Annotated in this window: 98 protein-coding genes and 5 pseudogenes (2 of these 103 running past the window's edge); 41 read left to right on the top strand and 62 right to left on the bottom strand. The window is 55.3% G+C overall.

Annotation, left to right across the window (positions count from 1 at the left end):
- Positions 1-321 carry the beginning of a replicative DNA helicase gene (locus FKCLFG_RS08610; RefSeq protein ID WP_472612683.1) on the bottom strand. The gene continues 1065 nt to the left of window position 1, outside the view, so 321 of the gene's 1386 nt are visible here — the first part of the coding sequence; the start codon lies at positions 319-321; the stop codon falls past the left edge of the window.
- Between the two features lie 922 nt (positions 322-1243).
- Here FKCLFG_RS08610 and FKCLFG_RS08615 point away from each other — a divergent pair.
- Genes FKCLFG_RS08615 through FKCLFG_RS08625 form a run of 3 tightly spaced genes read left to right on the top strand, consistent with a single transcriptional unit; the run spans position 1244 to position 6665 of the window.
- A complete protein-coding gene (locus tag FKCLFG_RS08615) occupies positions 1244-1843 on the top strand; it encodes a DUF2760 domain-containing protein (RefSeq protein WP_472612684.1) in 600 nt (199 codons plus the stop codon).
- On the top strand, positions 1840-3714 hold the full coding sequence (locus tag FKCLFG_RS08620) for an Hsp70 family protein (RefSeq protein ID WP_472612685.1): 1875 nt from the start codon (positions 1840-1842) through the stop codon (positions 3712-3714). Before FKCLFG_RS08615 ends, FKCLFG_RS08620 begins: the two co-directional genes overlap by 4 nt.
- A 26-nt stretch (positions 3715-3740) precedes the next feature.
- Complete coding sequence (locus FKCLFG_RS08625; protein ID WP_472612686.1) at positions 3741-6665, top strand: Hsp70 family protein; 2925 nt, start codon at positions 3741-3743, stop codon at positions 6663-6665.
- A gap of 168 nt (positions 6666-6833) precedes the next feature.
- Here FKCLFG_RS08625 and rplI read toward each other — a convergent pair whose 3' ends face one another.
- Genes rplI through rpsF form a run of 4 tightly spaced genes read right to left on the bottom strand, consistent with a single transcriptional unit; the run spans position 6834 to position 8359 of the window.
- Positions 6834-7286: a 50S ribosomal protein L9 gene (gene rplI, locus FKCLFG_RS08630; protein WP_472612687.1), complete on the bottom strand. Its 453-nt coding sequence runs from the start codon at positions 7284-7286 to the stop codon at positions 6834-6836.
- A gap of 38 nt (positions 7287-7324) precedes the next feature.
- On the bottom strand, positions 7325-7609 hold the full coding sequence (gene rpsR, locus FKCLFG_RS08635) for a 30S ribosomal protein S18 (RefSeq protein WP_472612688.1): 285 nt from the start codon (positions 7607-7609) through the stop codon (positions 7325-7327).
- A gap of 17 nt (positions 7610-7626) precedes the next feature.
- The gene (priB, locus tag FKCLFG_RS08640) at positions 7627-7932 is read right to left on the bottom strand and encodes a primosomal replication protein N (protein WP_472612689.1); all 306 of its coding nucleotides are present in this window, start codon (positions 7930-7932) and stop codon (positions 7627-7629) included.
- A gap of 28 nt (positions 7933-7960) precedes the next feature.
- On the bottom strand, positions 7961-8359 hold the full coding sequence (rpsF, locus tag FKCLFG_RS08645) for a 30S ribosomal protein S6 (RefSeq protein ID WP_472612690.1): 399 nt from the start codon (positions 8357-8359) through the stop codon (positions 7961-7963).
- Positions 8360-8598: 239 nt separating this feature from the next.
- Here rpsF and lexA point away from each other — a divergent pair, with 239 nt between their 5' ends.
- Entirely contained in the window at positions 8599-9267 is a 669-nt protein-coding gene (gene lexA, locus FKCLFG_RS08650; RefSeq protein ID WP_472612691.1) for a transcriptional repressor LexA, read from the top strand.
- Between the two features lie 295 nt (positions 9268-9562).
- Here lexA and FKCLFG_RS08655 read toward each other — a convergent pair whose 3' ends face one another.
- The gene (locus FKCLFG_RS08655) at positions 9563-10312 is read right to left on the bottom strand and encodes an RNA methyltransferase (protein WP_472612692.1); all 750 of its coding nucleotides are present in this window, start codon (positions 10310-10312) and stop codon (positions 9563-9565) included.
- 157 nt (positions 10313-10469) lie between these two features.
- Here FKCLFG_RS08655 and FKCLFG_RS08660 point away from each other — a divergent pair, with 157 nt between their 5' ends.
- Together FKCLFG_RS08660 and FKCLFG_RS08665 are read left to right on the top strand one after the other, a co-directional pair.
- Positions 10470-11261 (top strand): inositol monophosphatase family protein, encoded by a 792-nt coding sequence (locus FKCLFG_RS08660; protein WP_472612693.1) that lies wholly within the window; start codon positions 10470-10472, stop codon positions 11259-11261.
- A 232-nt stretch (positions 11262-11493) separates the two neighbouring features.
- Positions 11494-12822, top strand: a complete 1329-nt coding sequence (locus FKCLFG_RS08665) for a DEAD/DEAH box helicase (protein WP_472612694.1) — start codon at positions 11494-11496, stop codon at positions 12820-12822.
- Positions 12823-12967: 145 nt separating this feature from the next.
- On the opposite strand, the gene FKCLFG_RS08670 is transcribed toward FKCLFG_RS08665, so the two are convergent.
- From FKCLFG_RS08670 to FKCLFG_RS08750, 17 genes and pseudogenes are all read right to left on the bottom strand, one after another.
- Positions 12968-13423, bottom strand: a complete 456-nt coding sequence (locus FKCLFG_RS08670; protein WP_472612695.1) for a MaoC family dehydratase — start codon at positions 13421-13423, stop codon at positions 12968-12970.
- Positions 13424-13543: 120 nt separating this feature from the next.
- Positions 13544-13697, bottom strand: a pseudogene (locus FKCLFG_RS08675) (hypothetical protein); the annotation flags it as partial.
- A 17-nt stretch (positions 13698-13714) separates the two neighbouring features.
- Positions 13715-14269: pseudogene (locus tag FKCLFG_RS08680) on the bottom strand (ISAs1 family transposase); the annotation flags it as partial.
- A gap of 34 nt (positions 14270-14303) precedes the next feature.
- Positions 14304-14441, bottom strand: a complete 138-nt coding sequence (locus FKCLFG_RS08685) for a hypothetical protein (protein ID WP_472612696.1) — start codon at positions 14439-14441, stop codon at positions 14304-14306.
- Positions 14442-14542: 101 nt separating this feature from the next.
- Complete coding sequence (locus tag FKCLFG_RS08690) at positions 14543-15514, bottom strand: contractile injection system protein, VgrG/Pvc8 family (protein WP_472612697.1); 972 nt, start codon at positions 15512-15514, stop codon at positions 14543-14545.
- Between the two features lie 358 nt (positions 15515-15872).
- Complete coding sequence (locus FKCLFG_RS08695; RefSeq protein ID WP_472612698.1) at positions 15873-16433, bottom strand: hypothetical protein; 561 nt, start codon at positions 16431-16433, stop codon at positions 15873-15875.
- Positions 16434-16453: 20 nt separating this feature from the next.
- Positions 16454-17950, bottom strand: a complete 1497-nt coding sequence (locus FKCLFG_RS08700) for a hypothetical protein (protein ID WP_472612699.1) — start codon at positions 17948-17950, stop codon at positions 16454-16456.
- Positions 17947-18510, bottom strand: coding sequence for a hypothetical protein (locus tag FKCLFG_RS08705; protein WP_472612700.1), 564 nt, complete (start codon positions 18508-18510; stop codon positions 17947-17949). The genes FKCLFG_RS08700 and FKCLFG_RS08705 overlap by 4 nt, the downstream gene beginning before the upstream one ends.
- Positions 18497-21661, bottom strand: coding sequence for a type VI secretion system Vgr family protein (locus FKCLFG_RS08710; RefSeq protein ID WP_472612701.1), 3165 nt, complete (start codon positions 21659-21661; stop codon positions 18497-18499). The genes FKCLFG_RS08705 and FKCLFG_RS08710 overlap by 14 nt, the downstream gene beginning before the upstream one ends.
- A gap of 21 nt (positions 21662-21682) precedes the next feature.
- On the bottom strand, positions 21683-24370 hold the full coding sequence (gene tssH, locus FKCLFG_RS08715; RefSeq protein ID WP_472612702.1) for a type VI secretion system ATPase TssH: 2688 nt from the start codon (positions 24368-24370) through the stop codon (positions 21683-21685).
- Positions 24371-24393: 23 nt separating this feature from the next.
- Complete coding sequence (gene tssG, locus FKCLFG_RS08720) at positions 24394-25482, bottom strand: type VI secretion system baseplate subunit TssG (protein ID WP_472612703.1); 1089 nt, start codon at positions 25480-25482, stop codon at positions 24394-24396.
- Positions 25446-27290, bottom strand: a complete 1845-nt coding sequence (tssF, locus tag FKCLFG_RS08725) for a type VI secretion system baseplate subunit TssF (RefSeq protein ID WP_472612704.1) — start codon at positions 27288-27290, stop codon at positions 25446-25448. The genes tssG and tssF overlap by 37 nt, the downstream gene beginning before the upstream one ends.
- Position 27291: 1 nt before the next feature.
- On the bottom strand, positions 27292-27783 hold the full coding sequence (tssE, locus tag FKCLFG_RS08730; RefSeq protein WP_472612705.1) for a type VI secretion system baseplate subunit TssE: 492 nt from the start codon (positions 27781-27783) through the stop codon (positions 27292-27294).
- A gap of 67 nt (positions 27784-27850) precedes the next feature.
- Positions 27851-28342, bottom strand: coding sequence for an Hcp family type VI secretion system effector (locus FKCLFG_RS08735; protein ID WP_472612706.1), 492 nt, complete (start codon positions 28340-28342; stop codon positions 27851-27853).
- 34 nt (positions 28343-28376) lie between these two features.
- Complete coding sequence (tssC, locus tag FKCLFG_RS08740) at positions 28377-29864, bottom strand: type VI secretion system contractile sheath large subunit (RefSeq protein ID WP_472612707.1); 1488 nt, start codon at positions 29862-29864, stop codon at positions 28377-28379.
- Between the two features lie 11 nt (positions 29865-29875).
- Complete coding sequence (gene tssB, locus FKCLFG_RS08745) at positions 29876-30376, bottom strand: type VI secretion system contractile sheath small subunit (RefSeq protein WP_472612708.1); 501 nt, start codon at positions 30374-30376, stop codon at positions 29876-29878.
- A 79-nt stretch (positions 30377-30455) separates the two neighbouring features.
- A complete protein-coding gene (locus FKCLFG_RS08750; protein WP_472612709.1) occupies positions 30456-31082 on the bottom strand; it encodes a hypothetical protein in 627 nt (208 codons plus the stop codon).
- 378 nt (positions 31083-31460) lie between these two features.
- Here FKCLFG_RS08750 and tssJ point away from each other — a divergent pair, with 378 nt between their 5' ends.
- The 11 genes and pseudogenes from tssJ to FKCLFG_RS08805 form a co-directional block, all read left to right on the top strand.
- Positions 31461-32081, top strand: a complete 621-nt coding sequence (gene tssJ, locus FKCLFG_RS08755; RefSeq protein ID WP_472612710.1) for a type VI secretion system lipoprotein TssJ — start codon at positions 31461-31463, stop codon at positions 32079-32081.
- A 49-nt stretch (positions 32082-32130) separates the two neighbouring features.
- The gene (gene tssK, locus FKCLFG_RS08760; RefSeq protein ID WP_472612711.1) at positions 32131-33477 is read left to right on the top strand and encodes a type VI secretion system baseplate subunit TssK; all 1347 of its coding nucleotides are present in this window, start codon (positions 32131-32133) and stop codon (positions 33475-33477) included.
- A complete protein-coding gene (icmH, locus tag FKCLFG_RS08765; RefSeq protein ID WP_472612712.1) occupies positions 33474-34259 on the top strand; it encodes a type IVB secretion system protein IcmH/DotU in 786 nt (261 codons plus the stop codon). Before tssK ends, icmH begins: the two co-directional genes overlap by 4 nt.
- Before the next feature lie 76 nt (positions 34260-34335).
- Positions 34336-37269 (top strand): type VI secretion system Vgr family protein, encoded by a 2934-nt coding sequence (locus FKCLFG_RS08770; protein ID WP_472612713.1) that lies wholly within the window; start codon positions 34336-34338, stop codon positions 37267-37269.
- A complete protein-coding gene (locus FKCLFG_RS08775; RefSeq protein WP_472612714.1) occupies positions 37266-38522 on the top strand; it encodes a glycoside hydrolase family 19 protein in 1257 nt (418 codons plus the stop codon). Before FKCLFG_RS08770 ends, FKCLFG_RS08775 begins: the two co-directional genes overlap by 4 nt.
- A 2-nt stretch (positions 38523-38524) precedes the next feature.
- Complete coding sequence (locus tag FKCLFG_RS08780; protein ID WP_472612715.1) at positions 38525-39037, top strand: hypothetical protein; 513 nt, start codon at positions 38525-38527, stop codon at positions 39035-39037.
- 161 nt (positions 39038-39198) lie between these two features.
- Positions 39199-39324: pseudogene (locus FKCLFG_RS08785) on the top strand (IS481 family transposase); the annotation flags it as partial.
- A 584-nt stretch (positions 39325-39908) separates the two neighbouring features.
- Complete coding sequence (locus FKCLFG_RS08790; protein WP_472612716.1) at positions 39909-40916, top strand: DUF2345 domain-containing protein; 1008 nt, start codon at positions 39909-39911, stop codon at positions 40914-40916.
- Positions 40913-42145, top strand: a complete 1233-nt coding sequence (locus FKCLFG_RS08795; protein WP_472612717.1) for a glycoside hydrolase family 19 protein — start codon at positions 40913-40915, stop codon at positions 42143-42145. Before FKCLFG_RS08790 ends, FKCLFG_RS08795 begins: the two co-directional genes overlap by 4 nt.
- A 10-nt stretch (positions 42146-42155) precedes the next feature.
- Positions 42156-42647 (top strand): hypothetical protein, encoded by a 492-nt coding sequence (locus tag FKCLFG_RS08800; RefSeq protein WP_472612718.1) that lies wholly within the window; start codon positions 42156-42158, stop codon positions 42645-42647.
- A 441-nt stretch (positions 42648-43088) separates the two neighbouring features.
- Positions 43089-43268, top strand: a pseudogene (locus FKCLFG_RS08805) (IS30 family transposase); the annotation flags it as partial.
- Positions 43269-43392: 124 nt separating this feature from the next.
- Here FKCLFG_RS08805 and FKCLFG_RS08810 read toward each other — a convergent pair.
- The 4 genes from FKCLFG_RS08810 to cobT form a co-directional block, all read right to left on the bottom strand.
- Positions 43393-43803, bottom strand: a complete 411-nt coding sequence (locus FKCLFG_RS08810) for a PaaI family thioesterase (RefSeq protein WP_472612719.1) — start codon at positions 43801-43803, stop codon at positions 43393-43395.
- Positions 43804-43888: 85 nt separating this feature from the next.
- Entirely contained in the window at positions 43889-44455 is a 567-nt protein-coding gene (locus FKCLFG_RS08815) for a histidine phosphatase family protein (protein ID WP_472612720.1), read from the bottom strand.
- Between the two features lie 14 nt (positions 44456-44469).
- Positions 44470-45288: an adenosylcobinamide-GDP ribazoletransferase gene (locus FKCLFG_RS08820; RefSeq protein WP_472612721.1), complete on the bottom strand. Its 819-nt coding sequence runs from the start codon at positions 45286-45288 to the stop codon at positions 44470-44472.
- Positions 45289-45306: 18 nt separating this feature from the next.
- Positions 45307-46344, bottom strand: coding sequence for a nicotinate-nucleotide--dimethylbenzimidazole phosphoribosyltransferase (gene cobT, locus FKCLFG_RS08825; protein WP_472612722.1), 1038 nt, complete (start codon positions 46342-46344; stop codon positions 45307-45309).
- A 184-nt stretch (positions 46345-46528) separates the two neighbouring features.
- Between cobT and FKCLFG_RS08830 the strand changes: the two genes are divergently transcribed.
- Positions 46529-47386 carry an alpha/beta hydrolase gene (locus FKCLFG_RS08830; protein ID WP_472612723.1) on the top strand — a complete coding sequence of 286 codons (858 nt, stop codon included), beginning with the start codon at positions 46529-46531 and terminating at the stop codon, positions 47384-47386.
- 295 nt (positions 47387-47681) lie between these two features.
- Here FKCLFG_RS08830 and FKCLFG_RS08835 read toward each other — a convergent pair whose 3' ends face one another.
- Positions 47682-48575: a LysR family transcriptional regulator gene (locus FKCLFG_RS08835; protein WP_472612724.1), complete on the bottom strand. Its 894-nt coding sequence runs from the start codon at positions 48573-48575 to the stop codon at positions 47682-47684.
- Between the two features lie 307 nt (positions 48576-48882).
- Between FKCLFG_RS08835 and FKCLFG_RS08840 the strand changes: the two genes are divergently transcribed.
- The 4 genes from FKCLFG_RS08840 to FKCLFG_RS08855 all read left to right on the top strand — a co-directional run bounded on the left by FKCLFG_RS08840 (position 48883) and on the right by FKCLFG_RS08855 (position 53076).
- The gene (locus FKCLFG_RS08840) at positions 48883-49932 is read left to right on the top strand and encodes an NAD(P)-dependent alcohol dehydrogenase (protein WP_472612725.1); all 1050 of its coding nucleotides are present in this window, start codon (positions 48883-48885) and stop codon (positions 49930-49932) included.
- 193 nt (positions 49933-50125) lie between these two features.
- Positions 50126-51145 carry an aldo/keto reductase gene (locus FKCLFG_RS08845; protein ID WP_472612726.1) on the top strand — a complete coding sequence of 340 codons (1020 nt, stop codon included), beginning with the start codon at positions 50126-50128 and terminating at the stop codon, positions 51143-51145.
- A gap of 61 nt (positions 51146-51206) precedes the next feature.
- Positions 51207-52640 (top strand): MFS transporter, encoded by a 1434-nt coding sequence (locus FKCLFG_RS08850; protein ID WP_472612727.1) that lies wholly within the window; start codon positions 51207-51209, stop codon positions 52638-52640.
- Between the two features lie 58 nt (positions 52641-52698).
- On the top strand, positions 52699-53076 hold the full coding sequence (locus tag FKCLFG_RS08855) for a hypothetical protein (RefSeq protein ID WP_472612728.1): 378 nt from the start codon (positions 52699-52701) through the stop codon (positions 53074-53076).
- 39 nt (positions 53077-53115) lie between these two features.
- Here the strand turns inward: FKCLFG_RS08855 and FKCLFG_RS08860 are convergent, their stop codons facing one another.
- Entirely contained in the window at positions 53116-54366 is a 1251-nt protein-coding gene (locus FKCLFG_RS08860; RefSeq protein WP_472612729.1) for a putative Na+/H+ antiporter, read from the bottom strand.
- 238 nt (positions 54367-54604) lie between these two features.
- Here FKCLFG_RS08860 and FKCLFG_RS08865 point away from each other — a divergent pair, with 238 nt between their 5' ends.
- From FKCLFG_RS08865 to FKCLFG_RS08880, 4 genes are all read left to right on the top strand, one after another.
- Complete coding sequence (locus FKCLFG_RS08865; protein ID WP_472612730.1) at positions 54605-56068, top strand: NfeD family protein; 1464 nt, start codon at positions 54605-54607, stop codon at positions 56066-56068.
- A 2-nt stretch (positions 56069-56070) separates the two neighbouring features.
- Positions 56071-56835 (top strand): slipin family protein, encoded by a 765-nt coding sequence (locus FKCLFG_RS08870; protein ID WP_472612731.1) that lies wholly within the window; start codon positions 56071-56073, stop codon positions 56833-56835.
- A 341-nt stretch (positions 56836-57176) separates the two neighbouring features.
- Positions 57177-57605 carry a universal stress protein gene (locus tag FKCLFG_RS08875; RefSeq protein WP_472612732.1) on the top strand — a complete coding sequence of 143 codons (429 nt, stop codon included), beginning with the start codon at positions 57177-57179 and terminating at the stop codon, positions 57603-57605.
- A 58-nt stretch (positions 57606-57663) separates the two neighbouring features.
- On the top strand, positions 57664-58311 hold the full coding sequence (locus FKCLFG_RS08880; RefSeq protein ID WP_472612733.1) for an SAM-dependent methyltransferase: 648 nt from the start codon (positions 57664-57666) through the stop codon (positions 58309-58311).
- Between the two features lie 146 nt (positions 58312-58457).
- Here FKCLFG_RS08880 and FKCLFG_RS08885 read toward each other — a convergent pair whose 3' ends face one another.
- The 5 genes and pseudogenes from FKCLFG_RS08885 to FKCLFG_RS08905 all read right to left on the bottom strand — a co-directional run bounded on the left by FKCLFG_RS08885 (position 58458) and on the right by FKCLFG_RS08905 (position 63565).
- Positions 58458-60260, bottom strand: coding sequence for an acyl-CoA dehydrogenase (locus tag FKCLFG_RS08885; RefSeq protein WP_472612734.1), 1803 nt, complete (start codon positions 60258-60260; stop codon positions 58458-58460).
- A 110-nt stretch (positions 60261-60370) separates the two neighbouring features.
- A pseudogene (locus FKCLFG_RS08890) lies at positions 60371-60485 on the bottom strand (electron transfer flavoprotein subunit alpha/FixB family protein); the annotation flags it as partial.
- A gap of 45 nt (positions 60486-60530) precedes the next feature.
- Entirely contained in the window at positions 60531-61022 is a 492-nt protein-coding gene (locus FKCLFG_RS08895; protein ID WP_472612735.1) for a MaoC family dehydratase, read from the bottom strand.
- 105 nt (positions 61023-61127) lie between these two features.
- Positions 61128-62801: an acyl-CoA synthetase gene (locus tag FKCLFG_RS08900; protein ID WP_472612736.1), complete on the bottom strand. Its 1674-nt coding sequence runs from the start codon at positions 62799-62801 to the stop codon at positions 61128-61130.
- Between the two features lie 77 nt (positions 62802-62878).
- Positions 62879-63565, bottom strand: coding sequence for an acetate uptake transporter (locus FKCLFG_RS08905; protein WP_472612737.1), 687 nt, complete (start codon positions 63563-63565; stop codon positions 62879-62881).
- 249 nt (positions 63566-63814) lie between these two features.
- Between FKCLFG_RS08905 and FKCLFG_RS08910 the strand changes: the two genes are divergently transcribed.
- Positions 63815-65332 (top strand): AMP nucleosidase, encoded by a 1518-nt coding sequence (locus FKCLFG_RS08910; RefSeq protein WP_472615828.1) that lies wholly within the window; start codon positions 63815-63817, stop codon positions 65330-65332.
- Between the two features lie 82 nt (positions 65333-65414).
- On the opposite strand, the gene FKCLFG_RS08915 is transcribed toward FKCLFG_RS08910, so the two are convergent.
- The 9 genes from FKCLFG_RS08915 to FKCLFG_RS08955 all read right to left on the bottom strand — a co-directional run bounded on the left by FKCLFG_RS08915 (position 65415) and on the right by FKCLFG_RS08955 (position 74331).
- Positions 65415-66731: an extracellular catalytic domain type 1 short-chain-length polyhydroxyalkanoate depolymerase gene (locus FKCLFG_RS08915; protein WP_472612738.1), complete on the bottom strand. Its 1317-nt coding sequence runs from the start codon at positions 66729-66731 to the stop codon at positions 65415-65417.
- Positions 66732-66806: 75 nt separating this feature from the next.
- Positions 66807-67220, bottom strand: a complete 414-nt coding sequence (locus tag FKCLFG_RS08920; protein ID WP_472612739.1) for a CopG family transcriptional regulator — start codon at positions 67218-67220, stop codon at positions 66807-66809.
- Between the two features lie 154 nt (positions 67221-67374).
- The gene (gene trxC, locus FKCLFG_RS08925) at positions 67375-67809 is read right to left on the bottom strand and encodes a thioredoxin TrxC (protein ID WP_472612740.1); all 435 of its coding nucleotides are present in this window, start codon (positions 67807-67809) and stop codon (positions 67375-67377) included.
- Between the two features lie 288 nt (positions 67810-68097).
- On the bottom strand, positions 68098-69624 hold the full coding sequence (locus tag FKCLFG_RS08930) for a CYTH and CHAD domain-containing protein (RefSeq protein WP_472612741.1): 1527 nt from the start codon (positions 69622-69624) through the stop codon (positions 68098-68100).
- A gap of 143 nt (positions 69625-69767) precedes the next feature.
- A complete protein-coding gene (locus FKCLFG_RS08935; protein WP_472612742.1) occupies positions 69768-69938 on the bottom strand; it encodes a hypothetical protein in 171 nt (56 codons plus the stop codon).
- 18 nt (positions 69939-69956) lie between these two features.
- Positions 69957-71630 carry a cbb3-type cytochrome c oxidase subunit I gene (locus FKCLFG_RS08940; RefSeq protein WP_472612743.1) on the bottom strand — a complete coding sequence of 558 codons (1674 nt, stop codon included), beginning with the start codon at positions 71628-71630 and terminating at the stop codon, positions 69957-69959.
- Between the two features lie 2 nt (positions 71631-71632).
- Positions 71633-72346, bottom strand: a complete 714-nt coding sequence (locus tag FKCLFG_RS08945) for a cupredoxin domain-containing protein (protein ID WP_472612744.1) — start codon at positions 72344-72346, stop codon at positions 71633-71635.
- A 167-nt stretch (positions 72347-72513) separates the two neighbouring features.
- Positions 72514-72915 (bottom strand): hypothetical protein, encoded by a 402-nt coding sequence (locus FKCLFG_RS08950; protein ID WP_472612745.1) that lies wholly within the window; start codon positions 72913-72915, stop codon positions 72514-72516.
- A 618-nt stretch (positions 72916-73533) separates the two neighbouring features.
- Entirely contained in the window at positions 73534-74331 is a 798-nt protein-coding gene (locus FKCLFG_RS08955; RefSeq protein ID WP_472612746.1) for a fused MFS/spermidine synthase, read from the bottom strand.
- A 177-nt stretch (positions 74332-74508) separates the two neighbouring features.
- Between FKCLFG_RS08955 and ppnN the strand changes: the two genes are divergently transcribed.
- Positions 74509-75879, top strand: coding sequence for a nucleotide 5'-monophosphate nucleosidase PpnN (gene ppnN, locus FKCLFG_RS08960; protein WP_472612747.1), 1371 nt, complete (start codon positions 74509-74511; stop codon positions 75877-75879).
- A 55-nt stretch (positions 75880-75934) separates the two neighbouring features.
- Here the strand turns inward: ppnN and FKCLFG_RS08965 are convergent, their stop codons facing one another.
- Together FKCLFG_RS08965 and FKCLFG_RS08970 are read right to left on the bottom strand one after the other, a co-directional pair.
- A complete protein-coding gene (locus FKCLFG_RS08965) occupies positions 75935-76597 on the bottom strand; it encodes a class I SAM-dependent methyltransferase (RefSeq protein ID WP_472612748.1) in 663 nt (220 codons plus the stop codon).
- A 25-nt stretch (positions 76598-76622) separates the two neighbouring features.
- A complete protein-coding gene (locus tag FKCLFG_RS08970) occupies positions 76623-77564 on the bottom strand; it encodes a CysB family HTH-type transcriptional regulator (RefSeq protein ID WP_472612749.1) in 942 nt (313 codons plus the stop codon).
- Positions 77565-77799: 235 nt separating this feature from the next.
- Here FKCLFG_RS08970 and FKCLFG_RS08975 point away from each other — a divergent pair, with 235 nt between their 5' ends.
- The 7 genes from FKCLFG_RS08975 to cobA all read left to right on the top strand — a co-directional run bounded on the left by FKCLFG_RS08975 (position 77800) and on the right by cobA (position 84672).
- Positions 77800-78573: a sulfite exporter TauE/SafE family protein gene (locus FKCLFG_RS08975; protein WP_472612750.1), complete on the top strand. Its 774-nt coding sequence runs from the start codon at positions 77800-77802 to the stop codon at positions 78571-78573.
- Between the two features lie 37 nt (positions 78574-78610).
- A complete protein-coding gene (locus tag FKCLFG_RS08980) occupies positions 78611-80305 on the top strand; it encodes a nitrite/sulfite reductase (RefSeq protein ID WP_472612751.1) in 1695 nt (564 codons plus the stop codon).
- On the top strand, positions 80298-80831 hold the full coding sequence (locus tag FKCLFG_RS08985; protein ID WP_472612752.1) for a DUF934 domain-containing protein: 534 nt from the start codon (positions 80298-80300) through the stop codon (positions 80829-80831). The genes FKCLFG_RS08980 and FKCLFG_RS08985 overlap by 8 nt, the downstream gene beginning before the upstream one ends.
- Complete coding sequence (locus tag FKCLFG_RS08990; RefSeq protein WP_472612753.1) at positions 80828-81565, top strand: phosphoadenylyl-sulfate reductase; 738 nt, start codon at positions 80828-80830, stop codon at positions 81563-81565. The genes FKCLFG_RS08985 and FKCLFG_RS08990 overlap by 4 nt, the downstream gene beginning before the upstream one ends.
- 28 nt (positions 81566-81593) lie before the next feature.
- Complete coding sequence (cysD, locus tag FKCLFG_RS08995; RefSeq protein ID WP_472612754.1) at positions 81594-82529, top strand: sulfate adenylyltransferase subunit CysD; 936 nt, start codon at positions 81594-81596, stop codon at positions 82527-82529.
- Positions 82529-83851 carry a sulfate adenylyltransferase subunit 1 gene (locus tag FKCLFG_RS09000; protein ID WP_472612755.1) on the top strand — a complete coding sequence of 441 codons (1323 nt, stop codon included), beginning with the start codon at positions 82529-82531 and terminating at the stop codon, positions 83849-83851. The genes cysD and FKCLFG_RS09000 overlap by 1 nt, the downstream gene beginning before the upstream one ends.
- A gap of 113 nt (positions 83852-83964) precedes the next feature.
- A complete protein-coding gene (gene cobA / locus FKCLFG_RS09005; RefSeq protein ID WP_472612756.1) occupies positions 83965-84672 on the top strand; it encodes a uroporphyrinogen-III C-methyltransferase in 708 nt (235 codons plus the stop codon).
- Positions 84673-84808: 136 nt separating this feature from the next.
- Here cobA and FKCLFG_RS09010 read toward each other — a convergent pair whose 3' ends face one another.
- From FKCLFG_RS09010 to lptF, 3 genes are read right to left on the bottom strand one after another with little or no spacing between them, the layout of a single operon-like run.
- Positions 84809-85189: a sirohydrochlorin chelatase gene (locus FKCLFG_RS09010; protein ID WP_472612757.1), complete on the bottom strand. Its 381-nt coding sequence runs from the start codon at positions 85187-85189 to the stop codon at positions 84809-84811.
- On the bottom strand, positions 85189-86322 hold the full coding sequence (gene lptG, locus FKCLFG_RS09015) for an LPS export ABC transporter permease LptG (RefSeq protein WP_472612758.1): 1134 nt from the start codon (positions 86320-86322) through the stop codon (positions 85189-85191). Before lptG ends, FKCLFG_RS09010 begins: the two co-directional genes overlap by 1 nt.
- On the bottom strand, positions 86319-87449 hold the full coding sequence (lptF, locus tag FKCLFG_RS09020) for an LPS export ABC transporter permease LptF (protein ID WP_472612759.1): 1131 nt from the start codon (positions 87447-87449) through the stop codon (positions 86319-86321). The genes lptG and lptF overlap by 4 nt, the downstream gene beginning before the upstream one ends.
- A gap of 46 nt (positions 87450-87495) precedes the next feature.
- Between lptF and FKCLFG_RS09025 the strand changes: the two genes are divergently transcribed.
- Both FKCLFG_RS09025 and xth read left to right on the top strand, forming a co-directional pair.
- Positions 87496-88998 (top strand): leucyl aminopeptidase, encoded by a 1503-nt coding sequence (locus tag FKCLFG_RS09025; RefSeq protein WP_472612760.1) that lies wholly within the window; start codon positions 87496-87498, stop codon positions 88996-88998.
- Between the two features lie 9 nt (positions 88999-89007).
- Positions 89008-89772 (top strand): exodeoxyribonuclease III, encoded by a 765-nt coding sequence (gene xth / locus FKCLFG_RS09030; protein ID WP_472612761.1) that lies wholly within the window; start codon positions 89008-89010, stop codon positions 89770-89772.
- Positions 89773-89818: 46 nt separating this feature from the next.
- On the opposite strand, the gene FKCLFG_RS09035 is transcribed toward xth, so the two are convergent.
- The 8 genes from FKCLFG_RS09035 to prpB form a co-directional block, all read right to left on the bottom strand.
- Positions 89819-90406 (bottom strand): isochorismatase family protein, encoded by a 588-nt coding sequence (locus tag FKCLFG_RS09035; RefSeq protein WP_472612762.1) that lies wholly within the window; start codon positions 90404-90406, stop codon positions 89819-89821.
- A 388-nt stretch (positions 90407-90794) separates the two neighbouring features.
- Positions 90795-92684 carry a propionate--CoA ligase gene (locus FKCLFG_RS09040; RefSeq protein ID WP_472612763.1) on the bottom strand — a complete coding sequence of 630 codons (1890 nt, stop codon included), beginning with the start codon at positions 92682-92684 and terminating at the stop codon, positions 90795-90797.
- Between the two features lie 154 nt (positions 92685-92838).
- Entirely contained in the window at positions 92839-94281 is a 1443-nt protein-coding gene (locus FKCLFG_RS09045) for a bifunctional 2-methylcitrate dehydratase/aconitate hydratase (RefSeq protein WP_472612764.1), read from the bottom strand.
- A gap of 2 nt (positions 94282-94283) precedes the next feature.
- Positions 94284-95513 (bottom strand): 2-methylaconitate cis-trans isomerase PrpF, encoded by a 1230-nt coding sequence (gene prpF, locus FKCLFG_RS09050; RefSeq protein ID WP_472612765.1) that lies wholly within the window; start codon positions 95511-95513, stop codon positions 94284-94286.
- Positions 95514-95702: 189 nt separating this feature from the next.
- The gene (gene acnD, locus FKCLFG_RS09055) at positions 95703-98300 is read right to left on the bottom strand and encodes a Fe/S-dependent 2-methylisocitrate dehydratase AcnD (protein ID WP_472612766.1); all 2598 of its coding nucleotides are present in this window, start codon (positions 98298-98300) and stop codon (positions 95703-95705) included.
- A gap of 106 nt (positions 98301-98406) precedes the next feature.
- Positions 98407-98799, bottom strand: a complete 393-nt coding sequence (locus FKCLFG_RS09060) for a hypothetical protein (RefSeq protein WP_472612767.1) — start codon at positions 98797-98799, stop codon at positions 98407-98409.
- A gap of 37 nt (positions 98800-98836) precedes the next feature.
- Positions 98837-99988 (bottom strand): bifunctional 2-methylcitrate synthase/citrate synthase, encoded by a 1152-nt coding sequence (prpC, locus tag FKCLFG_RS09065; RefSeq protein WP_472612768.1) that lies wholly within the window; start codon positions 99986-99988, stop codon positions 98837-98839.
- Positions 99989-100072: 84 nt separating this feature from the next.
- Complete coding sequence (gene prpB, locus FKCLFG_RS09070; protein WP_472612769.1) at positions 100073-100960, bottom strand: methylisocitrate lyase; 888 nt, start codon at positions 100958-100960, stop codon at positions 100073-100075.
- Between the two features lie 246 nt (positions 100961-101206).
- Here prpB and prpR point away from each other — a divergent pair, with 246 nt between their 5' ends.
- Positions 101207-102859, top strand: coding sequence for a propionate catabolism operon regulatory protein PrpR (gene prpR / locus FKCLFG_RS09075; RefSeq protein ID WP_472612770.1), 1653 nt, complete (start codon positions 101207-101209; stop codon positions 102857-102859).
- 154 nt (positions 102860-103013) lie between these two features.
- Here prpR and FKCLFG_RS09080 read toward each other — a convergent pair whose 3' ends face one another.
- Positions 103014-104891, bottom strand: coding sequence for a potassium transporter Kup (locus FKCLFG_RS09080; RefSeq protein ID WP_472612771.1), 1878 nt, complete (start codon positions 104889-104891; stop codon positions 103014-103016).
- A 322-nt stretch (positions 104892-105213) separates the two neighbouring features.
- Between FKCLFG_RS09080 and FKCLFG_RS09085 the strand changes: the two genes are divergently transcribed.
- Entirely contained in the window at positions 105214-106821 is a 1608-nt protein-coding gene (locus FKCLFG_RS09085) for an NAD(P)/FAD-dependent oxidoreductase (RefSeq protein ID WP_472612772.1), read from the top strand.
- Positions 106822-106933: 112 nt separating this feature from the next.
- On the opposite strand, the gene ntrC is transcribed toward FKCLFG_RS09085, so the two are convergent.
- The 4 genes from ntrC to glnA all read right to left on the bottom strand — a co-directional run bounded on the left by ntrC (position 106934) and on the right by glnA (position 111823).
- A complete protein-coding gene (ntrC, locus tag FKCLFG_RS09090) occupies positions 106934-108454 on the bottom strand; it encodes a nitrogen regulation protein NR(I) (RefSeq protein ID WP_472612773.1) in 1521 nt (506 codons plus the stop codon).
- A 63-nt stretch (positions 108455-108517) separates the two neighbouring features.
- Positions 108518-109591, bottom strand: a complete 1074-nt coding sequence (glnL, locus tag FKCLFG_RS09095) for a nitrogen regulation protein NR(II) (protein WP_472612774.1) — start codon at positions 109589-109591, stop codon at positions 108518-108520.
- 81 nt (positions 109592-109672) lie between these two features.
- Entirely contained in the window at positions 109673-110185 is a 513-nt protein-coding gene (locus FKCLFG_RS09100) for a DUF4124 domain-containing protein (RefSeq protein WP_472612775.1), read from the bottom strand.
- A 222-nt stretch (positions 110186-110407) separates the two neighbouring features.
- Positions 110408-111823 carry a type I glutamate--ammonia ligase gene (glnA, locus tag FKCLFG_RS09105; protein ID WP_472612776.1) on the bottom strand — a complete coding sequence of 472 codons (1416 nt, stop codon included), beginning with the start codon at positions 111821-111823 and terminating at the stop codon, positions 110408-110410.
- A gap of 389 nt (positions 111824-112212) precedes the next feature.
- Between glnA and FKCLFG_RS09110 the strand changes: the two genes are divergently transcribed.
- Positions 112213-112674 (top strand): rhodanese-like domain-containing protein, encoded by a 462-nt coding sequence (locus FKCLFG_RS09110; protein ID WP_472612777.1) that lies wholly within the window; start codon positions 112213-112215, stop codon positions 112672-112674.
- Between the two features lie 18 nt (positions 112675-112692).
- Here FKCLFG_RS09110 and FKCLFG_RS09115 read toward each other — a convergent pair whose 3' ends face one another.
- Positions 112693-114033 carry a TAXI family TRAP transporter solute-binding subunit gene (locus tag FKCLFG_RS09115; RefSeq protein ID WP_472612778.1) on the bottom strand — a complete coding sequence of 447 codons (1341 nt, stop codon included), beginning with the start codon at positions 114031-114033 and terminating at the stop codon, positions 112693-112695.
- Between the two features lie 253 nt (positions 114034-114286).
- On the opposite strand from FKCLFG_RS09115, the gene moaA reads away from it, so the two are divergent.
- On the top strand, positions 114287-115343 hold the 5' portion of the coding sequence (gene moaA / locus FKCLFG_RS09120) for a GTP 3',8-cyclase MoaA (protein ID WP_472612779.1). It continues 59 nt past the right edge of the window; only the first 1057 of its 1116 coding nucleotides appear in the window; the start codon lies at positions 114287-114289; the stop codon falls past the right edge of the window.

Genomic DNA, 115343 nt, shown 5'->3' on the forward strand with positions numbered 1-115343 from the left:
AATATTGGCGGCAGACGGGGTGTTTTGGGCCAGCGCATTCAGGTAGGACAAGCCGCCGACTTCTTCAGCCTTGCCCACGCTGGTCAAGGCTTCAAAAACGGTAATCACGTCGGCTGGTCTGGAACCGTTAATCAGTTTAACGATATGCTGAAAGATGACGCGATGGTCAAAGCGGTAAAAATCGTCATTATGTAAAAAGTCGGCAATCCTGTCCCAGGCAGCATTATCAAGCAGCAAACCACCCAATACTGATTGTTCTGCTTCAATGGAATGCGGCGGTACGCGAAGAGATTCTAGTTGAGGATCGGAACGATTATTCATGGCGCGCATTATACCGCTCTCGCATTCAGGTTCGATTTGAGTCGTTATCGATCTTAACAGTAATCCTCATTGCCTCAAGTTTGCGCCCAACCGTCTCGCGCTCCAACGCCAAACCATGTGTTGATAAAGCGTGGCATAGCCCAATTAGTTCTAAAGGCATTCCATTTTTTTTGAGGCGGGTAAGTACGGCATTAAAATTTAACTTGTAAAGTCAGCTTATTTTTGCCGCACGTTGCTATTTCAATATTTATATGAGTATATTTTAAGTAACCAATAAAAATATGCGTAGAATTCTATATAAATAGCTATACACCCTATTTTTTCAAAAATATAATTTGTGTTATCAATCCTTTGCGTGCTATTCGCATCTTTTGTAGTTGCGTAATATCTGTTGTTAATTTGAAATTTATAGCCGTAAGATTACAAAATTTGCAGGCGAAGGTTTATTCGGAACACCCCGAACAAAGGGGCTTGCGCTGCATCCAAGTCAAGAAGTCATCAGCAGGGGCCTATGCTTGTTTGACATGGGACGAATAAGGGAAGCTTCAGAAGAAGAATGTCGTCTGGCAGATATTTTTAAGGCATTTTCCGCGCTTGCCCAGCCGCGCGATTTTTAGAGGTAAGCCAAGAAGACGTCTGTTTCTCTTTCCCAGGAAATATTCTCCTTAAATCTTCGGCTACAATGTTAATTATTGCAGCGCACCATTTATTTTTTCACAGGAAAAACTCCCTATTCTGGAGTGGCAATATTGAAATCCGCCATCAGTCATGCAAATGGCGGTAGGAATTAGAAAGGGCGCGTTTACGGCCCATTTTTCAATTTTTAGGCCAAGTCGCTTGTTACCTTCGCAGAACTGGCGATTGCGCTACAGGCAAATACCCTTTTATTCGGCTTTAACGCCGGAGCACTCAGGAGCAATGAATGAGCAACTCGAACACGTCCCCGCAGCAGAATCCGACGCCATCCTTTTTCCGCAGAATTCCTATTGCATTCGGGGCCTTCTTCTCCATTCTTTCCGACGCCAAGTTTGCCGCTCGGGTCGATGGCTTGCGCCAGAATGGCGTGCAGCCTCCGGTTACCACGCCAACTTCGGCCCCAATCCGTGAAGTGCCGAAACCTGCTCCGCGTCCAATGCGGGAAGCGCCCGCCGATGCGGCGCTGCAGCTGCTGGGATTGTTGCAGCGGGATGCGCGTCTGATCGATTTCACCGAAGAAAACCTGACCGACTATTCCGACGCCGACATCGGTGCCGCCGCCCGCGTGGTGCATGAAGGTTGCCGCAAAGTACTGCGCGAGCATTTCACCATCGAGCCGGTGCGCCCGGAAGCGGAAGGCAGCCGCATCACCTTGGATGAAGGGTTTGACGCGCGCGCCATCCGGCTCACCGGCAATGTGGTCGGCAAGCCGCCATTTCACGGCAGTATTAGCCATCGAGGTTGGCGCGCCACCGACGTCCGGTTGCCGAAACTGGCTGACAGTCACGACGCAGGCATTTGTGCGCAAGCGGAGGTGGAACTATGAGCGAACCGCGTTTTGCCATTGGCATCGACCTCGGCACGACCCACTGCGCGCTGGCTTTCGTCGACATCGCCGCTTGTGACGGTGAAGAAACCAGCCACGGCGTTCTCGCAATTCCGCAACTCACGGCACCGGGCGCGGTCGAAGAGCCGTCTTTGCTGCCTTCCTTCCTCTACTTGCCGCACGCCGACGAGCTTGCCCCGGGCGAACTGAGCCTGCCCTGGAGCAACACGGATAATGATGTCGACTACGCGGTGGGCGAAATGGCGCGCAGCCGAGGCGCGACCACACCGATACGCCTGGTGTCGAGCGCAAAAAGCTGGCTTTGTCATTCCGGAGTGGATCGCCGGGCCGCGATTCTGCCCAACGATGCGCCGCCGGAAGTGGCGCGCGTGTCGCCGCTCGAAGCCTCCATCCGCTATTTGTCGCATTTGCGCGCAGCCTGGGATCAGGCTCATCCCGAAGCGCCGTTCGAGCAGCAGGATATTACCGTCACGATTCCCGCCTCATTCGATCCGGCGGCGCGGGAACTAACCGCCGAAGCGGCCAAAGCGGCCGGTTATGGCGCCATGACCTTGCTCGAAGAACCGCAGGCCGCGCTGTATAACTGGATACAAACCAGCACCGGACAGTGGCGCAAAGATGTCAAGACCGGCGATATTATTTTGGTCATCGACGTCGGCGGCGGCACCAGCGACTTATCCTTGATTGCCGTTACCTCGCAAGAGGGAAATCTGGAGCTGAACCGGGTTGCCGTGGGCGACCATATCCTGTTAGGCGGCGACAATATGGACCTGGCGCTGGCCCATGTCGTGGCAAGAAAGCTGGCTGACGATGGCACCAGCCTTGATCCGTGGCAATTGCGCGCGCTGACTTATGCCTGCCGCGCCGCCAAGGAAGCGTTGTTGAGCGATCCAGAGCTTGAGGCGCTGCCGCTAGTCGTTCCCAGCCGCGGCGCGAAACTGATCAAAGGCGCAATCCGCTCTGAACTGACACGACAGGAAGTCACCGCGACCATCCTGGAAGGCTTTTTCCCGCAAGTGGATGCAGCAGCGCGCCCGACCGTTCGGGCGCGAGCCGCCCTCACCCGCCTCGGTCTGCCTTATGCCCAGGACGCTGCCATCACCTCTCATCTGGCAGCATTTCTCGGACGCCAGGTGGCCGCGACCGCCGATCTTGAAGGCTTCGCCGACCGCGAAGATACAGGCGATGCGGACGATGCCAGCGCCAGCTTCCTGCATCCGACCGCCGTGCTGTTCAACGGCGGTGTATTCAAATCCAGCTTGCTGGCCGAGCGCACGCTCAATACGATTAATGACTGGCTCGCCGCAGAAGGCGCACCAGCAGCGCGCATGTTGGCAGGTGCCGACCTCGATCTGGCGGTGGCGCTTGGCGCGGCTTATTACGGCTATGTCCGGCGCGGAGCTGGTGTACGCATCCGCGGCGGCACCGCTCGCGCCTACTATGTCGCGGTGGAATCAGCCATGCCCGCGGTACCCGGCATGGCGCCGCCGGTGCATGCGCTGTGCGTGGCGCAGTTCGGCATGGAAGAAGGAACGGAAGCAGAGCTGTCGACGCAGGAATTTGGCCTGGTGGTCGGCGAACCCGTATTTCTGCGCTTCTTCGGCTCGTCGGTGCGGCGTCAGGATCAGATCGGCACCATGCTCGACTTCTGGCAGCCAGGCGAACTGCAAGAATTCGATGAAATCCGTGCCACGCTGCCGACGGAAGGCCGACAGCCCGGCGAAATCGTCCAGGTAATGCTGCACGCCAAAGCCACCGAAGCTGGCACCCTTGAACTGACGGCAGTTTCCACTAGCGGCGGCCAGCGTTGGAACATGGAGTTCGACGTGCGCGGCAACAACCCGTCCTGATGGCGCGTAATGATGGTGTGTAACTAATGCAGCAATCCGTCGCGCAAAAATACCTCGTCGGCATCGACCTTGGTACCACCAATACGGTCGTAGCCTACGCGGAGTTGGGCGCTAAACCTGATTCTGAGAAAATCCGGCTGTTTGAGATTGAGCAACTGGTGGCCCCCGGTGAACGCAAGGCATGCGCGATGCTGCCATCGGTGCGCTACCATCCTGCGCCCGGAGAACTGGCTGCGGGCGAATTGCAACTGCCCTGGACCAAAGCGGCAGTGAGCGATGCGGCTGATACACAGCACACGCAGCCCATCGTGATCGGCCAACTTGCGCGCACGCTGGGCGCGCAAGTGCCCGGCCGGTTGGTGGTCAGCGCCAAGAGCTGGCTATCGCACGCAGGCGTCGACCGCCTGGCACCCATCCTGCCGTGGGGCGCGGACGTTGCAGTGGGCAAGGTGTCGCCGGTGGCGGCAAGCGCCAGTTATTTGGCCACTATCCGAGCCGCATGGAACTGGCGTTTTCCGCACAGCCCGCTGGAGCGGCAGGAAGTGGTGCTGACCGTCCCGGCTTCGTTTGACGAAGGCGCGCGCGCCTTGACCATCGCAGCAGCGCGCCAGGCCGGGCTAGCCAAGCTGCGCCTGCTGGAAGAACCGCAGGCGGTTTTTTACGATTGGCTGTTTCACCACCGGCACAGCCTGCCGGTGGAACTGGCCCATACGCGTCTGGTGCTGGTATGCGATGTCGGCGGCGGCACCACCGACCTGAGCCTGATCAAGGTGGAACTGCGCGATGGTCAGCCGCAACTGACGCGAATCGGCGTGGGCAATCATTTAATGCTCGGCGGCGACAACATGGACCTGGCTTTAACGCATCTGGTCGAAGCACGCATGGCGCAATCCGCGCCAGGGATGACGGCCCCACGCCTGTCAGCAGGCAATTTGTCCCAACTGGTGGAACGCTGCCGCGCAGCCAAGGAAGTGCTGCTGGGGCCACAAGCGCCGGAACGAGCGCCGGTGACTCTGCTGGGAGCCGGTTCCGGGCTCATTAAAAAGAAGCGTTCGGTCGACCTTTCGCGGGATGAAGTCGAACGGCTGATCGTCGATGGATTTTTCCCGATGGTAGCCAAGACCGAGCAGGCCAAGCGCGGCCGCAGCGGCATCGTGGAGTTCGGCTTGCCCTACGCCAGCGATCCTGCCATTACCCGCCACATCGCCAGCTTTCTGCACCAGCACGCGGCGGCAATCCGCGAAGCGCTCGGTGTTGACCATACTGACGGTGCTGACGCATCGAACCAACTGGCGCTGCCCGACACCTTGCTGCTCAACGGCGGCGTATTCCGCGCCGACGCGCTGGTCCAGCGCTTGCAAGACACTCTGGCAAGCTGGCGTGGCGCGCCGCTACATTTGTTGCACAACGAAAATCCGGACCTGGCGGTCGCCCGTGGCGCGGTGGCTTACGCCTTGGCCGGCCAAGGGCGAGCGCCACAAATTGGCGGCGGTGCGCCGCGCAGCTATTTCCTGGTTCTCGACCAAGATGGCAAGCACCATCGTAGCCAGGATGGTGGTGCTGCAGCGCGGCGCGCAATTTGCATTCTGCCGCGCGGCAGCGAACCAGGCCGTGAAATATTGCTAAACAATAATATTTTTGCCTTGCGGGTGGGCCAACCGGTGCGCTTTCACCTGGTGTCGTCGATTGCCGACGCCGCCAACCAGACGCCGCCCCACGCGGGCGAACTGATCAATCTCGCCGACGGCAACTTCGTCCACCTGCCGCCTATCGCCATGGCGCTGCAAGCTGATGCGGGGGCGAGCCAGCAAGACATTCCGGTGCAACTGGCAACGGCGCTTACCGAACTTGGCACGCTGGAGATGCACTGCGTCGAGGTGGCGCAAAGTAACGAGCAACCCGGCCAACGTTGGTTGCTGGAATTTCAGTTGCGCGGCGTGGGTGGAAACGAGGCTATAGAAGTCAAGGAAAAAATTCCGTTGCCGCCCCATTTCAAGCAAGCGGTCGAAAAAATTGAACGCATTTTCGGAGCCCGCACGCAGCAGGTAGCACCGAAAGAAGTCAAGCAGCTCCGGTTGCAACTGGAGCAATTACTCGGCAGCCGGGAGCGCTGGCAAACGCCGCTGTTGCGCCAATTGTTCGACGCGCTTCTGCCCCGCGCACGCGGCCGGCGGCGCTCGGCCGAGCACGAGCGCGCATGGCTCAATCTTGCCGGTTATTGCCTGCGCCCGGGCTTCGGATACCCGCTCGATGACTGGCGTGTCGAGCAACTCTGGCTGCTGTTCGAGCAGGGTGTCCAGCATGGCAATGACAGCCAGGTCTGCGCGGAATGGTGGACACTGTGGCGGCGCGTCGCCGGCGGCTTGGACGCACCGGCGCAACACCGCCTGCTAGCCGATTTTGCCTTCAATCTGCACACTGACGAGGCGAAATCCGGGCCGCGTCCGGCCGATCTGGTCAAGGGCAGCTTTGACGACATGCTGCGCCTGGGAGCATCGCTAGAACGCATTCCGCCGGACTACAAGGTTGAAATCGGCACATGGCTGCTCGACAACATTCGAAAGCCGAGCATCGAGCCGCATAAACCCGATAGTCAAACCCGGAATCTGTGGGCCCTTGGGCGCATTGGCGCGCGCCAGCCTTTCTATGGCAACGCACACGACGTTGTGCCGCCAGATATCGCAGCCGACTGGCTCGATGCGATTCTGGTTCTGGACTGGAAGCGGGTCGAACCGGCTGCATTTGCCGCAGCCCACATGGCGCGCATGACCGGCGACCGAACGCGCGACATCCCGCAGGCATTGCGCGAGCAGATCATCCGGCGACTGGAGGCGAGCGGTGCCGCACCCGCATGGGTTGCCATGGTGCGCCAGATCGTGCAACTGGAGCAGGCCGACGAGCGGCGCATGCTGGGAGAGTCCCTGCCACCGGGACTAAAATTAATCACCTGATGTTGCCGCAGGAAAACGCTTGCCGACCAGCTGTTTAAATTTCCAACCGAGATTTCATAGCGCCCGCAAAGGTTTTTGATCTACGAAAATGAAAAATGCTGAACAAAATTCAGGCGCAAAAAAAGCCGGGCAAGCCCGGCTTATGATGCAATATTGACAGCAACGCGATTAAACGTGTTCGCCCAAAACGGCAACCGTCAGATCAATTAGTACATCAGTGTGCAACACAACCGAAATAGCATGGTCGCCAACAGTTTTGATTTGCCCTTGCTCTAAACGCACCTGTGCTTTTTCAACTGCAAAGCCTTGTTTGCTCAGCGCTTCAGCAATATCGGCAGTGGTAACAGAGCCGAACAAGCGGCCATCGACACCCGATTTTTGGGTGATTTGTACCGTCATGCCAGTTAATTTTGTGGCCAGTGCTTGTGCAATCACCAACTTAGCTAATGCAGCTGTTTCCAGTTCTGCACGCTTGACTTCAAATTCAGCGATGGCATGTGTTGTCGCACGACGCGCCAAGCGTTGCGGGATCAGGAAATTGCGTGCATAACCGTCTTTGACACGAACTACTTCACCGAGGCTGCCGAGATTAACGACTTTATCTAACAGAATAACTTGCATATTTTTCTCCGAATTTTCGTAACTGAGTCAGTCGTCAATTACGCGGTGTGCAGATCGGTGTACGGCATCAGCGCGAGGAAACGTGCGCGTTTAATTGCCGTATCAACCTGGCGCTGATAGATAGCCTTGGTACCGGTCAGGCGTGCAGGCATGATCTTGCCGTTTTCCTGAATGAAATCCTTGAGCGTATCCATGTCTTTGTAATCGACCTGCGCTACATGTCCCGCCGCAAAACGGCAGAATTTCTTGCGCTTGAACAATGGATTTTGCTGTTGACGTTTTAACTTGAGCTTGCTTTTATCGAACTTTTTACCGAATGCCATTTTTGGCTCCTGTATTTTTAACAATTTTCTAACGAATGTGTCTCGAAATCCACAATATGGAATACGAGACTTTTGCTGTTGCGGTTCTTGCGTGCCAGAAATCCGGTGAACTGAAACATACTGCCTAAATCAGCCTGATTGAATTGTCCTGAAACTTCGCCTGCGGCTAGCGCTGCGATTTCAAATTCGACCAACCTGTCAGTGCCTGCTTCCATCTGTTGCGAACTGTGCAGCAATCTTGCCTCCACCATCGGAATACCTGCCGGGGTGTAACGCAGAACATCGCGTTCAACAATACTGGCAACAAATTGGAGCCGGTTCACACTGTTCGGTTCACTACCTGATACGCAATTACGCAGCTGCCGCGACTGGTGCCGGGGCTGGTGCCGCAGGCGCCTCAGTGCGATGGCTCTTTGCAGCATCTTCCTTCTGCACGTTCTTCATCATCGGCGATGGTGCTGTTTCAGCTTTCTTCATCTTGATGGTGAGGTGGCGCAGGATGGCATCGTTGAATTTGAAGGCTGTTTCAATTTCGACCAAGGTCTCGTTGTCGCATTCAATATTCATACAGACGTAATGTGCTTTGGCAAGCTTCTGGATCATGTAAGCCATTTGACGACGGCCCCAGTCTTCCACGCGATGGATCTGACCGCCACGTGCAGTAACGCTGGCTTTGTAGCGCTCGATCATTGCAGGCACTTGCTCGCTTTGATCCGGATGAACGATAAATACTATTTCATAGTGACGCATGTAAACTCCTTATGGACTGATTAAAAAATCGCCCACCTCGGCGTCAAGACGAGTGTGGGAAGAGAAAAGCCCAGAACTATACTGCTAAACCATCAAAAACTCAAGAGTACCGACAGCATGCAGCTTAGAAAGCAAAAAATAGCCAGTCATAATGTGCAAATAAGAGCGAATGAACTTGCATTCAGTGATGCACTGTACAAAAATACAGACTGTTTTTATAAACAGCCTCAAAAAAAACCATGTTAAAGCTTACTGCGCGTCAAGAACAAATTTTGAACCTGATCAAAAATGCAATTGAAAACACAGGTTTTCCGCCGACGCGCGCAGAAATCGCTGCTGAGCTCGGCTTTCGCTCGGTCAACGCAGCCGAAGAACATCTGCAAGCATTGGCGCGCAAGGGCGTAATCCAAATTACGCCGGGCATATCGCGCGGAATTCGCTTGTGCGACATGCGCAATCAGGAGCAGAGCCACCACCATGGCCGCGATGCAGAAATGACCTTGCCGCACGCCGCACTGATGCAGTTAAGCCTGCCACTGGTTGGCCGCGTGGCGGCCGGCTCGCCGATCCTTGCAATGGAACATATTGAGGCAACCTATCAAGTCGATCCAGGCCTGTTTTCCAGCAAGCCCGATTTCCTGTTGAAAGTGCAGGGAATGTCCATGCGCGATGCAGGCATTCTGGATGGCGACTTGCTGGCCGTCAAAAAAGTCGAGAGTGTTAAAAACGGTCAGATTATTGTAGCCAGGCTAGGCGACGATGTGACGGTCAAACGCTACCGAAAAACCGGCGCGCTGATCGAGCTACTTCCGGAAAATCCCGACTTCACCCCGATAAAAGTCAAGCCGGACGACGACAGCTTCGCCCTTGAAGGCCTGGCAGTTGGACTGCTGCGCTCCTGGACCTAAGAATGCTTTATGTGTAGTCAGTGCGCGGCCCATCAAGCGCGACCAAATAGCATCTAGTCTGGTTGCGCCGCGTCCGTGGACAAGTCGGCAAGGTTGAAAAACACCTTTTTTGAAGTGCCGCTGCGCATATACAGAGCAGGAATACGTTTCAACAGTGTTACACCTTGACACCTTGCTAGAATTAAATTTAAAACAAGGAGTATATGAAATAATATGGCAATTACCGCATACACACAATGCACAATATAAAAATACTATGTACGGTATTTAAATAGCACATCAAATTTTACAGCGACTATTTGCTCAGAATTTTTTTAGCAATTCCGCGCAGGATATTGACTTCCTCCACTTCCAGTTGGGTGCGCGCGAACAGGCGTTTCAGGCGCGGCATCAGTTTCTTCGGTTGGTCAGGATTCAGAAAGCCGATTGCGGTTAGCGCCTGCTCCAGATGTACATACATGCCTTCAATTTCCGCAATGCCGGCTACGGCGCCCTGAAAGCCGATGCTGCTGACCGGCACGCCATCGCCGATAGCGGCTACGCGGCATTCGTAGGCCAGCACTTGCGCTGCCTGCGCCAGATTGAGGGAAGAATAAGACGGGTTGGCCGGGATATTGATCAGCACATTGCATTTTTCAACTATCCCGTTCGGCAAGCCAAAGCGCTCGTTGCCGAATATCAACGCCGCATTCAGACTGCCATCCGCGGCCAACTGGCTGGCCAAATTGCGAGGAGACACGATGGGCGGTGAAAATTCGCGCAATCGGGCACTAACGGCCGCAGCAAAATTACACCCTTCCAGCGCCTCTTCAATCGAGCCGACTTCGCGTGCGGCGGCAAGAATATCCTGCGCACTGCTGGCAAACGCAATCGCTTCGTCCTGTTGCGTCATGTTTGCAAAGCGTGGATTGACCAGCACCAGATCCGAGAAACCCATGGTTTTCATGGCGCGCGCAACCGATCCGATGTTGCCTGAACGGCTGGTTTCGACCAGGATAAAACGCAGGCGCTGAAAAAGAGACGTATTGGTTTGCTGCAGGTTCATTTAAAATAGCGCCATCGCGCGGTTAAAACTGGGATTCAGGAGTCTTGCACAGACATTCTGGCCACAAATATACCGCATCGCTCTTTAATTCATGTTGTGCGGTTTTGTTTGCAGCGTTATTGCTCGTAAACAGCGCCGCCATTTTAACGGAACCACTATGCATCCAATGCTCAATACGGCGGTCAAGGCCGCTCGCCGCGGTGCGGCGATCATCAATCGCGCCGCATTCGACCCCGACCGCGTTACGGTCACCGAAAAGCAATATAACGACTTCGTGACCGATGTCGACCAGGCAGCGGAACAGGCGATCATTGAAATCTTGCAAAACGCCTACCCCAGCCATGCCATTCTGGCCGAAGAATCCGGTGCATCCGCCAATCTGAACGATGAAAATGAAAATGTCTGGATCATCGACCCGCTCGATGGCACCACCAACTTCATCCATAGCTATCCACAATACTGCGTATCGATTGCGCTGCAACAGCGCGGCGTCATCACGCAAGCGGTTGTCTACGACCCGAGTCGCAACGATTTATTTACCGCAAGCAAAGGCTCCGGCGCTTACTTGAACGAAAAACGCATCCGCGTGACCAAGCATGACAAACTGTGCGACACCTTGCTTGGGACCGGTCTGACCAGCGCCAAAAACATGGATGAATTTCTCGAAATGTTTCGCATCATGTCGGAAAAATCACACGGTGTACGTCAAGGCGGTTCAGCCGCACTGGACTTGGCCTATCTAGCCTGCGGATATATTGACGGTTATTTCATCAAGGGTTTGCGACCTTGGGATATCGCGGCAGGATCGCTGCTATTGACTGAAGCGGGTGGCATCATGGGCGATTTTTCCGGTGAGTCCGATTACCTGAATCATGGCAACATCATTGCCGGCAATCCCAAGATATTTGCGCAAATGCTGGCTGTACTGACTCCATTCGCGGGTAAATAACTTTCAGTATTAAAAAGCCATCGGCCATTCGGACGATGGCTTTTTTGCTTTGCGAAGCCAATAACAGCACCTAAGCGTTAAATCCCCCTTGTGCCGTACTGCTGCTATACTGCGGCACGCGACAGCTTACCAGTCCCCTTGTCGCTGTCTATTACGACTTTTCCGCATACCGATCTGTTTGCCTGCGACTGGCGCCTTGAATGGCGACAGGCCGATCTTTTTAAAATCATCCATGCTATTTACTGAACTCGGCCTGTCCGATGCAATTCTCCGTGCTGTAACCGAAAAAGGCTACACCACCCCAACCCCTATTCAAGCGCAAGCCATCCCTGCCGTACTAGCAGGCGGCGACTTGCTGGCCGGCGCCCAGACCGGCACCGGCAAGACGGCCGCTTTTACGCTGCCAATTCTGCACCGACTGGCTAGCGCCGCAAAAAATCCGAATGCGCAAGGCACGCCAATTCGCACCTTGATCTTGACGCCGACCCGCGAACTGGCAGCGCAGATCGAAGAAAGCGTGCGTCAATATGGCAAATACGTGAAGCTGACTTCTGCCGTGATTTTCGGCGGTGTCGGCATCAACCCGCAAATTAAGGTACTCAAGCACGGCGTCGATATCCTGGTCGCCACGCCGGGGCGTTTGCTGGATCATATGCAGCAGGGTACGATCAACCTGAATCACGTTGAAATCCTGGTGTTGGACGAAGCTGACCGCATGCTCGACATGGGCTTCATCAAGGACATCAAGCGCGTCCTGGCTGTATTGCCGAAAAAACGCCAGAACCTGCTGTTTTCCGCCACGTTCTCTGAGGAAATCAAGACGCTGGCCGATGGCTTGCTCAATGCACCTGCCATGATCGAAGTAGCACGGCGCAATTCGACCGTCGAAATCATTGCGCAAAAAGTACATCCGGTCGATCGCGATAAAAAACATCCGATGTTGACCCACTTGATCAAAACCCATCAATGGTCGCAAGTGCTGGTATTTACCCGCACCAAACATGGCGCCAACAAATTGGTCGAGCAACTGGAAAAAGATGCCATCAGCGCGATGGCAATCCACGGCAACAAGAGCCAGTCTGCACGCACTAAGGCACTGACGGAATTCAAGGGTGGAAATCTGCAAGTGCTGGTGGCAACCGATATCGCCGCGCGCGGCATCGATATTGATCAATTGCCGCACGTGGTCAATTACGATCTGCCGAACGTGGCGGAAGATTATGTGCATCGGATCGGCCGCACCGGCCGTGCCGGCGCCACTGGCGAAGCGGTTTCGCTGGTCTGCGTCGATGAATTCAGCCTGCTGAAAGACATCGAAAAATTGATCAAACGCGAATTGCCGCGTGAAATCATCGACGGTTTTGAGCCAGATCCTCATGCCAAAGCGCAACCGATTCAGCTGCGTAGCGGTGGCGGTGGCGGCAGAAATCAACAGCCACGCACAGGTGCTGGCGCTGGCAAACCACGCAGCGGCGCACCGCGCTCCGGCCCGGCGCAAGCCAATGGCAACGTAGCAGTGCGCTCATCGGCGCAACACCGTTCAGGCGGCCGCGGCCGTTAAGTCGATGGTGGCGTAGCTTGACTACGCTTGTGCTTTTATCACGCGCTAAATAAGGCGTGATAAAAGCCGTTCTCCTCAAGCAAACCGAAAGATGTCGCGCAGGAGCGATGCTTGCAAATATGATTGCGCACACTGCGCTACCACATCAATAATATTGCCGGACCAGCATCTCGGCCACACAAACCGGCTTCTCGCTTCCCTGCCGTTCCATGACGACTTCCCAACTTGCCTGAATGCCGCCCGCAATATCATCGACGGCGAGTAATGTCAGGTGTGCGCGCAAACGACTGCCAACCGGCACCGGAGCCGGGAAGCGTACCTTGTTCAAGCCATAATTGAGGCCCATCTTCACGCCTGTCATGGCAATCGACTCTTCCATAAATATCGGCAACAGCGACAAAGTCAGGAAGCCATGTGCCACGGTCCCGCCAAAAGGAGACTCGCGCCGGCTGCGCTCAACATCCAGATGAATCCATTGACAGTCGCCGGTAGCTTGTGCGAACTGATCGATGCGCTCCTGCGTAATATCGACCCAACCGGAACTCGCCACTTGCTGACCGACCAATGCTTTCAAAGCTTCCTGCGAATCGATGATGCGCATTACACCCTCTCGACAAAGAATATTGCAGAACAACAAATATTCCGAATATTCTGGTTAGACAACAACAAAAAAAACCACTAACAAACGCAAGTTTGCCAGTTGTTTTGGCGCCGTAACTAGTCAGTGCATGAACGTAAATCGCCCTTGATGCATGTCGACCTTAATTACATCCTTTAGGGTCAAACTGCCCCTGTAATATCAGTTTCGAGAGCGGATTCTCGATTTCATGCTGGATGGCACGTTTCAGTGGTCGTGCGCCATACACCGGATCAAAATCCCAGGAGAAACGCATCAAATGGCCGACATGCGTAGACCAAGAACGTCTGTGAGATATTGATCATGGAGTGCAGCATAGAGCCATTTTTTTGGAATGCTACGCTTCATCGAGGTGTCCTTACAAAAGAGGTTCATGATGACTCTCCTGACAATGTTGAAATTTTCAGCGGCGTGACCGGCGCAAGTTCGGCAGCCATCTTCTTTGAAGATGACGTCAAGATACCAATGCAGTTTGTTTTCAATACCCCAATGGGCTCGAATAACATTGCCGATCTGCTTTGAGTCGGCGTCGAGGGAGCTGATATAAAATCGTCGCTCACTGGTGCTCTTTTCACCAATCTCGCGGATCGATTCCCCCATGATCACGCTCTTTAATCCCTGCCAGGCGCCGACCTGCTCCAGATGTTCTGAAGATAGAGCAACCCGGCGCGACTCAATGCGTCCGTAATTTTTTTCACAAGTTTCATGTGGCCTGGCTTCTAACCCATGGTACCGATACTGCTCGGCGATTTCAAAAAACTCACCCACCTGTTCATGCAACTTGCCATGTTTGCCTTTCAGGGCCAGAACATAGTCTGCACCTTATGCAATGATCGCTTTGACATTACCCCATCGAATTGATCATCACGACGTTGCCTTGCAGATCCAGCATATCAAGCAGCTCCGCAATAGCCGTGATCTCATTGAATTTTTCTTCCGTCTTGAGTTGCCCCAACGTGAGCAGAGGAAAAGTAGACCTCAAATTCCAAGTGCTTACAACACTATTTTTAAGTCCTTGAAAGTAAACGACTTTTGATGCAATTGCCCAGGGTCAAAACCCGCTTCTGCAATTTTCTGCAGCGCTTAGCCAGAAATGTCGAGCGCCATTTCAATACTAGCTAGCCGCTGCTCCAGAATTTTCAGCTTAATTTTGTCAATGGCGCCGATATTCTTCTCATCGCGCGCATGAAATACCGCGATTTCATTGCATGCGATTTTGCTTGCCGGGAGCATGACATGGATGTGGTGTTTCGTGTGGCCGATCGCATTACTGTGCAGAGCGATTGCATGAAGCGAGTGTATGGCTACAGTGATCAGCTTGTCGGCGATGATCTTGGTCGCATCGCTTTGGCTTTGCATGCTCACTGTGCCGCTGGCGGCGTGCAGTGCAATGCCGGTTTCCTGGTTCGGCTTGTCCTTGTTGCTGACGGTCCCATAGGTAAACAGGCTGATGCCGGCTTTGACGGCGTGGGTGCTGTTGCCTTGTACTGCCACGTTGATGTCGTGCCCGGCTGTGATGCTGCTGGTGCTACCGGCCACGGTGCGGGTGTTGGCTGTGCGGTAGTCCCAGCTGGCGATGTCGATGGCGTTGGTGTGCCAGCGCCGTACGCTGCGCCAGCGGTCGATGCTGTCGCGTTGCATGACGGCGCCGGGTTGACTGAAGGCGATGGGCGACTGCGCATTCGGTGTGAAGCTGCCGTTGTGGTCGGCGATGATGAGGGTGTGGCTGCCGAAGCTGGGGCTGTGGGGGTCGCCCTGGTGTTGGAGATAAGTGAACAGTCCTTCTTCTGCCAGCAGACGCATGACGAAGTGCAGGTCGCTTTCCTGGTATTGGGTGGTGAGGCTGCGCTTGGGGTAGATGCTGAGGTCGCGAATGTCGCACTTCCACTGCGGTTGCAGGGTGCCTTGGGATTGATAGTCTTTGAAGATCGATTCGACGATGTCGAGTACGGTCATGTCCTGGTAAATGGCGCTGTCGCGACGGTAGCGCAGGAAGGTGAGCCAGGGTTCGATGGTCAGTTTGTAGCGGGCCAACCCGGCATTCGCGCCGATCATGTCGCAGTGCGTCACATATCCGTGGAACGGACGCAGCGCGGTGCGGCTGACTGGAGTTCGAGCAGGATCGGTTGCCCTATCAATTTCTTCAATGCGAGATGGGCGTCCAGACTCAGACAGGTGATTTCCAGTTTGTAGCCACAGAGGGCTTGGGGGGCGTCAGTAGCATATGTAAGGAGTATCACTATTTTCATGCCATTTTATGCATATAACTGTTGTAATTTTAAAATATACTCCTGTAAATACTGGAAATTAGTCCGGCGCGCATTTCCGTGTGGTGCGGTTGCCGTTGCATGACGCCGGGTTGGGTGAACAGCACAATAATTCAAAATACGTGCGCTCACCCAACTGTGAAAATTTATTTATACATCGGGCAATTTGCTTTCACATCATAACCAAGAGAGTAGTAATAATTTTCAAATGGTTTTTTTTCAGATAACGAGTGAAATAAATAAAAATTTACTCCCTCAGATCCTAAGCAGTGACGCACATAAATATTATTTTTATTATCCGAGAACAATATTTCGAAGGTTTTATTTCCCTTAGCTTTAATATCAGACATATTCTCAAAGCCAAAAGCCAAATCTACCTCAGATTGAATTTTTCTAATTCCTTTAAAGAACCCCCCAATCTGAAAGGTCTCTTCACCTTTATCTGATATAAGCAATGGGTTGTCATTATCTATTTTTGCAGAGGATTTAGTATTAGGTTTTTGTAAGCCAAAGTTAAAACAACAAGTAGGATTTATTGACTCCAAAAATATTAACTTCAATTGCTTTTGTGTTTTAATTTTAGGATTTGTTGCATGTAAAATTGCATCATTATTTTTACGGATATCTACCAGATAAAAGGATGGTGTAGCCGCAAAAGAAAATGTGTATGGAATCAAAGCCAATACAAATGTAAAAATAAACCTCATAATTATAAATCCATTACTTATTAATGACCATCATCTGACCAATGTGGTGGATCAGTTTTCAATTTAATAACCCCATATGTTTTACCTAATTCGTAAAGGTCTGAGGCATTAGAAATCTCAACCGCTACTCGGTTTGAATTCTCAACTTTCCTCCCATTGAATCCTGTAATTGTCATATCAACTGCGCGCTTTTCTGTATGCCTACTTTTAAGAGCCGCGGGATATTTTATAACATATGCTGCCATCATTTCCTTAGCAGCCTTGCAAGATGCTTTTTCATCAAAATCCCCATTTGAATCGCGATGCATCCATTCTATATTTACACCTGAAAATGGCGGTATTTTATTTGCTGATATTTTATTGTTGCCAATTTTACAGCAGTAATGCATAAGATAAGCACGTTCTTTTGGACGGTAAGTTGCAGATATTCGTACCCTTATATCCGCCAACTTTAGTGCATTTATAAAGCTACCAACTGAAGTTTTAAACTCAGGAGTGAGATCATCAAGACTCTTACTTGTTGGAAATTTTTTCTCCCAGGCCGCTCCGCTTAACTCTTTCTCTCCAGATACTGGCGCATTCACAACCGCTACGGGATTTCCTTTGACGCCTCTCTGAGAAGTAGTTTTAGTTTTCTCATTTTTAATTTTTGATTTCTGCTTCTTTGCGTTTCCAGCTTTGTAATCACCTGCAACGCCTTTGTGATTTTCTAACTCCGTTTGTATTTTCACTTTAGGGCTAATCAATGTTACAACAGCCGACGAAATCGGGGAAATAAAATTAGCTACTTCTTTCAATCCTCCTTCAACCCTAAGTACAAAAATTGAAAGAGATGTTTGCTGATGAGATAATGCAATTTTCTTTGTATGGCCTTTAATATCTGTCTTCCCTTTTTTAATCGTTTTTTTACCTGATTTAATTTCATATGGCAAACCTACGATAGGTTCTTTTTCTCGATCAAGCAAATTAATTATGAGATGTCCGCAACACCCTAGGTCATAATCAGCAAACTTCCCCATATATTTTGATACGCTAGTCCCATTGGCATCGGCACCATTCGTTGCTCCATTAGAAGATAAAAACTGAATAACTCCCGGATGCTTGGCATTACCGAAACCTTTAAGATGCGCTGCGGCGATAATCCCAGACTCAGTGACGTGTACGCCACCAATTTCCTCATCGATATATTTTTCTAATTTGTATTTTTTTGTTCTCTTGCAGAGGATATTAATCCAGTCTTTGGCAGCAAAATCTTGAATTGCCTCGCTTACGAGAAATACATCTTTACTTGTAGCCCCATTTTTCCCAGTCCACTCTCCAGCCCAGTCATATTTGAACTTTCCTTTTGACGTTCTATTCTTAGAACTATCGCTTTTGTAATAGCCAATGTCTATAAGCGCATCTTCTCCAAATTGATATTTTCCTATATATCCGAATTCATTCTCAATATCAACTCTGTGTCCGCCTTCACTCGCAAACAACGCTTTTAAGAATTCGTTAATCCCACCTTTACTCATTTTGAATCCTCACAGTCATTTGCAGAAGGTGTTGCAAATGAACTTGAGTGTAATTTTTTCAAAATTTTCTTTTCCATTTCATTCGGATTCCCAAGCCAACTAAATTTGCATTTATTTAAAAATTGGCTAACCATTTTTTTAGTCTTTATTTCAAATAATATATCTATATTTGTTAAGTCGCATTGATGCGATTGGCAAATTCCGTAATACACGAAACTGGTATTCTGCGTAACAATATAGATTCCATTTGCTGTTGGGCCACTCATAATTTTTTTTAATAATTTCGGATCACGTTTTAACTGCGGCGCCAACAAATTATTTAGTTGATAAGAAAATTCTTTGTCATATTTAGTTTCATCCTTATTCGCCAGTTCAAATATTTTTGATTTATATTTAATTAGAGAGGCTGGGAATGGTTGCTCAGCGAACTCACTATTTACAGATTGCGCAGTGGGTGGGACAGGAAGAGTTGACTCTTTTTTTTCTGCGCACGCAGCCTGTGAAGCAAAAGCAGCTATGACAAGACACTGACATGCTATTACCCGACTAAGTATGGTCATGCTCACTACCCTCATGTTGATGTTTGCAATCGCAATTTTCCAGATCGTCTAACGAAGCGATATCAATGGCCCAATCCCCATCGCCAACCAATACATTTAATTTTTCCGCCGAATCACCAAAGAAGCGCTGCGTTCTACCGCTTTGGTCTAGTTGGCCTTCAAAGACTGTTCCGTCGGCTTGCTCTACTTTGTAAGGCAATCCACTTGCAAGTTCTTGTTTTGAAAACAGCGCCGATAAATCCATACGATTACTAAATTCTTCTTTACGTTCGGCTAATTTTGCGGCCTCTGGAAACAGATGCAATGCATAACTGGATTTCGCTGGCCCCGTAAATTCCTTGAAACTAGCCTTGAACGTCATAGTCCCCGGCCCGTGAATCTCGATGTTGCCGCCTTCGAGTTTCAGGTATGCACCCTGCGCGGTCATCATCACGTGGTCTTGGGCTGCAATCTGGACGTCTTTTGTAATGCTCGCTACCGTGATCAGTTTGTCGGCGGTGATCTTCGTCGCATCGCTTTGGCTTTGCATGCTGACTGTGCCGCTGGCGGCGTGCAGTGCAATGCCGGTTTCCTGGTTCGGCTTGTCCTTGTTGCTGACGGTCCCATAGGTAAACAGGCTGATGCCGGCTTTGACGGCGTGGGTGCTGTTGCCTTGTACCGCAACGTTGATGTCGTGCCCGGCGGTGATGCTGCTGGTGTTGCCGGCCACGAGGATGGCGTTTTCGGGCGTGAGCGCTGCAATGCCGGCCGGACTCGATAGTTGTAATTGCGGTTCGCTGTACGCGGTCACGCTGCCGGTGCCGCCGGCGTTGCCTTCTGCCGTGTTGCTGCCGCCGCTTGCAGTGGCTTTGAGCACGTCGATGCTGTGCTGCATGCGCTCTATGGCTGCGAGCTTGTCCGCTTCCGTTTCTCCTGTGAGCTGGGCATGGTGCTTTTGGGCAGTGGTTGCCAGGCTCTGTTGCAGTTGCTGGCTTTGTTCCAGTTGCGCTTGCGCTTCCCTGGCGTCGAGTTGGGTGCTGCCGGCGTTGGGGCGAGCGTCGGTGCTAATGAGCAGGCCTTGTCCTGCACGGAGGGCGGTGCGGTGTTGGGTCTTGAGCTCGAAACCGTAACCGGTGTGCTGCAGGCGCTGGTTGTCGCTTTGGTGACGCAGGATGCCAAGGTTGAGTTCGGCGGTGCCCTGGTGGGCGCTGGCGTGGTGCTGGAGTGCGGTTCTGCTTTGGCCGGGGCTGTCGTCGAACAGGAGTTGGTTGTAGGCACCGTTGCCGCTTTGACTGGCATTCATGGCCTGGGTCTTGATGCCGGAGAGTACGGCCGGATGGCTGTGGCCGTCCTTTTCTCCGGGAAACCAGCTGGGGGCGTTGCCGGTGGCGGCTCCCATGCCCTGGCCGATGTGATTGATTTGCGCGTCAGCCTGGCCCTGCCCGTTGTAGAGGGTGCCGATGACGATGGGACGGTCGATGTCGCCTTCGATGAAGTCGATGAGGACTTCTTGTCCGATGCGCGGGACGGCGTGCCCACCCCAGTTGGCGCCGGCAACGGGGGCGATGCCGGCCATGACGCGCACCCAGGTACCGGATTGTTCGTTGGCGGGGGCACCCGTGTGGCCTTCGGGATGGGGGTGGCTCAGGCGGCTGTGGCTGCCGCTGTGCCCTTCTGCGTTGCGCTGCCAGTGGAATTGCACTTTGATGCGGTGGTCGCGGTCGGTGTGGATCATGTGGCCGGCGGGGCCTACGACGATGGCGCTTTGCTGGCCGCTGACGGTGGGCTTGGGATGGAGGACGATGCCATGCGCGTCCTGGGTTGCTGGACGGTAGGGAATTTTTACCCGAATCGCGTCGATGCGGTTGCGGTACAGCGGACGGGGGCTTTGTGGGCTTTGTGCGTGGTGTGCGTTGTGTGTGTTGTCGATATCCGCTGCGCCGAGCCGTTGGGCGATTTGGCCTTTGAGGGCGGCGCTGAAGTTGTTGTGCGCCAGATGGACTACGCGCAGTACGACAAAGGTGTTGTTGTCTTCGCTGCTGTTGTTGTCGCCATTGCTGTCGCTGTGTCCGGTCAGGGTGAATGTGGTGCCGGGCGCAAGCGTGCGTACGGTGCCGGCGCCGGTGAAGATTTTGTTTCTGGCTTCGATGGCTTGCAGTTGGTTGTTGGCCAGGCGTTCGCCTTGGGCACGGTTCTCGAACGCATAGGCGCCGGGGGCGTCACTGCTAATGAGCGCAATGGCGTCGCTGCTGTTAGCGGCGGCGCTGTGGGCAGCGCTGGTTGCAGACGCCGTGCGGGTGTTGGCTGTGCGGTAGTCCCAGCTGGCGATGTCGATGGCGTTGGTGTGCCAGCGCCGTACGCTGCGCCAACGGTCGATGCTGTCGCGTTGCATGACGGCGCCGGGTTGGCTGAAGGCGATGTGTGACTGCGCATTCGGTGTGAAGCTGCCGTTGTGGTCGGCGATGATGAGGGTATGGCTGCCGAAGCTGGGGCTGTGGGGGTCGCCCTGGTGTTGGAGATAAGTGAACAGTCCTTCTTCTGCCAGCAGACGCATGACGAAGTGCAGGTCACTTTCCTGGTATTGGGTGGTGAGGCTGCGCTTGGGGTAGATGCTGCGGTCGCGAATGTCGCACTTCCACTGCGGTTGCAGGGTACCTTGGGATTGATAGTCTTTGAAGATCGATTCGACGATGTCGAGTACGGTCATGTCCTGGTAGATGGCGCTGTCGCGACGGTAGCGCAGGAAGGCGAGCCAGGGTTCGATGGTCAGTTTGTAGCGGGCCAGGCCGCCATTGGCGCCAATGCGGTCGCATTGGGTTACGTAGCCGTGGAAGGGTCGCAGCGCGGTGCGGCTGGCGTCGGTCTGGAGTTCCAGCAGGATCGGCTGCCCAATCAATTTCTTCAATGCGAGATGGGCGTCCAGGCTCAGACAGGTGATTTCGAGCTTGTAGCCGCAGAGGGCTTGGGCGGCTTGGGTGCCTCCAGTACCATCAACGGCTACTACGGTATCAATGCCTGCGTCGTCGATGGGGCTGATGCCTTCGACCGCTTGCATGCTTTCGGCCATCAATGTATTTGCGCCGTGCTCGGCATCGAGCACGGTGTGCAAGCGCATCAGGCGGTCGGTTTGGGTCCAGCCATTGAATAAGGTGGCGAGCGCGGTGCTTAGCATGGTGTAAAAACTCCCGGAGGCTTACAGGATTGCGTATTTGAACACGCCTTTTTTGGAGGCGGATACTTTGATTTTGCTAATCTCGCCACCTGCGGCCATGGTCGCGAGCACGGTCTCGGCGATTTCTGGCAGGACAGTGCCATTGAGGATGTTGTCGACGTTGCGTGCGCCGGAATCGACTTCGGTGCAGCGCGCCAGTATTGCTTCGACCAGTGCGGCGTCGTATACGAACGCGGCCTTATGATTGATTGCGATGCGCTTTTGGATGCGACCCAGTTTCAGTTCGATGATTTTAGCTAGCACATCGTCGGTGATCGGATAGTACGGGATCACTTTGAGGCGACCGAGGAAAGCGGGTTTGAATGCTTGCATCAATTGCGGTCGGATCAGGGTCTCGAGCACATCGGGGGCCGGCAATTCTTGCGCCGTTTTGTTGAGGCAGGCTTGCATCATCTGGGCCGAGGCGACGTTGCTGGTGAGGATGATGATGGTGTTCTTGAAATCAATCTCGCGCCCTTCGGCGTCGTCCAGAACGCCTTTGTCGAAGACCTGAAAGAAAAGTTCAAGCACGTCCGGATGCGCTTTCTCGACTTCATCGAGAAGTACTACGCTGTATGGGTTGCGCCGTACAGCTTCGGTCAGTACACCACCTTCGCCGTAACCGACATAGCCGGGTGGCGAGCCTTTGAGGCCGGATACGCTGTGCGCTTCCTGGTATTCGCTCATGTTGATGGTGATGAGTTTCTTTTCTCCGCCGTAGAGGACATCGGCCAGGGCTAGCGCGGTTTCGGTCTTGCCGATGCCGGAGGGGCCGACGAAGAGAAAAACACCTTTCGGTTTGTTGGGGTCATCAAGGTTGGCGCGGGAGGTGCGCACCCGTTGGGCAACGGCGGCTGTGGCATGCGACTGGCCTAATACCCGTTCCTGCAACAGGCGGTCGAGATTCAGGATGGTCTTGATTTCGTCTTTCACCATTTTTCCTAGCGGTATGCCGGTCCAGCTGGCGACTATCTCAGCGATGACATGGCCGTCGACTTGCACTGGGACTAGTGGTGTTTCGCCCTGATGCGTTTTTAGAGCGTCGAGCAAGGTGTTGAGTGCTGCGACGGCTTCGGCTTGGATTTTGCCTTTGGTGTCATCCGTGGTTGCGGTCGATTCCAAGGCAAGCCGCGCTGCCTTGATTTGCTCGGTGAGTACGCGCTCGGTGTCCCATCGAGCGGATTGTTGTGTCAGCTCCGCAGTGGCGGCGTCGCGTTGTGCGGTTAATTCTTTCAGACGGGCGGTATGCTTGGCGCCGCTGGCTTCTTCGCGCGCGAGCGCAGCAATTTCGGTATGCATCCGGTCCAGGTGCTTGCTGATGTTTTCTATCAAAGCGGGGATGGCATTTTGCCCTAACGCGACTTTGGCGCAGGCGGTATCGAGCACGCTGATCGCTTTGTCGGGTAATTGCCGGCCGCTGATGTAGCGGTGCGATAAACGCACTGCTTCGGTTATTGCTGCATCGAAGATGCGCACGTTGAAATGTTTTTCCATCAGCGGGGCCATGCCGCGCAACATGGCGCAGGCGAGTTCTTCGCTCGGCTCTTCGACTTTGATTACCTGGAAGCGCCGTGCGAGCGCAGCATCTTTCTCAAAGTATTTTTTGTATTCGCTCCAGGTGGTGGCTGCGATGGTGCGCAACTCGCCCCGTGCCAGCGCCGGCTTCAATAAATTTGCAGCGTCGTTTTGTCCCGCCTGTCCGCCGGCGCCGATCATCGTATGCGCTTCGTCGATGAAGAGGATGATCGCGTGCGGGCTTTTTTTGACTTCGTCGATGACGTTTTTGAGTCGATTTTCGAATTCGCCTTTGACGCTGGCGCCAGCTTGCAGCAAGCCCATGTCAAGCGTGTGGATTTCTACCCCTTGCAATACTTCGGGTACGTCATTTTGCGCGATGCGCAAGGCTAGACCTTCGACTACGGCAGTTTTGCCGACACCGGCTTCTCCGGTCAAAATCGGATTGTTTTGACGGCGGCGCAACAGGGTATCGACGGCTTGCCGGATCTCGGTGTCGCGACCGATCACCGGATCGACCTTGCCATCGCGCGCGCGTTGCGTGAGGTTGGTGGTGTACTGATCGAGCGCCGGAGTTTTCGTTGTGCCCTTGGCGGTCATGTCGCCGACCGGATCGCCGCCCTGCTCTGCTGCGCTGTCGTAGGACGCGTAGGACTCTGCGTGAGCGTCGACTGCAGCACTTTCTTGCGAACCTTCGGTTACCCGGGCGAGATCGTGTTTCAGGTCGTCAAGCTTGAATCTGATAAATAATTTAGAGCCCCGATAGGCGAGTTGTGCCAGATCAGGCTGGGTCAGGAGTGCGAGCAGCAGATGGCTGCTTCGGATCCTGCCGGTTTGATTGTCGAGCGAAGCAATCAGCCATGCATGCTCGAACAAGGTCTGCAGATGTGGCGACAGTACCGGTGTGCGCGTGTTGCCTGCTTTGAAGCGGGTGATCTCAGTTTCAAGATCGGACTGTAATGCATCGACGCTGATGCCGCATTTGCGCGCAATAATCGTAAAATCACTTTTCGACTGTTCCAGTAATGCAAGAAAAAGATGCTCAATATCGACTTCGTATTGGCCGCGGCTAATGCAAATACTTGCGGCACGCTCTGTTGCAATACGCGCGGTGTCGTTGAGTTTACTGATCAGTGATTTCAGATTGATGCCCATTGCATACTTTCCCGTTTAAGAAATTAATGTGATAACGCGTGAATTTGGTAGCAGACGTCAGTACGGTCATTCACTTCAGGCTTGGTCGTCAAAAATGTGTCCCACCCAAGTCGTCCGCCATCGCGCTCGGTAGCCAAACTCGCACCTTCTACTTCAGAAGAACGCAACACTAGCTGCACCTCGTATTCCAGACAGACACTGGTAAACATTGTGAGCATTTTTTGCAGTGCGTTAGCAGCCTTTGCGCCAGGTAAAAATTGTTCAAAATCTTCGCGGCCAAGGGGGCCAATCCGCAAGCGCACACGCAAGTCGCGCTGCCAGACGCGTTCGCCAACCATCGCGGCAGTCCCTAAAATGGCGTTACTTGATCCAAGCATGGTCTGATGTTCACGCGGTACGTCGTACCAGCAGCCGACGAATTGCTCGATTGACATCGGGACGGCAAAATATTCGCTCAATACGCGTTGCATATATGCGGCCGAAACCGGTCGCTGTCGCAGCGCGGCGGCAAAATATCCGATCGACTCATCAAGTACGCCGTCCCCATTCTTGCTGAGACGGCCGCGCAACGAACCGAGCCCCAAGCCCGACAACGAAAGCAGCAGTGGCAGAAAACGATCCTTGCCACCAGCTTCGTATTGGAGTTCCAATCGATACTTGCGCCAGGCCTCGTAAAACAAAGCCAGCGATCGATTCGAAAACGTATCGAGGAATGCGCGTGGTCCTTCATCTCTCTCGTAAGCCTGATGCGCAGCAATTCGTTCCGAGTAGTGGCTAGGCAGCGCACCATTACCTCCCAAAAATCCCATGAAGGTAGGTGTCAGGCTGATGTATTTCAATTCACCGCGTTGCAGCGTTTTCAGCAAGCCTTGCTCAGTTTTTTCTATGGTTTGCGGATACGTATTCAGCGCTTCTATTTCACTCGCCGGGAATCCTAAGGAAATCCGGTTCGTGAAGCGCAGATAATCCGTCAGTGCCCGCTCATGTGGTACGCCATTGCGTTTCAACCACAGCTCAATCATCCTGACCGCTTGAAAAAACTGAAAGCGGTATGGTGCATCGAACAATCGCTGAATTACGCTAGGCTCAAATCTCCGTTTCGTGGTCGGCATCGCAGTAACTCCTCTCCTGTTTTTTTCGACGCGATGACCAATTGCGTAAAGCTGTTGGCATGCACATATAAACCCAGGAATCGATCAATGATGCTGGCAAAAACGTGCAGCCCGCTGCCGGTAAATCCTTCTTCATCAATCGTAACGCGCACCTCGATCCCACGCACCAGGCTGGCAAATGGATTACCTGGCAACCATGCTGTTGAGGCCCGATGTTCAATTGCGGATATAGCGCCAATCTGGCGTTGCGAGGTCGGGGAGCGCGACAAGTCGTACAACGTGAGCGTCTCTTGGAATGCTTCCAATCCGCCCTTCTCCAGCGATAGATGGTTCAACGCCAAATGGGAGATCAAGCGCCAATGCGCGCCACGCCCACGCTCGAAACGAGCGGGTAAAGTCGGCTTGCGCAGGAAGCCGATCGAACGCACCATCGAGCCGCCTTCCAGGAATAAATCGCCGCCGGGTAAGCCGTAAGTCAGCGAAGCCGGTAAATCACGATTTGTGCAAGTCAGTTCAATGCTGAGCGTATCGGTCTCGATTGCTGCCGGATCGAAATCGATATCAACGATCGAAATTTCAGTCTCGTAACCGGGACTTTTGATCGCCACCAGTTCATCGCGGCGCATCGCCCAGTAGTGCCCCGCCTTGTCCGGCGTCTGACCGTGGCGCAGCGAATAGTAGGGACGAAACTCAGTGATTGACTCGCCTTGTGGCGTCTGCCTTACTAATTTGACTGAATCGATCGAGTACACCTCGTAAGCAAAGGCCCGCCGCGAATCCGCTATCACAGGATAGTGCGCCCCGGTATGCGTCAAACGGATCGGATCGCCGTGCTGCTTGAACAGATTGATTACCGGCGTACAGCCCAACAGCACATTATTGACTGACATTGTGCCAAGCAAGCGCGCAATATTGGAATCGGAACGCAGGCCACCTAGCGTCAGGTGCAATGTAAAACTCTTACAATTTACCGGCAATACAGCCGCAATCACTGTTAGATCAATATCAAAGAAATTGAATTTCTCTGGGAACGCGAAATACTCAGTCAGTAAGCGATATGCCGGATGCGAGCGTGCTGGGAAATTGATCAGCGAATCGTTTTCAGTGAATCCAACCTCTGCAAGCGGCATGCTGTTTAGTGCAATCCATTTGCCCGTGCGCGGCATCTCGACATACGCGCTGACAGCGCGGGTAAACAACGAGTCGCGCAACGCCGCACAGAATGATGGTTCGCCATCGATAAATACCCGCAGCGCCTTTACTCCGAGTTGCGCCAGACTAACCTGCTCGGATGTGGTCTCGACCACAAGACTAACCTTGGAGGTTACGTTGGGCGGCAGTACTACTGCTTCCGGCGCAGTTATGATCGAATCGAATTGTGCACTTGCCAATTGCAACGGGGCGATCGTTACTTCATACGCGGTCTGAAACTTGCACACGACGCCCTTCACCGGGCGTGTACTCAGTTCGGTGCCACGTGGGATTTTTGCCGCCGTTGTGAGTTGCGCTGCGATTGCAGCGTAATCCATCCGAGCAATCGAACAAGATGGAAATGGCCGCAGATAATGCGGATAAAGCACTTCGAAAAGTGCTTCGGTAAATTCAGGATAATCATCGTCGAGACGCTTCGACACGCGCGCATTCAGCAGCGCAAATGACTGGATCATGCGCTCGATGTGCGGATCTTCGCAAACCTCGCCTACCATCAGCAACCTGCCAGCAATCTTCGGATAGCGCTCCGAGAATTCGCGTGAATAGCGTCTCAAAAAGCCGAGCTCACGCTCATAGTAAGGAAGAAGTTCTTGCACCTTAAATTCCAATACGCGCAGGGTGACGCGCCTTGCTGATTGAATACTGCAAGGTCGATGGTTGTAACACCGCGTCGAAATTAACGGACTCATGGGCAGAATTGACAACCAAGAGCGCGGTAATTGCAAAGTTGAGCCGATTGATCGAGCCATTCTGTATTTCGAGTGCTGCGTGCACATTGCGCAAGCGTGGCTCGTGACGTCCGATTGTCTGCTCCAGACACCGGCAAATGGTGGCGCGATCATCTGTGCTGGCCAGGCTCATACCGGCAAAATCATTCAATCCGTAAGAAATAATTGATTTACTGCATTCCGGATAAGGCATCAACATGTCCTCCTGAATCACCGCACGCGTATTGAGCAGCGATTCCAGATCGCGTGCGACCGTATCTTTTAGCTCTTCTAGTGAAAGGCGTGTGACCACGTCTTGAGACGTTTCACGTATGCTATAACCCATTAGTTTGTCGAACAATCCGGGTGCAAAACCATTCATTAATAACCATCCAGACAGAAAAGAGCACCGCAAAATTATTGCCTGCGGTGCTCTGGCAGCTTTGAAATTAGATTACTTTATTTGCGGACAAATCCCAACCGCCAGATGTGTTGCCGGCAGTACCGCCACCGATTTTCTGTTGTGTGTATTTCCATTTCACTTTTGAATACTTCAGCCCGACGCTCTCGCTCAAAATATCGCCTTGGATAACCGTAGGCATGACACAACTGATAAGGACGTTTTCAAGTTCGATTTCGAAGTATTTGATACGCTCACCCTTGCCATCGGCGCGCATGAATTCGAACTTTGCTTTCGGGATGGTTTTCCCGGAAGAGCAGTTCTGCAGCAGCAATGGCGACGACAAATCGGCCAACTTGCTCAGCACGATGTCTTTGTGTTCGCAACGCTCGGCAGTATGTCCACCGCTTGTCGATGCGGTTGCCGATTTTGGCTGCAACACTTCAAATTGAACAGATTTGCATTCAATCCAATCCTTGTGCATGTCGTCAGTGGATTCCCCTTTGATACCGTCAATTTGCAAATAGACATCAATTGCCATAACTCACCTTCCTGTTAAGATTTAAGAATAGTTATTAAGACTTGGTCGACTGCGGCAATTCCGCGACCAAACGGAGCGAAACGGATAATTCATCAAGCTGGAAATGCGGCCGCAGGAAGGAAACGGCTCGGTAAACACCAGGACGGCCAGGCACCTCTGACACTTGGACAGATGCTTCGCGTAGCGGGAATTGCGCCTTCGCTTCTTGGCTGGCGTTATCATCCAGCAGTACGTATTGCGAAATCCAGCGATTCAGGAAGTCTTCGACGTTGGACGCGGCGGCAAAGCTGCCGATCTTGTCGCGCATCATCGACTTCATGTAATGCGCAATCCGCGATACCGCGAAAATATATTGCAGCTGTGAAGATAAAACCGCGTTAGCGTTGGCAGAATCAGTGTTGTATTTCTTCGCTTTTTGCGCGGATTGTGCACCGAAAAAAGCGGCGTAGTCAGTATTTTTGCAATGCACGAGTGAGATAAATCCCAGATCGCTCAACTCTTTTTCGCGCCGATCGGTAATCGCGATTTCGGTCGGGCATTTGAGTGCAATTTCACCTTCGTCAGTCTTGAAGGTATGGGTCGGTAAATCTTCAACTAAGCCGCCGCCTTCTACCCCACGGATCGCCGCGCACCAACCGAAGTCCTCAAATGCTTTCGTCAACTTGGTACCGAACGCATAGGCTGCGTTACACCACAGGTATTTGCTATGGTCGGTGCCATCGACATCTTCAACGAAATTAAAACCTTCCACCGTCAGACCATCTTTCGGATTAAAAGGCAGGCGTCCCAGGAAGCGTGGCAGTGTCAAACCGACGTAGCGGGAATCTTCGGATTCACGGAATGATTTCCACTTGGCATATTCAACCGTATCGAACACCTTGGACAAATCGCGTGGCTTCCCCAGATCGCTGTATGTCTCAAGGCCGAACAGCTCTGGTGACGCAGCTGAGATAAACGGCGCATGGGAGGCTGCCGCAATACGGGACATTTGCTCGATAAAGTACATGTCCTCGGGTTGACGCGTAATTTCGAAATCACCCAAGAGTGTGCCGAATGGCGCGCCACCAAATGTGCCGAATTCTTCCTCGTACACTTTTTTGAACATCGCGCTCTGGTCAAATTCCAGCGCAGAATTGAAATCCTTGACCAATTCTTTTTTGGTCGCGTTCAAGACCTTGATCTTTAAGTTTTGGCCAGTCGAGGTGTTCTTGACCAAATACTGTAAACCCGTCCAGCTGCCTTCCAATTTCTGAAATTCAGGTGCATGCATAATTCTGCTGACCTGATTGGAAATCAGTCGATCAAGCTCGGCGACACGTGCATCCAAAGTGGCGGATAAGTTTTCAGACACAATCACCGTGCCATCCATTACCTGATTAACCAATTCGGAAATAATATCTTTCGCGCGCGCATGTTCGGTGGAAGATTTGGCAACCTTGCTTTGCTCGACAATTTGGTCGAGCAATCCGACTTCAGCAACTTCCGTCGTGGAGGCTACAGCTGCATTTTGTTGTGCGGACATAGTGGTCTCTTTTATTTGGAGGTTTGTTGACTTAGGGTCGCCAACTTTTCTGTGCTGTTTAGTATGTCGCTGAGGATATCTTCCAGCTTTTCATTACCAGCCAATTTATTACGCAAGTCAGCGAGCTTGGTGCGTGCGTCGAGTAGTTTTTTAAGGGGTTCCACCTGCTGCACGATGGATTCAGGACGGAAGTCTTCCATCGATTTGAATTTCAGCTCAACCGCGAACTCACCACCTTTTTCGCTTAACTCGTTCGCCACGCGATAAACGACTCGTGGCTCAATTCCTTTCATCACTTCGTCGAAATTATCAGGATCAATGTTAATAAACTTGCGGTCTTTTAAGCGCGATTGCGGGATCTCGGAATTACCGCTGAAATCGCCGACAACGCCGGTGACAAATGCCAACTCTTTCTTTTCAATCGCATCGCCGATTTCAACGTCATAAGTCATCTGCACTCGCGGCGGACGCACTTTTTGAAGTTTTTTCTGAATACTCTCATTTCTTGCCATGATCACTCCGCAGGTAACCTAAATTTTATGAAGCTTTCCGGGCCAGGTCGTTACTTCACGATAGCCCGGGTTGGTATGCTTACTTCAATCCGCCGAACGGACTAGCCTGGCCGCTATTGCTTTTCGCGCTATCCACCTTGGCCGCAGCATCTGCTGGTTTAGCGGCCCTGACTCTAGCGGCTTTAGCCGCACGGGTGCGAGCAGAAACACGGACAACTGGCTTAGAAGGCAGTGGAACCAGCACTGTTTCGCCAAGGTTCTCGCGCAGTAGCTTGGTCAAATCCTGCGCCTCGCTCTTCAAAGTTCCAGACAACGCATTCTGAGAACGCAAGTTGGACAATGCTTTGGTTGACAAACGCAGACCGCTCACTGTCACGATACTGTTTGCGACTTTGTCAGTCGGATCGCGCTGCAGGGCTTCGAGCGCATTGATGATGGCCTCGCCGTAGTTAGCATTGTCAAATTTGATCTGCGCGATACGCAACCAAGGCGTTTTGTCCGCGGGAAATTGATTTGTCGCGCCCTTCAACAGAGTTAATGCCTGATCGGTCTGCCCTGCCTTTTGAGCGGAGTTGGCACCTGCCAAACTGATTTCCAGCGCCTTTTTTGCTGCATCGGGCTCTTCAATTTTGGCGGGGGTTGCGCATGCGCTTAAAAGCACTGCAAACAATATCGAGCATACGATCTTACATTTACTTATAGACATAATGGGTGTTCCTATTGTAGACATGCCAACAAAGCGTTAAAAATTACTTTGGAGAAATTAATATTTGTATATTAACTAAAAACTAAGGTGTTGATAAATTATAAGGTATTAATTTAAATAAGTGATTTAAAATATGGATATAAAGCAACTTTAATTGACATCAACATCTAGTGTAGACCGCATTTAAGTTTCAACCAGTGGTGTAGTAACACTACATATCTACAAAATTGATGCCATATTACAATATAAAAAGTTGTAAAAAAATACTTAAAATCCATTAACTGCTGCCCTGAAAAGCTCCATAAGCATGTGTATGTGTGGAAATAATGTACTTCGCGAAGTGCAACCCTGTGCTGAAATCTGGATGACTAATAAATAATGTTAAAAAATAAACTATTTCAGTACGCGCTTTTAAGTCTTGTCGCGCTGTCCGCGACAGGATGTACAACAGTCAATGCCGTAACTGCTATGGGCAACGTCGCCAAGTCCGCACTTGAAGCAACAGGTCTGAAAAAACCTGATGCGCCGGAAATGCCCGACGCATTGAAACTCCCTCGCACCATATCGATCAAGCTGCATGCCAGTGATATCTTGAACGCCGATTCATCAGGTCGACCGCTCGCGCTTGTCGCGAGAATCTATAAGCTTCGGCAGAGCGTCACATTTCAGCAAGCGACTTACGACACATTTCTAAGCCCGCAAAAAGAGAAGGACGCGCTTGGCACCGATCTGCTCGAGGTCAAGGAAGTCACGCTGGTTCCGGGGCAGCGCTACGAAATATCTGAAAAAACCAGCCGTGAAGCTTACTTCATAGGCATCGTGGCCCTGTTCCACAATCCGGCGCCGTCGCGCTGGCGAGTCGCCTTTCCTGCCGAGCAAGCGGAGCAGTCCGGCATCATCGTCGGCTTGCATGCGTGCGCTTTGACAGTCGGCACCGATGCAATCGCCACCAACAATCTAACCAAAAATCAATTGCTGTCACCAGTGCGTTGTCCGTGACGGCTCTCATTAACAGGCTTGAAGCAAACCGCATTGAGAGACCAAATAAGTGAATCACACAAATAAAGTTTTATGGGGCGAAGGATTGTTCCTGCGGCCACAGCATTTTCAGCGGCAAGATCGCTACCACGAAAGTCGCTTACATCAGACCGCCAATGCGCTGCATCCGTATGCGTGGGGTGTCAGTAAGATACAAATTGACCAAGATGCGCTGACTAATAACTCGCTGCGCTTGCTAGATCTGTCGGTGATTTTTCAGGACGGCGAAATTTACAAAGCGCCAGATGATGATGATTTACCGGATGCGGTCAATCTGACCGACATCCCGCAGTCGCAGCAGACAATCACGTATTACGCGGCGCTGCCATCACTGAAAGGATTCGGCGGTAATTTTTCATCGAGCGTGCACGCTAATAAATCCACGCGCTATGCACAAGCTAATCGGGAAACCCCGGACCTGTTCACCGAAGCCGCGAAGGCCGAGATGACGTATCTCAAAAAAGCTGTGCGTTTGGTGTCGGAACTAGATCCCCGTGATTCATTTGTCTGCTTCCCATTGGTGCGTCTGCGTCGCGCATCCACCTCAGGATTTGAGTTGGATCCGAATTTCGTACCGCCGAGTCTATCCATCAGCAGTGCCCCGATTTTATTTCTGAAATTGCGACGCCTGATGGATGCGCTGCAAGCAAAAGTCAACGCGCTCTATGGCCATCATCGCGAGCCGAGCAAAAACGTAGTCGAGTTCCGCTCTGGCGACATTGCATCGTTCTGGCTGCTGCATACCACCAGTAGCGCTTATGCAAACCTGACGCATTATCTGCATAATCCGCTGCTGCATCCTGAACGGCTGTACGAGCAACTATTGGCACTGACCGGCGCGTTGATGACATTTTCAAAAACCTACGTGCTGAACGATTTGCCTGGCTATCAACATCTGGACCCGGCTCCGGGTTTTGCCAAACTCGACGCCATCATTCGGGAACTGCTCGATACCGTCATCTCGTCGCGCTACTTCGCCATTGCGCTGTCGGAACGCAAACCTTCCTATCATCACGGCATGCTCGACTCCGGCAAGATCGACGACAAGACCGCTTTTTATCTTGCCGTCAGCGCCGACATGCCAGCCATCGAGTTAGTCGATATTGTGCCATTGCGCTTCAAGATCGGCGCACCGGAAGATGTCGACAAATTCGTTTTAGTTGCTATGCCTGGCGTAAAACTGGTGCATTCGCCGCAAGTACCGGCCGCCCTGCCGGTACGCCCCGATACGTATTACTTCCTGATCGAAAACAAGGGCGCAATGTACGAACGCATGTTGCAAGCGCAATCGATTTCAATTTATGTGCCGTCCGGCATCCGTGACCTTAAACTCGAACTCTTGGCTGTTGCATCATGATAAAACCCCCTTCTTCCGCACCCTCCCTGCTCGACTCCGTCAATCCAGGGCAGTCATTCATGACCGATGCACCGTCTAATGCGCATTCGCTGCTGGATTTGATGTACGACGGCTTTTATGCACTCTTCATGCTGAAGAACCGCTGTGCGCCGCAAGACGAAGCACCCTTTTCCATCAAGATGCAAAAATTTCTGGGCGACGTCGAGCGCAATGCTAAAAAGCTCGATGTCTCCACAGAAGATGTCTATGCGGCCAAGTACGCCTATTGCGCATCGGTCGATGAAATCATCCTGCGCTCGCAGTTTCCGATCCGCGATGCGTGGGAACGGCGGCCGCTCCAGTTGATGATGTTTGGCGACCAACTAGCCGGCGAGAATTTCTTCAATCAGCTTGAGGTTCTGCGCGCCAAGGGTAGCGCGCATGTGCAGGCGCTGGAAGTATTTCACATGTGTCTGCTGCTCGGTTTTCAGGGTAAATATGCACTGGAAGGCCCGGAGAAACTGAACTATCTGACCGCCCGCCTTGGCGATGAAATCGCGCACATGAAGGGCAAGAGCGCCGGTTTTGCTCCGCATTGGGCGCGCCCCGATGCGATCGTCAACAAGCTGCGCAACGATGTACCGTTGTGGGTCATCGGTGCGCTGTTCGGGCTCACTGCGTTGTCCAGCTATTGCGGTTTGAACTGGATGCTGTCGCGCTCCACCGAAGCGAGCATCAACGGCTATAGCGATATCGTCAAGCTTGCGCCGCGTGCAGCCAATCTGACCATTACCCTGCCCTGATGGTGGATCGGTTTTTTCGGGGTTCCAGACACAGTGCTTATCCAAGCCTAATCCGCAGCGCCTTTCCGAGCTCGTCATGACTCTAACGCCACCCAACTTTATCGCCCCCACCCTGTCCGCCTTGTTCGGCACCGGGCTGTCTCAGCATGCCCGCCTGCTTACGCTCTCGACGGCGCAGGGTGCGGACTTGCCCGATACTCTGGTGGTCGAACGTTTCACCGGACAGGAAGCTGTCAATGGCTTGTTTCACTTCGATATCGATGCGCTGTCGGTATCGGCCGATCTCGATCTGAAGCAATTCATCGGATGCGAAATTACCTTGCGCATGCTGCAGGCGGACGGTTCGCGCCGCGCTTGGCACGGTTACTGCACCGAGGCGGCCTGGCTCGGCTGCGATGGCGGCGTGGCGCGCTATCGTTTGCGTCTTGACTCTTTCCTGGCATTCCTCGGACGACGGCGCGACAGCTTCGTGTTCCAGGACAGGACTGCTACCGAGATCGTTACGGCCTTGCTGGCCGACTATACACAAGCAAACTTCAGGTTCGATGTGACGCAAACGCTGATCAAACGGCCGATTTTCACTCAATACCGCGAGACCGATCTGGCATTTTTTATACGGCTGCTCGCCTCGGAAGGCTTGAGTTGGCGCTTCACCCATGCACAGGAGTGTGAGGATGGCAGCAACGGCAACACCGCCGACAGCCACCACGCCCGGCACCAGCTGGTGATCTTCGATAGTGTGGCAACCGCACCCGCCATGCCGGGCGGCTATGAAACGATCCGTTTCCACCGTATCGCAGCCACCGAATCGCTGGACGCCATTACCGATTTCCGTGCTGCACGTGCGGTGCAATCGAATGCGGTAACGCTGGCCAGTTGGGATCCGACGCAATTGGTGGCACCCGCAGCCGAAGATGCTTCTCGCTTATTGGGCGCGGTATCCGCAGGTACGCTGCCGTCACTACCGGTCTTCGAGGGTGCTGGCGAGCGCGGCTTTGCCACGGCCGAGCAAGCGGCGTTGCAATGTCAATTAATGCTGCAGGCTTTGGAGCTGGGCAATAAATCCTTCGAAGGCGCCGGTGCAGTACGACAGCTGGCTGCCGGCCATGCTTTCGCTTTGACGCAGCATGACCGTTATGCCGAGGGCATGAATGCGTTCAAGGTGCTGGCGGTGACGCATGCGGCGATCAATAATTTTGCTGCGGGCAGGGTTTCTGCTGGGGGTGTTACAGGCCCATCGACTCTGGAGCACTTCCGGGACCTGGAGCCGGGTACGTATCGCAATACTTTCCGATGTGTGCGCCAGGCAGTGCCTATCGTGCCGCTGGCGCTAGCGCAACGGCTCTCGCCTACTGCTGTGGGTACCCAGAGTGCGCTGGTGGTCGGTGTGCCGGGTGCGGTTATCACTACCGAGCGCGACCATCGAATCAAGGTGCAATTCGCATGGCAACGCGGTATTGCTCCGAATGCCGGCGGTTTGACCGATACCGGCAACCTGCAAGACAAGTCCGGCAATGCGCCGGGTTCGGAAGCGTCGGGGACTTGGGTGCGGGTGGCGGAAGCCTTGGCCGGGCCGAACTGGGGTACGCAGTTTGTGCCGCGCATCGGCGGCGAGGTGCTGGTTGATTTTATCGCAGGCGATATCGACCGCCCGGTGGTGGTGGCGCAGTTGTATAACGGCGTCGATCTGCCGCCGTACTCGGCCGGGGTCGATGCGGCAACCAATCATGCCGGCGTGGTGTCGGGCTGGCATAGCCATGCTCTGGATGGCGGCGGTTTCAATCAATGGGTGGTCGATGATACGCAAGCGCAGTTGCGCATGCGTCTGGCTTCCAGTAGTGCGGCTTCTCAAGTCAATCTGGGATATCTGGTGGCGCAATCGGCACCTTCGGCGCAGCGCGGCAGTTATCGCGGTGCTGGCTTCGAGCTGCGCTCGGATGCCTGGGGTGTGGTGCGCGGGGGCGATGGCGTGCTGTTGTCTTCTGCTGCCCGGCTGCAGTCGGGTGCCAGCATTGCCGGTACGCAGATGGATGCGGCGGAAGCGGTTGCCCAATTAAAAGGTGCGCAAGCGTTAAGCACGGCTTTGACTGATGCCGCCACGCAGCAAAAGGCGTTGTCGAGTGCCAATGCTCATCAGGCGCAGGCGGATTTCATCGGTGCCACCGATCCGCAGGATAAGGGTCTGCATCCGGCCAGTGTCAATGGCCAGTCGGCGCAAAAGGCGAAAGTCGGCAACCGCACGCTGGATGCGGCGCAACCGGTGGAACGGTTCGCCGCGCCGATGGTACTGATGGCGTCTCCTGCGACGATCAATTGGGCCAGCCCGGCATCGACTGCGATCTTCGCTGGCGGACAGCTGCAATGGACGAGCGGGACGGATACCCATTGGGCCGCAGCGGAGACGCTGTCCACCGTATCGGGATATGCCACAGCTTTATTTACCCATACAGGCGGGATTCAAGTCATTGCCGGCAATGGGCCGGTATCGCTGCAGGCGCATACCGATGCGCTGGAGATTCTGGCGGATCAGGCGGTGACGGTGGTCAGTGTCCAGGACTGTATCGAGATCAAGGCGAATCAGAAGATTACGCTGCAGGCCGGACAGTCCTCCATCACGCTCGAAGGCGGCAATATTACGTTCGCTTGTCCAAGGTTGTTCTCGGTTAAGGGCGGGGTGCACATGTTCGACGCGGGCGCCTCCGGCCGTGCCCAATTCAACGGAAATTCCGCTGCGCTGCTTAATCTAGCAAGCGTCCCAGCTGCCTACAGCCAGCTTATCAACGTTGTTGAAATGATTCACAACGATCCAGATTTAATCGGATCCCATTATGAAATTTGGACCAAGGAAGCAATTCCAAGACTGCTAGCGCAGGGTATGATTTCCGAAACGGCGACTTCGGTGCGGGTGTTCACTGAGAAGGCCGAGGATCTTGACATCATTATTGGAGAGAATGGGTGGAATAACTATATCCATTTTGACGATAACGAAACAGAGGGTGAGTCCCAATGACGCAGTGGCAAGATTTCTTCGATCTATTTAGACGGAATGGAACGGCTCCCGCACCTGCCCCGATTCCAGGCCCCATTCTTTTTAACTTCGTCAACCGCTACTTAGAGCCCATGCCGGACATTAAGTACAAAATAATATATGAGGGCCGAGAAGAAAAAGGAACAACTACGGCTCCAAAAAACTCAGTGAAGATCGAAACGAAAACATTGGCACCCGTAAAAGTATATGTTTGGTCGCGCCGTGCTTCTGCCTACAAATTAATCGACACTTGTACGCCAAAAATGGGTGTTAGGCAACTTATCAATGAACGAATGAAAACGTTCAAGCATGACAGTCGAACACACCCGCACCCGGTGCCACAAGTGCTTCCACCTCCTTCTCCCCCACCGCGCGCACCAGCACCTCAACCACCGGCCCCGGACCCAACTCCTACCGCAAATCAAGGAGTTCAGCCGCAGCAACGAAATAATGGTAACGGCGAACCGGAACATCAGACTCAGCGGCCCGTGCCTGGGAATATAACAGTTGCGCAGCTTAAAAAAATATTTCCAGCCGCCCCTGACGATTACTTAGGAAATGTCGCAGCCGAACTAAATGTAGATTTGCCGAAATACAAACTAGATACGATACTTCGGCGATCTCATTTTTTTGCGCAAGTTAGGCAAGAGGCTGGTCCGACATTATCGCCAAAGCAAGAAAATTTGAACTACCGTCCTGCTGTCCTGCGAAGTAAGTTCCGCTATTATGGTTTGCACCCTGACGAGGCTACGGAGGATGGTCGATTAGAAGAAATGAGGACCGTTCAAAAGACCGTGCGAGGGGTTACGCGAAATGTACAAGTCAAAACTGTCGTTCACAGGGCCAACCAAGAAACGATTGCGAATAAGGCGTATGGCGATAGAAGCGAAAATGGTACTGCCAGCACGGGTGATGGCTGGAGGTTTAGAGGGCGAGGAATTTTTCAACTTACACTCAGAAAAAATTACAGATTATTTAACGAGGAATATCACTCTTACTGGAGCGGAAATCAGCCTAATTTTCTAGTTGAAGCGGATAAGGTTGTAGAGTTTCCTTACTATATACGTTCTGCTGTTTGGTATTGGCTCAAGAATTCGGTCTATTTGAAGGCCGACGCAGGTTCGACAGCCACTGCAATTGACAACGTAACTGAAGCCATTAATGGCAGAGCAAGAGATGCGGTGGCGGAGCGCCGCCACAATTTTGACGAACTCACATATCCAGCATTCAGGTAATTATGAAGAACATTAAGCTTATATTGCTATTCATGACCGTATCAATGGCGTCGGCCAATGTTGCTTATGGATCCCCGAAAAGCCTTTGCAATGCAAATGAAACTGTGTTCTTTTCCTGCTCCCTAGGCAAGAAGACAGTATCACTCTGCGCCAGTGACAATGGCACTGCGCCAGAGTATTTGGAGTATCGATTTGGAACCCCCACAAAAATTGAATTGAGTTACAAAGGAACCGCGACCGACACGCCACTTAAATTCAAACGGGGTGAGGTAACCTATGCAAGCAATGCAGCTACAATCGTGTGGTTCAAAAATTCTGAAACAAATTATCTCTTGCATTTTCCAGCAAATGGGGGCCCTCTCTTAGAGGTCATCAAGGATGGAAAAACTATAGCCGAACCTTCCTGCAAAAATGGGTGGGCCGATGTGGTCGGAAATCCAGCGACCCAATCAAAGGCAATTCGGGAAATACCGAGTGGAAGCGTAAGCGAGATGTCAAAAAACTGGGGGAAGTAGCTAAGTGTTTAGTTGTTTAGGTTCGTGCGATCATGTCCTTCGACGTAGCTGGCCGCTGTTCCGTGCAAAAGCCGTTCTCGACTAACTCATAACGGCGCTGCGGAACAACGGGTCAGGCTCGAACATTGTTCACATGAGGCAATAAAAGCATGATTTCCTGAATTCATTCGCAGGCGCGTACGACGCCAAAAATCCGGCAGGAGATCAAAGACTCCGGCCTGTCTGACCGCAAGGCAGCCAAGGTTTTCAATATCACGCGGGCTATAGCGCGCTGCCATGTCCAACGATCTGCCCACGCTGGAGCAACGTGCAAGCTCTTGACTCCCCTTCAATTTTTTCGGTCGGCACGAATGTCAATGCACAAACTGCATGTAGTGATGAAATTTTATAGGGGGGTATAGGTATAAATCATGCACTATTTGCATCTCTACCTTGCAATAAAATTAATACAGCATCCTAGTATCATAATAAATGCGCATATCAAGCCAATGCTTTCGATTAGATCGACATCATGCCATTGTGCTTCAAGACCGGAGCACCGGAAGATGTCGACAAATTCGTTGTGCCGCTGACGCAACGGTTCTCGCCTACCCCGTTGTGTACCAGAGGTGGTCGGTGTGCCAGGTGCAGGCATCACTACTGAGCGCGACCATCGCATCAAAGTGCAATTCTCCTAGCAACGCTGTATTGCACCGAATGTCGGCGCATTGCATCATTGCATGATAAGTCGGGCAATGCGCCCGGTTCGGAAACGTCGGGTACCTAGGTGCGGGCTTCGAGCTGCGCTCGGATGCCTGGGGCGCGGGGCGATGGCGTGCTGTTGTCTTCTGCTGCCCGGCTGCAGTCGGGTGCCAGCGTTGCCAGTACGCAAATGGATGCGGCGGAAGCGGTTGCACAATTAAAAGGGGCGCAAGCGTTAAGCACGGCTTTGATCGATGCCGCCACGCAGCAAAAGGCGTTGTCGAGTGCCAACGCCCATCAGGCGCAGGCGGATTTCATCGGTGCCACCGATCCGCAGGATAAGGGCCTGCATCCGGCCAGTGTCAATGGCCAGTCGGCGCAGAAGGCGGCACATGGCAACCGCACGCTGGATGCAGCACAACCGGTGGAACGGTTCGCCGCGCCGATGGTACTGATGGCGTCCCCTGCGGCGATCAATTGGGCCAGCCCGGCGTCGACTGCGATCTTCGCTGGCGGGCAGCTGCAATGGACGAGCGGGACGGATACCCATTGGGCCGTAGCGGAGACGCTGTCGACCGTATCGGGGTACGCCTCCGCTTTGTTTACCCATGCAGGCGGGATTCAAGTCATTGCCGGCAATGGGCCGGTATCGCTGCAGGCGCATACCGATGCGCTGGAGATTCTGGCGGACCAGGCGGTGACGGTGGTCAGTGTCCAGGACTGTATCGAGATCAAGGCAAATCAGAAGATTACGCTGCAGGCCGGACAGTCCTCCGTCACGCTCGAAGGCGGCAATATTACGTTCGCTTGTCCAGGGTTGTTCTCGGTTAAGGGCGGTGTCCATGCGTTTGGGGGCGGGAGTAGTAAGACGGCGGGGTTCGCACCACTGCCGGGTGGCTTTGTCGGTGCCACACCTGACAAACAAAAATTTAGTCAGCAGATCGATGTAGGCAAGATGCTATATAACGATCCAGAATTGATCGGAGCGCATTATGAAATATGGACAAAAGGTGCAAAAGGTGCAAAAGGTGCAAAAGGCCAAATATTGGCCCAGGGCATAATTGATTCATCTGCCAAATCAGTACGTGTTTTTACTGAAATAGCAGAAGAACTGGAAATTATTGTTGGTGAGAATGAATGGGCTCCATACGTTCACAACGATAAAAATGATGCTGATTTAAGTGGTGGTGAACAATGAGTAACTGGAAAAACTTTTTCGATATATTCAACAAACCAAAGCCTACCCCTGTACCTGGCAAAATTATGATCAGTTTTGTGAATCGGTATTTGGAGCCAATGGACGGAATCAAATACAAAGTCGTATTTGAAGGTCAAGAAAAATCCGGGATAACTACTATTAGTCAGTATTCAGTGCAAATCGAGCCTAACAGAACAGGCTCAGTGAAGATTTATGCGTGGTCAAAGAAAAACAAAAGCTATAAGTTAATAGATACAGTTGTGCCGAAAATCGACCAACCGCAGCTTATATATGAGCGTATGAAGACTTTCAAGCACACTAGCCAAACGTATCCACACCCTGTTAGTTCGGCACCTGAAGAAAAACACCCGACAGCAGCGCCGCGCATGTCGTCCGAAGTGGCACCAGCACTTTCAACAGCTCAATACATTCCAGCACCCGGACAATCGCCAAAAGACAATCAAGGTGTTAATCCAAGCCAAGTATCGAATGCACGGAGAGAACCTGAACACCACACAGACAGACCGGTGCCGGATAAGATCACAGTAGATCAGCTTAAAAAAATATTTCCTGCTGCCTTGGGAGATTATCTTAAGAGTATCGCAGATGAATTAAATACAGATCTACCTAAATATAAATTAGATACGATCTTACGGCGGGCGCATTTTTTTGCACAAGTACGAGAGGAAGCTGGGGCATCATTGAAGGCAAATGAAGAAAATTTAAACTACAAATTAAGTGCATTGCATCCCTTTAGATATTACCGAATGCATCCTGTAGAAGCGCAACGAGACGCGCGCATTGATGATCCCCACAATAAGAAAAAACCTCTGCAATTAGCTAATCAGGAAGCTATTGCTAACCACGCTTATGGAGATAGAGAAGGAAACGGAGATGCATCAACAGGTGATGGCTGGAAATATAGAGGCAGGGGGATATTCCAACTCACATTTAAGAACAATTATTCTGCATTTGAAAAAGACTACAAAATATATTGGTCTGGGACAAGTCCTAATTTCGAAAGAAATCCAGAGAAGATAAAAGAATTTCCATACAATGTTCGTTCAGCTGTATGGTTTTGGCTATCCAATAAAATTTACAAAATTGCGGATAAAGGATCAACAAATGAAATTATTGAAAGTGTTACAAGTAAAATAAATTCTGGGAAGCTTCACCTAAGCCACCGACAAAATAATTTCAATAATTTAACCTACCCTGCCTTTAAATAAAAATATGAAAATGTCTCGCAATATTTCTTTACTATTGACATTTATATTATCGATGAGTACTGCTTACGCAGAATCTCAAACATCTAATTGTAATAAAAACGAAGAAATTTTATTTTCTTGCTCAACGGGAAAGAAAATAATTTCATTTTGTGCTTCCCCTAAAGGAAGCCATCCAGCTTATTTGGAGTACCGCTTTGGAATACCTAAATTAATTGAGTTAAGTTACAAAGTTGCAGAACATGATTCAGCTAATACATTTAGCCGTGCCGACGTGCTAGGCGCAAGTGGCTCATCGACAGAAATTTGGTTTAAAAATAATGGTGTTAGCTATGTTTTAGGCGACCCGGTTAAAGGAGACGCGACACTGGAAATTGTTAAGCAAAAAAAATTAATTACGCGATTAGTTTGTAAGAAAGATTTTTTTGGTGATACATCTATGCATTCTATACTTATTGACAATAAAAATTCTGAGGAATTTTTTAAACTATATGGAATCGAGTAATGATGTGTAGAATAATCGGATCGCTCTAAATTATTTATTAAAAATTAATTTATATTTTTAGAATAATGTTTATATATGACATAAAATTATAAGTATGTTCATGAAAATTAAATATATAAAAATATTTTTTAAAAATTCTACTATCTTTATCATCGGCGCGCTCGAACTCTAAGTGCAACATTTTTTATGAAAAGATGTTGCATGGCAAAAAAATGCAATCACATCACGCTGAAAGATCGTGCGTTGATTCAAACGCAGCTGCAGCAAGGATTCAAGGCGGCTATTCTTCCAGTCGCACCAACGTGCGCGCACGCTCGTGGCCGGCAATGCACTATGGGGCAAAGTCACAGATGGTTTGCAACAAGGTTTATCGCCCGAGCAGGTTGCCGGTACACTGGCGCGCATGAACGAGTCCGTCCGCTTGTGCCATAAAACCATTTCAGCCCCTGGGAACGCGGCCGCAACGAAAACACCAATGGTTTGGCCCGTCAGTACCATCCGAAGAAGACAAATTTCTAACTGGTCAGTTACGAGGAGGTGGCATCGATGCTGGACAAACCGAACTACAGGCCAAGAAAATGTCTGGGCTACAAAACACCCATGAAGTATTCTTCGCCTTGAAGATACTCCCGCTAAAAATTAGATACGGTTGCACTTTGTAGTTGAGTCTGCCTACCGATTCCCGCATATATTCATTGCGCCTTTAAAAATACATTATTCAGTATGTTTGAGCTACTTCACAAGATCACTTCGGCCACAACACCATCTGGGTACAGCGAAACAGCGCGATGGTTTTGCCGGCTTCGCTGGTGACGGTGGCGTCCCAGACTTGGGTGGTTTTTCCGAGATGGACCGGGCTTGCCTTGCAGTGGATGACACCGTCGCGGGCGGTGCCTAAGTGGTTGCTTTTGAGCTCGATCGTGGTAAAGCTTTGCGCACCTTGCGGCAGATTGGCGATGCAGCCGTAGCCGCAGCAGGTGTCGGCCAGCAGCACTACCGAAGCGGCGTGCAGATAACCGTTGGGGGCCAGATGATGCTGCTTGATCGCCATTCTGGCGTCAACCCCTTCATTATTGACGCTGAGGATTTCTACTCCGAGGTGGCCGGGCAGATAGGATTCTTGCATGTCGTTGAAGTGGAGCGCGTCTGTAGTCATGGCAGATAAGTAAAAGTTGCGGAACGGCCATTTTTACATGAAATGCCTTACCGCACCTGATCGCAGCGCTCTATCAAAAACCGGCCTACGGCCAGTCCAGCACGAATAGCGCGCCGTAAACGATTTGGTGCGCGCTGCCGGCGGCAACGGCGGCGATGTCTTCCATCGACCGGCCCGGTTGGCAAGCCAGCGATAGGCGAATGGTGCCGGCATGGCACAGCACGATTGCGGATTCAAACGGCAAGCGCGCCAGATCAGCATAAAAGGCTTGTACCCGCGTGGTTACCTGCAGCACGCTTTCGCCGCCGCCGGGGCGATAGTGGATCAGGTCTGCGGCCCAGGCGTCGATTTCACCCCGCGCAATTGCATCCCAGGCGCGCATTTCCCAATCTCCAAAATTCATTTCCGCCAGTCGGGCATCTAACTGCGGTGCAGCAGCGCCGCGTGCTGCGGATAATTGCTGCGCCAGCGTCGCGCAACGTAATAAAGGACTGCTGAAGATCGGCGTCGTCGGCGGCAACGCTTGCAGTTGCGGCAGCAATGCCGCCAGCGTTGTGGCTTGTTCCTGGCTGGATACTGTCAGATCGCTGCGGCCGTAGCACATATCAAGCGCACCTTCTGGTCGAGGATGGCGAATCAGATAAATGCGCATGGCCTAACTTCTGCTTATGCCACGACGGCCAGCAGGCCGAGATAAAACGCGACTTCGGCCACTTGCTGCACCGCACCCAGGCAATCGCCGGTATAGCCGCCGATACGCTGGACGAACTTGCGCGCCAGAAAAACCGTTACCAGCGCCGCACAGATTGCGCCGGCCAGCAGCGCTTGCCACGCGATCCAGCCGACCCAGCCTAACCCCAGCGCGATGGCCGCCGGCAGCGCAACTGTCAGCGCTGCAATCAAAAATTCGGCAGATGACATTTCTTGTGCTAACGGCTTGGCCTTGCCTTCTGCCTTTGCGTACTGCAGCCGCCAGATCAACGTAGTCGCCAATAGGCGCGACAAAGTGTGTCCCAGCAGCAGCGCAATCACGACACTCGCGCCCGGCAGGCTGGAGAGCAGCACGCATTTGAGCGCCAGCAACAGCGCGATGCCGATTGCGCCGTATGCGCCGACGCGGGAATCCTTCATGATTTCCAGCACCCTCTGCTGCGTGAGGCCGCCGCCAAAGCCGTCGCAGACATCGGCAAAACCGTCTTCATGAAAAGCGCCGGTCAGATAAATCCCGGCGATGGTCGACAACAGCACTGCCACCGCTTGCGGCCACAGCAGCGCCGACAACGCGTACACGGCGGCGGTAACTGCCGCCACCACCCAGCCGACGGCGGGGAAATAGCGCACCGCGTGCTGTAGCCAGTCTGGCTCAAACCCGACCCAGCGCGGAATCGGTATGCGCGTGAAGAATTGCAGCGCGATGAAGAACAGCCGCAATTGATGCAGGCAGCGATTAATCAAGCCTGGCGGCGGGTATGCAGTGGATGGCATCGGGAGGGATTTATTTCATTATTTCGTTTTTTCGCTGACCTGCGCCGATGCGAAAGTCGCCATCTGGCACAGGAAATTGGCCGCCGCTTGCAGCAACGGCAAGGCCAACGCAGCGCCGGTGCCCTCGCCCAGCCGCAAATCCAGCTGCAGCAATGGTTTGACGCCCAGATGGGCCAGCATGCGCGGGTGCCCGCCCTCGTTGGAGCAATGCGCAAACACGCAATAGTCCAGCAGTGCCGGTTGCAGCCGCGCCGCCACCAGCAAGGCCGAAGTGACGATAAAGCCATCGATCAGCACTGTCATGCGGCGTTCAGCCGCTCCCAGCATCGCGCCAACCATCATCGCGATCTCGAAACCGCCGAAAGTGGCGAGCACGTCCAGCGGCTCCTGCACGCCGGCGTGGAATGCGACCGCCTGCTCAATCACATCGCGCTTGTGTTGAATGCCGCCAGGGGCCAGACCAGTGCCGGCGCCGACGCAATCGGCTACCGGGATGCCGCTCATCTTGTGCATCAGCGCAGCGCCGGCAGTGGTGTTGCCGATGCCCATTTCACCGAAGCCGACCACATTGCCGTCCAGCGCAGCCACCAGCGCACGGCCGTGCTGCATCGCTTTCATACACTCGTCTGCGCTCATCGCCGCCTGCCGGGCGAAATTGCGGGTGCCAAGCGCAACTTTACGGTCGATCAAGCCGTCACGCGGCCCGAAATCGTGATTCACGCCGGCGTCGACGATCTGCAGCGCGCACCCGTTCTGGCGCGCAAAGACGTTGATGGCAGCACCTTGCGTCAAAAAATTCTCCACCATCTGCCACGTCACGCTTTGCGGAAAGGCTGAAATATTTTCCGCAGTGACGCCATGATCGGCGGCGAACACGATGATCGCCGGCTGGCGTATGGCCGGCTGCGTGGTCTGCTGAATCAGCCCCAACTGTTTGGCGAGCGCTTCGAGCAAACCCAGACTGCCGAGCGGCTTGGTCTTGTTGTTGATGGCGGCGTCCAACTGCGAAGACAGCGCGATATCGAAGGTGGAATTGATCTTGGCAAATGTTGACATGGAATGATGGGTGGTTAGTGATCCCGGTCGCGGCTGCGAACCGGGTTTGCTGTTAAGTAATACCGGCAGACGGCTAGTGTAGGCAAGCTGGGCAAGTGCGTCAAACTGCAAATACCGATGTGGCAATGCGTTATCCTTGCGGTCTTGAACCCTACACCGCCCTGGTCCCGACCAAACCCTTGCCATGAAAAACCCGACAGAATATTACACTCAGCAATACAACGCGCGCGCGATGATTCCCGAGCATTCCCGCATCTTTACCCGCTGGGTCCGCGATTCGGCCCATGTGCGACGCACCAAACTCGGCTTATACGACCTCCCTTATGGCGAGTCGGCCGGCGAACGGCTGGATTTTTTCCCGGCCACGCGGGGTGGCGCACCGCTGCTGGTATTCATCCACGGCGGCTGGTGGCGTTCGCTGGACAAAGCGAATTTCTCCTTCATCGCCCCGCCCTATCTGGAAGCCGGCTTGAATGTCGCGCTGCTCAATTACACGCTGGCGCCGCACGCTACCATCGAAGACATCACGCGCCAGCAGCTACGCGCACTGGCCTGGTTGTACCGGCGTGCCGAGCAATACGATTTCGACCCGCAACGGATTGTAGTTGTCGGCCATTCGGCCGGCGCGCATCTGGCGGCGATGATGATGGCGGCCCTCTGGCCGGCATTCGACCCGGAACTGCCGGCAGACCTGATCAAGGGCGGCGTGCTGCTGTCCGGCGTCTATGATCTGGACCCGCTGCTGCACGCCGATTTTGTCAATGCAGATTTGCAACTGACCGCACAGCGCGCCGCCCTGCTGTCGCCAGCCTGGCTGCCGCAAGCGCATCACACGCCTTTCCTGAGCGCGGTCGGCGGCGGCGAGTCGGATGAATTCAAACGGCAAAATGCGTTGATCGGTCAAACCTGGAAAGCCAGCCACCTCGGCAATATCGCGCTAGCCACCGAAAATCACCTGACCGTCTGCGACGCATTCGCGACGAACGGCCACCCGCTGTTCGAGGCGGTCGTGAAACTCGTGGCGGGACTGAAAGCGCGTTAAAAGAGGCTCAGGACGATTTGCAAGATTAAATACATGCCATTGTATTTTTATAATACGCAATTAAAATAAGCGTAAAACTGCATGTTTTACTGTATACCCCACTAAAAATTGTGCAGCAGCGATTCCTGCCAGACATCGCGGCGTGCAGTAGTCGCCGCTCTGTAATGCACATTCGACGAAGGTTGCATTGGCGGCAAATGCGCCAATGCAATCCCGGATTGATGGCGGATTCGAATGCGCCGGATTGCAACGGCCAACGATACCCTCGTGTTTGCCACTGGCAGCTGGCGCGGCGTCAAGCCCGGTAGCGCAGCGCATCAATCAGCAAAGCAAAAGCCGGCGAGGATTGGCGGCGGCTCGGATAGTAGAGGTGGTAGCCTGGAAAAGCCGGACACCATTCTTCGAGCACCCGCCTGAGATGTCCTTCGGCGATATGTTTCTGAGCCATATCCTCAGGTACGTAGGCCATGCCGAATCCGGCCAGTGCCGCTCTGAGGATCGGAGGACTGCTGTTAAATACCAACCGGCCTTGAACGCGCACGTTCAGTTCATGGCCGTCTTTCTCGAATTCCCAAGCATAAAGGCCGCCATAGGTTGGCAGCCGCAGATTAATGCAGTCGTGCGCCGCCAAGTCCTGCGGTGCCTGGGGCGGCGGCCGCTTTGAAAAGTAGGTCGGAGACCCAACCACGGCCATGCGCAAGTCCGGCGCGATGCGCACCGCGATCATGTCCTTGGCCACCTGATCGCCGAGGCGTACGCCGGCGTCGTAGCGCTCGGCGACGATGTCTATCAGACCATAGTTGACGGCGATCTCGACCTTAATGTCCGGATACTGCGGCAGGAATTGGGCCAACTTGGGCCAAAGGACGGTGTTTGCTGCATGCTCCGCAGCCGTGATGCGTATGTTGCCTGCTGGCTTGTCCCGAAGTTCACTTAAGGCTGCCACCTCAGCCGCAATCTCGTCGAGGCGGGGCGCCGCCGTTCTGAACAGGCGTTCTCCCGCCTCGGTGGGAGCAACGCTGCGCGTGGTCCTTGTCAGCAGGCGAAGCCCCAATCTTGCCTCCAAGCCACGGATGGTGTGGCTCAACGCCGACTGGGACACCCCAAGCTGCGCAGCTGCTCTGGTGAAGCTCCCTTCGCGTGCTACCGTGACGAAGGCAAGGAGATCGTTAAAATTTTCGCGCGCCATTCATGAATTCCACTCATAAGCCTATGCCGATTATATCGTCTTATCAAAGGCCACCCGACGCGGTAAAGTGAGCAGCCATGGGCACCCGCAAGCTCGCTCGTATGGAACAGAACGTCGCTGCGGCCGATATCGAACTGACAGCCGACGACCTCCGTGAGATCGAGTCAGCATATTCGAAGATCACGGGTACAAGGAGCGCGGCTTTCGGAAGACCGCATGAAGCTGATCGACCGCTGAGTTACGCCGGCGAGGCCAACAGGTGCCAGCACTGGCGCCCAATTCTAAACAGCATGAATGAGGAAAAACTATGAATGTACTTGGTTACGCCGCACACTCGGCCACGGACGACCTGGCCCCCTTTCGCTTCGAGCAGCGGCAACAGCGTGCAACCGACGTGGTCATCGAAATCCTCTACTGTGGCGTATGCCACTCAGACCTGCATAACGCGCGAAATGACTGGGGTAACACGATGTACCCGGTTGTGCCCGGCCATGAAATCATTGGTCGCGTGATCAGTGTGGGGGCGGATGTGGGGCGCTTCAAACAGGGCGACCATGTCGGCGTCGGTTGCATGGTCGACTCCTGCCAGCACTGCGCGGCGTGCGCACGCGGGCTGGAACAGTATTGCGACGAGTCCCCGACACTCACCTATAACGGGGTTGATCGTCACGACCACCTGCCGACTTTCGGCGGGTACTCCGAGAAGATCGTCGTGTCGGAAAAATTCGTGCTGAAGATTCCCGAAGGCCTGGATCTGGCGGCGGCCGCACCGCTGCTGTGCGCGGGGATCACTACCTGGTCGCCGCTGCGCCGCTGGAAGGTGGGCGCGGGCAGCAAGGTCGCGGTCATCGGCTTGGGCGGGCTGGGCCATATGGCGCTGAAACTGGCGAAAGGCCTGGGTGCCGACGTCACGCTGTTCACCCGCTCGCCTGGGAAGGAGCAGGATGCGCGGCGCTTGGGCGCGGACAATATCGTGCTGTCCACCGACGCAGAACAAATGGCTGCGGTGAAGGGGCGGTTCGACCTGATCATCGACACCGTGCCCTATGTTCACGATCTCAACCCGTATGTGCCGACACTGTCGCTGGACGGAACGCTGGTGCTGGTCGGCTACTTGGGTGAGCTTGATCCCATGCTGAATTCCGCTCCATTGGTGTTGGGGCGCAAATCGGTGGCGGGCTCGCTCATCGGCGGCATCGCAGAGACCCAGGAAATGCTCGATTTCTGCGGCAAGCACGGCATCACCTCAGACATCGAAGTGATCAAGATTCAGGACATCAACGCAGCGTATGAGCGCATGCAGAAGAGCGACGTGAAGTACCGCTTTGTCATCGATATGGCGTCGCTAAAGGGCTGATGGCGACAGCGGCCGGCGCGTAAGGAGAATTGGAAATGAATGCCGATAAGACTCTCACCGCCGCGCAACAGGCCTTCGGCGATGTGTGGGAACGTCCGCAGCTCTCGAAACGAATCGGTTGACCGAACGCGATGTCGGCCGTTGTGCGAGCAGCTGCTCGGAAGCAAGCAATCTTAGCAACCAGGAGTAACACATGGAATATCGCAGACTGGGCCGCAGCGGCCTGAAAGTATCTCAACTTTGCCTGGGAGCGATGATGTTCGGCGACCAGACCGACGAGGACACGTCCAGGGGCATAGTCGACAAGGCAAGGGAGGCCGGCGTGAACTTCATCGACACAGCCGACGCGTACAGCGGCGGCAAGTCGGAGGAGATCGTCGGCCGGGCGGTGAAGGCCGACCGGGATCGCTGGGTCATTGCCACCAAAGTCGGCTACCCGGTCGACTCCACGCTTCCAGGCGATCTGTCCCGCAAGTACCTGATGCGTGCCGCGGAGCAGAGCCTGCGCCGGCTCGGCACCGACTACATCGACCTCTATTACCTCCATCGCGACGATGCCACCACGCCGCTGGAAGAGACAGTGCACGCGCTGGCCGACCTGATCCATCAAGGCAAGATCCGCTATTTCGGTGTTTCAAACTTTCGCGCCTGGCGTTTGGCAGAAGTGGTTCGTCTTTGCAAGGAGTTCGGCATCGATGCGCCGGCGGCGAGCCAACCGCAGTACAACGCGATGAACCGGATGCCCGAGCTCGAACTCCTTCCCGCATGCGAATTTTACGGTGTCGGTGTGGTTCCCTACAGCCCCCTCGCCCGCGGTGTCCTCACGGGAAAGTACGCGAGCATCGACAAACTACCAGAAGGCAGCCGCGCCGCGCGCAATGACCGACGCACTTTGCAGACGGAGCTGCGGCCGGAGTCCATCCGACTAGCGCAAGAGATCAAAGCGCATGCAGACGCGCGCGACGGGAAGGTATCGCATTTCGCGCTCAACTGGGTGCTTAACAATGTCTTAGTGAATTCCGTCATCGCGGGGCCGCGTACCCTGGAGCAGTGGAAAGATTACCTGGAAGCGCTGAACACCCCGTTCACGTCGGAAGACGAGGCGCTGGTCGACAGACTCGTGCCGCCGGGACACCCGTCCACACCAGGGTTCACCGATCCACAGTACCCGGTGACGGGCCGGATCCCGCGGGCGGCCGCTTCCAACGGCTGAGTGCCGGTCGGCGTCGTAGTCGTCCGAGACCGCCCTTGCACGCATCCCACCAGGAGACGCCATGACAAACCGCGCATCCCTCCAGGCGTGCCTGCATGCCGGCACGCGCGTTCGCACTGCACCCGTGCTTGCCATCATCCTCGTCAGCTACCTGATGATCGTGCTCGACATCTCGATCGTCATCACAGCGCTGCCGAAGATCCGGGGCGGTCTCAACTTCTCGGACACCGGGCTTTCCTGGGTGCAGAACGCCTATACGCTCGCCTTCGGCGGCTTGCTCTTGCTCAGCGCGCGCGCCGGCGACATCCTGGGGCGACGCCGCCTGTTTGTCGTTGGACTGGCGCTCTTCACCGCCGCATCGCTCGCTATTGGTATGGCACAGTCATCTTCCTGGCTGATTTGCGCCCGCGCAGTTCAAGGTGTCGGCGCTGCGATCCTGGCTCCTTCGTCGCTGGCCTTGCTATCGACGAATTTTCGTGAGGGGCCCGAACGCACGCGCGCGGTCGCCTACTACGCCGCCACCGCCGGTGTCGGCGCCAGCATCGGCCTTGTCCTCGGCGGCGTCCTCGCGGACTGGCTCTCATGGCGCGTCGGGTTCTTCATCAACGTGCCGATCGGGATCGCCTTGGTGCTCGCCACGAAGCGCTATATCGCCGAGACAGAGCAGCATTCCGGCGCGTTCGACCTCGCCGGCGCGCTCAGCTCGACCGTGGGCATGACCTCGCTCGTCTACGGCATCGTCCGCTCGGCGACTGCCGGCTGGAGTGATGGCGTCACGGTCGCGACGCTCGCAGCGGGCGTCATGCTGCTTGTCCTGTTCGCTTTCATCGAATCGCGGGCACGGCAGCCGATCATGCCGCTGCGCCTGTTCGCGAGCCGCGAGCGCACTGCCGCCTACGCCGCCCGCCTCCTCTTTCTTGGCGCCATGGTCGGCTTCTGGTTCTTCACGACCCAGTTCCTCCAGGGTGTGCTCGGTTACCGCCCTTCCGAGGCTGGGCTGGCCTTCTTGCCGACGACCCTCCCCAACTTCGCGGCCGCCATCGCCACCCCGATGCTGACGAAGCGGATGGGCAACGGACGCGTGCTCGCAACAGGGCTCACACTTGCGCTGATCGGAATGGCCTGGCTCAGCCGCGTCTCGGTCGACACGGCCTACCTCACTGGCGTCGCACTGCCGATGATCTTGATCGGCATCGGCCAAGGCCTTTCGCTCGGCCCGCTGACCGTCGCAGGCGTCGCGGGGGTCGCCGCCGAAGACGCCGGTGCTGCCTCCGGGCTCGTGAATGTCGCTCACCAGCTCGGCGGATCACTCGGATTCGGCGTGCTCGTGGTCGTATTCACGGCCGCCGGCAGCGGCAGGCTCGACGTCGGGGAGATACTCGCGCATCAAGTTGCGGCCGCGCTCACCGCCGGCACGGCAATGATGGCCATCGCCCTTGCAATTGTTTTTGCCTTGATCGTCCGGCCCCGAAGGGCCGGGAAAACCAGTCACTAAATCAAAGAACCAAAATGCAACTGCCGACTGCGGCTGCCATGCCGCTTTCGCCGGTCGCTTGCACGTTCGCCCAAACATACGAAGTAAGAGCAACACCAGCGACGCCAGCACCGCAATCGAAAACAGCTCCGGCGTGCAATCGGCACGAGGAGCGCCACCGCCACCATCCGCCTCTAGCGGCGAGTCCGACAGCAGCGCCAGTTCTGCAAGCACAATCTACGATGCGGCCGACACCAATCAGGATGGCGAGGTCAGCATGCAGGAATTGCTGGCATCGCTGCAAGCCGATAGCAGCACCGACAGCACATCCTCCACCGACACGGAAGACAGCAATGCCGCTGTCAAGAAGATGGTGATGCAGTTGTTAGAAGCATACGGAAAATCTGAGCAGGATTCGACCCAATCGCAGACTAACGGGATTTCGGTAACGGCTTGATGTCCGGCTCCCAACGGGCCCGGACGCGACAAGAACCGGCTACAGCAGGAAGAAAAGCGCCGCCACCATCGTTGGCAATAGTGCGCCCAGCAACAGGCCACCGGCTCCGATAGACGCATCATTGAAGCCGCTGCGCAGCAATGCCACGCCGGCAGGGTTGGGGGCGTTTGCAATTACGGTGAGGCCGCCGCCGGCCACAGCGCCGGCAACCAGCATGTATTTGGCTTGATCGGACATGCCCTCGATCAATGAACCCAGATAAGTCAGCGCCGCATTGTCGGTAATGGCGGTCAATCCCAGTGCGCCAAAGAACAGCGCAGTCGGTTCAAGGCTGGAGACAATCGGCTGCAGCCACCACTGTTGCAGCCCTCCCAGAACCACCAAACCGGCAAGAAAGAAACCGACCAGCAGGCCCTCTTTCAGGATCAGCGGGTTTTGATATTGTGCGTAGGCTTGGGTGAATCCCATGAAGAAAAGAAAAAGCCCGACGAACACCACCGGATGATGCGCAAAGATAACGACGGCGGCCAAAAAAGAGAGATGAATGGCACGCACCAGCCATGGCACTGCGATTTCCGTATCGGCAGCGCGATCCTGTTTTGCGTTGGCGACATGACTGCGTAACAAAAAGGTGATGACGGTCGCGTTGATAATGACCGAGAGGCAGGCTTTCCAGCCAAAATGGGTTGCCATGAAAAGGCTATCCCATTGCCAAGTGGCTGCCACCATCAGTACCGGCGGTGCGGCAAACGAAGTTAAGGTGCCGCCGATGGATATGTTCACGAAGAGCACGCCGAGAGCGCCGTATTTCAGCCATTCAGGAATCCCTTGCCGAAAAACCTGCGGCGCTAAAATAAGCGCAGCCAGCGTCATGGCGGCAGGCTCCGTAATCAGCGAGCCGATCAGCGGCACCAGCGCCAAACCAAGCCAGACACTGGCGACAGCCGAATTCACCGGAACCAGCGCCGCGATCGCGGCCACCAGGCCCTTCACCGTTTCTAAAACCGGCCGCGACGCCGCCACTACCATGACGACGAACACGAACATGGGTTCCGTATATTGGCGCGATTCTGCGTATTCAATGGCCTCGGTTCCGCCCACGGCCAGCGCCATGATGACAAGTAGGATAAAGGCCCAGAATCCGAAAACCACTTCGATTTCGCCCAGCAGATGAAACAAGCCGGCATGTTTGGGATGATGATCGACAAGACGTCCGAAGTATTTTGCGGCAAAGGTATGAACCAATGCGATAGCGAAAACAACGGCCGCAATAATATTGATGTTGTCCATTTTTCTCTTGGCAGTGTTTAGTTGGTTTTTAATTATGGCGCAATATTGGCATTGCGACGCGGGACCATCATGTGCAAAAGCAACCCCTTCTCGCCGGGCTAGACGGTAAACAAGCGGGATTTTGATTTCACGCAAGTCCGGGGCAGTGATGTGCGTGAGAATGAGAAAATAGTTTCTACCTCATCTCAGTAGTTTCAATCTAGACCTGCAAACCGGTTTCCGTGTTCAGGAGCAAACCATGTTTCCACAGAGGCAGGTTGTTGCCTTTGACGCCGGCACTGCGTTGCGCCGAACATGGGTCATGGCGACCGCGAATAGCCTCAATAGCCTCCTGCATGCATTGATCGCGTTACTGTTGGCCACATGTTCCTTGCTGGCCACTGCCGCTTCCGCGCCGATAACGCTGCTGACGATCGATGGCGCAATCGGCCCGGCCAGTGCCGACTATGTGGTGCGCGGCATCGCGCGCGCCGCCAAGGACGGCAGCCAGCTCGTGATACTGCAGATGGATACGCCGGGCGGGCTCGATACCGCAATGCGCGCCATCATCAAGGCGATCCTGACGTCGCCGGTGCCGGTCGCCAGTTATGTCGCACCGAGCGGCGCGCGGGCGGCCAGCGCCGGGACTTACATCCTGTATGCCAGCCATATCGCGGCCATGGCGCCGGGCACGAATCTGGGCGCGGCGACACCGGTGCAGATCGGCGGCAATCCGATGGAACCGAAACCTGAAAAGCCCGTGCCTGGCAAGAAACCGGCTGACACCGACGCCGACGCCGACGCCACAGACAATCCAAACATATCGCCAATGGAGCGCAAACAAGTCAACGACGCCGCTGCGTATATCCGTGGGCTGGCGCAAATGCGGGGCCGCAATGCCGAGTGGGCCGAGCGCGCGGTGCGCGAAGCGGTGAGCCTGTCGGCGCAAGAGGCATTGGAGTTGCGCGTCATCGATATCGTCGCCGCCGACCTTCCCGCACTGGCTAAACAGCTTGACGGCAAGAAGGTGAATGTAGCTGGGCAAGACAAGCTGCTGCAAACCAGGGGCGCGCTTATCAATGATAGCCAGCCCGACTGGCGCGCGAATTTGCTCGCCGTCATCACCAACCCCAGCATCGCGCTGCTGCTGATGACCATTGGAATTTACGGGATCATCTTTGAATTCACCAATCCCGGCCTCGCCTTTCCTGGCGTGGTTGGCGCCATCTGCCTGCTGCTTGCGCTGTATGCATTGCAACTCTTGCCGGTCAACTATGCAGGACTGGCGCTGATCCTGCTCGGCATGGCGTTCATGGTGGCCGAAGCATTCCTGCCGAGTTTCGGCGCGCTCGGACTGGGCGGCATTGCCGCATTCGTGGCCGGAGCACTGATCCTGATCGACACCGAACTGCCCGGCTATGGCATCCCGCTCGCACTGATCGCCACCATTGCGGTAGTCAGCGCGCTGCTGCTTGCAGCCATGGTCGGCATCGTGTTGAAAACGCGCCGGCGCACGGTAGTGGGCGGCTCTGGCGATATGATCGGCAGCGTCGCCGAAGTGGTGGAAGCGACCCAGCACGAAGGCTGGGCGCAATTGCGCGGCGAAACCTGGCGCGTGGTCAGCGATTCGCCGCTGCAACCGGCGCAGAAGGTGCGGGTCGTGGCCCGCAATGGATTGGTGCTGGAGGTCGTCCCTACCGGCAATAACGAAAAAGGAGAATAACCATGTTTTTCGAATTCGGATTCGTCGGCCTCGCCATTCTGGTTCTTGCGCTGCTCGCTGCTTCGATTCGCGTGATGCGCGAATACGAGCGCGGCGTGGTGTTCCAACTGGGCCGATTCTGGGCCGTAAAAGGGCCGGGATTGATAATCCTGATCCCGGTGATCCAGCAGATGGTGCGCGTCGACCTGCGCACTGTCGTGCTCGACGTGCCGAAACAGGACGTGATTTCGCGCGATAACGTCTCAGTGAAAGTCAACGCGGTGCTCTACTTCCGCGTGATCGATCCCGAGAAAGCCATCATTCAGGTCGAAAACTTTCTGGAAGCGACCAGCCAGCTGGCCCAAACCACCCTGCGCTCGGTACTGGGCAAGCACGAACTCGACGACATGCTGGCCGAACGAGAACGTCTGAATATCGATATTCAGCAAGTGCTCGATGCGCAAACCGACGCCTGGGGCATCAAGGTAGCCAACGTCGAAATCAAGCATGTCGATCTCGACGAAACGATGGTACGGGCCATCGCCAGGCAAGCTGAAGCCGAGCGCGAACGGCGTGCCAAAGTAATCCACGCCGAGGGCGAGTTGCAGGCATCTGAAAAATTGATGCAGGCGGCCCAGGTGCTGGCGCAGCAGTCCGGAGCCATGCAATTGCGCTATATGCAAACGCTGGCGAACATCGCCGGCGACAAGTCATCGACCATCGTGTTCCCGCTGCCGATCGAGTTGCTCAATGGCATGGTGGAGCTGCGCTCGAATCGAAAAGAATGACGGCGAAGCCTACTCTGACGCGCAAGCGCCAGTGCTGGCCGGCAGGAACGGAATAACAACTTTGTCCACAGAAAGCACGAACATTTCCAGAACGTGCGGCGCAATCTCACTATCCGATGCATGAATCACTGTATCGATACAAGGTATTGATGTATTTTGTGTCTTTCGTGGAAAAACCACAGTTTCCAGAATGAATCGGTTGCCAGTGTCTGGACCGATTTGCGCTGGATCAAACGAATATTGGGGCGCGTCAGTAGCCTTGGCGCATCTGATGCGGCGCGGTGCTGCGTGCAACCGCAGCATCGAATACCACCGACCAACACTTTCTGAAAGAAACCAGCATGCGAAAAATATTGATACCCTGCGACGGCTCGGACAATGCATTACGGGCGGTGCGCTATGCCGCCTCTGTAGCGACCAGGCGCTCCGATGTGCAACTGGAGTTGCTGTATGTGCAGGATGCTGTGCCGCTAAAATTGCATGCGTCGCTATCCTTGCACGAAATCGAGCATATGCAAACCGACGAGAGCAACCGCGTTCTGCAACCAGCCAAACAGATCCTCGACGACGAAGGCGTGCCATACCAGCTCCGCTGGTGCGCAGGCGCAGGCTCATCCGCCCACCAAATTGCGCGGCACGTACACGAAACCCAGTGCGACGCAATCATCATGGGCACCCGCGGACTGAGTCCGGTGGCCAACGTGATGGTCGGTTCGGTCGCTGCCAAGGTCATCCATTTGGTTGAAGTCCCGGTGACTCTGATCAAGTAGGGGCACGGCATGCCGTGCCCCAACGTAGATTATTTAAATTTATTAATTCTGGAATCCCATGCTAATCATCACCATCAAACAAGGCAAAGAAAAGAGCCTGCTGGAAAATCGCCAGCCGTGGATTTATGCGTCAGCGGTTGAGCGCGTCGATGGCAAACCCGAAGAAAAAATGAAATCGGGCGCGACGGCGCTGGTGCGATCCTCTTCCGGGCAATTTCTAGCGCGCGCCGCCTGGAGCCCGAAGTCGCAGATTCGCGCCCGCATCTGGAGCTTCGATGAAAACGAGGCGATCGACCATGCGCTGATCAAGCGCCGCGTCAAGACAGCCATCGCCGCACGCAACGTCGCCGCCAATGGTAAAAAAGCGGCACCGAGTCATATGATTCACCTCATTCTGGGCGAAGACGACGGTTTGCCCGGGCTGGTAGTTGACTGGTTTGGCGGCCAGCAAGGTTATCTGGTGTGCCAGTTTCAGGCCGCTGGCGTGGATGCCTGGAAGATACCCATCGTGCAATCCCTGATCGCCGAAACCGGCTGCCCGAATGTGTATGAACGCGCGGACGCATTGGTGCGCAAGGGCGAAGGTTTACCAGTCACCTACGGCATACTGGCCGGTGATGAACCGCCGGACGAAATATTGCTTACTGAAAATGGAATCCGCTATGCACTCAACATCAAGACTGGAGAAAAGAGCAATTTCAAGTAGACCGGACTTACGCGAAATACTGGGAGCACCGAGCGTCTGCTCGGCTGTTTGCCTGGAGCATGAATGAAAAAGCCGAGCAAACGCTCGGCTTTTTCATCAGGTCCGCACTATTTAAGAGTGCGCAAGAACTTACTTCTTTATAAACTTTAGAACTGGTCTTCGGTCAACGCCAACACGCCTGCGCTGCCATCGATGATCGCGGTGCGCAGCCCGGGAGCTTGCGACAAGATGTGATCCGCAAAGAAACGCGCAGTGCCGATTTTCGCTTGGTAGAACTGGGCATCGCCTGTACCAGCGTCCAGTTTTTGCTGTGCAATCACTGCCGCCCGCGCCATCTGCCAGCCGCCCAGGACAATCCCCGCCAGCTTCAGATACAGCACGCTGCCTGAAAAAACCGCCTTGATGTCCGTCTTCATGTTGGCGGCAACGTAGTCCACCACGGCTTCCAGCGCAATGCTGCCTGCGGACAACTGACGCAAAATTGCCTTGAAATCAGCTCCACGTGGGCCTTCACCCAATTCGGCCAGGTGCGCTTCGGTCGCACGTACCCGGGCGATGATGCCCCGCGCTGTCGCACCGCCGTCACGCACAGTCTTGCGGCCGATCAGATCGTTGGCCTGAATCGCCGTCGTGCCTTCATAAATGGTCAGGATCTTGGAATCGCGGTAATGCTGGGCAGCGCCGGTTTCTTCGATAAAGCCCATGCCGCCATGCACTTGCACGCCATCGCGCGTTACGTCTTGCGACATTTCGGTGGACCAGCCCTTGATGATCGGCACCAAATATTCATACACCGCCAGATTTGCGGCGCGGGTCGCAGCGTCTGGATGGTGGTGAGCAATGTCGCTAATACCAGCGCCAACATAAGCTAGCGCACGCGCCGCTTCGGTGTGTGCGCGCATCGACATCAACATGCGGCGTACATCCGGATGGTGAATGATAGCTACCGGGCCGGCTGAACCGGTCAGGTCACGCGATTGCTGCCGATCCTTCGCAAACGCTACCGCTTGTTGGTAGGAACGTTCAGCCAAACCGATGCCTTGCAAGCCAACGCCAAAACGGGCTGCGTTCATCATGATGAACATGTATTCCAGACCGCGATTTTCTTCGCCGACCAAGGTGCCAATCGCGCCGTCATTGTCGCCAAATTGCAATACTGCGGTCGGGCTACCTTTGATACCGAGCTTGTGTTCGATTGAGACGCAATGCGCATCGTTGCGCGCACCAAGCGAACCGTCGGAATTGACCAGGAACTTCGGCACGATGAATAGCGAAATACCCTTCACGCCCGCTGGCGCATCCGGAGTACGCGCCAGCACCAGATGGATGATGTTCTCAGCCATGTCGTGCTCACCGTAGGTGATGAAAATCTTGGTGCCGAATACTTTGTAAGTGCCATCGTCCTGCGGCACTGCGCGTGTGCGCACTGCAGCCAGGTCGGAGCCGGCTTGCGGCTCGGTCAGGTTCATGGTGCCGGTCCACTTGCCGGAAATGAGCGGCTCAAGGTAAGTGGCTTTTTGCTCTTCGCTGCCGGCGATCAGCAACGCCTCGATCGCGCCATCCGATAGCAGCGCAACCAGCGCGAACGAGACGCTGGCCGAATTGAGCATTTCGATACATGGCGTCGCGACCAGCTTGGGCAAGCCCTGACCACCGAACTCGGCCGGATGCTGCACGCCCTGCCAGCCAGCTTCGGCAAAGGATTTGAATGCTTCCTTGAAGCCTTTGGCGGTCGTCACAATACCGTCGTGCCAAGTGCTTGGCTCCTTGTCGCTCGGCCAGTTCAGCGGCGCGACTACGTTGCCGCAAAATTTTGCATTTTCTTCCAGCACGGCTTCCACCATGTCCGGAGTCGCGTCTTCGCAACCTGGCAAGGCGTTCACTGCATGCATGCCTGCCAGTTCATTCATGACGAACAACATGTCTTTCAGGGGGGCTGTATAACTCATCTTTTATTCTCCAGAGATACAAGCCACGGAACCCAGCACTTTCCATGCTGGACTTGCGTAGCTTGCAAAGTTCAATCTACTTTATTGGACAAACCTGCCTAATCCAGTTTTTAGCCAAGTTCTGTCATCCGTTGCGGCACCATGTCAAACAGATCGCCCACGATGCCGTAGTCGGCAATCGAGAATCGGCGCTTCAGGATCTTTGTTGATCGCAACGATGGCCTGCATAATATTTGGCAGCGCCACCTGGCGCTGCTCGTTCAGGCGCATTCAGGCGCATTCAGTCGTTATCTTGCTTTTTTCAATTGCTGCTGCAGACTCCCGCAGCGCTGCCGCCAGGCTTGATCCGACCTTGACCAGCGCCTCGCCGTCGATCACGACTTGACCTTTGACGGTGCAGGTGGTTTCCAGCACCACGCGCTTTTTCTCCAGGATGATTTCCTTGACGGTCACCGTCGCATGCACGGTGTCGCCGGGCCTGACCGGGGCGCGAAATTGCAAGCTTTGGCTCATGTAGATTGCTCCGGGGCCGGGGAGCTTGTTGGCGACCGCCGCCGAAATGACGCTGGCCGACAGCATCCCGTGCGCAATCCGGCCCCCGAATGGCGTGGTTTCCGCATATTCCTGGTTAATATGAAGCGCATTGTTGTCGCCGGAAACGCCGGCAAACAAAACAATGTCCGCCTCGGTAATGGTTTTGGAAAATGTCGCGTTCATGCCGATCGAGAAATCCTCGATGTCGTAGCCGCCCAAGATGTTCATCTGCGTTCCTCCTCTGCTAACTTTCGATTATTGGTTTTTGCCGTCTAATCCGGCGCAAAAAACGGGGACAGCCTTCAGCAGCCACCCACGCTTCTCGCTATTAGCTTATGCCTGTGCTTCTGCCAGTGCGTCGGCTAAGGCTATTTGTTCCTTAATTTGCTCGCGCAGGCGGAATTTTTGCAGCTTGCCGGTCGATGTCTTTGGAATCGTGCCAAACACTACGGATTTCGGCACCTTGAAATGGGCCAGATGTTCGCGGCAGAAATTGCGAATATCGTCTTCCGTTGCGCTGGCGTCTGGCTTGAGCTGAATGAAAGCACACGCCACCTCGCCCCATTTCGGGTCTGCCTTGGCCACTACCGCTGCCACTTCCACTGCCGGATGCCGGTACAGCACGTCCTCGACTTCGATTGACGAGATGTTCTCGCCGCCGGAGATGATCACGTCCTTCGAGCGGTCCTTGATGCGGACATAACCGTCAGGATCGACCACCGCCAAGTCACCGGTATGAAACCAGCCGCCGGCAAACGCCTCTTCAGTGGCAGCCGGATTTTTCAGGTAACCCTTCATCGTGATGTTGCCGCGGAACATGATTTCGCCGATGGTCTGGCCATCGTTCGGCACTGGCTCCATCGTGATCGGATCGAGTACCGTCATCGCTTCCTGCATCGGTGTGGCAACTCCTTGGCGGGCATTCAAGCGGGCGCGCTCGGACAATGGCAGTTCAGCCCAGCTTTCATGCTTGGCACAGACCGAGGCCGGACCGTAGGTTTCGGTCAATCCGTAGACATGGGTAATGTCGAAGCCGAGACGTTCCATCCCTTCAATGGTGGAAGCTGGCGGCGCCGAGCCGGCGATGAAGCCGCTGACCTGGTGCGTAATGCCTTCGCCTTGCGCCGGCGGGATATTGATCATCATGTTGTAGACGATCGGCGCGGCGCACATGTGGGTGACGCGATGGGTGCGGATCGCATCAAAAATCAGCACGGAATCGACCCGACGCAGGCAGACATTGGTGCCGGCATTAGCCGCCATGGTCCATGGGAAGCACCAGCCGTTGCAGTGGAACATGGGCAGCGTCCACAGGTAGACCGCATGTTGCGGCATGCCCCAGGAAACGATGTTCGAAACCGCGTTCAGGTAGGCCCCGCGATGGTGGTACACCACGCCTTTTGGATTGCCGGTGGTGCCAGACGTGTAGTTCAGCGTGATCGCATCCCACTCGTCAGCCGGCAGCTGCCAGGCAAAATCGGGCTCGCCTTCCAGCAGCAATGCTTCGTATTCGATCTGCCCCAGCAGCGCGCCGCCCTGATACAGCGCATCGTCGATGTCAATCACCAGCGGTGGATTCTCCATCAGCGCGAGCGCATGCGCAATCGTGCCGCTGAATTCGCGGTCGGTGAGCAAGACTTTCGCTTCGCTGTGCCCTAACTGGAATGCAATTGCTTCGGCATCAAGCCGGATATTGAGCGTATTGAGCACTGCGCCGATCATCGGCACCCCGAAACTGGCTTCGTAAGTTGCCGGAATATTGGGTGCCATTACCGCCACCGTATCGCCGGCGACTACGCCACGCCGCTGCAACGCACTGGCCAGACGGCGGCAACGGGTATACGTTTCGGCCCAGCTAATGCGCCGCTCACCATGAATCAGTGCGATCCGCTCGGGGTAGACAGCGGCCGCTTTCGCTAGAAAGCTTAGCGGCGAAAGCGCGGCAAAGTTGGCGGGTGTCTTTTCCAGGCCGACGCTGTACGGACTAGCAGATTTGGTTGGCAGCATGATGAATGTCTTTCTTAGAAATAGGTTACGGTTATTGCTGGTGACGGCTGATGATACGGTCGTCGATCAACCAGCGCTTATTTTTTCGATGCAGTTCCGAGCGGGATCACCTGCAGATCCTTGGCCGGGCGTACTAGCGGACCCTTGCGGATAAAGCCAAACGGTTTGCCGAGCGGCAGTAGCGTGCGGCCAAAATAACTGTTCAGGAATACCGCCCCTGCGCAGTAAAAGCCGAGCAATGAAATCGCCAGTTCGGAATAGGCGGCAAGTATGCCGAAGAAATGTGCGTTGATGCCGAATATGCTCAATGCCAGCGATGGCAGCAGGATATTAATCATCACCAGAATCGCGGCAAATACCTTGTTCGCTTCGAATGCAGCAACCATGATGAACAGCGAGAAAATGAAATAGCCGATACACGCCACCCCGAGTTGCCTTGGGTCTGCCTTGTCGCCGACCGCACCCAGCCAGCCCAGACTGATTGCCCAGTGCATCGCGACCGCGATCCAGAACAAGCCATAGGCGCCGAGCACAATCGCGCCGAAATAATTATTCTTTTTAAAGTCGATGCTGGAAGCCCATACCTGTGCGATCGAACCGAGAAACAGAGCCCACGGGATCAGATACACGGTGCCGCTGGTCCAGCCCATTTTTGAAGAAGCCGCCACGAAAGTGACCATTGCCAAGCCAAATACGCCAAGTGCGGTCGGATCGGACATAATGATTTTGGTTTCGGTAACCGGAGTCTGGGGTGCAGTTTGCATGAAGTTTTTCCTGAAGTTGGTAATCGGTAGAGCCGGACCAGCAGCACGCAAACCTGCTCCGTCAGGAACAGCGATGGCTTGCTTTTGAGGCCTAAATACACGGGCAGAATTATAATTGCCACGTCGCAAACCAGTGTTTTAAATGCCCAGCTATTTGCGTTGGGTCAATACTTATAAACATGAACTCACTCTTACAATACCCCTGACCCACCATTCAGCCCCCTCCATGCCCGGAATTTTAGGAGTTGCATCTTGCTAACCCCCCATTTCATCGCTCCCGCCCACTTTGACGATCCTGCCGCTGCACTGGACCAGGTGCATGCCATTTATGAACGCAGCATCTGCCACCTGCGCGAATCCCTGCAGCGCTTCGTCAGCGGCGAAAATCCTTCAGAGCATGTGCGCGCCTGTTATCCCTTTGTGCGGGTCCATACCGATACCGTGGCGCGGGCCGATTCGCGCCTGTCTTACGGCTTTGTCGCGGGCGCAGGCACTTTCGAGACCACGCTCACGCGACCGGATCTGTTCTCGAACTACTATCTGGAACAATTTCGCCTACTGTTGAAGAACCACGGCCGCAACCAGCAGGTGCAACTGGAAGTGGGCACCAGCGCGCAGCCGATCCCAGTGCATTTCTCGCTTGCCGAGCACGACCACATTGAAGGCAGCTTGAGCGCAGAGCGGCGCTTGGCGATGCGCGACCTGTTCGACCTGCCCGATCTGGCCGCGATGGACGATGGCATTGCCAACGGCACTTACGAAGCGCCACTTGGAGAGGCTAGACCGTTGTCGTTGTTCACTGCCCCTCGGGTGGACTATTCGCTGCAGCGGCTGCGCCACTACACCGGCACCGCGCCCGAATGTTTCCAGAAATTCGTGCTGTTTACCAACTACCAGTTCTACATTGACGAATTCGTGCGGCTGGCGCACGAGATCATGAACCGTGCTCCCGACTCTCAAGCCCCGGCGGACGACGACACTTACATCGCCTTTGTCGAGCCGGGCAATGTGATCACGCGAAGAGTGGGGCAAAGCGTACAACTGGGGGATGAACTGGGCGCTGCGCCACCGCGTCTGCCGCAAATGCCGGGCTTTCACCTGGTGCGCGCCGACGGCAGCGGCATCACGATGGTCAACATCGGGGTTGGGCCGGCCAATGCCAAAACCATCACCGACCATATCGCCGTATTGCGTCCGCATGCCTGGCTGATGCTCGGCCACTGCGCCGGCCTGCGCAACACCCAGCAGCTGGGCGACTATGTACTGGCCCACGGCTATGTGCGCGAAGATCACGTGCTGGATGAAGATTTGCCGCTGTGGGTACCGATTCCGCCGCTGGCAGAAGTGCAGGTGGCAATCGAAGCCGCGGTGGCTGAAATCACCCAGCTCACCGGTTACGACCTGAAACGGGTGATGCGCACCGGCACCGTGGCCAGCACCGACAACCGCAACTGGGAGCTGCTGCCGCAGCGCACGCCCGAGCGCCGCTTCAGCCAGAGCCGCGCGATTGCGCTGGATATGGAAAGCGCTACCATTGCTGGCAACGGTTTTCGTTTCCGCGTGCCCTACGGCACCTTGCTGTGCGTTTCCGACAAACCGCTGCATGGCGAAATCAAGCTGCCCGGCATGGCCAACCAGTTCTATCGCGATCGGATCGACCAACATTTGCGCATCGGCATCCGCGCGTTGGAGTTATTACGCAAGCAAGGTGTGGACAAGCTGCACAGTCGCAAACTGCGCAGCTTTGCCGAAGTGGCGTTTCAATAAGGTTCAGTCATCAAGCGGGGAGCGCCGAGTGTCTGATCGGCGCTCCTGGCGTGGTTACTGCATCTTTGTTACTGCATCCTTATTACTGCTTCTTTGTATGCGTAGTGAAAAACCGCATCATTTCCTGGCTTGCATCCGGACCTTTGGCGTCGGTATAACTGCCGCGCTTGCTGCCGCCGGCCCACGCATGTGCCGCACCATGGATCACCCAATGCTCGGCCACGATCTGCCCTTCGGCATTTTGATGCGTGGTCTGGGTGTAGGCGTGGCCGTTTGGAATTTTGCCGCGCAACACGCTTGGCTCGGGTGTGCTCGACGTTGCTGCAGAAGCCGCTCCTTGATGACGAACAACTTGGCTTTGCGCCATCACCTTTTCACCGTTGCGCGGATGCACCGTGGTGTCCCGGTCCCCGTGAAATACGATGATCGGAATCGCATTCTGCTGTGCTGTGGCGCCGGAAACTGGTCCAGCCGATTTATTAAGCGCAGACCTCCCTGCCACGCCGCCTTTCATTGCAGCCAGCGCAGACGGCAAGTCATGCGCGGCCGCGTAGGGCAAACCGGAATGGACGCCGACCGCCGTATACAGATCGGGATAGAGTTTGCCCATGATGACGGCCATCGCGCCGCCGGCCGACATGCCCGCGATATAGACCTGGTTCGCGTCGATATTGTGGGTGCTGATAATCTGGCGCGTGATGCCGGCGATGATCGACGGCTCGCCTTGGTCGCGCTGCTGATCGATGGCATTGAACCAGTTCCAGCACTTGGAGCTGTTCGCTGATTGGGTTTGCGCCGGATAGACGACGAAGCATTGCTTTTCTTCCGCGATCGCGTTCATCCGGGTGCCGGCGGCAAAGTCATCCGGACTTTGGGTGCAGCCATGCAGCATCACCATCAATGGCAGCGCCTGGCCGTGGTAACTGCTCGGGATATACAATTTATAACTGCGGCTGCCGGCCTGGTTGGAATAGGAACCGGCAATAAACTGGCCCGCGCTGCTGGCATCAATTTCCGCTTCATGCTGCGGCTGAGGAATAAAAGATGACGTCGAAAATTCGGGTGGAACAAATTCTGGCCGGACAAATTGTCCACCTTCGAGGCCGGTTTGAATGCCCAGCTTTGCCAATAAGCCGGACACAAAATCATTCGCCAGCGGGGCCGCAACTTCATCAGCCACCTTGGCGGCATGCATCCTGTCTTTTTCCGGCAAGGGGTTGATATCGTGCATCGGGCGCGATTGGGGCGCGGTCCAGGCAGAATACGCCGCGGCATGCTCCGGGTTGACGCCTTTTTGCAGCGCCTGCTGAATTGCCGCAGTCGCTGCCGCCGGCCCGCCGGCCAGCAGTTTTTGCGTGGCTTCACGCATTTTCGCGAACATTTTTTCATTGAGTTTCATGGTGTTTGATCCTCTCAGTAGTCACCGGGCGGTGTGCCATTGGCAACAAGGGTTAATTTTTTGAACCTGGTCAACTTAATGAATACGTCCGGCTAGCGCTGTTTTGACCGCCGGACTCGCATGCAATGCTCCCAACACCACTATGGAATCAATCGTCGCCAGCGCGAGTTCTGGCGATACATCGGTGCCGATACTGGCCAAACCCAACACTTGAATTTGCAGGCGCTGTCCGGCGGCTTGCACGGCCTCAAGATCTGCGCGGGAATAATGTTGCAACCCCAGCACCAGACTCTTGCGCGCCACCGTTTGCTTGACTACATCTGCATGGGTGCTCAATTGATTGCGAATGGCGGTGCGGATCAGATCGGTACGATTGGAATAAAAGCCTTCCTGTACCAACAAATCGATTTGCCCCAGATCGATTAATCCCAGATTGATGGTGATTTTTTCGCTATCACTGAGCTTGGGACGAATTTCATGCACGCTCATATATCCTCCTATACTCTCTATTTAACTCCGTATGGCATCCATATGCCATCTGTATGGATGGTAGTATAGGTCTCGGCATACGATTGTCAAGCAAAAAAACGACGCTATCGACCGGAGCCGATGCGTCGCACCATAGCGAAAACAGTCAGACTAGTTATGCACGCGCCTGCGTCCACGCCACGATACCGGCAGCGTCCATCGCACCGGCTTGCCGCGCCACTTCGATCCCGTTCTTGAACAGCGCCAGGGTCGGAATGCTGCGGATAACGTATTGCGCGGCCAATTCCTGCGCTTGTTCGGTATCGAGCTTGACGACCCGGATGGCTGGCTCCAAAAGTTGCGCCGCCTGCGCGTAGGCTGGCGCCATCATGCGGCACGGGCCGCACCACGGGGCCCAGAAATCGACCAGCACCGGAATCTGGTTGCGCGTGATGTGCCGTGCAAAACGGGCGCTATCAAGCTCCAGCGGCTGTGCTACGAACAACAATTTCTGGCACTTGCCGCAGGTGGGTTGCGCGTTGAGTTTGGCCGCCGGAACGCGGTTGACTGCATCGCAATGCGGGCAGACGATATGCAGGGAATCTGGCATGGTTTTCCTTTCGGCTGAAAAAGGGAATGCAACAACAAATAAAGACTTTACGCAAAGACCTTACACAGTCTCACAGCTCACTAAAAAACAGGGGTATGCCAAATAACATGCTATTTACCGTATATGAAACATGTGTAACATAAAAATACACTGCAGTTTTACGCTGAATGCAGCGAAGCCCAGCATCTCCACCATAATTTAGACGAGTATATTTTACAACTACAATTAAAATATGCGGTAAATTCCATGAAAATTACTATACTCCACGGTTTTATCGTAACTATGCGGTCATTGCAAAACAGGAATTTTGACCCGCATGCAGCGCCGCCCATACCGCCCCAAGGTACGAATCTGCCGCTCAGTGCGCGCATCGAGATAACCCTGGACCATGCCGGCACTGTAGGCCAACTCAGGATGGCTGTGCGCCAGTTGGGGCAACAAGCGGCCGGCTACCGCGACGTCATTGAGCCGGCCCAACCGGCCCTGCAAACCAGACAGCGTCTTGAGATAGGCGCGCATCGGCCCAGGCCGATGCAGCGACTGGAAAAATCCACTGGCATAACGCAATTTCTTGGCCGCAATACGCACCCGATGGCGTGCCTGGGGCATGTCATCTTGCCGCCGCCGCAATCGCCTGATGCGCTTTTTCAGTTTTTTGTGGCATAGCAGCAGCGTGTTTGTCGCAAAGTCAGCCAGCGGCAAGGCCCACGTCCGGTCGCCCTGCACCGACGGCGCGTTGTGCAGCCAACTGCCGACGGCCAGCAAAAATGCCGCATAACGCACCGAGCCCAGGGCCAGTCCGGCCTGATGCCGATGCCGTTGCGCCAGCGTATGCGCAGCCTGCAGTAGCGCCTCCTGCGCCGGAACCGGGCCGGCATCTGCCAGCGTGGTGCCGAATAAAACTTCCCAGTCGCGCGCCGCGCCCAGTACGCCCAGCAACCATTTCAATTCGGCGAGCAGTACCGCGGGAAGTGGCGCAATCTGGGCGAATAAGCTCAATGCACAGCGCAACCGGCGCAGGCCGACGCGCATCTGGTGCACGCTTTCCGGATCGCTGCCATGCATGACCCCATCCTCATTGCCCTGAATTTGCGCCAGGCAATTACCGACTATCGCTTGCAAGCCCTGCTCTACGGTCAAGTCCGGAGTCAGTATCAGGCGCGCCGCCAGCGCCACCGTTGGTGCCGGCGCTTGCGGCGTCAGCAGTGCATAACCCCGCTCGGCCTTGCTGATATTGCCGACGCGCAACGGCAGCGTTTGTTGCAACTCCAACGCAAATTCGAACAGTCCGGCCGGCGCGCCGGATTTGAGTTCCAGCTCAATCTCGCTAATCGGCAGAAATGTTGCTTCATGTATCACCTCGCCCTGATCGAGTGCCAGTTCGACCTCTTCCCCGTGCGCTAAACGCAATTGCCAAATCGTGCGGCGGAATTTGGTGGTAAAGATCGGCACCAATTGCGCGCTCAGGTCAGTATTGCGCAATCTCCGGCCCCATTTACTGTGCCGCCCTGCCAGATCGGCCAAAGCCGTGAGATCGGGAAATGCGCCAGTCACAGCAGATTCCCATTCTTCGCGCTGATGCAGGCCGGCCGCCACCTGACCGTCCGCCTTGAGAGTCTGTATCCACTTACCCTGCACCCGACGCACCCGCAACCCGGCATCGTGCCGCCTGAAATAACCGTCGGGCGTATCGAAATAGATGCTGGTAAGTTGTTGCGTGGACGGCTTGGCAAGCGCATGCCGGCGCAACAAAGGATGGCGGCGAAAAACCGCTACGTCAGCCGGCTCGAGCAATAGTTTCAGTTCGGTTTCCATATCCACATCCACATCCCGAAAAATGGGTTCATGACAGGCTCCCATAAAACTGCAAAATATCACACCTAAGGATCACACCTAACGCACCCTGCCATGCTGCGCATCAATGTGAAGCGCAGACCGTAGGATGGGTGCAACCCATCCTACGGTCTGCGCCAAAGCAGCAAGCCAGACAGTGCCAAAAACAATAAAGAGCCAAAACCCCATACCCAGGCGTAGCCAATCATGTCGGCCCAAGGTACCAGCGCATAGGCCAGTCCGAGCAGCGCCCAGACGATGGCAATCGGGACGATCAGCCAGAAATCTTCATTCATATATTTGCTCCTTGAGAATCAATGGCCGGTGCCGCCGCCAACGGCGGTTACCGGGAGTGCCTGCATCAGTTCAAAGCCAATCGCCGAGAACGCGTACATCGCGATCACAATCACCAGCACCGAAATGGGGCCGACCCAGGCTTTCAGCCCTGCTTGCACGGGACTGCCGCCCCACGACACCGTCAGGCCAGCCGTCGATGACGCGGCTGTCTGGTGCCCGGGCCACAAGGATGCAGCGATACCCGCTGCGAAAGCGGTCAGCGCCACGGCCATGACGCTCCCGCCGATGGCCACCATCATCATCAGGCCTTGCCACAGGGCCGGTGCCTGATGCTGATAAGTCACATCCATCACCCGACGCGGCACGCCCATATAGCCGGCCGTTATGCCGGCCGCACCGAACACCAGCAAGCCTGCAAACGCCAGCCAGGGCATCCAGCGCAACAGATCGGGACGCCACAGAGGACGCCCGCCAATGGCTGGCAGCACAACTGCCAGGGCCGCCAGCAAGGTCATGCTCACCGTACCCACTGTGAAAAAGTGGAAATAACCCGGCACGAAGAAGGTGTCCGACAGCAGCGGCGCGAGTTGGGCCTGGATCAGCACGAAGGCAAACACCAGCCCCAATCCCATGCTCAACACGGCCACGCCCATGGCTGCCATGGCTGGATTACGCCACGGCAGCAGACGGATCCAGCCAAACAGGCCGCGGCCACCTTGGGCGCGGGCGTGCACTTCCAATGACGCCACGATGATCAGAAAAGCAGTGATCGTGGGCACACTGACGAACAGGGACAATATCGACCCGCCGACTTGAACCACCTTGGGCAGATTCGGCTCCAGAAACATGTGGTACAGCGAGGTGGGCGGCACGAATATCAGGTACATCGAGAAAACGATCTTCGAGAAGCGCTCGCCGAACACGGATTTGACCCCGGTGAGTGTTTGCATCAGCACGTACCAGAGAATCACCGTCGCCATCAGAGGCAGGTAATGCATGTTGTGAAATACGATGTGCCAGCGGGTGCCGTGGTTGGCCGGAAAGGGTCCGACACCCAGCGCCCACAAGACGCCAGGCGCAAAGGTATATAACGCGGCGAATCCCGTCACCATCAAAAACCCGGCCCAGGTGAACAGGGCAAATCCCAGGGCGCTCAGACGGTCCTGTTGACCCTGCCAGCGCGGCCTGAGCAAAGTCGCAATGGCCGAAGCCGGCAGCGCCATCAATCCCAAAGCCAGACACAAGTAACCCAGGTTGAAGACAAGCAAGGCGCTTGGGTTGTCGGCCGCCAGTTCGGGCGCGCCGTTGTAGAGCAGCGGCGTGCCCATGAACGAGCCCGCCATACTCAAGCCCAAGCCCGCCAGTATCAGCGCGAAGCCGCTCCAGGCCAGGCGCGGCAAAGCCAGCCCGCCACTGTGTTCGGTGGCGGCAAAGCCCAACAACAGCGCCGCCTGCGCGGTGAACAGCCAGTAGAAGAAGATGCTCTGGCCATGCACGGTCAGAGCGCGGTAGCCGGTGTTCAGGGGGAGGTCCAGCAAGCCGCCGCGCACCAGCGCGGTAGTCAAACCTGCCAATACGCCTATCGCCAGTGCCACCAGCGCGACCGCGGCCATGCTCTTGAGCAGGCGACGGTCATGCGCCGGCAGGGTGATAAAACGTTCGATGTAAGTGGGTGTGGGGGTGTGCGTCATTTTCATGCCACCTCAATCGTTGCCTGCATCATGTCGTGAGCGGCACCGCAATAAACGGTGCAGTACATCAGATAGCGCCCCGGGCGTTGAAAGGTGAGCTCGGTCTCGGTGATCCGCCCCGGCAGCAGACGCATCATGCGTCCGCCCTTGCCGAACTGGATCGACGCGCCATGGGAAACGTCCAGCGCCATCATCCTGAAGCGGTACGGTTGCCCCACGTCCAGGCGCAGAGCGTTGGGCAGGTAGTACCACTTACCGGCGGTCATCAGCACTTCGATTGGCGCACTGTCGACTGCGGCTTCTGGGGCAATGCCATGTCCGGCATGCTGATCCGCCGTCATGTCTTGCATGGCGCCATGCCCGGCGTGCGGATCGGCCTTGTGGATTGGCGCAACTGTGAGCCGACGCGGGTAAACGCTACCGTCGGGCAGGCGGTAGCGTTCGCTGAATTCAACGGTCATGCGGCTGAACTCTTCGGGACTGGGACCATCGGCAGCAGCGCCATGACCGCCATGCCCCCCCTCTGCGGCTGGCTTGACGTGAGGCTGGGCAGCGCCTTCGGCATGGGTTTCGTTATGTGCGCCGTCCAGTCCGAGCAACGCCAGCGGTCCAGGGGCTGCGCCATAGGCGGCCCACAGCCCATACAGGCTGACGCCGCCAAAGCCGGCGGCAGCAATAAAGGCGCGCCGGGTTGTGAAGTGTGTTGTGTGTTTCATTGTGTTGTTCCAAAGACAGTAATACATTGGCCAGCGGAAAACTCGAACGTGCCCAGGCTGATTCTTTGGAAAAACCGAAGAATCGCAGTGCGCCCAAAGCAGCGCGCAGTGACCCAGCATCGTCCGCGCATCACGCGCGACGATAACGGACTAAACGATCTGGAAAGTTAAATACGGAAACAGCAGTTGCGGATAGAGAGCGGTGGCGCGGTGACCCGCGTCAGCAGAAAGGAATCTTGGTGTGCGGCAATCGGACTGTATGCAGGCTTGATGTCATCGAATACCAGCATTAGTGCCACCGGGACAAAAGATTGGACATGCGGCGATTCGGGCTTGTCGAGAGACTGCTTGCCCACTTGCGCGTGCGCATGGCACAGACTGGCCTGCGCCACATCCACACCGTCGCACCCATGCGTGCTGTCGGCATCAGCGGATATCGCGACCGGTTTACTGGCGAGCCCGATGTTGAACTCTGGACACGCGTATCCCGCTACAGCAAGCTGCATGAACAGCATACTGAGCAACGCGATGCAGACGGCGATAAAGCGGGATGGGCGGGACAGTTTCATTAGTTGCTTTATTTTTATTAGTTTTCTATGAGTTGCTTTATTTTTTCTTGAAAAATGATAGTCAGTGATAAGGCCTACTGTCAAGGATGCAGATCAAATCCACACACGCCTGAACCCGCCGCATGATGCTTTCTGGATCTCTCGGTCCGGGTAAGGCATTGCTCTCACCTATCCCATTTCGCAGCCGTTGCAAAACAGCGGATACGGTGATTCGCAGAACTACGCTGCGCCATGCGCTGACAATTTCCTTGATACCGAAGATGTCAAGGAGGTGCGCGCATGTCAAACATTCAACATGGGCAACTTAAACTCCATGTAATCCATGATCAAACGCGCTAACTAGCGGTTTCATAAGGTTTTTTTAAACTATCCACAACATCTGTGGATAACTTTGTGGATAAGACCCACTTGACAGGCTGCGGCGCAAGCAAAGACGTGGGTTTCAATAAAATGCTTAATCCGTTTGCAATAAATAATACGTTTAAAATCAATCACTTGAAAAATAGAATCGAAGAGTGGAAAAAATATTTAAATATTTTTATCCTTGCATTATTTGTGTATAAGTGTTTTTTCCAACAGTGCTTCCATATAACAACATCGAAGCCATCCTGAGGCAATTCAGGAGTGGCGGCACCGCAGACGCTCGACCAGTTGCGGCAAATTCAACCGACACCGCAAGCTGCTGGCTTCGGCCCTTTGCCGCAGCTGCGGGCGAAAATCATGCTGGCATTCATTAACGCCATCCTCGTCACCGTCACCGTTGATGGCAAAGACAATCCGGTTGCCGCCGCCTTCGGCGCGGCACCAGCACACCCGCAGATCGAACTCCGCATGCAGGTATTGCATGCAGAATGGCAGCTGGGGATCGCGATCGATGATGTTGGCGACCAAAACACCGCGCGGATTGAGGGCGCGCCGGCAGGCCGCATAAAAATGCGCCGAGCATAACTCCGGCGGCAAGCCCTCCGCGCCGAAACCGTCGAGCAGCAGCACATCAATATCCTGTGCAGCGCTCTCCATGAAGACGGCGGCGTCAGCATGAATGACCCGCAAGCGCGCATCGTCGGGCGGAATCAAGAATTGGTCGCGCAGCGCAATCACGTCGGCATCCAGTTCCAGCACGGTGATACGGGTATCGGGCAGATAGCGATAACAAAATTTGACTATCGAGCCGCCGCCTAGCCCAACCATCAGTAAGTGCTTTGGCGCGGGCTGAAACAGCAGGAAGCCCATCATGGCGCGGGTGTAACTGAACATCAGTTCATCCGGCGCAGAAACCCGCATTTCACTCTGGATCGCGACCCCGTTAAAATGCAGGGATAGCAGGTCGCCCTGACGCTGAATGAATGGCTTGCCGCCCGCCCCTTCCAACAAGTCCATGAAATCGTCGAAATAGGTCTTGAATGGCTTGGGCATTTGGCATCCTGGTGGTGGTGATTGGTTCATGCGTGGGGCGCAATGGTGCGCCAAAGCGCCCCTGCAATGCAAGAAAAAGACTGCAAAGCAAGACGTATCGTCGGTTTATCAGTAAAGTAATCATTTGTTTCAATACTTCTCAGTAACGAATATTTCACCTTGGGAATTCACACGTTTATGAAATACGAAGTCATCAATATCCAAATCTCGCCGGAAGGTCGTCTGGAAGTGCTTTCCAAGGCGGAAGTCAGTAAATTGCTCGATACCAGTCATGGCGGTTTATACGCGCTGTTTCGCAATTGTTCGCTGGCGGTACTCAACTGCGGCAGCGACGTTGATGATGGCAAGGAATTGCTGGAGCGTTACAAATCCTTCGAGATCAGCATCATCCAGCGCGAACGCGGCATCAAACTGAACGTCATAAACGCACCCGCGGTAGCCTTTGTCGACGGCAAAATGATCAAGGGCATCCACGATCACCTGTTTGCCGTGCTGCGCGACGTAATTTATGTCAACGACGAAATTCATGACAACCCGAAATTCGACCTGAGTACTGCAGACGGCATCAGCGATGCGGTTTTCCACGTATTGCGCAACGCCAGCATTCTGCGCCCGTTAAACAATCCGCAACTGGTAGTGTGCTGGGGCGGCCATTCGATTAGCCACGAAGAATACGATTATTCCAAAAAAGTCGGCTATCAACTGGGCTTACGCCATCTCGACATCTGCACCGGCTGCGGCCCCGGCGCGATGAAAGGTCCGATGAAGGGCGCCACCATCGGCCACTCCAAGCAGCGCATCCATGGCGGACGCTATATCGGAATTTCCGAACCTGGCATCATCGCCGCCGAAGCGCCTAATGCGATTGTCAATGAACTGGTCATCATGCCGGACATCGAAAAACGGCTGGAAGCCTTCGTGCGCGCCGGACATGGGATCGTGGTGTTTCCCGGCGGCGCCGGCACAGCAGAAGAAATCCTGTACATCCTGGGCATCCTGCTGCATCCCGACAATGCGGCGATTCCGTTTCCGCTGATCTTTACCGGCCCGGAAAAATCGGCAGATTATTTCCGCCAGATCGACCAGTTTATCGGCGACACGCTGGGCAGCGCGGCACAACAGCGCTACAAAATCATGATTAACGATCCGGTCGGTGTGGCGCAGGAAATGCTGGCTGGCATCAAGCTGGTGCGTGAATTCCGCAAGGAAAAAGGCGATGCCTACTATTTCAACTGGATGTTGAAAATTGATGCTGAATTCCAGCGGCCGTTTATCCCCACCCACGACGCCATGCGCAGTCTGGAACTGCACAAGAACCAGCCCAGCCACCTGCTGGCGGCCAACCTGCGGCGGGCCTTTTCCGGCATAGTGGCCGGCAATGTCAAGGATGAGGGAATCCGCACCATAGAACAGCACGGCCGTTTCGAAATTCACGGCGACCCCGCCATCATGGCATCGATGGATGCGCTGCTGACATCCTTCGTAGAGCAACACCGGATGAAATTACCAGGGAAGAAATACATCCCCTGCTACCAGATCATCACGTAGGGGCACGGCATGCAGGTAGGGGCACGGCATGCCGTGCCCCTACCATTTCCATGCCCTATTTAAGCCGGCAACTCATCAACCAGGTGTGCTGCAAGCGCAGGATGCGGATATCTTTGGCGACGCCGGCAAACTTCTTGCGCAGCGCACTGTCGGTAGGGAAGTTTTTGACATATTCGTAGCGCTCGCCGTCAGCCAGGGTTTCAATCTGATAGGTGTTGCCCTCGGCATCGGTACGCGCCACTGGCGCTGTATCTGCTTCCAGATAGTTGTCGTCGATTAATATCAACAATCCATCTTTGCCCGTGATTTTGCGCAAGCGCGCCAGCAGATCGGTTTGCAGCTCGCGCTTGACGTGGGCCCAAAAAAATCCGGCGAAGCAAGCCGTGTAGTCGTTCGCAAAATCAACCTCAAAAGCATCGATCTGGGCAATTTGCACCTTCTGTCCCGGCAAATCCCGCGCCTGTGCTGCTTTCAGCATCAGCGGGTTGTTGTCGGTTGCCAGCACAAAATCTGCCGCGCCTGCCATTGCCGCAGTCCAGTAACCGCTGCCGCACGCCAGCTCCAGCACTTTGTGCCCTTGCACCAGTTCTGCCACGCGTTCGCGCAGGAGGGTGAACTCATCCTGCCGGTCCGGCTGCGTATAAACGCCCTCGCCGCTATGGTTGGCGGTGGCGAGGCTGGTGTAATACGCACTTAATTCGGTATGCAAGGTAGTCATCAAACGTTATTTCCTGGTAATAATTTCATAATTCGTAACTTTCTTTTTCGCCGCTCATCGCGCGCTCGATCAGTTTGCGATTGAGTGTCGGCGTGAGCAATTCAATGAAGGTATACACATAGCTGCGCAGATACGCGCCTTTTTTGACTGCCACGCGCGAGACATTCATGCCGAACAGGTGGCCGACCGGAATCGCCTGCAGGTTTTTGTCGCGCTCGGCATCATAAGCCATGCCGGCGATGATACCTACGCCCATGCCGAGCTCGACATAAGTCTTGATGACGTCGGCATCGATCGCTTCCAGCAGCACATCGGGTTTTAAGCTGCGCAGGGCAAACGCATGATCGATCTTGTTGCGGCCGGAAAAAGCGCTGTCGTAAGTAATCAACGGATAGGTGGCGATCTCTTCGAGCGTAATCGGTTTCGATTTCAGCAGCGGATGATCGATGGGAACCGCCACGATATGTTCCCACTGGTGACACGGAAACGAGAGCAAGCCTTCGATACTGGAAATCGCCTCGGTGGCGATCACGATGTCGGCTTGATCTTTCAGCACCATTTCGACTACCTGCTGTGGATTACCTTGCAGCAAACATAAACGCACTTTCGGATATTTCTGGGTAAAAGCTTGCACTATTTTGGGCAGCATATAGCGCGCCTGCGAATGGGTGGTGGCGATGGTGAAGCTGCCACTGTCTTGCGCCGCGAACTCTTTGCCGATGCGTTTCAAGCTATCGATTTCCTGCAGGATCAGTTCAACCGACTTCAACACTTCGTGCCCCGGCTCGGTCAGGCCGCGCACCCGCTTGCCGTGGCGCGTAAAAATATCCACTCCCAGCTCTTCTTCCAGTTCGATGATCGCTTTCGACACGCCAGGCTGCGAAGTAAACAGTGCCTTGGCAGCGTCAGTCAGATTGAAATTTTGTCGGACGGCTTCACGCACGAAGCGCAATTGATGGAGATTCATGGAATTTTCCAGGTCATTTACCTGATTTTATTGCTAAAAAGAATTTTTTAGGGGCGATGATGGTGCTCGCAATCCGGCAAAACTCGACAAACATAACGCAAAATAACGCAGCATTAGTCAGTTCTTATGCACAATCGGCATCACATACCGAATAACCATATAAGCAAATAAATACTTTGTAGTTTGGAATGTGGCCGTGGTTTATTACTATTGCCCCCATTATACGCGGGGTAATATGACTTTTTCTTATGTGGCTTCTGGTTTTGCGGTGGGTTTATTGGTCGGTCTGACAGGTGTCGGAGGCGGCTCATTAATGACGCCTTTGCTCACCTTACTGTTCGGCATCAACCCGACCGTTGCGGTCGGCACCGATCTGGCTTTCGCTGCCATCACCAAATCTGCCGGCACTTTCACCCATCGCTTGCGCGGCACGGTAAACTGGGCTGTTGTCAAACGCCTGTGCATCGGTGCATTGCCGGCCGCAGTTATTACCACGCTGATACTGAAATATTTTGGCGGCTTGACCGACAGCATGGGCCAGATCATTCGTTACTCGATCGCCGGCTCGGTAATGCTGACCGTCGTTGCGCTACTCTTCAAGAGCCGCATGATTACGTGGTTAAATGCCCATCCCGAAAAGCAGTTGCATGGATCAAACCTGACTGGAGCAACCATCTTCGCCGGTGCCGTGCTCGGCACTCTGGTGACGGTGTCATCGATCGGCGCCGGCGCCATCGGTGCAACTTTGCTGGTCATGCTGTATCCAAAAATGAGCGCTGCCGAAGTCGTCGGCACCGATATCGCCTATGCTGTACCGCTCACAGCCATTGCAGCTTTCGGCCACTGGTGGCTGGGCTCGATACACTGGGTTCTGCTCGGCACTTTGTTGCTGGGCTCGGTGCCAGGCATCATGCTGGGCTCGTGGGCGGCCCGTGCAGTACCGGAGAGATTCCTGCGTGGCTTGCTGGCAACCACACTGACCGGCGTGGCGCTGAAACTGGTGCTTTGAATTAGCACTCGCAAAACAGATTTTTTAAGGAACGCAGATGTATAAATACGACCACTACGATCACCAACTGGTGAAAGAACGCATCGCACAATATCGCGATCAGGTGCGGCGACGCCTGTGCGGCGAACTCACGGAAGAAGAGTTCCTCCCTTTGCGTCTGCAAAACGGCCTGTACATGCAGCGCCATGCCTACATGTTCCGCATCGCCATTCCATACGGCCTGCTGTCATCGACCAAAATGCGCAAGCTGGCATTCGTTGCCCGCAAATATGATCGCGGCTACGGCCACTTCACAACCCGCCAAAACATTCAGTACAACTGGATCAATATTGAAGATACGCCCGAGATTCTGGAACATCTGGCCAGCGTCGAGATCAATTCGATCCAGACTTCCGGCAATTGCATTCGCAATATCACTTCCGATGAATATGCCGGCGTTGCTGCCGACGAAATCATCGATCCGCGCCCGTTTGCGGAAATTCTGCGCCAATGGAGCACCTTTCATCCCGAATTTGCCTATCTGCCGCGCAAGTTCAAATTCGCTCTGAACGGTGCGCTGGAAGACCGTGCGGCAATCGCAGTGCACGACATCGGCCTCAATGTAATTCGCAGCGCCGACGGAGAAGTCGGCTTTCAGGTCATGGTCGGCGGCGGCATGGGCCGCACTCCGATCCTGGGTTCGGTAATTCGCGAATTCCTGCCGTGGCAGCACGTGATGTCGTATATGGAAGCGATTCTGCGCATCTATAACGAATACGGCCGGCGCGACAACAAGTTCAAGGCGCGCATCAAGATCCTGGTCAAGGCGCTCGGCGCGGAAGAATTTGGCCGCATGGTCGAAGAAGAATGGAGCCTCATCAAAGATGGCCCCAGCACTCTGACCGAGGAAGAACTGAACCGCGTTACCGCGTTTTTCACACCGCCCAACTACGAAACTTTGCCAGCCGTCGATGCTGCGCTGGAACAGCACAAGTCAGAAAACAAGCCGTTCTCCAACTGGATGCAGCGCAACGTCAAGCCGCACAAGGTTGCCGGCTACAGCGCGGTCGTGCTGTCGCTGAAAAATCCGGCGGTGGCGCCGGGTGACGTCAGCGCCGATCAGATGGATTTCATCGCAGATCTAGCCGATCGTTATAGCTTCGGCGAATTGCGCGTCACGCACGAGCAAAACCTGGTGCTGGCCGATGTGCGCAATACCGACCTGTTTGCACTCTGGCAAGAAGCCAAGGCACGAGGCTTGGCAACACCGAATATCGGCCTGCTGACCGATATCGTCTGCTGCCCGGGTGGCGATTTCTGCTCGCTGGCGAATGCCAAATCGATCCCGATTGCGCTCGACATCACGCGCCGTTTCAACAATCTGGATTATCTGCACGACATCGGCGATATCGAACTCAACATGTCCGGTTGCATCAACGCCTGCGGCCATCATCATGTCGGCAATATCGGCATTCTGGGAGTCGATAAGGATGGCAGCGAGTGGTACCAAGTCTCGATCGGCGGAGCCCAGGGCAATAACGCCGCTATCGGCAAGGTTATCGGGCCATCTTTTTCTGCTCACCAGATGCCGGAAGTGATCGACCGCATCATCCAGGTGTACATGCGCGAACGCATCGAACACGAACGCTTCATCGATACCGTGCAGCGTCTGGGCATTACGCCGTTCAAGGACTTTGTGTACGCCACGCCGATTAAAATCGAACAAGCAGCAGGAGAAAATGCATATGCCTAACCCGACCACACTCATCATCAAAAACAAGGCTATTGTCAGCGACGACTGGGTCGTTTTGCGTCTGGCTGAAGATCAAAGCGCCGAGACCGTCAGCGTGGCGGAAGGCCGCGTCATCGTGCCGCTGCAAGTCTGGCAAGCACAAAAAGACGTTCTGAAAAATCGCCCCGAGCTGGGAGTCTGGTTGACCAGCGGCGAGCGGCCCGAAGCATTGCAGGGCGAAGTCGATCGGTTCAGCGTGATCGCGGTGGATTTCCCGAAATTCACCGACGGCCGCGGTTACTCGATTGCCTACAATCTGCGCGCCCGCTTCGGCTATAGCGGCGAATTGCGCGCCATTGGCGACGTCTTGCGTGACCAACTGTTTTACATGCAGCGCGTTGGCTTTGACGCGTTCGCACCCCGCGCCGACCGCAGCATTGAAGATGCGCTCAAAGGATTGTTCGATTTTTCCGAAAAATATCAAACCTCCTGGGATGAAAAATCACCACTGTTTCGTCGCGCCCAACGCACCGGAGTCGAAGCGTGAGCCACAACGTAGACAATGACAATTATGACGCACTGGTTTTGGCTACCAAAGCGACACTAAGCCGCATCGCCAGCGACTTCACGCCAGCCGTGTTCGCCTCCAGTCTGGCAGCCGAAGACATGGTGCTGACCGATCTGATCCTGCGTGCCGCGCTACCGATTGGCATTTTCACGCTAGAGACCGGCCGTCTGCATGCCGAAACCCTGAACGTGATTGATCGCATCAAGGAAACCTACGGCTACGATGTGGCGCTGTATCGGCCCGAACCTGCGGCAGTGGACGCCTATGTGCAACAGAAGGGCTTGAATGCGTTCTATGAAAGCGTCGACTTGCGCAAGGAATGCTGCCACATCCGCAAGATCGAGCCATTAAGTCGCGCGCTGGCAGGCAACAAGGCCTGGGTCACCGGTCAACGACGCAGCCAATCGAGCACCCGTGCGGCACTAGACGTGCAAGAACAAGACGACGCGCACGGCATGGCTAAATTCAATCCGCTAGCCGACTGGTCGGAGCAAGACGTCTGGCACTACATTCGCAGCAACAACGTGCCTTACAATGCGCTGCACGACAAAGGCTATCCGTCGATCGGCTGCGAACCTTGCACCCGCGCCATTCAACCCGGTGAAGATGTACGCGCCGGACGCTGGTGGTGGGAAAACCCCGACACCAAAGAATGTGGCCTGCACGTCGTCGATGGCAAACTCATTCGTATTAAACCTGTATCTGCACAATAATCTGCATAAAAATTGGCATAAAAAAATCATGAATACTGCAGTTGAAAAACACTTTATAGATGCCGCCAGCAATCGCCATCTGGACTGGCTGGAATCCGAAGCGATCCACATCATGCGCGAAGTGGCGGCCGAATGCGCAAATCCGGCATTGCTGTTCTCGGGCGGCAAGGATTCTGTCGTACTGACGCGCATCGCCGAAAAAGCTTTCCGTCCCGGCAAATTTCCATTCCCGCTGGTGCACATCGACACCGGCCACAACTTTGCCGAAGTGATCGAATTTCGCGACCGCCGTGTCGCCGAGATGGGCGAACGCCTGATCGTGCGCTCGGTCGAGGGTTCGATGGAGCGCGGCACCGTGCGCTTGCGTAATCCAGCAACCGATTCGCGCAATGCCGCACAAGCCGTGACTCTGCTGGAAACCATCGCCGAATTCAAGTTCGATGCCTGCATCGGCGGCGCCCGCCGCGATGAGGAAAAAGCCCGCGCTAAGGAGCGCATCTTTTCCTTCCGCGACGAATTCGGCCAATGGGACCCGAAAGCGCAACGTCCCGAACTCTGGGACCTGTACAACACCCGCGTCCATCCGGGCGAAAACATGCGTGTGTTCCCGATTTCCAACTGGACCGAACTCGACATCTGGCAATACATCGAGCGCGAAAAACTGGAACTGCCATCGATCTACTTCGCCCATGAACGCCAGGTGATCCCGCGCAACGGACTATTAGTGCCGCTGACCGATCTGACCCCGTCCAAAGAAGGCGAAACTGTCGAGACGCAACTCGTGCGTTTTCGCACCGTCGGCGATATCTCCTGCACCTGCCCGGTCGCCTCCGACGCCGCGACTGTCGCGGCGATTATTGCCGAGACCGCCATTACCCAAATTACCGAGCGCGGCGCAACCCGCATGGATGACCAAACATCCGAAGCCTCCATGGAAAAACGCAAGAAAGCAGGTTATTTCTGATGAACGCAATCGTTTCTGAATCCGTACTGAGCGAATCGAAAAAAGAACGCGGCCTGCTGCGTTTCATCACCGCCGGTTCCGTCGATGATGGCAAGAGCACGCTGATTGGCCGCCTGCTGTTTGACAGCAAAGGCATCTTCGCCGACCAACTCGACGCCATGTCGCGCGCCAAACACAAGCGCACCGTGGGCGACACGATTGATTTGTCATTGCTGACAGACGGCCTGGAAGCCGAGCGCGAACAAGGCATCACGATTGACGTTGCTTACCGCTATTTCGCCACCCCCAAGCGCAAATTCATCATCGCCGACACCCCGGGCCATGAGCAATACACGCGCAACATGGTCACCGGCGCATCGACCGCCGACGCGGTGATTATTTTGGTGGATGTTTCCAAAGTGAAGCTGGGTGATGACGGCAGCGTTGAACTGCTGATCCAGACCAAGCGCCATTCGACCATCGCCCACTTGCTGCAAATCGAGCACGTGATCGTCGCCGTCAACAAGATGGACTTGGTCGATTATGATCAAACTGTCTATGACCGCATCGTGGCCGCCTATCAGGAATTCGCGCAGCAACTCGGACTGAAAGACATCCATCCGATCCCGCTGTCCGCTTTGACCGGCGACAACGTGGTGACTGCCGGCGACAATATGCCGTGGTACCAAGGCCCGACGCTGATCGAACTGCTGGAATCCCTGAGCGTCTACGACGAATCGCACGATGAACCGTTGCGCTTTCCGGTGCAACTGGTGGCACGCCATAACGGCCATGAAGCCAATGACTTCCGTGGCTACATGGGACGCATCGAAGCCGGCATGGTGCGCAAGGGCGGCAAACTGGTGGTGCAGCCCAGCGGCCAGAGCGCAACGGTAAAAGATATCCTGACGCTGGAAGGTTCGCTGGAATCCGCCGTAGTGGGCCAATCCGTCACCATCCTGCTCGAGGAATATCTAGACATCTCGCGCGGCGACATGCTGGCATCCGCAGAGCGTCCCGCGACCCTGCTCAAGACCGTGCAAGCCGATATTTGCTGGCTGTCGGAAGAACCGCTCGATTTGCGTCGCAAGTACTGGCTCAAGCACACCACTAAACAGGTTGCTGCCAAGATCACGAAAATAGAGACGCTACTGGATATCAACACCCAGGAAAAACGCGTCTCCGATAGCGTCAAACTTAACGATATCGCCCGCGTCAGCATCAATGTGCAGCAAGCGCTTTCCGCCGATGCCTACGATGCGATCCGTACCACCGGCGCCTTTATCCTGATTGACGAAGTCACGCATCAGACCGTTGCGGCAGGAATGATCAGGCTCGATTAAGACAGGTAGGACGGGTACAACCCGCGCTACTTCACTTCTAAAAATAACGTCGGGCTTCGGCCCGACGGCTATTTCAGTCGAAGATAATTTTCACAAACGAAAGCAAAAAAACCATGACGACACCGCAGGGAAAAGTCGTTCTGATCGGGGCCGGACCAGGTGCTGCAGACCTAATTACCGTGCGCGGCGCCCGCATTCTGGCGCAAGCCGAGGTGGTTCTGCACGACGCGCTGGTCACAGAAGAAATGCTGGCGCTGTGCCCGCAGGCGATCAAAATTTCGGTGGGCAAGCGTTCCGGCCTGCGCTCCACGGCGCAACCATTCATCAATGAACAGTTAGTGGATTGCGCCAGGCGTTATAGCCTGGTGGTGCGCCTGAAAGGCGGCGACCCGATGCTGTTCGGACGCGCCGACGAAGAGTTGCAGGCACTTGAAGCTGCAGGAATTTCCGTTGAGATCGTGCCCGGCATCACCACCGCATTTGCCGCCGCAGCGGCTTCCCAACAGCCGCTCACCAAACGCGGCATTGCCCGCAGTGTGGCTTTTTTCACCTCCAGCGCGGCACCGAACCATCCCGAACAAACCACCCTGCCCGATTGCGATACGTTGGTGCAATACATGGGTGGGCGCGAAGCCGCCGCCACCGCGCAAAAACTGCTGTCATTAGGACGCAGCGGCAGCACACCTGTCATCGTGGTCGAAAACTGCAGCCGCGAGAATCAGAAAATCATGCGTTTATGTCTGGCGGATTTGGCGCATGGGCTGCCTAGCATGGTCGGCCCGGTGCTGGTGATGATAGGACAAGCGATGGCGCGGCGTTGAATTGCATGTAATGCAATACATGCCAATGTATTTTTCATGAGCGCAATGAAACAGTGCGGAAATGGCATTGTTTTATCGCATACTCCCATCAACTTTAGAATCCTCTACACCTGCGGGAGAGAGTTTCTCGCAAGTCTTAAACCTGTGTCATAGCGCCCAGACAATACTGCGCCATTGCCTGCAACACCGACGCATCTTCGCCGACCGCGTCCACCTGCTTCAACTGTAAGCCCGGATACCGTTCGCGCAGCCCGGCCAAGAGCAGTGGCAAATCGCGCAACACATGACCGCCCTGCCCCAAAAATACCGGAACGATAGTGATGTCGCCGCATTGCGCCTGCACCAGTTGTGCCACCGCAGTAGGCAAATCAGGCTGAATAAATTCAAGATAGGCGTTGCAGACCATAATGTCCGGCTGTGCTTGCTGCGTGATCTGTTGCAGCTTCTGGAACGGCACCGCCCAGCGCGGATCGCGGGCGCCATGTGCGAACAAGACCAATGCGCGTCGTGGCTTCATCAATGTCTTTCAACCCACCATAATGCACTCAGCGCCGCCAGCAGAAACAGCGCGCTCGGCAATGCCGCAGTTGCGAACGCGGGCCATGTGTTTAACAATCCCAGATGCGAAAACAGGCTGTTGATCAGCTGAAAACTCACGCCTATCATGATCCCGGCAAAAATCTTCAGACTAACGCCGCCTGAACGAAAATGCAGATAGGCGAACGGCAAGGCCATCGCCATCATCACCAGGATCGCAAATGGATAAATGGCTTTCTTCCAGAAGGCGATTTCATAACGCTCGGTACCTTGTTTATTATCTTCCAGGTGTTTGGTATAAGCGGCAAGATCGATCGCCGACATGCGGTCCGGGTCGGCGAACAGTACCGACAGGATTTCCGGCGTGATTTCGGACACCATATCCTGACTCGGCAGTTTTTCGATCGCGACTCGGCTCGCCGCATTATCTTCAAATCCCACAGCCGGAAAGCGGGTTGACGCAACATTTTTCAAGCGCCAGATGTGCGCTCCGACATATTCGGCAGTTTCGGCCAAAATCAGCGCAGTCATGTGAAACTCGAGATCGAGTTCATAGATCTTTACGCCGCGCAACTGACCGTCAGTACGCAGTTCGCTGACATTGAGAAAGCGCGAACCGATCGGGGCGCCGCTGATGCCGTCCGACCGGATCACATCCTTGGTCCATAAGCCGGTGCGAAATCCTTGCGACAGCGACGAACCTTGAACCCGCAACTTCAGCGCCTCGGCCAACCGGGTGCTGGCCGGCACCACAAATTCACCCATCAGGAAAGTCAGCAGCACCAGAATCAGACCAATCTTGGCCAGCATCCAGCCCGCCATGACGGTCGACATGCTGGCTGCCCGCATGATGGTGAATTCGGATCGCGAGGCGAATTGCGCCAGCACATAAATAGTCCCGATCAGGGCCGCAATCGGCATCAGTTCGTAAGCGTAGCCCGGCAAACTCAGCAATACATACAGGAATGCGTGCTGCAACCGGTAACCGCCCCGCCCTATCGCCTGCAGCTCGGCGATCAGATCAAAAAACGCAAATAGCGCCAGGAAAGCGATCAGGACGAACAGTACCGAACGCAGTATTTCGACAGTAAAATAACGCTGCAGGACTTTCATTGCACGGCCCTTTCAGCGCTATTGGCATGCTTGCATCTGGACCAGATCACCAGAGGATGGAAACGGCTATTGACGTTCAGGCGCCAGGAAAACATCGCGGCAATAAGAAGCATCACAATCAAGTGGATCGGCCACCACGCCATGCCGAACGGCAATTTGTTCTGCACTACCAAGGCCTGAAAGAAGCTCACCATATTGCTATAAGTAACAAACAGCAACAGGGCGATGATCAGATTGGCCGAGCGGCCGGCGCGGGGATTGACGAAACTCAGAGGAACCGCCAGCAACATCAATAAAACGCCCATCATCGGCAGAGAAATACGCCACAGCACTTCTCCCATGTTATAGACGCTACGGTCCGCCAGCAGCGCGTTTATCGACAACGAGCGTGCAGTCTTGTCGCCCACCACGGCTTGCGTGTTCGCGGTCACCAGTACGCTGTAACGCTCAAACTCCATCAGCCGGAAATCCGGCGCACTCGGTACACCTTCATAACGCCGACCTTTGCGCATTACCAGAAATTTGTCGCCGCGCTCATCAATCTCAATCGTACCTTCCTTGGCGACCACGACGCTGTTGCGTCCGTCCTTGATGGTGTTGACGAAGACATTCTGTACGTGGCTGAGGTCGCCGGACAAGCCTTCCACAAAAAAGATACGGTTGGCCGATGCGGATTCCTGAAATTTGCCTGGAGAAACCCGCGAGATATCCTCGCGTTTCTCAAAGCGCTCCCGGAACTCTGCGCTCTGGCGGTTGGCCCATGGCGTGACCATGAAGCTCAGGAGCGCCGTCAGCAGGATGATGGGAACGCCGAAACCAAGTATCGGCCTGATCCAGCGCGTCAAGCTTAGACCGGATGCGAACCAGACCACCATTTCGGAATCCTGATACCAGCGACTGACGACCAGTTGCACCGAAATAAATCCGGTCAGGATCAGAATGATCGGCAGGTAATTCAGTGCCGAAAACCCGATCAACTGCACCACATCGGTAGATGCAACCCTGCCGCCGGCAGCCTGGCCCAGGACGCGAATCAACATCACTGTGATAGTGATGGTAAAAAGTGTCGTGAAAACGGCGCCTGCAGTACTCACCAATTCGCGTTGAAGCGCACGCTGAAAGATCATTCGAAGACTATAATTAAAAGTTGATCAAAGGACTGAGGAATTAGCCGTGGACTTTAGCATAAAAACAATCGACACAAAGAACACTCTCGACAGTGCCAAAACCAGCTGCATCGCAGTTGGCGTGTATGAAAACAGGAAACTGACGCAAGCGGCACAGGCTCTTGACCAAAAAGGCGCCATCAGCGCTGCAATGAAGTCCGGCGACATCAGCGGCAAGGCCGGTTCCACCTTGCTGTTGCGCACCCTCGATGGCGTGAGCGCAGCCAGAATTTTGCTAGTCGGCCTGGGCCTTGATGAAACCGTCAGCGACAAGAATTTCACCCAAGCGGCACAAGCAACCGCGCGTACATTCGCCACCCTGGGCGCTGGCGATGCGCTGATTGCTTTGCCACTGGACGCGGTTAAAGACCGTGGTATCGCCTGGACGATTCGCTGCGTCACGCTGGCGATGCGTGAAAACGCTTATCGTTGCGATAGTCAGAAGAGCAAACCAGAAGCAGCCCAAGGCGGCGTCAAGAAAATTGCCTTTGCCATCGACGCCACTGCTGCAACTGAAGCAAAACAAGCATTAGCGCAGAGCTTGGCTCTGGCCAATGGCATCGACCTGACCAAGAATCTTGGCAATCTGCCGGCCAACGTCTGCACCCCAACTTATCTGGCGAACACTGCTAAAGAACTCGCCAAGGATTACAAATTCGGCATCGAAGTACTCGATCACAAGCAATTGCAGGCGCTCAAGATGGGCAGCTTCCTGTCGGTCACCAACGGCAGCGAAGAACCGCCGAAATTCATCGTCCTCAAGCACATGGGCGGCAAACCAAAAGACGCGCCGACGGTGCTGGTGGGCAAAGGCATCACTTTCGACTCGGGCGGCATTTCGCTCAAGGCCGGCCCCGGCATGGATGAGATGAAGTACGACATGTGCGGTGCGGCATCGGTGCTTGGCACTTTCCGCGCGATCGGCGAAATGAACTTGAAACTCAACGTCATCGGCATCATTCCGACTTGCGAAAACATGCCATCGGGCCGCGCCACCAAGCCGGGCGACATCGTTACCTCGATGTCCGGACTAACCATCGAAGTCTTGAATACCGATGCCGAAGGCCGACTGGTACTGTGCGATGCGCTAACCTACGCCGAGCGCTTCAAACCAGCTGCCGTGGTCGACATCGCGACCCTGACCGGAGCCTGCATCACGGCGCTGGGCCATCATAATTCCGGCCTTTTCACCCGTCACGACGCCGCACACGACGCCCTTGCCGACGAATTGCTGGCCGCCGGTCGCGCCACTGGCGACACCGCCTGGCGCATGCCGATTGAAGACAGTTACCAGGAACAACTGAAGTCGAATTTTGCCGACATCGCCAATATCGGCGGCTCGGCAGCCGGCAGCATCACCGCCGCCTGCTTCCTGGAGCGCTTCACCAAGCAATACACCTGGGCCCATCTGGATATCGCCGGCACTGCATGGAAATCCGGAGCAGCCAAAGGCGCGACCGGACGTCCGGTATCGCTGCTAACTGCCTTCCTCATCAACCGGGCACAGTAAGCCGCCGGCATGAAACTAGCCACCTGGAATGTAAACTCACTTAAAGTCCGCCTGCCGCAAGTGCTGCAATGGCTTGCTGCTAACCCGGTTGATGTGTTGTGTCTGCAAGAAACCAAGCTCACTGACGATAAATTTCCGGTGGCAGAGATCGAGGCGGCCGGCTATCAGGTCGCGTTTAGCGGCCAGAAAACTTATAACGGCGTCGCTATCCTGTCGCGCCACCCGATCACCGATGTGGTCAAGAACAATCCGCTGTTTGCCGACGAACAGCAGCGCATCATCGCCGCTACCATTGAAGGCAACCGCATCGTCTGCGCCTACATCCCGAACGGGCAATCGGTCGGTTCGGATAAATACCGTTACAAGCTGGAGTGGCTGGAGGCCTTGCGCAACTGGCTGCAGCAGGAGCATCAGGTCCATCCGAATCTGGCGCTGCTGGGCGACTACAATATCGCGCCGGAAGATGCTGACGTATATGACCCGGTCGCATGGGAAGGGGAAATTCTGTGCTCGGATGCAGAACGCGCCGCATTTGACCGTTTGCTTAATCTCGGGCTGAAAGACGCTTTTCGTCTATTTAAACAGGAGCCGAAATCGTATAGCTGGTGGGATTACCGACAACTGGGATTCCGCCTCAACAAGGGCATGCGCATCGACCATATCCTGTTAAGCGAAGAGCTAGTGCAGCGCTGCAGCGCCTGCATCATCGACCGGATTCCGCGCAAATGGGAGCAACCGTCGGATCACGCGCCGGTAATAGCGATGCTGGAATGAGCATGCTGCCGACGCCGGGTTAAAACCGGGGCCGGCGCATCAAAATTTACTTGATGAGTAGGGACAAGTCCCGAAATTGCGGGTGTTTGGCGTCGCGCAGCCACTCGAACAGCACCATTTCTGTAGTGACAAGCCCAATGCCGGCAGCACGCATCCGCTCCAGCGCGGTGTGCTTGCTGATCGCGCTGCGCGAACCTACCGCATCGACCACCAATCGCACGTCGTAACCTTGCGCATGCAACTGCAAGGCGCTTTGCAGCACGCAGACATGCGCTTCGCAGCCGCTGATCACCAAGGTTGGTGCGCTGCATGGGCTCAAGCGCTGCAGCGTCTCCAAAAATGCCGGCGTGCCGCAGGCGCCGAACGTGGTTTTTTCCACGCTCTCGCCGCATAGGGCGGCAAGCCCGGGCGCAGTGTGGCCCAGTCCGAGCGGATACTGCTCGGTCGCCAGCGCCGGAATCGCCAGCAGTTGTGCCGACTGCGCCAGTATCAGCGCATTGCGCAGCACAGCCTCGCCATCCGCGATCGCCGGCATCAGCCGCTGCTGAAAATCGATTACCAGCAGCAGGCTGCTGGCTGCATTGATCAAACCAGCATCGCGGGTTGATACCGCAACAGGATTGGTAAGCGTCATCGAATATCCTCCTCAGTCATTCAAAGGGAAGCATTGTCCACCAAAGACACGAAAAGCACGAACAGGGACTGCAACCCAATGCGCCTCTAAAGAAGCAAGGAGTATCGCCATTTTCATGACATTCCTCGCATATACCTATTGCGTAAATTAAATATACCCCTCTTTACATTGGCCTATTCCAGCTGTTCAGCCAACATTGCCGGGCTTCGCTTTGCTCAACGCGAACCTATCGGGTATTTTTAAAATTCGCATATTTTATATGCGTAAAATTGCATATTTTTTAGCATACCCCATGTTTTTAACATATGCGATGGGATGGCATCATGTTACTCATGCCACCCCTTTTGTGTGCTTTTCGTGGACATTGTTTCTGCCACTAAGAACACAATCAGCTGCCGAGCGCGCCCTCGATCTGTTTCAGCGAAGTCGGGTCTTCAATCGAAGACATATCGCCCGGATCGCGCCCTTCACAGATGGCCTGGATCGAACGCCGCAACAGTTTGCCGGAGCGCGTCTTCGGCAGCTGGGCAATGAAATATACGCGGGCCGGCCGGGCCACCGCACCTAACTGGCGATCGACCACGCCCATGATTTCTTTTTCCAGCACTTGCTGCGCCTGCGCTGTGTTGGCCGCTGCCGGATTTTTCAGGATCACGAAGGCGACGGCAACCTGCCCCTTGAGCTTGTCTTCGATGCCGACCACGGCGACTTCCGACACATTGGCATGACTGGAAATGCTTTCTTCGATTTCCCGCGTGCCCAGCCGGTGGCCGGCGACATTGATCACGTCGTCGGTGCGGCCAAGGATGAAGTAGTAACCGTCCGCATCGCGAATGCCCCAGTCGAAGGTCGAATACACATGTTTGCCATTCAGCACGCTCCAGTAGGTGCTGGCGTAGCGCGCATCGTCGCCATACACGGTCTGCATGCAGCCCGGAGGCAGCGGGCCTTCGATCATGACCACTCCTTTTTCGTTGGCGCCGCATTCCTCGCCGGTGGTTTCATTGAACAGCTTGACGTTAAATCCCGGGGTCGGAATGCCGGGACTGCCGAGCTTGGTCGGCATGTCTTCGTACCCCTTGGCGATTGACAGGATCGGCCAGCCGGTTTCGGTCTGCCAGTAATTGTCGATGATGGGCACGCCCAAGGCGTCCGAAATCCAGGCCGAGGTGGTTTCATCCAACGGTTCGCCAGCCAGATACAGCGCCTTGAGCGAAGACAGGTCGTATTTCTGCATGAATTCCTGCGGCTGCTTCTTTAGCACCCGCACCGCAGTCGGGGCCGAGAACATCCGCGTAACCTTGTATTTCTCGACGATGCTCCACCAAATGCCGGCATCCGGCATGGTTGGCAAGCCTTCATACATGATGGTGGCCATGCCGGCGATCAGCGGGCCATAGACGATGTACGAGTGACCGACCACCCAGCCGATATCGGAAGTGGCAAAGTAAGTCTCGCCCGGATTGCCGCAGAAAATATTCCGCATCGAAGAAGCCAGTGCGACTGCGTAACCGCCGACATCGCGCTGCACTCCCTTGGGCTTGCCGGTAGTGCCGGAGGTATACAGGATGTAGGATGGATCATTCGATTCCAGCCAGGTCACTGGCACCTGCGAATCCAGGTGTTGCGCGCGCAACGCTGCGTAATCGACATCACGCCCTTCCACCAAGTTCATAGGAGCCAGCTTGCGATCAACCAGCAGCACCTTGCCCGGCTTGTGGGTGGAAAGCGTAATCGCTTCATCCAGCAAAGGCTTGTAAGGGATCGGCTTGCCGCCGCGGGAACCGGCGTCGGCAGACACGATCAGCTTCGGCTGCGCATCTTCGATCCGCGTGGCCAGGCTATGGGCCGCGAAGCCGCCGAACACGACCGAATGAATGGCGCCGATGCGGGCACAGGCCAGCATGGCAAAAGCGGCCTCGGCGATCATCGGCATGTAAATCAACACGCGGTCGCCCTTGCCCACGCCCAGCGTTTGCATGATGGCGGCCATGCGGCTGACTTCATCTCGCAATTCAGTGAAGGAATAGACTTTCTCGGTTCCGGTTTCGGTCGAAATCGCGATCAGCGCGGCCTTGTCGCCTTGGGTGGCAACCCAGCGATCGACAGCGTTGTGGCACAAATTGGTCTTGCCGCCAATAAACCATTGGGTGAATGGCGGTTTTGAATAATCGAGCACTTCCGAGTACGGCTGCTGCCAGTCAATCAGCTTGGCTTCGCCATCCCAGAATGCTTGCGGTTGTTTAATCGAATTTTTATAGATATCTGCGAAACTCATGATTCCTCCGAATTTCCAACCGCTTGCGGACCAAGCGAGTACTTGGAAATATTATTTTAGCGGCAACAATTTACCGGGCACTTACCACAAACGAAAAAGCAATAAAAAAAGTAAAGAAAAAATGTCAGTACGCCTGTTATCCGGTAGCGGGCTATCAGATCACGTACAAATCAACATATTCATGCACCGGCATCGCCTCCAGTGCAGCCTGGTCGAGCGAGATGTCGAGGATGGCTTTTTGTTGTTTGGCCGGGAACTGGCGTGCCAGATTTATCTTGAACTTGGCTTCCAGCAGCGGGATGCCATCGGTGCGGCGACGTGCGTGGCCGATCGGGTATTCAACCACGACTTCATCGAACTTGTTGCCGTCATTGAATTCAACCGTCAACGCATTGGCAATTGAACGCTTTGCAGGATCGTGGTAATCGACGGTGAAAGCCGGATCTTCAACGCAGATGATCTTGTCGCGCAATACGTCGATACGTGGATCGGCAGCGACATTGTCTTCGTAATCGGAAGCGGTCAGACGACCTAAAATCATTGGCATCGCAACCATGTACTGGATGCAGTGATCGCGGTCGGCCGGATTGTGCAGCGGACCTTTCTTGTCGATGATGCGGATGCAGGCTTCGTGGGTGCGGATCGTGACCTGCTTGATATCCTCAACCGATTTGCCGGCTGCCTGCAATTGCGCGTGCAATGTCATGCCGGCTTCAACCGCGGTTTGCGAGTGGAACTCGGCCGGGAACGAAATCTTGAACAGCACGTTTTCCATCACGTAGGAACCGTATGGGCGCTGGAATTTGAACTTGTTGCCTTTGAACAGCACATCGTAGAAACCCCAAGTCTTGGCCGACAGCACCGATGGGTAACCCATTTCACCGGTTTTTGCCATCAAGGCCAGGCGCACCGCACGCGATGTCGCGTCGCCTGCAGCCCATGATTTGCGCGAGCCGGTGTTCGGTGCATGACGATAGGTGCGCAGCGACTGGCCATCGACCCATGCCAGCGATACCGCACTGAGGATTTCGTCGCGGGACAAGCCCATCATTTCAGCCACAACAGCAGTCGAGGCAACCTTAACCAGGACAACGTGATCGAGGCCGACTTTGTTGAAGGAATTTTCCAGCGCGATGCAGCCCTGGATTTCATGCGCCTTGATCATGCCGGTCAACACCGATTTCATGGTTAGCGGCTTCTTGCCGGCAGCAATTGCATTGCGTGACAGCCAGTCAGCTGTCGCCAGAATGCCGCCCAAGTTGTCCGATGGGTGACCCCATTCGGCAGCCAGCCAGGTGTCGTTGAAGTCGAGCCAGCGGATCATCGCGCCGATGTTGAACGCGGCTTGCACCGGATCGAGCTGGAATTGGGTACCAGGCACTTTGGCGCCGTTCGGCACGATCGTGCCCGGTACGATCGGGCCCATCAGTTTTTTGCAGGCTGGATATTCCAACGCTTCCAGGCCGCAACCAAGCGTGTCGATCAGGCAGTTGCGTGCTGTTGTGTACGCAACGCTGGAATCGATCTTGTAGTTCATCACGTAATCGACGATGTCGACCAGGACCTTGTCCCAGTCGGGGCGTTTGGCGGATTTCATATTCAATCAGACACAGAAGTCGGTGGCATTGCTCCTCGGAACGCATCGCCGGGCACGCGTACCCATCCTTCCATCAGCACCCGGGCGCTGCGGCTCATGATGGCCTTGGTCACGCTCCATTCGCCGCTGGACTGACTCTGGCTGGCTTCCGCACCAACCCGCAAGGTGCCCGAGGGATGGCCGAAGCGCACCGCATTGCGCAAATCGCCGCCAGCGGCGAGGTTCACCAGCGTGCCCGGTATCGCTGCGGCGGCGCCGATGGCAACGGCTGCCGTACCCATCATCGCGTGATGCAGCTTGCCCATGGACATGGCGCGCACCAGCAGATCGACGTCACTGGCAGCGACGCGTTTGCCACTGGATGAGACGTAATCGGCAGGTTTCGCGACAAAGGCGACCTTCGGGGTGTGCTGACGGGTAACGGCTTCATCGATATGCTTGATCAGGCCCATGCGCACTGCGCCATGCGCACGAATGGCCTCAAACTTGGCCAATGCCTTGGCATCGCTATTGATGGCGTCTTGTAACTCGATGCCGGTGTAGCCGATGGCGTCCGCATTCACGAAGATGGTCGGAATGCCAGCATTGATCATGGTGACTTTCAGTGTGCCAATGCCCGGCACCTCTAGATCGTCAATCAGGTTGCCGGTCGGGAACATAGAACCGCCCGCGCCTTCTTCATCTGCGGCCGGGTCCATGAATTCAAGCTGCACTTCTGCTGCGGGGAAAGTAACGCCATCCAGTTCGAAGTCGCCGGTTTCCTGCACCGCGCCGTCGGTAATCGGCACGTGCGCGATGATGGTCTTGGCGATATTTTCCTGCCAGATGCGCACGGTCGCCATACCGTTATGCGGGATGCGGCTGGCTTCGACCAGTCCGCTGCTGATGGCAAATGAGCCCACGGCGGCGGAGAGATTGCCGCAGTTGCCGCTCCAGTCGACGAATGCCTTGTCGATCGACACCTGGCCGAACAGGTAATCGACATCGTGATCTGGCTTGCTGCTCTTGGACAGAATGACGGTCTTGCTGGTGCTCGAGGTCGCTCCACCCATGCCATCGGTCTGTTTGCCGTAAGGATCCGGGCTACCGATGACGCGTAGCAACAGCGCATCGCGCGCCGCACCGGGGGCCTGTGCGGCCTCGGGTAAATCCTGCAGGCGAAAAAACACGCCTTTGCTGGTACCGCCACGCATGTAGGTGGCGGGAATCTTGATTTGGGGTACGTTGGACATGGATGTTTACTCGTTTCCTTATGGCGGAAGGCGCTTCGCTTTTCCGCCTTATGTGTTACGGCTCTCGTGTAGAGCGGAAAAGCGAAGCCCTTGCAGGGCGCATATCCGCTTGCAAGCGGATACCGTTTCGCAGGCGGATCGCATGCGATCCGAAACCCCTGCTCCACCCTTCCGCCGAACGTCAGTTTCTTAAGCAGCCTTGGAAGACGACTCGAGGAAGTCCTGCGCAAAACGCTGCAGCACGCCGCCTGCTTCGTAGATCGACACTTCTTCAGCGGTATCGAGACGGCAGATCACAGGCACCTCGACCCGCTCGCCGTTCTTGCGATTGATCACCAACGTCAGAGTCGAACGCGGTGTGCGTTCACCGATGACGTCGAAAGTTTCGGTGCCGTCGATGGCGAGCGTCTTGCGGTTGACCCCCGGCTGAAACTCCAGCGGAAGCGTGCCCATGCCGACCAGATTGGTGCGGTGGATACGCTCGAAGCCTTCGGCCGCGATGGCTTCCACACCCGCCAAGCGCACGCCTTTGGCGGCCCAGTCACGCGAAGAACCCTGGCCGTAGTCGGCACCGGCAATGATGATCAATGGCTGCTTGCGCTCCATGTAGGTTTCAATCGCTTCCCACATGCGAGTGATCTGACCCTCCGGCTCGATGCGGGTCAGCGAGCCCGCTTTCATCTTGCCGTCCACTACCGCCATTTCGTTCTTCAGGGTGGGGTTGGCAAAAGTGGCGCGCTGCGCGGTCAGGTGATCGCCACGATGCGTAGCGTAGGAGTTGAAGTCTTCCTCCGGCAAGCCCATTTTCGCCAGGTACGCACCGGCAGCGCTGTCGAGCATGATGGCATTGGATGGCGACAGGTGGTCGGTGGTGATATTGTCACCCAGTACCGCCAGCGGGCGCATGCCCTTCAGCGTACGCTCACCGGCCAGCGCGCCTTCCCAATAAGGCGGACGGCGGATGTAGGTGGTTTGAGGGCGCCAGTCGTACAGCGGGCTAACCTTTTCGCCATCGTCTTTTTGCGCGGCGAACATCGGAATATATACTTTGCGGAACTGCTCCGGCTTCACGCTGGAGGCAACGATGGCGTCGATTTCTTCGTCAGACGGCCAGATGTCTTTTAGTGTCACCGACTTGCCATCGGCGTCGATACCCAAGACGTCTTTTTCGATGTCAAAACGGATGGTGCCGGCAATGGCGTAGGCCACCACCAAGGGCGGTGAGGCCAGGAAGGCTTCTTTGGCGTATGGGTGGATGCGACCATCGAAGTTTCGGTTGCCGGACAATACAGCAGTGGCATACAGATCACGCTCCAGCACTTCTTTCTGGATCACCGGATCGAGCGCGCCGGACATCCCGTTGCAGGAGGTGCAGGCATAGGCCACAACTCCGAATCCCAACGTTTCCAGCTCCGGCAGCAGCTTGGCTTCTTCCAGATACAAGGTCACGGTCTTGGAGCCTGGTGCCAACGAGCTCTTCACCCACGGCTTGCGAGTGAGGCCACGCCGGTTGGCGTTACGAGCCAGCAGACCGGCGGCAATCATGTTGCGCGGGTTGTTGGTGTTGGTGCAGCTGGTGATGGCGGCGATGATCACAGCGCCGTCCGGCATCAGGCCCGGTTCGTTCTCTACCTTGCCGCTGATGCCGCGCGCAGCTAGTTCGGAAGTCGGCACGCGGTTGTGTGGGTTGCTTGGCCCTGCAATATTACGCACCACTGAGGATAGGTCGAACTTGAGTACACGCTCGTACTCAGCGTTCTTCAGGCTGTCCGCCCACAGGCCGGTGGCCTTGGCATAGATTTCCACCAGCTTGACCAGCTCGTCGTCACGACCGGTGAGCTTCAAGTATTTGATGGTTTGCTCGTCGATGTAGAACATCGCGGCGGTGGCGCCGAACTCTGGCGTCATGTTGGAAATGGTTGCGCGGTCTCCCAGTGTCAGGTGGGAGGCGCCTTCACCGTAGAACTCGAGGTAAGAGGACACGACTTTTTGCTTGCGCAGGAACTCGGTCAGTGCCAGCACGGTGTCCGTCGCGGTGATGCCCTCCGAAGGCTTGCCGATCAGCTCCACGCCGATAATGTCCGGCAGTCGCATCCAGGAGGCGCGGCCCAGCATCACGCTTTCGGCTTCCAAGCCGCCGACACCGATGGCGATCACGCCCAGCGCGTCGACCATCGGGGTGTGGCTATCGGTGCCGACCAAGGTATCAGGGAAGGCGACACCGTCTTTTACCTGCACCACCGGGCTCATGCGTTCGAGGTTGATCTGATGCAGGATGCCGTTGCCTGAAGGAATCACGTCGACGTTCTTGAACGCCTTTTTGGTCCAGTTGATGAAGTCGAAACGGTCTTCGTTGCGACGGTCTTCGATGGCGCGGTTCTTGGCGAACGCGTCCGGATCGAAGCCACCACATTCCACGGCCAGCGAGTGGTCCACCACCAGCTGCGTCGGCACAACCGGATTGACCAGTGCGGGGTCACCGCCCTGATCAGCAATGGCGTCACGCAGGCCGGCGAGGTCGACCAGTGCCGTCTGGCCCAGGATGTCATGACAAATCACACGGGCCGGGAACCATGGAAAGTCCAAGTCGCGCTTGCGCTCGATGAACTGCTTCAGGGAATCGTTCAGTGTGGCCGGGTCACAGCGGCGCACCAAGTTCTCAGCCAGTACGCGTGAGGTGTACGGCAGCTTGTCATAGGCGCCGGGCTGGATCGCGTCGACCGCAGCACGCGTGTCGAAGAAATCTAGCTTGGTACCCGGTAGGGGCTTGCGATTTATGGTGTTCACGGATTAGTCCAGAAAGAGTGTAATGGTCAGGGATTAGACTTTACTTACGGTCTTTGATCGGCACGAACTACAGGTGGTCGGGGCCGACATTCCTGCTCAAAAAAATTTATCGGGTCTTGCATTCATTGGCAAGCTGCTGGCCTGCCTTGGCATTCAACAGCATGGATTTGGCCGGGATCTGGATCCACACATGGCCGCTGGCCGTATCTTCATAGCGCAGCGCACCGGTGGAGGTTGCGACTGCGTGCAGCGGATATGAGCGTCCCTTCCAAGCTACATTGATCGCGTCTGGACGCTGCAGGTCGGCACTTACGTCGACCTGATTGCCAAGTTCACAGCGAAAATTGCCGGCGATCAAAGCTGTTTTGGCAAGCACCGGTTGCAACATCGGTATTGCAGCCACTGGCGCCGGCTTGGTTTCCGACAGCGGCACCTTGGATGCGCAAGAGGCCAACAAGACGGTGAAAACCAGGGTGGATGTCAGTCTCAGGGCAATCATAATTTTCTCCAATACCGATACGCGCCGGCCGGATTGGCTAGCGTTCGTCGATTGGTACGAAGTTTAAATCGTCTGGACCGACATAGTTTGCGGAAGGTCGAATAATTTTATTGTCAATCCGTTGTTCGATAATGTGCGCGGCCCAACCGGAAGTGCGGGCAATCACGAACAACGGCGTAAACATCGCTGTCGGCACCCCCATCATGTGATACGACACGGCGGAGAACCAGTCTAGGTTCGGGAACATTTTTTTAATGTCCCACATCACGGTTTCCAGGCGCTCGGCAATGTCGAACATCGCAGTCGAACCGGCTTCTGTAGACAAATTGTGCGCAACTTCCTTGATGACCTTGTTGCGCGGGTCCGACACGGTATATACCGGATGGCCGAAGCCGATCACGACTTCCTTGTTTTCGACGCGTTTCTTGATGTCGGCCTCGGCTTCGTCCGGATTGTCGTAACGCTTCTGGATTTCGAATGCTGCTTCATTCGCGCCGCCGTGTTTCGGCCCGCGCAAGGCGCCGATTCCACCAGTGATGGCGGAGTAAATATCGGAACCGGTGCCGGCGATGACGCGACTGGTGAAGGTGGACGCATTGAATTCATGCTCTGCGTACAGGATCAGCGAAGTGTGCATCGCTTTTTCCCATGCAGCGGACGGTTTCACGCCATGCAGCAGATGCAGGAAATGACCGCCGATCGAATCGTCATCGGTTTCAACGTCGATACGTTTGCCATTGGTGCTGAAGTGATACCAGTACAGCAACATGGAACCGAATGACGCCATCAGACGGTCGGCGATGTCGCGCGCGCCTGGGGTGTTGTGATCATCTTTTTCTGGCAGAGTACAGCCGAGTACGGAGATGCCGGTGCGCATCACGTCCATCGGGTGCGATGCGGCAGGCAGCGTTTCCAGCGCAGCCTTGACGCTGGCAGGCAAGCCGCGCAAGGATTTCAGCTTGGCTTTGTAGCCCTTGAGTTCGGCTGCGGCAGGTAGTTTGCCGTGTACCAGCAGATAGGCGATTTCCTCAAATTCGCAAGTATCGGCGATATCCAGGATGTCATAGCCACGGTAATGCAGATCGTTGCCGGTCTTGCCGACGGAACACAGTGCGGTGTTGCCTGCAGTGACGCCGGACAACGCGACGGATTTTTTAGGCTTGAAAGTTGCTGCTTGCGGTACGCTCATTTTTTAGTTTCCTAACGAGAAAGAATCCTATTTCAGGCGTGCAGGCTTCCGGCTGCACACCTGAGAATACACTACGGAAATATCTTATTTCTTCTGTGCCGCAAACAACGCGTCCAGATGCTGTTCGAAGTCGTGGTAATTGATGCGGTCGTACAGTTCCATACGGGTTTGCATGGTGTCGATCACATTTTTTTGCGAGCCGTCGCGGCGGATTGCGGTATATACGTTTTCGGCAGCCTTGTTCATCGCGCGGAAAGCCGACAGCGGATATAGCACCAGACTGACATCGGCCGACTTCAACTCTTCCACCGTAAACAACGGTGTAGCGCCAAATTCGGTGATATTGGCCAGCACCGGCACTTTGACCGCAGCGGCAAACTTCTGGTACATCGCCAGCTCGGTAATCGCTTCCGGGAAGAGCATGTCGGCACCGGCTTCGACGTAGGCGGCGGCACGTTCCAGCGCGGATTCCAGCCCTTCGACTGCCAGCGAATCGGTGCGCGCCATGATCACGAAATTCTCGTCGGTACGGGCATCGACTGCAGCCTTGATGCGGTCCACCATTTCCTGCTTGCTGACGATTTCCTTGTTCGGACGATGGCCGCAGCGCTTGGCGCCGACTTGGTCTTCGATATGCAGTGCGGCAGCGCCGAACTTGATCATCGATTTGACGGTGCGCGCGACATTGAACGCGCTGGAACCAAAACCGGTATCTACATCGACTAACAGCGGCAGATCGCAGACATCGGTAATGCGGCGCACGTCGGTCAGCACGTCGTCCAGATTGGAAATGCCAAGGTCGGGCAGACCGAGCGAGCCGGCAGCGACACCGCCGCCAGAAAGGTAAATCGCCTTGAAACCGGCACGTTTGGCCAGCAGCGCATGGTTGGCGTTAATCGCGCCAATGACTTGCAACGGGGACTCTTCTTGCATCGCCTTGCGGAAGGCGGCTCCTGCGGAATACAAACTCATGTCTTCACCTTATCTGTTGAGAGGTTTCACTGACGCTAACTGCACACTGTATTGCAATCGCCGTGCCACATTGGCGAAAATGCCGGCATGCGCGCATCAGAAATTTAAAAATACCTTGCGATTCATTGGTTTAAGAAGCTTGCAGCGTAACGTGCAGCAGCATGCCGTTACTTGATGCAGGCAAATTTTGTTTCAATACGCGTTACAATCGTCGCCTTATTTGAAACATTGAAACATGATTGAAACATGCGCCCCAATCCAAACGCCCACTTTCAGAACGACAGCAACAAACCGGTCATCTGGACCGTTTCCGTGTCGCGTCTGTCGGACCTGTTCCGCGACATCACGCTGGAATACGACGACCGCGCCACCATCGAGCCGATTGATCTCGGTTTTGAAGATGCGGCACGCCATATCCGCGAGCGCATGGCAACCGAACGCTGCGACGCGGTGATTGCCGCCGGCTCCAACGGCGCTTATCTGAAAAGCCGCTTGTCGGTGCCGGTGGTGATCGCCAAGGCCAGCGGCTTCGACGTGATGCAAGCCCTATCGCGCGCGCGCAAAATTACGCCCGACATCGGCATCATCACCTATCAAAGCACGATGCCGGCGCTGAAGGAATTTCAGAATGCATTCGGCTTTCGCATTGCGCAGCGCAAATATGCCACCGAAGAAGATGCCCGGGCCCAGATCAACGAACTCAAAGCCAGCGGCATCAAAGCCATCGTCGGCGCCGGCCTGATTACCGATCTGGCTGCGGAAGCGGGACTGGCAGCAGTCTTCGTGTATTCGGCCGCATCAATCCGGCAAGCCTTCGACGACGCGCTGGAAATCGCCAAACTGACGCAACTGGAGTCGCAACGTGGACGCGGCGCACCGGTGACCGCGGCTGCGGGCATGGCTGACACCTTACGCGCCAAACACGGCATCACCGATTTGCGCGGCGAATCCAGCGCCATGGAAGCATTGCGGCAAACCGTGGTGCTGTATGCCAGATCCCCCGCCACCGTACTGATTCAGGGCGAAACCGGCACCGGCAAGGAATTGGTGGCGCAAGCGATTCACCGCGAAAATCCGCGCATGGCGGCCGGCAACCGGCCCTTTGTCGCAGTCAATTGCGGCGCGATTGCAGAATCCCTGCTGGAGTCGGAATTGTTCGGCTATGAAGAAGGCGCATTCACCGGCTCGCGCCGCGGTGGCCACGCCGGACTGTTCGAAGCGGCCCATCGCGGCACGCTGTTTCTGGATGAAATCGGCGAAATGCCGCTGACGCTGCAAACCCGCTTGCTGCGGGTGCTGGAAGAACGCGAAATCGTGCGGGTCGGCGGCACCCGGCCGATTCCGGTCGATGTGCGCATCATCAGCGCCACCCATTGCGATCTGGAACAGCGGATCCGCGAAGGGCGTTTTCGCGCCGACCTGTTTTACCGGCTGGCGGTGTTGCGCCTGACGCTGCCGCCGCTGCGCGAACGGTGCGACGACCTGATTGCGTTGGCGGTGTGGTGCCTGAAAAACGCGCTGGCCGCGCTCGGCGCCCGTCCGCATCCGAACCTGCAGGCAGAAATCAATGCGTGCGGCGCATTGCTGCAAAACTATGACTGGCCCGGCAATGTGCGCGAATTACGCAATCTGATGGAGCGTCTGGCGCTATTTTTGGCCGCCGAACCGTTGCAGGCGATCTCGCCCGGATTCATGTTGAAAGTGGCGCCGGAGTTGCTGCAGTCTTCATCTGATGCAGGGATGGCGCGCACGGCTCCTGTCTTAGAACAGTTACCGATAATGCAGATTGCAAACATCCACCAAACTCTGGATCGCTTCAACGGCAACCGGGCCGCCGTCGCCAAACACCTCGGCATTAGCCGCACCACGCTGTGGCGCCGGATGCAGCACGGCGAATAAAGCATACTAGCCGCAGCATATTTCATTACCGCATATTATATATGCGGTAATGCGGATGTTTATCGACATACTCCTGCTATTTTTAATATACCGCAGGATCGGTGCAACCCATTGCATATCGAACTTACAAGATGGGTTGCACCCATCTACGCACTTAAATCTCGACCTGCGTACCCAACTCGATGACACGGTTAGCCGGAATGCAATAGTAGTCGGCTGCATCGCGGGCATTGCGCGCCATGCCGGCAAAAAGCCGTTCGCGCCACAGCGCCATGCCGGAACCCGGCGTGGCAATAACGTTCTGGCGGGCGATGAAAAAAGAGGTTTCCATCATGTTGAAATCGAGTGCATATTGCTTCGACAATTCCAGCGCACGGGGAATATCCGCCGTGTTCTTGAAGCCGTAATGCATGTCAAGCTGGTAGCAATTGTGTCCCAGGTCATGAATCTGGATGCGCTCCGAGAACGGCACCCACGGCACATCGTGCTGATACACAGTCAGGAACACCACCCGCTCGTGCAGCACCTTGTTGTGGGACAGGTTATGCAGCATCGCATGCGGCACCCCGTCGCCAGGGCCGCGCATGAAAATCGCCACCCCCGGCACCCGTAGCGGCGGGTCGGTAAACAGCGAAGCCAGAAAATCCTCCAGCGGAATTGCATGTTTTTGCAAATTATCACTCACCAATTCACGCCCGCGTTTCCAGGTCATCATCACCGTAAACATGACCGCGCCCAGCAGCAACGGGAACCAGCCGCCATGCAGGATCTTGAGCACATTGGCTGCGAAGAAGGCAACGTCGATCACGAAAAAGAAGCCGGTGGCGCCGATGCACAGCGCCAGATTAAACTTCCAGCCGTAGCGCAGCACAAAGAAAGACAGCACTGTGGTGGCTATCATGGTGCCCGTCACCGCAATGCCATAGGCCGCCGCCAGATTGGAAGAAGAACCGAAAGCCAGCACCGCCATAACAACCACGCCCCACTGCAGCCAGTTAACCAGCGGAATGTAGATCTGGCCGATTTCTTTCGACGAGGTTTGAATGATCTTCATGCGCGGCAGAAAACCCAGCGCAATGGCTTGCTTGGTCATCGAATACGTGCCGGAAATAGTCGCCTGCGAGGCAATGATGGTAGCCACTGTGGACAGCACGATCAGCGGATAAATGCTCCAGTCGCCGAGTTGCTGAAAGAACGGGTTCGAGACCGCCTCCGGATTACGCAGCAACAAGCCGCCCTGGCCCAGATAATTCAGCGCCAGCGCCGGAAAGGTGATGAAGAACCAGGCCATGCGCACCGGCTTGCGGCCGAAATGCCCCATATCTGCATACAGCGCTTCGGCGCCGGTCAGGGTCAGTACAATCGCGCCCAGCGCGACGAAAGCGATCCAGCGATTGCCATTCAGAAAATAGAGCGCATGCAGAGGGTTCAAGGCCGCGAGGATTTCCGGCGCGGCGATAATGTTGACGATACCCATGCCGGCCAAGGTGACAAACCAGACCATCATGATCGGCCCGAACCATTTGCCGATGCCGGCGGTGCCATTTTTTTGCAGCATATACAAGCCGGTCAGCAACACCAGCGTCAAAGGCACCACGTACGGCTTGAAAGCCGGCGTTGCCACCTCCAGCCCTTCCATTGCAGACAAGACTGAAATCGCCGGGGTAATGACGCCATCGCCAAAAAACAGTGCGGCGCCAAACATGCCCGTCACCAGCAACGGCATATACCAGCGCGACAAGGACCCGACCGAAGACAGGGTCAGCGCCAGCAGCGCCATGATGCCGCCTTCGCCATGATTGTCGGCGCGCAGCACCAGCGTCACGTATTTGAGCGAGACCACCGCAATCAGGCTCCAGACGATCAGGGAAACCACACCCAGCAAATTGTCCTGGCTCAATGCAAGCCCGTGCTGCGCCGAAAAAACTTCTTTCATCGCATACAGCGGGCTGGTGCCGATGTCGCCGTAGACAATACCGACGGCAGCCAAAGTCAATACCGCCAACCTGCTTTTTGGATTTTTTGAGGCCAATTACACACCTGTAGTTTGTTATGCCGCGCCGCAGCATATTGGATGTTATTTTAAAAATAAGTCACATTGTTGCATTTCGGCCCCATTGTGCCTGAGATGCAGCGCTGCGGGAGTGTGGCAATGTGGATTGGGAAAGTGGTTTATTGTTTTGCAGCACAAGTCGGCGCATTTGCTTCAAGTGCAAGACTAAGAAACAACCGTTTTTTAAGCAAGCGTGAAAATATACCATTTTAGAGATTGCCAGAACCTGGCGCGTTAAAATAGCGCCCTCCCCGCTGCCGGCGTTGCTGCAGCGAGCCTTATTACAGTGTGGAAGATGGTTATGTTGCGACTCAATGAAGTAAAACTGCCGCTGGATCATGCCGAAGGCGACATCAAGGTTGCCATTCTGGCGCGGCTGGACATGCCGGAGCCGATGCTGGTCAGCTATACGATATTCAAACGCAGTTACGACGCCCGCAAGAAGAGCGCCATCGTGCTGATTTATGCGCTCGATGTGGTCACGACTGACGACCAGGCGATCCTGCAGCGCACCCAAAAAGACTGCCATACCGGCATCACGCCCGATACCGATTACCATTTCGTCGCGCACGCCAGCGGCACCATGAAAACCCGTCCGGTGGTCATCGGCACCGGCCCTTGCGGCCTGTTCGCCGGGCTGATCCTGGCGCAGATGGGGTTTAATCCGATCATCCTGGAACGCGGCAAAATGGTGCGCGAACGCACCAAAGACACCTGGGGCCTGTGGCGCAAGGGAGAACTGAACCCGGAATCAAACGTGCAGTTCGGCGAAGGCGGCGCCGGCACTTTTTCGGACGGCAAGCTGTACAGCCAGATCAAGGACCCCAAGCATCTGGGCCGCAAGGTCTTGACCGAGTTCATCAAAGCCGGCGCGCCGGAAGAAATCATGTACGTCAGCAAGCCGCACATCGGCACCTTCCGGCTGGTCAAGATGGTGGAACAGATGCGCGCCACCATCGAAGCGCTGGGCGGCAGCTTCCGCTTCCAGAGCAGGGTCGAGGATATCGAGATCGAAAACGGCCAGGTGCAAGGCGTGCTGCTGGCCGGTGGCGAACGCATCGAAACCAACCATGTGGTGCTGGCGATCGGCCACAGCGCCCGCGACACCTTCGAGATGCTGCAGCGGCGCGGCGTGTATGTGGAAGCCAAGCCATTTTCGATCGGCTTCCGGGTCGAGCATCCGCAATCCCTGATCGACAAATGCCGCTTCGGGCCGAATGCCGGCAACCCGATTTTGGGCGCGGCCGATTACAAGCTGGTGCATCACAGCGCCAATGGCCGTGCGGTATACAGCTTCTGCATGTGCCCGGGCGGCACCGTGGTGGCCGCCACTTCGGAACCGGGCCGGGTGGTCACCAACGGCATGAGCCAGTACTCGCGCAACGAGCGCAATGCCAACAGCGCAATCGTGGTCGGCATCACGCCGGCGGACTACCCAGGCGATCCGCTGGCCGGCATCGCGTTCCAGCGCCACTGGGAGTCACGCGCGTTCGAGCTGGGCGGCGGCACTTATCAGGCTCCCGGCCAGCTGGTCGGCGATTTTGTTGCCGGCAAAACTTCGACCGAATTCGGCAGCGTGATCCCGTCCTATAAACCGGGCGTGCAATTGGGCGACCTGTCGACCGCGATCCCCGACTACGCCACCGAAGCGATGCGTGAGGCGTTTCCGGCTTTCGACAAGCAGATCAAGGGATTTGCGATGCACGACGCGCTGCTGACCGGGGTTGAAACCCGCACGTCGTCGCCGATTCGCATCAAACGCAACGATGATGATTTGCAGAGTTTGAATACCAGGGGGCTGTTCCCGGCCGGTGAAGGCGCTGGTTACGCCGGCGGCATCCTGTCGGCGGCGGTAGATGGCATCCGGGTTGCCGAAGCGCTGGCATTGAGCATCAACGCCGGCAAGTAATCGTCTATTTTAATAATACTGGCAATTGTATTTTTAATTACCGCATATTACATATGCGGTAATTGTTGAAAAAATACATATACTCCCGTATATCTAAAATACATTAAAAAGTCTAATCGTCGCCGGCGCCGTCTATGCCGAGTTCCTGAATCTTGCGGGTGATGGTGTTGCGGCCAATCCCGAGCCGCACCGCCGCATCGTTTTTGCGTCCATGCGTATGCTTGAGCGCGGCCCTAATCAGTACCGATTCAAACTGGCGGCCCAGCACTTCCATTACGTCTGGTTGTCCGCCCGCCAGCAAGCTGGCCGCTTCCGACTCCAGCAAAATTTGCCAGCCGGCAGCAGCATCTGCCGCTGCCTGACTGGAATAAGCGGCAGGGTAAGCCGACACCTGAGGTGCGCCGACGGCCGGAAGACCGGGAATGAAACTGGAAGCTGAACTGGGAGCGAAACTGGAAACCGGAGCGGCCACATCCAGCGGGGTGCTCACCAAGTCTGGCGGCAAATCCTTGACCTCGACGGTTTGCCCCGGCGCCATCACGGTGATCCAGTTGCACAGGTTTTCCAACTGGCGCACGTTGCCGGGCAAATCCAATCCACACAGGAACTGCATCGCCGGTTCCGACATGCGCTTGGCTTCCACGCCCAACTGTGTGGCGCTTTGCACCAAAAAGTAGCGCGTCAGCAGCGGAATGTCTTCGCGCCGCTCCCGCAAACTGGGCAGGCGCAGCCGGATCACGTTGAGGCGATGGTACAAATCCTCGCGAAACAGCCCATCTTTGACGCGCTGCTCCAGGTTCTGATGGGTGGCCGCAATCACGCGCACATTGGCTTTCTGCGGCTGATGGCCGCCGACCCGGTAGAAATGACCGTCCGACAGCACCCGCAACAAACGTGTTTGCAGATCGAACGGCATGTCGCCGATCTCGTCCAGAAACAGGGTGCCGCCTTCGGCTTGTTCAAAGCGGCCGCGGCGCGAAGTCTGGGCACCGGTAAACGCGCCGCGCTCATGGCCGAACAGTTCGGATTCGAGCAAATCCTTCGGTATCGCTGCCGTATTCAAGGCAATGAAAGGCTGCGCCGCACGCGGGCTGTGCTTGTGCAACGCACACGCCACCAACTCCTTGCCGGAACCGGATTCACCGGTAATCAGCACCGTCACATTCGATTGCGCGAGCCGGCCGATGGCGCGAAACACATCCTGCATGGCCGGCGCCTGGCCCAGAATTTCCGGAGTCTCGCTAATGATTTGCGGCGCGCTGGCCTCGCGCAGGCTTTCTTCCAGAGCGCGCCGGATCAGTTCGACCGCCTTCTCCAGATCGAACGGCTTGGCCAGATATTCGAAAGCGCCGCCCTGAAAAGCCGCTACCGCAGAATCCAGGTCCGAGAACGCCGTCATGATGATCACCGGCAAACCCGGATATTGGGTCTTCACGGTCTGCAGCAATTCCAGGCCGGATGCACCCGGCATGCGGATATCGGACACCAGCACCTGCGGCGTCTCGACCGCCAGCGCGGCAATCGCATCGCGCGCATTGGTGAAACTGCGGGTGATCAGGTTTTCACGCGCCAGCGCCTTTTCCAGCACCCAGCGTATCGATTCGTCGTCGTCAACAATCCAGATTGGCTTCATATTTCTTGTATCTCCTGCGTTATGCATCGCACTCGTTGTGTGGCGACCGCCATCGCCACACCATCATGGCAGCGGCAGCAGCATCCTGAAATCGGTATATCCCGGCCGGCTTTCGCATTCGATCACGCCCAGATGCTGCTGCACGAATGTTTGCGCCAGCGTCAGCCCCAATCCGCTACCGCCATCCCGCCCCGACACCAGCGGGAAGAAAATGTGGTCCTGGATTTCTGGCGGGATGCCCGGTCCGTTATCGGTGATATGCAAGTCTAATGCCAGCCTGTAACGCACCTTGGCCAGCGTGACCTGACGCAGGATGCGGGTCTTGATGATCAACTCGGCGTCGCCGGCCAGAATCCGCTGCGACAGCGCTTGCGCGGCGTTGTGCGCAATATTCAGCACCGCTTGGATCAGTTGCTCCTTGTCGCCCCGGAATTCCGGAATCGAGAGGTCGTAATCGCGCTTGATGTGCAAGCCGAGCGGGAATTCAGCCACGATCAGGCTGCGCACCCGTTCGCACACTTCATGGATATTGACGTCGCCGACGATATGCGCATGCCGTTGCGGCGCCAGCAAGCGGTCCACCAGGACTTGCAGGCGGTCGGCCTCCTTGATGATGACTTGCGTGTACTCGCGCAATTCCTTCAGCTGCCGCTCCGGCAGTTCCAGCTCCAGCAGTTGCGCCGCGCCGCGAATGCCGCCCAGCGGGTTCTTGATCTCATGCGCCAGATTGCGAATCAGCTCCTTGTTGGCCTGGCTCTGATCGATAATGCGCTCTTCCCGGTCCAACTTGAGCTGCTGCACGTTTTCGCGCAACTCGATCAATACCGGCATCTCGGCGCTATCGAGCGCGGTAATGATGCTGTCCACGCACAAGGGCTCGCGCCCGGTGCGCTGCAGCGTCAAGTCCTGGCGCTTGTCGGAAAACTGGTGTGCGCAGGCCTGTTGGAACACCGTCTCCAGCTCCGCACCATTAACGAACAGGGCCGTCAAAGCCTGCCCCATCAGAGTGCGGGATGCGCTTTCCAGCAAAATCTCGGCCGCCGGATTGACATAAGTGATGCAACCTTGTGCGTCGAGCACGATCACGGCCGACGACAGCAGATCCAGACCTGCCAATGAAATTAATGATGTTTTCACGTGCCTCCCCCAAAAAAATAAAGGCCGCTATACACTATATAGCGACCCTGGACTGCATGCCCGCGCAACAGGCAGGCACAATTATTTCATGTTGCCGATTTCACGCTTCAGCGCTTCCAGATTGCGCTGCGAACGGTGAATCGCTTCCTCCATACCCTTGACCCGCTCCTGGTACTTGGCATAGTTGCGCTCGCTACCCAGGCGGTCCGGTTGGCCATTGTTATATTCTTTTTCCAAATTTTCCAGTTTCTGCTGTTCGGTCTTCAACTCATTTTGCAAAATCTGTTTGCGATCGTTGTCGCGCTCTTTTTGCACATTGCCATCCACCTTCGGAAAATCGGAGGGTGTAGCGGTCGATTTCCTGCTCGGACCGGCTACTGGCGCTTTTGGCGGCGGCGCAGCAAAAGTGGTGATGTCGGGCAGATCAATTTTTTTGCAGCCCTTGGTTTCACCGGTGTTTTTATATTCTTTTTTGCCATTTTGATCGATGCACAGATACACCCCAGACTGCGCATATGCATGCCCGGCTGCCGCAGTAGACAGTATAAGTGCGAGCATCGATGCGAGCTTAAGTGCGGCAAGTTGTTGTTTCATAAACCCTTTTTCTGAAGCAATTCAAGACGCTTGTTAGTTTATGGCAAGTCACAATGCAACACCAACGACAATCGCCCAATTTGCGCCATTGCAACAACAAGCCCTCAAAAAAACAGGCGGGCAGCGCCGAAGCACTGCCCGCCTGTTTCTTGTTTGACACTGGAGTCGATCTTTTGACTACCGCCATGCCAAATATTATGCGTGTAACTTACGACGAGTAGCTTATGACGAGTAATACATGTCGAATTCAACTGGATGCGTCGTCATACGAATACGCTGCACTTCAGTCATTTTCAGTTCCAAATATGCATCAATCATGCTGTCGCTGAAAACACCGCCGCGGGTCAGGAATTCGCGATCCTGGTCCAGCGCTTCCAGAGCTTGCTCAAGCGAAGAACATACTGTCGGGATCAGTGCTTCTTCTTCAGGCGGCAAATGGTATAGATCTTTGGTCGCTGCTTCGCCCGGATGAATCTTGTTTTGCACGCCGTCCAGGCCAGCCATCAACAGAGCAGCGAAGCACAGGTACGGGTTAGCCAGAGGATCCGGGAAACGCGCTTCAACCCGGCGTCCTTTCGGATTTGCCACGTGCGGAATGCGGATCGAAGCGGAGCGATTGCGGGCCGAATATGCCAGCTTGACCGGTGCTTCATAGCCTGGAACCAGACGCTTGTAGGAGTTGGTGCCAGGGTTGGTGATCGCGTTCAAAGCACGCGCATGCTTGATGATGCCGCCGATGTAGTACAGCGCGAAGTCCGACAAACCGGCATAGCCGTCGCCTGCAAACAGGTTTTTGCCGTCTTTCCAGACCGATTGATGCACATGCATGCCGGAACCATTGTCGCCAACCAGCGGCTTCGGCATGAAAGTTGCTGTTTTACCATAGGTGTGGGCGACGTTCCAGACCACATATTTCATATTCTGGGTCCAGTCCGCACGCTCAACCAGCGTCGAGAATCTGGTACCGATTTCATTCTGGCCGGCACCGCCGACTTCGTGGTGATGCACTTCAACCGGAATCCCGAGGCCCTCCAGAATCAGGCACATTTCAGAACGCATGTCCTGGAAACTGTCGACTGGTGGCACTGGGAAATAACCGCCCTTGACAGCAGGACGATGGCCGCTGTTGCCGCCTTCAAGCTTGGCGCCGGTCGACCAGGATGCTTCATCAGAATCGATCTTGACGAAGCAGCCGGACATATCGACATTCCAGCGCACGCTATCAAAAATAAAGAATTCAGGTTCCGGACCAAAGTAGGCGGTGTCGCCCAGGCCAGACGATTTCAGGTAGGCTTCGGCGCGTTTGGCAATCGAGCGTGGGTCGCGGTCATAGCCTTTGCCATCGGATGGTTCGATCACGTCACACTGCATGAACAATGTGGTTTCTTCCATGAACGGATCGATATTGGCAGTTGACGGATCTGGCATCAGCAACATGTCGGACGCTTCAATACCTTTCCAGCCAGCGACCGAAGAGCCATCGAATGCATGGCCGGACTCGAATTTGTCCATATCAAAATGAGATACCGGAACAGTCACGTGCTGTTCTTTGCCCCTTGTATCTGCAAAGCGAAAATCAACGAATTTGACTTCGTTGTCTTTGGCCATCTTCAAGACTTCTGCGGCTGTCATTGCCATGCGAAACTCCTCAATAAAGATAAAAATAATTCGAATTATGTATTTAACAAACCATTAAGCCAACCCACATCCCCAGTGCGATCAGACTTCAGCGAAAGATCATAGCAGATTCCATGCCATGAACTTCCACTTCACAAGACATTAGCCAAGCCAGTTTTATAAGGTATTTCAGCCGCATAACAATCAATTTATGCATTGCAATCCAGCACGACTCACCATATCGGTGCAAATAAAATATTAAGCGCTAATTTAGTGCGCCAATATAAAAATATCTTGTTTTGCATCAAAACAGTGCGCGCCATTCCAAAACAATTGCCATCAATGATCTGCATGCAATGTCGTTTCACGCATTATAATTATTTTACCGATCCTACTATGCAAGGCTGAATATGAATCCTCGTGACATTCTTGCCATCGCGAGACAGCGCGGCGCAGAGCAATCTCTTCCCTATGCCGGTGCCGTCACACCTCAGGAAGCGTTCACTTTATTGCAGGCAAACATCAAGGTCAAACTTATCGATGTGCGTACCAATGCCGAACGCGACTGGGTTGGAAAAGTAGACATTAATGATATCCAGCTGGCAGCGGTGCAGTGGAACATCTATCCGGGCAGCATCCCGAATCCGGATTTTCTGGCCCAGTTGAAGCAGGTGGCAAGTAAGGATAATATTCTGCTGTTCCTGTGCCGCTCTGGCGTGCGCTCGCGCCATGCGGCCAAGCTAGCCACAGAAAATGATTACCTGCACTGCTTCGATATTCTCGAGGGCTTCGAAGGCAACAAAAACGCCGATGGCCATCGCAAGACCGTAGGCGGCTGGTGTCATGCCGAACTGCCCTGGACCGGTGCCTGATTTGATGTAAAAGAGAAATCAGGCTCCGTCGCTACCGCGCATCAACAACAGTACCCGCTTGCGCACAAAATCGATATGACTGCGCAAGTCATACACACCTTGGGCGAAAGATAACGGAATCGAAATCCGGTTTACGCTCGCCTCGATCTCGCCCAGCCGTTTCAATTGCGTCGCATACACTTCGGCCCGCTTTTCCGGTGGCACGTCCTCTATCGTCTGTTCGACGATGCGCAGCTGGCCGTACCAGCGATAGATGCGCGAACGAATGCGCCATACATAGAGCGGCGGCACGATGCGCGACAGCGGCAGAATCAGTGCTCCCAGCGCCACCACCACGACCCACATGCGCTCGGAAAAATTCGCCAGCCAGAACGGCAGGTATCGTTGCATTAGCGGCGGCCCGCTTTTGTAGAATTTCTCGGCTTCCGGGGCCACCGGGATTTCGGTATAACTGGCAGTCGGAAAATCACCTCTTTTACTGAACCAGCCGGCGCCGCCATGGATCTCAGCCGCCGCCTGTACCAGCAGATCAATCAGGGACGGATGCAAACCGGCGCGCGCCACCAAGGTAGCCGTCGGCGCGATCAAATGATAATCCTCGGCTGGCAAATCCCGTCCCAGATCAACAATGCCACGCGGCAAGACAACATGCGTCAAATAAGGAAAGCGTCGGGAGTAAGCCTCGGCCTGGGTAAAATTAAACAATTTAATCCCTGGCGTTTGCAGCAACATCTGGATCAAGGGTGCATCCGGTGCCGAACTGAATACCAAGCCATCGATTTGCCCTGCCAGCAGAGCCATTGTCGCGGGCGTGTTTTCCAGGCTGCCGAGCGTCAAATCACTGGCCTCGATGCCATTGACGTCCAGCAGTTGCCTGACCAGGCGCGGCACGCCGGTGCCTTCGGGCCCGACATTGATCGACATGCCCTTCAGCTGGGTCAATTGTGTAATATTTTTGGATTCACGGTAAAACAGCCAGACCGGCTCGGTGAATAAACTCCCGAGCGACAACATGCCGTGTTGCTGCGCCTGCTCCAGCTTGATCGAGCCGCTCTGGACAAACGCGATATCCACTCCGGAATCCGGGTCTTCAAGCCGTCGCAGGTTTTCTTCCGAGCCCAGCGACGCTTTGAACTTGATGCTGATGCCCTGCTTTGCCAGCGCTTTTGCGTACTTGCCGGCAAATGCCTGGTACGCGCTATTTTCCTGGCCGGTGGAAAGTGTAATTTGGGATGGCGGGGATGGGTCCACCAGCCAGTAAGCGAGGCCACAAATCAGTGCAATAATCAGAATGGTGGGGCCAGCCGTTATCAACAAATCACTCAGGGAAAAGCGGGTGAATTTGAGGATTTTTGGCATGAATCGTTTGCGCAGTGTCATGTGAACGCACATTGCCAAGAAACGCGCCACTATGCAAGGAAAAACCTTTATCTCCAACCCGAGTGACGGCATTTACGCATCGGATCGGGCTGGCGCGGCACCGGTCAGTCCGATTTTCGCCGCCTTTCGCCTGTGAGCTGGCCGCCCTCGTGGTATCTTATTTCCAAAAACCCCGTTGGCTGCAAGACAGCAACGATAACGGGGCTGCAAGTGCCAACTCAAACCAGATGCCATGACTGAAAAATTTATCCCGCTAACGGATTACCGCAACCTCAATAACGTACCCAAAATACCGTCGTTGCTTGAAACACCGAGCGGTCTGTTAAGCGACACATTGCAGCGTCCCTTGCGTGACCTGCGCATTTCTGTGACTGATCACTGCAACTTCCGCTGCGTCTATTGCATGCCGAAAGAAATGTTCGACAAGGATTACGCCTTCCTGCCGCACAGCGCATTGTTGAGCTTTGAAGAAATCACCCGTCTCGCCAAAATATTCATCGATCATGGCGTCGAAAAAATCCGGTTGACCGGAGGCGAGCCGCTGCTGCGCAAAAATATCGAGCGCTTAATCGGCATGCTCAGTAGCCTGCGCACTCCTGATGGCCGCGAGTTGGATCTGACCCTGACCACCAACGGCTCACTGCTGGCGAAAAAAGCCCAGCTGTTGAAGGATGCCGGCTTGAAGCGCGTCACGGTGTCGCTCGATGCACTCGACGACGCGGTATTCAAGCGCATGAACGATGTCGATTTTCCGGTGACGGATGTGCTGGCAGGCATTGACGCCGCGCACCAGGCCGGTCTCGGCCCGATCAAGATCAATATGGTGGTCAAGCGTGGCATGAACGAGCAGGAAATCCTGCCGATGGCGCGCCACTTCAAAGGCTCGCCTTACATCCTGCGCTTGATCGAGTACATGGATGTCGGCGCATCCAACGGCTGGAAGATGGACGAAGTCATCCCGTCGGCCGAAGTGGTGCGCCGCATTCATGCCGAACTGCCGTTGCAGCAAGTTGCACCCAATTATCCGGGCGAGACCGCCGGGCGCTGGCGCTATCAGGATGGCGGCGGCGAAATCGGCGTAATTTCCAGCGTCACGCAAGCGTTTTGCCGCGACTGCAACCGCGCCAGACTGTCGACCGAAGGCAAGCTCTACACCTGTCTGTTCGCCGGCGCGGGGCACGACTTTCGTGCGCTGCTACGTGGCAATAACAGCGACAGTGAAATCTCCACCGCCGTGGCGCAAATTTGGCGTATCCGCGACGACCGCTATTCGGAACTGCGCAGCGCCA

It is taken from the genome of Gelidimonas denitrificans (assembly GCF_055694065.1).

Coding starts and splice junctions, on each gene's coding strand:
- FKCLFG_RS08615 (WP_472612684.1), top strand. CDS start 1,244: ATGAGCAACTCGAACACGTCCCCGCAGCAGAATCCGACGCCATCCTTT.
- FKCLFG_RS08620 (WP_472612685.1), top strand. CDS start 1,840: ATGAGCGAACCGCGTTTTGCCATTGGCATCGACCTCGGCACGACCCAC.
- FKCLFG_RS08625 (WP_472612686.1), top strand. CDS start 3,741: ATGCAGCAATCCGTCGCGCAAAAATACCTCGTCGGCATCGACCTTGGT.
- rplI (WP_472612687.1), bottom strand. CDS start 7,286: ATGCAAGTTATTCTGTTAGATAAAGTCGTTAATCTCGGCAGCCTCGGT.
- rpsR (WP_472612688.1), bottom strand. CDS start 7,609: ATGGCATTCGGTAAAAAGTTCGATAAAAGCAAGCTCAAGTTAAAACGT.
- rpsF (WP_472612690.1), bottom strand. CDS start 8,359: ATGCGTCACTATGAAATAGTATTTATCGTTCATCCGGATCAAAGCGAG.
- lexA (WP_472612691.1), top strand. CDS start 8,599: ATGTTAAAGCTTACTGCGCGTCAAGAACAAATTTTGAACCTGATCAAA.
- FKCLFG_RS08655 (WP_472612692.1), bottom strand. CDS start 10,312: ATGAACCTGCAGCAAACCAATACGTCTCTTTTTCAGCGCCTGCGTTTT.
- FKCLFG_RS08660 (WP_472612693.1), top strand. CDS start 10,470: ATGCATCCAATGCTCAATACGGCGGTCAAGGCCGCTCGCCGCGGTGCG.
- FKCLFG_RS08665 (WP_472612694.1), top strand. CDS start 11,494: ATGCTATTTACTGAACTCGGCCTGTCCGATGCAATTCTCCGTGCTGTA.
- FKCLFG_RS08670 (WP_472612695.1), bottom strand. CDS start 13,423: ATGCGCATCATCGATTCGCAGGAAGCTTTGAAAGCATTGGTCGGTCAG.
- FKCLFG_RS08690 (WP_472612697.1), bottom strand. CDS start 15,514: ATGATCGGCGCGAATGCCGGGTTGGCCCGCTACAAACTGACCATCGAA.
- FKCLFG_RS08695 (WP_472612698.1), bottom strand. CDS start 16,433: ATGAGGTTTATTTTTACATTTGTATTGGCTTTGATTCCATACACATTT.
- FKCLFG_RS08700 (WP_472612699.1), bottom strand. CDS start 17,950: ATGAGTAAAGGTGGGATTAACGAATTCTTAAAAGCGTTGTTTGCGAGT.
- FKCLFG_RS08705 (WP_472612700.1), bottom strand. CDS start 18,510: ATGACCATACTTAGTCGGGTAATAGCATGTCAGTGTCTTGTCATAGCT.
- FKCLFG_RS08710 (WP_472612701.1), bottom strand. CDS start 21,661: ATGCTAAGCACCGCGCTCGCCACCTTATTCAATGGCTGGACCCAAACC.
- tssH (WP_472612702.1), bottom strand. CDS start 24,370: ATGGGCATCAATCTGAAATCACTGATCAGTAAACTCAACGACACCGCG.
- tssG (WP_472612703.1), bottom strand. CDS start 25,482: ATGCCGACCACGAAACGGAGATTTGAGCCTAGCGTAATTCAGCGATTG.
- tssE (WP_472612705.1), bottom strand. CDS start 27,783: ATGAATGGTTTTGCACCCGGATTGTTCGACAAACTAATGGGTTATAGC.
- FKCLFG_RS08735 (WP_472612706.1), bottom strand. CDS start 28,342: ATGGCAATTGATGTCTATTTGCAAATTGACGGTATCAAAGGGGAATCC.
- tssC (WP_472612707.1), bottom strand. CDS start 29,864: ATGTCCGCACAACAAAATGCAGCTGTAGCCTCCACGACGGAAGTTGCT.
- tssB (WP_472612708.1), bottom strand. CDS start 30,376: ATGGCAAGAAATGAGAGTATTCAGAAAAAACTTCAAAAAGTGCGTCCG.
- FKCLFG_RS08750 (WP_472612709.1), bottom strand. CDS start 31,082: ATGTCTATAAGTAAATGTAAGATCGTATGCTCGATATTGTTTGCAGTG.
- tssJ (WP_472612710.1), top strand. CDS start 31,461: ATGTTAAAAAATAAACTATTTCAGTACGCGCTTTTAAGTCTTGTCGCG.
- icmH (WP_472612712.1), top strand. CDS start 33,474: ATGATAAAACCCCCTTCTTCCGCACCCTCCCTGCTCGACTCCGTCAAT.
- FKCLFG_RS08770 (WP_472612713.1), top strand. CDS start 34,336: ATGACTCTAACGCCACCCAACTTTATCGCCCCCACCCTGTCCGCCTTG.
- FKCLFG_RS08775 (WP_472612714.1), top strand. CDS start 37,266: ATGACGCAGTGGCAAGATTTCTTCGATCTATTTAGACGGAATGGAACG.
- FKCLFG_RS08780 (WP_472612715.1), top strand. CDS start 38,525: ATGAAGAACATTAAGCTTATATTGCTATTCATGACCGTATCAATGGCG.
- FKCLFG_RS08790 (WP_472612716.1), top strand. CDS start 39,909: ATGGATGCGGCGGAAGCGGTTGCACAATTAAAAGGGGCGCAAGCGTTA.
- FKCLFG_RS08795 (WP_472612717.1), top strand. CDS start 40,913: ATGAGTAACTGGAAAAACTTTTTCGATATATTCAACAAACCAAAGCCT.
- FKCLFG_RS08800 (WP_472612718.1), top strand. CDS start 42,156: ATGTCTCGCAATATTTCTTTACTATTGACATTTATATTATCGATGAGT.
- FKCLFG_RS08810 (WP_472612719.1), bottom strand. CDS start 43,803: ATGACTACAGACGCGCTCCACTTCAACGACATGCAAGAATCCTATCTG.
- FKCLFG_RS08815 (WP_472612720.1), bottom strand. CDS start 44,455: ATGCGCATTTATCTGATTCGCCATCCTCGACCAGAAGGTGCGCTTGAT.
- FKCLFG_RS08820 (WP_472612721.1), bottom strand. CDS start 45,288: ATGCCATCCACTGCATACCCGCCGCCAGGCTTGATTAATCGCTGCCTG.
- cobT (WP_472612722.1), bottom strand. CDS start 46,344: ATGTCAACATTTGCCAAGATCAATTCCACCTTCGATATCGCGCTGTCT.
- FKCLFG_RS08830 (WP_472612723.1), top strand. CDS start 46,529: ATGAAAAACCCGACAGAATATTACACTCAGCAATACAACGCGCGCGCG.
- FKCLFG_RS08835 (WP_472612724.1), bottom strand. CDS start 48,575: ATGGCGCGCGAAAATTTTAACGATCTCCTTGCCTTCGTCACGGTAGCA.
- FKCLFG_RS08840 (WP_472612725.1), top strand. CDS start 48,883: ATGAATGTACTTGGTTACGCCGCACACTCGGCCACGGACGACCTGGCC.
- FKCLFG_RS08845 (WP_472612726.1), top strand. CDS start 50,126: ATGGAATATCGCAGACTGGGCCGCAGCGGCCTGAAAGTATCTCAACTT.
- FKCLFG_RS08850 (WP_472612727.1), top strand. CDS start 51,207: ATGACAAACCGCGCATCCCTCCAGGCGTGCCTGCATGCCGGCACGCGC.
- FKCLFG_RS08860 (WP_472612729.1), bottom strand. CDS start 54,366: ATGGACAACATCAATATTATTGCGGCCGTTGTTTTCGCTATCGCATTG.
- FKCLFG_RS08865 (WP_472612730.1), top strand. CDS start 54,605: ATGTTTCCACAGAGGCAGGTTGTTGCCTTTGACGCCGGCACTGCGTTG.
- FKCLFG_RS08870 (WP_472612731.1), top strand. CDS start 56,071: ATGTTTTTCGAATTCGGATTCGTCGGCCTCGCCATTCTGGTTCTTGCG.
- FKCLFG_RS08875 (WP_472612732.1), top strand. CDS start 57,177: ATGCGAAAAATATTGATACCCTGCGACGGCTCGGACAATGCATTACGG.
- FKCLFG_RS08880 (WP_472612733.1), top strand. CDS start 57,664: ATGCTAATCATCACCATCAAACAAGGCAAAGAAAAGAGCCTGCTGGAA.
- FKCLFG_RS08885 (WP_472612734.1), bottom strand. CDS start 60,260: ATGAGTTATACAGCCCCCCTGAAAGACATGTTGTTCGTCATGAATGAA.
- FKCLFG_RS08895 (WP_472612735.1), bottom strand. CDS start 61,022: ATGAACATCTTGGGCGGCTACGACATCGAGGATTTCTCGATCGGCATG.
- FKCLFG_RS08900 (WP_472612736.1), bottom strand. CDS start 62,801: ATGCTGCCAACCAAATCTGCTAGTCCGTACAGCGTCGGCCTGGAAAAG.
- FKCLFG_RS08905 (WP_472612737.1), bottom strand. CDS start 63,565: ATGCAAACTGCACCCCAGACTCCGGTTACCGAAACCAAAATCATTATG.
- FKCLFG_RS08915 (WP_472612738.1), bottom strand. CDS start 66,731: ATGAAACTCAATGAAAAAATGTTCGCGAAAATGCGTGAAGCCACGCAA.
- FKCLFG_RS08920 (WP_472612739.1), bottom strand. CDS start 67,220: ATGAGCGTGCATGAAATTCGTCCCAAGCTCAGTGATAGCGAAAAAATC.
- trxC (WP_472612740.1), bottom strand. CDS start 67,809: ATGCCAGATTCCCTGCATATCGTCTGCCCGCATTGCGATGCAGTCAAC.
- FKCLFG_RS08930 (WP_472612741.1), bottom strand. CDS start 69,624: ATGGAAACCGAACTGAAACTATTGCTCGAGCCGGCTGACGTAGCGGTT.
- FKCLFG_RS08935 (WP_472612742.1), bottom strand. CDS start 69,938: ATGAATGAAGATTTCTGGCTGATCGTCCCGATTGCCATCGTCTGGGCG.
- FKCLFG_RS08940 (WP_472612743.1), bottom strand. CDS start 71,630: ATGACGCACACCCCCACACCCACTTACATCGAACGTTTTATCACCCTG.
- FKCLFG_RS08945 (WP_472612744.1), bottom strand. CDS start 72,346: ATGAAACACACAACACACTTCACAACCCGGCGCGCCTTTATTGCTGCC.
- FKCLFG_RS08950 (WP_472612745.1), bottom strand. CDS start 72,915: ATGAAACTGTCCCGCCCATCCCGCTTTATCGCCGTCTGCATCGCGTTG.
- FKCLFG_RS08955 (WP_472612746.1), bottom strand. CDS start 74,331: ATGCCCAAGCCATTCAAGACCTATTTCGACGATTTCATGGACTTGTTG.
- ppnN (WP_472612747.1), top strand. CDS start 74,509: ATGAAATACGAAGTCATCAATATCCAAATCTCGCCGGAAGGTCGTCTG.
- FKCLFG_RS08965 (WP_472612748.1), bottom strand. CDS start 76,597: ATGACTACCTTGCATACCGAATTAAGTGCGTATTACACCAGCCTCGCC.
- FKCLFG_RS08970 (WP_472612749.1), bottom strand. CDS start 77,564: ATGAATCTCCATCAATTGCGCTTCGTGCGTGAAGCCGTCCGACAAAAT.
- FKCLFG_RS08975 (WP_472612750.1), top strand. CDS start 77,800: ATGACTTTTTCTTATGTGGCTTCTGGTTTTGCGGTGGGTTTATTGGTC.
- FKCLFG_RS08980 (WP_472612751.1), top strand. CDS start 78,611: ATGTATAAATACGACCACTACGATCACCAACTGGTGAAAGAACGCATC.
- FKCLFG_RS08985 (WP_472612752.1), top strand. CDS start 80,298: ATGCCTAACCCGACCACACTCATCATCAAAAACAAGGCTATTGTCAGC.
- cysD (WP_472612754.1), top strand. CDS start 81,594: ATGAATACTGCAGTTGAAAAACACTTTATAGATGCCGCCAGCAATCGC.
- FKCLFG_RS09000 (WP_472612755.1), top strand. CDS start 82,529: ATGAACGCAATCGTTTCTGAATCCGTACTGAGCGAATCGAAAAAAGAA.
- cobA (WP_472612756.1), top strand. CDS start 83,965: ATGACGACACCGCAGGGAAAAGTCGTTCTGATCGGGGCCGGACCAGGT.
- FKCLFG_RS09010 (WP_472612757.1), bottom strand. CDS start 85,189: ATGAAGCCACGACGCGCATTGGTCTTGTTCGCACATGGCGCCCGCGAT.
- lptG (WP_472612758.1), bottom strand. CDS start 86,322: ATGAAAGTCCTGCAGCGTTATTTTACTGTCGAAATACTGCGTTCGGTA.
- lptF (WP_472612759.1), bottom strand. CDS start 87,449: ATGATCTTTCAGCGTGCGCTTCAACGCGAATTGGTGAGTACTGCAGGC.
- xth (WP_472612761.1), top strand. CDS start 89,008: ATGAAACTAGCCACCTGGAATGTAAACTCACTTAAAGTCCGCCTGCCG.
- FKCLFG_RS09035 (WP_472612762.1), bottom strand. CDS start 90,406: ATGACGCTTACCAATCCTGTTGCGGTATCAACCCGCGATGCTGGTTTG.
- FKCLFG_RS09040 (WP_472612763.1), bottom strand. CDS start 92,684: ATGAGTTTCGCAGATATCTATAAAAATTCGATTAAACAACCGCAAGCA.
- FKCLFG_RS09045 (WP_472612764.1), bottom strand. CDS start 94,281: ATGAAATCCGCCAAACGCCCCGACTGGGACAAGGTCCTGGTCGACATC.
- prpF (WP_472612765.1), bottom strand. CDS start 95,513: ATGTCCAACGTACCCCAAATCAAGATTCCCGCCACCTACATGCGTGGC.
- FKCLFG_RS09060 (WP_472612767.1), bottom strand. CDS start 98,799: ATGATTGCCCTGAGACTGACATCCACCCTGGTTTTCACCGTCTTGTTG.
- prpC (WP_472612768.1), bottom strand. CDS start 99,988: ATGAGCGTACCGCAAGCAGCAACTTTCAAGCCTAAAAAATCCGTCGCG.
- prpB (WP_472612769.1), bottom strand. CDS start 100,960: ATGAGTTTGTATTCCGCAGGAGCCGCCTTCCGCAAGGCGATGCAAGAA.
- prpR (WP_472612770.1), top strand. CDS start 101,207: ATGCGCCCCAATCCAAACGCCCACTTTCAGAACGACAGCAACAAACCG.
- FKCLFG_RS09085 (WP_472612772.1), top strand. CDS start 105,214: ATGTTGCGACTCAATGAAGTAAAACTGCCGCTGGATCATGCCGAAGGC.
- ntrC (WP_472612773.1), bottom strand. CDS start 108,454: ATGAAGCCAATCTGGATTGTTGACGACGACGAATCGATACGCTGGGTG.
- FKCLFG_RS09100 (WP_472612775.1), bottom strand. CDS start 110,185: ATGAAACAACAACTTGCCGCACTTAAGCTCGCATCGATGCTCGCACTT.
- glnA (WP_472612776.1), bottom strand. CDS start 111,823: ATGGCAATGACAGCCGCAGAAGTCTTGAAGATGGCCAAAGACAACGAA.
- FKCLFG_RS09110 (WP_472612777.1), top strand. CDS start 112,213: ATGAATCCTCGTGACATTCTTGCCATCGCGAGACAGCGCGGCGCAGAG.
- FKCLFG_RS09115 (WP_472612778.1), bottom strand. CDS start 114,033: ATGCCAAAAATCCTCAAATTCACCCGCTTTTCCCTGAGTGATTTGTTG.